This is a genomic window from Parabacteroides sp. AF48-14, assembly GCF_003477465.1.
Classification (GTDB): Bacteria; Bacteroidota; Bacteroidia; order Bacteroidales; family Tannerellaceae; genus Parabacteroides; species Parabacteroides acidifaciens.
This window is the reverse complement of record NZ_QUDI01000007.1, coordinates 57672-141802: the sequence shown is the minus strand read 5'-3', so window position 1 is coordinate 141802 and position 84131 is coordinate 57672. Positions and strand designations below refer to the sequence as shown.

The following is an 84131-nucleotide window of genomic DNA, read 5'->3' as shown; positions in this document are numbered from 1 at the left end:
CTTCCCATTCCGAACAGAGAAGTTAAGCCCAACCACGTCGATGGTACTGCGTAAAAGTGGGAGAGTAGATAGCCGCCGTTTTAAAAGCGAAAGCGAAGTGAAGAGGAGTTAGTTCAAACGAACTGACTCCTTTTCTGTTTGTAGGGTGGATGTGTGGAAACTATGGATAGAGAATACAAAAAAGAGCCGACAGTCTGGGAAAACCGTCGGCTCTTTTTATGGAAATACTTACGTTATTTCTTAATATTGTCTTTCCAGAATCCAAGCATCCTGGAAGTTGGGAGCGTATTTAGCTTTGATAGCATCGCGGCTGTCAGCAGCATCTGCTTTATCATTGAAGCTGGCAACGATAACACGCAGCATACCTTGTTCGTTTTCTCCTAAAACTGCGTTATATCCGTCATTTTGCATACGTTCTTTCAGAGCATAAGCGTTTGTTTTGTTTTTAAAACTACCGATGACAACACTGAAACGTTTCAGTCTGGTAGCGTCTTCACCTTGTGCGGCATTAATTCTTTCTGCACGTGTGCTGACATTGGAAGTTCTCGGTTTTGACACCGGAGTTACTTCTTCAACCACTTCTGCCTCTTCAACCACTTCTACCGGAGCTGTTGATTCTTTTTCCTTTGCTTGTTCGTAAGCTGCCTTATACGCACTCTGTTTAGGTTTACAAGACCCCATTGCTAAAACCATACATATGGAGGCTCCAAATAACCAAATCTTATTCATACTGTTCAGTTCTTAAATTAATAGGACAAAGATATAAATTATATTTTGTACTTTCGTACCCAAAACACAATATATTATAAACTACATGAATAAATCTATCGGAACAATGGTTTATGGCAACATCCTTATTATTTGGAGCTTGTAGTAATAAAGATGTAAACGTTAACGTGGACGTAAAGGTAAAAGCGGAAAATATTATCGGACGTTCGGATATTCAGATTAAAGACGGACGGATGACTCCGGAAGCTTTGTGGGCAATGGGACGTATCGGGGGAATGAATGTTTCGCCGGATGGGAAAAAGGTTGTATATACTGTAGCCTATTACAGTGTACCGGAAAACAGAAGTAATCGCGAAGTCTTTGTTATGAATGCAGACGGGACGGATAACAAGCAGATTACAAAAACAGCTTATTCCGAAAATGAAGCTGTCTGGATTAAAGGAGGAACCAAGATTGCATTCCTCTGTAACGAAAGCGGTAGCAGTCAGCTTTGGGAGATGGATCCGGACGGAAGCCACCGTAAACAGTTATCTAAATATGATGGCGATATCGAAGGCTTTGCCTTCTCTCCGGACGAAAAGAAAGTCTTGTTTATCTCACAGGTAAAAACGGTGAAAAGCACAGCTGACAAATATCCGGATTTGGATAAGGCAACTGGTATCATTGTAACGGATTTAATGTACAAACACTGGGATGAATGGGTGACAACAGCTCCGCATCCTTTTGTAGCTGATTTCGACGGAAAGGCAATCAGTAACCCTGTCGACATCATGGAGGGCGAACCGTTTGAAAGCCCGTTGAAGCCGTTTGGCGGCATTGAACAACTGGCGTGGAATACGACCTCCGATAAGGTTGCCTATACGAGCCGTAAGAAGACAGGCAAGGAATATGCACTGTCCACTAATTCGGATATTTATGTATATGACCTGAAGACCAAGCAGACTACCAATATCAGCGAGGGTATTATGGGTTATGACACCAATCCTCAATATTCTCCTGACGGCAAGTATATTGCCTGGCAGAGTATGGAACGCGACGGGTATGAATCTGATCAGAACCGTCTGATGGTGATGAATCTGGAAACAGGTGAAAAGACTTTTGTCAGCAAAGATTTTGATTCCAATGTAGACGGCTTTGTCTGGAGTGCAGACGCAAAGACTCTTTATTTCACGGGTGTATGGCATGGTGAAGCGCAGGTCTATAAGATCGATCTGACGGATGGCAACAAGATTACTCCGCTTACATCCGGTATGTACGATTATGCTGGCGTTGCCTTTTAGGCGAGAATAAGCTGATTGCACAGCGTCACTCATTGAGCATGGGAGATGAAATCTATTCAATCGATTTGGCTGATAACAACAAAGTCACTCAGTTGACAACCGAAAATAAGCAGATCTACGATCAACTGGCAATCGGCAAGGTCGAAGGTCGCTGGATGAAGACAACCGATGGCAAGCAGATGCTTACGTGGGTGATCTATCCGCCTCATTTCGATCCGAACAAGAAGTATCCGACTTTGCTGTTCTGTGAGGGTGGTCCGCAAAGCCCGGTAAGCCAGTTCTGGTCTTATCGCTGGAATATGCAGATTATGGCAGCCAACGATTATATTGTGGTAGCTCCGAACCGTCGTGGTCTTCCGGGCTTCGGCATGGAATGGAACGAACAGATCAGTGGCGACTATGGCGGCCAGTGTATGAAAGACTATTTTACGGCTATCGACGAGATGGCAAAAGAACCGTTTGTAGACAAAGACCGCTTAGGTTGCGTGGGGGCAAGCTTCGGAGGATTCTCCGTTTACTGGCTGGCAGGTCATCACGACAAACGTTTCAAGGTGTTTATCGCTCACGACGGTATATTCAATATGGAAATGCAATATCTGGAAACAGAAGAAATGTGGTTTGCCAACTGGGATATGGGAGGCGCTTATTGGGAAAAGCAGAATGCTACGGCACAGCGCACGTTTGCCAATTCACCGCATTTGTTTGTAGACAAATGGGATACCCCGATCCTCTGCATTCATGGCGAGAAAGACTATCGTATCCTGGCTAATCAGGGAATGGCAGCCTTTAATGCGGCTGTCCTTCGCGGTGTGCCGGCCGAATTGCTGATCTATCCGGATGAAAACCACTGGGTATTAAAACCGCAAAATGGCGTGCTCTGGCAGCGTACTTTCTTTGAATGGTTGGATATGTGGCTGAAGAAATAAGAGCTTCTGAGGAATAATAAAAAAGGATGTGTCACTTCACTTTGAAGTACACATCCTTTTTTGTTTTTATCAGGCAATTGTGATTTCCGGATCCAAATATACATCTTGTATGGTATGCAGCAATTCCACCCCGTCTTTCATCGGGCGCTGGAACGCCTTACGTCCGCTGATCAGCCCCATGCCGCCGGCCCGTTTGTTGACTACGGCAGTAAAGACGGCATCTTTCAAATCGGAAGCCCCGTGGGATTCTCCACCGGAATTGATCAGGCCGACGCGTCCCATGTAGTTGTTTGCAACCTGGTAACGGCAAAGGTCGATCGGATGTTCTGTGGCCAGTTCCGTGTACATTTTCTGGTGGATCTTCCCGAATTTGATAGCTGTAAATCCACCGTTGTTTTCCGGTAGCTTTTGCTTTACAATGTCTGCTTTGATCGTGACACCCAGGTGATTAGCCTGTCCTGTCAGGTCGGCAGCTGCATGGTAGTCCACATTATCTTTCTTAAATTCGTTGTTACGCAGGTAGCACCATAAAACAGTTGCCATTCCTAACTCATGCGCATATTCGAAGGCTTCGGAGACTTCGATCAATTGTCTTCTGCTCTCACCCGAACCAAAGTAAATGGTTGCGCCGACAGCGGCAGCCCCCATGTTCCAGGCCTCTTTAACTGTGCCGAACATAATCTGGTTGTATGAATTAGGATAAGTCAGCAGTTCATTATGATTCAGCTTTACCAGGAAGGGGATCTTGTGTGCATATTTGCGTGCGACAGAGCCTAAAATCCCGAAAGTGGAAGCGATGGCATTACAACCGCCCTCGATTGCCAGTTTGACAATATTTTCAGGATCGAAATAGATCGGATTCGGAGCGAATGAAGCGCCTGCCGTATGTTCGATATCCTGGTCTACCGGCAGGATGGAGACATATCCCGTATTTGCCAGTCTTCCGTTACCTAACAACCGTTGGAGGTTGTTCAATGTCTGGATGTTTCTATCCGAATTGATCCATATATCGTCTATGACAGACGGGGATGGAGTATGTATAAGCGATTTGTCGATTGTTTTGCATGTGTGCTGCAGCAAGAACTCGCCCTCTTCGCCCAGCAAGTTGATAATCTTAGATGTATCCATAATATATAAGTTTTTGAAATTATAACATTGGGCGCCGGAGATAAGTTTCATAGTTTTTATCAATTAACAGATAGAATAAATTTATCAGCTTTTGTGCGGTATGTTTTCGAATGTTTCCATACATTTGCAAAGAACAAATAACGAGTGTTACAAGTATTTTACGATTATACAACCAATAAAAATTTTACAAAGATGAAAAAGAAATGGATTTGCACAGTTTGCGGTTATGTACATGAAGGTGATGAAGCTCCTGAATTCTGTCCTCAATGCAAACAGCCGAAGAGCAAATTTAAAGAATTAGTAGAAACAACCGGTGCATTGACTTTTGCCGATGAACACGTGATCGGTGTTGCTAAAGGTTGTGATGAAGAAATGATTAAAGACCTGAACGCTCATTTTATGGGCGAATGTACGGAAGTCGGGATGTATCTGGCTATGAGTCGTCAGGCTGATCGTGAAGGCTATCCTGAAGTAGCTGAAGCTTTCAAACGCTATGCTTGGGAAGAAGCAGAGCACGCTGCAAAGTTTGCAGAGCTGTTGGGTGATGTCGTTTGGGACACAAAGACTAACCTGGAAAAACGTAAAGACGCAGAATGCGGCGCTTGCGAAGATAAGAAACGTATTGCCACTCGTGCAAAACAGCTGAATCTGGATGCAATTCATGATACTGTTCATGAAATGTGTAAAGACGAAGCCCGTCACGGTAAAGGATTTGAAGGTTTATATAACCGTTATTTCAAATAATTCGCAAATTCGTTAACAAGCGGAAGGGTGTTCTTTTAGGAGAATACCCTTTTTCTATGTGAAAAAAACGCGCATTAAAGGACAATGATATTAAATTTTCCCTACATTTGTAGTCGCAAATGACGACCGAAGGAAAGCTGCCAGAGTGGTCGATCGGGCCGCACTCGAAATGCGGTGTACGGGTAACTGTACCGGGGGTTCGAATCCCTCGCTTTCCGCTTGAAAGAGGATGCGTCTCACGAGATGCATCCTCTTTTTTGTTCGTCGGTATCCTTTTTTAGAGGCCGATATGGAATTGACAATTTCTCAAATACAATTCATACAAGAACATGCAGCCGACGATTTGACGCGCTTGTTACTTTCCGCATCTAAATATCCGGAGATAGATATGCCTTTTGTGGTAGACCAGATTGCAGCCCGGAGGCAAATCCGGGAAAAACTGCCGTCGTGGTATGGGAACGCGCAATTGGTTTTTCCGGCCAAGATAGCTGCGGAACAGTGTTCTTCCGAACAGACAGCGGCTTATAAACAGCGTTTGGCGGATGAAGACTGGACGATGTGTGACCTGACAGGCGGGTTGGGTATCGACAGCTATTTCTTTTCCCGTAAGGTGAATCACCTGACCTATATCGAGCGTTTTCCTGCTTATTGCGAAGCGGCGCGGCATAATTTCTCCGTATTGGGAGCCGATAATATTACAGTTGTAAATGCGGATACCACACATTATATTGATAAACTGCCCGTGGTTGACGCTTTCTATATCGATCCGGCCCGGCGGGGAGAAAGCAATAAGCGGGTATTTGCCTTGCAGGACTGTGAGCCGGATCTCCCCGGATTATTGCCGGATTTATTGAAACGCTCTCCCCGTGTCATTGCGAAACTCTCCCCGATGGCGGATATACAAATGACGTTGGACCTGTTGTCAGGGACAACGGCAGTACATGTTCTTTCGGTCAGGAACGAATGTAAGGAACTGCTTTTTGTGGTGGAACGGGAGGTCGAAGATACTGTCCCGGTTATCCATTGCGTTAACTTTGCCCCGGATGGAACGGAATCATCTTTCTCTTTTACATTGGAGGAGGAACGCAGCGCCGGATTGCAGCCGACCGGTCAGGTTTTCGGATATTTATACGAACCAAATGCCTCTGTCCTGAAAGCAGGCGCTTTCAAGCAGATTGCCCTTCGGATGGGAGTGAAGAAATTGCATATCAGCAGCCATCTGTACACTTCGGAACAGTTGGTCGCTGATTTTCCCGGCCGCATATTCCGGGTAGACGAAGTCTTTCCATTTACCGGCAAACTCTGTAAGAACCTTTCCAAGCTCATCCCGCAAGCCAATATAACCGTGCGCAACTTCCCTCTTTCCGTAGAAGAATTGCGCAAACGCACAAAAATCACCGACGGCGGCTCCATCTATCTGTTTGCAACAACGTTGGCAAACGGGGAGAAGATTTTAGTACGTGGAACACGATTGTTTGGCTCTGATTTAAGGGACTAAAGAATATAAATCAAAGAAAAGCAAAGTTGTTCTGTCCGTCGTATTTGTTTTATCTTCCTGCCGGATATATTCGAAACCATTCTTTAAGTAGAAAGGGACAGCCCCTTGGAGTGCATCGACAGTTATGAAGCTACATCCGGTTCGGTTTTCAGTAATAAACATCTTCTTAATGAAGTTCAGGATATCAGATCCTAAATGGTCATGTTGGTATTATTAAAATTTAAACGTTAGCATCTTTTGTATTCGTTCGAAACCTGCATTCATCTCTTCGATTTCTTTAGGGGATGCTTTCTTATGTTTTTCCATTTTTGCAATGAAGTTAACCGCGTCATCTCCTTTAAGAATCGGGGTTTGTTTAATTTGTCTGGCCATAATTTAGATGTTTATTTGGTTATCGATGCAAATGTAGATATAAATAATTTATAATCAAAATGTTTACTAAGTGAATAACATTAACACCAACTGTGCCGAAATCACACGGATAAACATCGAGAGAGGATAGACGGTGGCATAAGATACGGAGGGTTCGTCGCCTTCGACGGTCGTATTGGCATAATTCAATGCCATCGGATTTGCCATGCTGCCGCAGAGCATACCGATATTATGCGCGTAATCCAACTTGAAGAACCGGGAGGCCATGATACCGACGATCAAAACCGGAACGATTGTCAACAGGAAACCCAGTCCGACCCACAGCAAACCTTCCGCCCGGAAAACCGTTTCGAAGAAATGTGCGCCTGAATCGATCCCTAATCCGGCCAGGTAAATAATGATTCCCAACTGGCGTAACATCAGGTTGGCGCTCATCGTCGTGTAAGTCGTCAGATGGAGGCGCGGACCGAATGACCCCATCAGGATACCGACAATAATCGGACCGCCGGCAATACCGAGTTTGACAGGAGTACTCATGCCCGGAAGCGTGATCGGCAAAGCTCCCAACAGCATACCCAATGTGATGCCGATAAAGACTGCCAGCAGATTCGGGTTTTTTAACCGTTTGATCTCGTCACCCAATATTTTCCCAACCGTATTTACCGAGTTCGCCTCACCGACAATCGTCAGACGGTCGCCGATCTGCAAACGCAGGTCCGGAGAGGCCAACAGGTCGATACCGGCACGGTTTACGCGTGTGATATTGATCCCATACAGGTTACGGAGGCGGAGGGACCCTAATTTAACCCCGTTTACCCGGTTGCGGGTTACGGCGATACGACGGGATATCAGCTGGCTGTCGATTGCGTTCCAGTCGATATCCGCCTTGTTCCAGTCCACATTCTCCTGTTCACCGAAAAGAACTTTAATATTTTCTACGTCCGATTTGACGGAGATAATCAGCAGATGGTCATGCTCGTGAAGCAATGTGTCCGATGTCGGGATGCTTACTTTGCCGTTTCGCCAGATGCGTGAAATGACAAAATGCTTATCCGTCAGCTTCATGATGTCTTTGATGCTTTTTTCATAGATGGCAGGGTTGCTTACCTGGAATTCAGCTACATAGGTGGTCGTGTCTCTCTGTTCCTTCTGGTCTTTCTGTTCCTTATTGGCAAACATCGCTTTCAGGATAATGATGGCAAGGATAACGCCGACCACACCGAGCGGATAAGCAACGGCACAGGCCAACGCCATATCAGTCACCCCCTTTGTGTTGCCCGGATCTATCTGCAACAACGCTTGTTGGGCGGCACCCAGCGCAGGCGTATTGGTTACGGCTCCACATAACAGTCCCACCATGTTGGAGAGGGAAACGCCGGTCGTCCAGTGCAGCCCTACAGTCATGGCCAGTCCCAGCACGATAACGCCTAACCCCATCATATTCATGGCTACACCTCCTTTTTTCAGGGAGGAGAAGAAACCCGGACCTACCTGTAATCCCAAGGCATAGACAAAGAGGATCAATCCGAAACTCTGTGCGAAATAGAGCATGTCTTTATTGACGACAATGCCTAAATGCCCGGCCAGGATACCTGCAAAGAATACGAATGTTATCCCCAGCGAAATGCCGAATATCTTGATCCTGCCTAAATATAACCCGACTGCAGAAACCAGCGAGATCATAATAACAGCCTGAATCATTGTAGGCTCCAAAAAAGCCTCTTGTAACCAATCCATAAAATCCCTTGTTTATTGACGGCACAAAGATATGACAATAATTCGTGTGGAAAAAATATTTATATTTCAGTGACATCGATATCGGATGTTGAGCCTGGATGAAAAAAGCACTCATTGAGGGATTATATATTTAAATCTTAGTAATTCGGATTTAGCTATTGAAGAATAATACTTATCTTGTCAGTCCAATCCGTTTTATTGGCACTCATGTGGATTATGATAGTATTGATGCTAAAAATGTTTAGATATGGCAAAGATTCAGAATGAAACAGTTTATAAAGCTACAATGGAAAGAATAGAAGAACTTCTTCCTTTAGTTGACGATGATACACCATTGACTGATAAGAATCTGATAGAGCTCGATTTGTTGTCAGGTCTTGTGGAAGAGTATGAAGATGAATATTTTCCAATAAAGGCACCTTCTTTAGTAGATGTGATAAAATTGCGGATGTATGAGATGGGAATAAACCAAGCTAAATTATCAGATCTGCTTGGAGTTAGTCCTTCTCGTATTAGTGACTATCTTACAGGAAGGTGTGAACCAACATTGAAGGTTGCCCGGGAGTTGAGCCGAAAGCTGGATATTGATGCAAACATTGTGTTGGGAGTTTAATTTCTTTGAATAGATGAATCGCGATTTGTTCCCTCTTTTGGGTGCAAATAGGAAATCTTTTTATCAAGGTCTTCTAACTTAATAATTACAATAACCCCCATTTCGGACGTTTTTCTATTTCGTCTGAAATCTTGATCGATTTTGGATTGACTCTTTTCACGTTTTAAACTCCCCTTTCTAACAATAGGAAAAATGAGGTGCGCAGCCCGTTTCGAAAAGCGTGCAATTTGTTTGCCAGAAACCGGAAACGCCGGCAAAGTGATAAACCTTAACTCCCGGAGAATCGAATATTTGAAAATAAAACGGACGGCGTCCCAAATATCTCAAGGAAATTCAGGTGCTTTTTTTGCCCTAAAGACGGTCCTCTTTCCAATTACGACCGTCCAAATCGCCATTACGACCGTGCTAATCTTCGCGAGGTGCCGAGTGCACTACATATTAGCACGCGTAATGGCAAAGAGGACGGTCGTAATTTGGGAAAACACTCAAAAAAGAGGAAAAAGTCCCTTTTTGAGGTCAAAAAAGCGGATTAACATTTGTTTTGTTTCGGATGTCTTTCGAGCCGGGAAAATACGTTTTATACAATAAGCCCCCCCGAACACTCGTCGACGGCAGAGATAATTCCATCTACCGGAAAAGCGGTTTCGTCTATAATGGGAAAAGGGCTTTATTACCAAGTGTATCTTCGCCGCATAATCATAAAAAAATATACTTATGCTCCGTACAATTTTATTCATTCTTATCACCCTCCTATTCACAACAACAACTACCGGGATATATTCTTCGGCGAGTACATCGCAAAGATGGGTAAAAAGTGATAAGTCGTCCTTTGATATCCGATAGATTTCCTTATATTTGTCAATCCATTAACAATAAACAATCTTAGCTATGGAATTACAACTAATACAACAAAAGATTTTCGAGATCAGGGGATATAGAGTGATGATAGACTTTCATCTTGCCGAACTATATGAAGTTGAAAACAGAGCTCTAAAACAAGCTGTTCGCCGAAATATGGACCGGTTTCCTCCGGATTTTATGTTCCAGTTAACAAATAAAGAGGCTAACGAAATGATACACATAGGGGTATCACAATCTGTGATACCCCCCAATTACAATTTAGGGAGTAGTCTACCTTTCGCTTTTACCGAACAGGGAGTAGCGATGTTGTCTTCTATCCTAAAAAGCAAAAAAGCAATTGAAATCAATATCGGCATCATGCGGGCCTTTGTCATGCTTCGCGAACTGACAACTGGCTATGCGGAAATAAAAAAGCAACTGGATCAATTTATGCTTGATACAAACCTTCAGATCGCTGATATCTATGATATATTAAACGAAATGGCATCCAAACAAAAACAATTGGATAAACCACGCAACCCTGTAGGATTTGTCATCCCGAAAAAATAAAGTATTATCTTTGCAGCATGGGAAAGAATAAATTAGCAAAGTTTGACGACATGGCGGCTTATCCCCATGTATTTCAATATCCGTTTGCCGTACTTCAGGAAAAGGGTTTCGAGCTGAAAGGGCACTGGCATGAACGGTTCTTTAAGAATAACAATCCTATCGTGCTTGAACTCGGTTGCGGGAAAGGCGAATATACGGTCGGGCTCGGCAGATTGTTTCCGGAGAAGAACTTTATCGGTGTCGATATCAAAGGCGCACGTATGTGGACGGGAGCGAAAGAATCGCTTGAAGCAGGCATGACGAACGTGGCGTTCCTGCGCACCAGCATCGAACTGATCGCCAGCTTTTTTGCAGCCGGAGAGGTGGCCGAGATATGGCTGACCTTCCCTGATCCGCAAATGAAAAAGGTGAACAAACGCCTTACCTCCACCCGCTTTATGAAGATGTACCGCGAGATACTGGCCGGCGACGGCATCGTCCACCTGAAAACAGACAGCAACTTCATGTACACCTACACCGCGGAAATGGTAAAGGCGAACCACTATCCAGTACTGTTCAGCACCGACGACCTCTATCATTCGGACCTGGTAGACGATATCCTCTCCATCAAAACGTATTACGAACAGCAATGGCTGGATCGCGGCCTGAACATCAAATACATCAAGTTTGTTTGTGAAGAACGGGAGCAACTGGTCGAACCGGAAGTGGAGATCGAATACGATCCCTACCGCAGTTTCAACCGCAGCAAGCGGAGCGCATTAGCCTCCGGCAAATAAAGTATAATTTATAACTCATAATTCATAATTCCCAACATGGCAATATATCCCAAACTAATCATGGACGCACTGGCAAAGGTGCGTTACCCGGGAACAGGGAAAGACCTGGTTTCAATGGGCATGGTAGAAGACAACATACGGATTGACGGCAATAAGGTGAGCTTCTCACTCCTTTTCGAGAAGCCGAACGATCCGTTTATCAAGTCGGTGGTCAAAGCAGCCGAAACAGCGATCCTCACGTATGTAGGCGAAGAGGTCGAGATCAAAGGCAATATCACCGTAGAGGCTAAACAGTTAGCGCGTCCTGAACCGGACAAGCTGCTGCCGGAAGTCAAGAACATCATTGCCGTATCTTCCGGCAAGGGAGGCGTAGGTAAAAGTACGGTTGCAGCAAACCTGGCTGTCGCATTGGCCTTGCAAGCTATAAGGTCGGGTTGTTGGATGCCGATATCTTCGGCCCTTCACAGCCTAAGATGTTCAATGTGGAAGAAGCCCGCCCCTATATGGTGGAAGTGGGTAACCGCGAACTGATCGAACCGGCAGCCAACTACGGAGTGAAGCTACTCTCCATCGGTTTCTTCGTCAATAAGGAAGATGCCGTTCTGTGGCGCGGCGCAATGGCAAGCAATGCGCTGAAACAGTTGATCGGCGATGCCAACTGGGGCGACCTGGATTATTTCCTGATCGACCTGCCACCGGGAACAAGCGATATACACCTGACAATGGTACAGACACTGGCGATCACCGGCGCCATCGTAGTCAGCACGCCGCAGGAAGTCGCGCTGGCAGACGCCCGCAAAGGGATCAGCATGTTTATGGGAGAAAAGATCAACGTGCCGGTATTGGGCCTGGTCGAAAACATGTCTTGGTTCACGCCTGCCGAACTGCCGGAAAACAAATATTACCTGTTCGGAAAGGAAGGCGGCAAACGCTTAGCTGAAGAACTGAACATCCCGTTGTTAGGGCAGATTCCTATCGTACAGAGCATCTGTGAAGGAGGCGACAACGGCAAGCCCGTTGCCCTCAATCCGGACAGCATCACAGGCAGAGCATTCCAGGAATTGGCAGAAAACGTTGTCAAGCAAATCGACTATCGCAACGAACATCTGGACCCAACACAGCGGGTGGTTGTGACAAAGAAATGAAAGGAATTGTGAATTATGAATTATGACGACAAGCGGTATTAATTCATAATTCACAATTCATAATTCAAAGAGTGTAGCGCCTAAGGAAGGCGACAGTCCGGTGTATCTCCGGATACATGATAATATCCTCGTCTATAAACGGGACTTCTTTGCGATAAGCCTTCAGGAACTTTTCCAATATCGGGGATGTGCGTGCCGGGCGGCGGAACTCGATGCCCTGTGCGGCGTTCATCAGCTCGATAGCGAGGATATGATCCAGGTTATCCATAATCTTAAAGAGCTTGGTCGCGGCATTCGCTCCCATGCTCACATGGTCTTCCTGCCCGTTGCTCGACACGATCGAGTCACTGCTGGCAGCATAGCAGTACATCTTGTTCTGGCTCACCATGCTGGCAGCCGCATACTGCGGGATCATGAAGCCGGAGTTGAGACCAGGATTCGCCACCAGAAATTCGGGCAAGCCGCGAAGCCCCATGATCAACTGTGCCACACGGCGTTCGGAGATATTCCCTAACTCGGCAAGTGCGATTGCCAGGAAATCGAACGAGATAGCCAACGGCTGGCCATGAAAGTTACCTCCGGAGATAATCTTGTCCTCTTCCGGGAAGATTGTCGGATTGTCGGTCACGGAATTAATCTCGGTTAGCAGCACACCGGAGACATAACGGATCGCATCTTTCGTCGCCCCATGTACCTGCGGGATGCAGCGGAACGAATACGGGTCCTGCACATGCTCCTTCGGCCGACCGATCAGTTCGCTGCCCTCCAATATCTTACGGAAAGCGTCGCCCGTCTCGATCTGTCCCGGATGAGGGCGCATCTGCTGGATGCAATCCATAAACGGATCGATCGTCCGTCGAAAGCCTCGAGCGACAAAGCAGCGATCAGATCCGCCCGCTTCGATACGGCAAAAGCGCGCATCAGGGCAAACACTCCGTTAGCACTCATAAACTGCGTGCCGTTCAACAGGGCTAACCCCTCTTTACTCTTCAGTTTGACCGGTTTCCAGGCGAACTCGTCCAAGACACTGATCGCTTCCCTTTTCTTTCCTTTATAATAAACATCCCCCACTCCGATAAGCGGAAGGAATAGATTTGCCAAAGGAGCCAGGTCGCCGGATGCACCGAGCGAGCCCCGGTCATAGACGATCGGGAGCACGTCATTATTAAAGAAGTCGAGTATGCGCTGCACCGTTATCACCTGTACGCCGCTATGCCCCAACGACAGGGCATGCGCCTTCAACAGCATCATCAGGCGGACAATCACCGGACTCACCTCGTCGCCCACACTGCAAGCATGGCTCTTCACCAGATTCTCCTGCAAGGTGCTGAGTTCGTCGGGCGAAATGTTTTTGTTGCACAGAGAACCGAAGCCCGTCGTAATGCCGTACAAGGGTTCGCGCTGCGTCTCGATCTTCCGGTCCAGATAATCGCGACAGCGCTGGATGCGCTCCTTCACTTCCGGGGTCAGTTCCAGCTTCATATTTCCGGTCAGTATCTCTTCGATACGTTCGAACGTCAGCGGCTCTGCTCCCACATAATGTACATTTCCCATAATTTTCAATTTTCAATTCTCAATTTTCAATTCCTCTCTCACCCAATCCAGCAACTTCTTCTCGATCCGGATCGCCTCCGCTTCCAGATGGTCGGCCTTCTCAGACATCCGTTTGACAAACTCTTCATCCTGAATGGATGTAAGGTTGATACGGACATTCAGCAAGGCACCCAGTACGCAGGTTCGCGCCGCCATCATCGCCACACAGGCGTCTGTCACGGCATTCCGGTTACCTTTATGGGCTACATATATAATCGTTTCCATCACCGATCCAACCTCTTCTGCCACTTGCATCGGAACCATTGCGGCCTCTTTCGTGGCATCCTGGATCACCCGGCTGCGTTCAGCCTTTTCTTCCTCCGTCTCTTTCGGGAGTTTGAAAGCAGCGAACACGCGATCATAAGCCTCGCTGTCGCGATCGATATCACGGATCAAGCGTTCACGGATAATGGCCGCTTCCGTCGCTATTGTCTTCATCTGGCCTTCCACATCGGCATATTTCTTCTTACCGATCGTCAGGTTTGCCACCATCTCTGTCAGCGCTGTTGCGATTGCCCCGTTAAGGGCTGAGATACTTCCGCCACCCGGAACCGGTGCGCTACCTGCCGTTTCGGCCAGGAATCCTTTAATTGTCAATTCTGCAAGCATTGTGTTTTTATTTAAGATTAAACATTTTATCCTATTTTCATTTCATTGGTAAATGATGATTTAATACCAATTCTATCATACGATATAAAGAACACCGTCTTTGATCACTGTATCTACCAGGTTCATGCCTACATGATAAGGCAAAAACTTATAAGAAGGGAACTTCAGCAGAATCATATCCGCTTTCTTTCCCACATCGATACTACCGATCTTCTTGGCCCGTCCCAAAGCAGCCGCTCCGTTAATCGTAAGTGCGGTCAAAGCTTCTTCGGGAGAAAGCTTCATTTGGATGCACGCCAGAGCAAACAATAGCGGGATCGAACAGGAGAAACAGCTTCCGGGGTTCAGGTCGGAAGCCAACGCAACGGCACAGCCGGCATCTATCATCTGCCGTCCCGGGGCATACGGTTCGTTCAGCGAGAAGGCGGTAAGCGGCAACAATGTCGCAATCGTGCCGGAACGCGCCAACCGCTTGATGCCGTTATCAGAGATGTGCAACAGATGATCGGCACTGACGACTTTCAACCGGGCAGCCAGCTCGGCTCCTCCGAAAGAGACGATCTCATCGGCATGGAGCTTCAGTTTGAAACGGTGTGTACGGGCTGCGTTCAGCAGACGTTCGCTTTGCTCGATCGAGAAAACGCCCTGTTCGCAAAAGACATCGCAGAAAGTCACGGAATGTTCTTCGCGGATATGCGGCAACACTTCTTCTATTATGTAATCGACATACGCATCCGTGCGTCCTGCAAATTCGGGAGGAACAGCATGCGCCCCTAAAAAAGTAGAGACAACATCCAGCGGATGTTCGTCGTTCAGTTCCTTCATGATCCGGAGCTGGATAAGCTCAGTCGCCAGGTCCAAGCCGTATCCGCTCTTCCCTTCGACGGTGGTCACGCCCATATCCATCATCGTGTCGAGACGATCGTACGCATCCCCGAAGAGGTCGTCGTAACTGGCCTGTCTGGTGGCGTTCATCGTATTGACGATACCGCCGCCCCGCTCCATAATCGACATATAGCTATCGCCTTTCATCCGCCAGGAGAACTCTTCTTCGCGATAACCGCCAAAGACGAAATGCGTATGGCTGTCCACAAAGCCGGGAAGCAGCGCACGTCCGGAAGCGTCTACCTCTAGATACTCCGACGCATCGATCTGTTTCATGACCTCTTCGGTCGGCCCTACGTGCGTGATCAGACCACCCGAGACGGCTACCGCCCCGTCTTCAATCACACCGACATCGGACATGGCCGCGCCTTTCTTCGCCTCGAATCCGGAACAGGTCACCACCTGCGAGGCGTTTCGTATCAATATCTTTTCGTCGTCCATACCTATTCCATTATTCTGGCTTCCAACACCTGATTCATTGAAAAGTCTTCCAGTCCCAAATAGTAGGAAGCCGTGTCGATCAACGCTTCCATCGGGACCAGTCCGATAATCTCGCTTCCGACAACCGGAACCCCGTAACGGCGGGCTTCGATGCGCACCAGCTCGAAAGCACGGTAAAGAGCCGTGCGGGTATAGTCGGTCATGTTGATCGAAACCTGCACGATGCCGCGTTCCTTCAGCTCCACTCCCATCGCCTTGCAATAGCGGAGGCCGCCACCGATAAAACGTATCTTCTTTGCAATACTGCTTGCTATTTCTAAATTTGCCGTACCTAAATTGACGTTGTAAGCCACTAACGGCATACGGGCGCCGATCGCAACTGTTCCGGCTGTCGGATGCCGTTCGGCAGGGCCAAAATCGGGTTTCCATTCCGGCAACCTGATCTTCTCTACCATTCCCTCGAACTCCCCTTTACGGATAGCCGCCAAGTTCTCACGGTGGGGAGCCGAAGCGGATTTCTCATAGAGGAAGACAGGAACATGATAGAGGGCGGCGACCTTCTCGCCAACTTCCTTAGAGAGTGCAATCGCTTCGTCCATCGTACAGCCCCGGATCGGGATGAAAGGAACGACATCGACCGCTCCCATCCGGGGATGCTGCCCGGAATGTTTCGTCAGGTCTATCAGTTCCACGGCCTGCCCGACTGCTTCCAACAGGGCGTCCTTCAAGGCTTCCGGCTCGCCGACTACTGTCACAACCAAGCGGTTGTGATCTTCGTCGTTGCTATAATCCAATAGCTTTACACCGGCTTTGGCGCGAAACTTGTCTACTATCTTCTCTATTTTCGCCAGATCTCTTCCCTCACTGAAGTTGGGGACACATTCCATTATTTTGCTCCAAGTACTCATGATTTGTGTTTTAAAGAGGTACGTACAATATGTTGAATTAAATCTTCTTTCGGGATAAAAGGCAAGGTGATATGATAACCGCCGTCATACTTCTCATTAAAGGCGGCACTGGTGGACAGGGCATTCGCATTACGGGCCCACGAACGGCGTGCCACGCCTCCCATCACATCCCAGATCATGGCGGAACGGAGTATTTCATCCACCCGCCCGCTTCCGTCGAGCACCATACCGAAACCACCGTTTATCGCCTTTCCGATGCCAACCCCGCCGCCGTTATGGAGGGCGACAAGGCTCATACCTCGCGCCGCATTCCCGGCAAAGCATTGCACAGCCATATCGGCCATGACGTTGCTGCCGTCGTATATGTTGGATGTTTCCCGGAAAGGCGAATCCGTCCCGCTCACATCATGATGGTCGCGTCCGAGCATAATCGGCCCCACTTCGCCATCGCGCACCATGCGGTTGAAGCGAAGGGCGATATTCAGTCTTCCTTCGGCATCCTGGTAAAGAATGCGTGCCTGGGTGCCGACTACCAAGCGGTTCTTCTCGGCATCGCGAATCCAGTTGTAGTTGTCCAGATCCTGTCCGCGCCGGGTCGGGTCGATACAATCCATTGCGGCATGGTCGGTCTTCACCAGATCCTCATGCTTTCCGCTCAGGCAAACCCAGCGGAAAGGCCCGTAACCGTAGTCGAACAGCTCCGGTCCCATAATATCCTCGACGTATGAAGGCCAGATAAAGCCGTCCTTCTCATCCACGCCGTTGCGGGAGATTTCCGTCACTCCGGCATCGTAAATCGCTTTCATAAACGAGTTGCCGTAGTCGAAGAAGTAAGTGCCGCGCCCCACAAGCTTCCGGATCACCTCGAAATGGCGGCGGAGGGAAGCGTCGACCAGCGAGCAGAACTTATCCTGATCGTGTGAAAGCAATTCCGTACGCTCGGCAAAAGAGATTCCGGCAGGACAATAGCCGCCTTCGTAAACGGCATGACAGGAAGTCTGGTCACTTAGCAGGTCGATCCGGACAGACTGCGCCTCGGCATATTCCAACAGGTCTACGATATTGCCATGATAGGCAACGGATATCGGTTCTTTCGCCTGCATCGCCTCCTGCGCCATGCGGAAAGCTTCCGCTTTATCGGCGGTTACATACTGCACCCAGCCTTGCGAGTGGCGGGTTTCTATGCGGGAACTGTCTACTTCTGCAATGATACTGGCAGCGCCGGCAATGACAGCCGCTTTCGGTTGTGCGCCACTCATGCCGCCAAGGCCGGAAGAGACAAAGAGATGTCCGCGCAAATCCTGATCCTGCGGAATGCCTAACTTCTTACGTCCGGCATTCAACAGCGTATTGAATGTACCGTGCACGATCCCCTGCGGACCGATATACATCCAACCGCCCGCCGTCATCTGTCCGTAGTTGGCGACTCCCATCTGGGCGGCGACATGCCAGTCTTTCTGGTTGTCGAACATACCGACCATCATCGAGTTGGTGATAATGACACGCGGAGCGTCCGGCCGTGAACGGAACAATCCCAACGGATGCCCGGACTCGATCACAAGCGTCTGCTCGTTCGTCAGTATTTCAAGATATTGTTTGATCAGGCGGTACTGCATCCAGTTCTGGCAGACCTGCCCCGTCTCGCCATACGTAACCAGTTCATACGGATAAAGGGCGATGTCGAAACAAAGATTGTTGTCGATCATCACCTGAAAGGCTTTTCCTTCCAGGCAATTTCCTTTGTATTGATCTATGGGTTTTGCTTTCAGGTCGCCTTGCGGCCGGTAACGGTATCCGTAGATTCGGCCACGGGTCAGCAATTCTTCCATAAACTCGGGAGCCAGCGTTTCATGCAACTCTTCCGGAATGTAACGGAGTGCATTCTTCAAAGCAGTCTCTGTCTGTGCAGGCGTAAGTGAATAGCCGCGATCGGGGGCGCGGCGAATACCGGCGATAAAAGAAGGATAATCCGGCAATTGGTTACTCAGGCGTACTTCCATAACATAATCTTTTAAGGTGTTGCTTACAATATGTAAGCAATTATCAATGTAAGAGGCCTACAAGATAATCATTCTCTTTCATCTTGCCAACCGGGCACCTTATGTTTAGAAGCACAAAAAAAGGCCGTTCCCCGAAAGGAACAGCCTTTTTATATCGAATCACAACAAATTCTTATTTACCAGCCTCAGCAGCCGCTTTCTTATTGATCTTTTTCTTCTGCAATTCGTAAGCGATAGGAGTTGCTACGAACAGAGTAGAATATGTACCGATAATGATACCCAACAAGATGGCAAACGTAAAGCTACGGATTGTAGCACCACCGAGGATGAAGATACACAACACAACCACCAACGTTGTCAATGATGTATTGAACGTACGACACAGAGTAGAGTTCAAAGCGTCGTTGATCACCTGGTAGCGGTCGCGTTTCGGATACAGACCGATCGTTTCACGGATACGGTCGAATACAACCACGGTATCGTTGATAGAGTAACCGATAATCGTCAGGATAGCCGCGATAAACGTCTGGTCAACCTCCATAGAGAACGGCAATACCTTCCAAAGCAATGTGTAGAATGAAATGATACACAAAGTTGTTACAGCTACGGAAGCGAATGCACCTACAGAGAAAGAGATGTCGCGGAAACGAAGCAAGATATAAGCAGCCATACAGATCATGGCAAAGATAACTGCCAGGATAGCCGCATTCTTGATATCGTCAGCCATGCTCGGTCCTACTTTCTGAGAGCTCTGGATATACTGGCCGGTGAACTGATCCAGTGTCGTTCCTGCCGGAAGCAGTGACTTAACGCCTTCGAACAATTTTGTTTCGATTTCCTGGTCAACCGACGGGTCGCTGTCATCAATCTTATAGTTGGTAGATACACGAACCTGATCCGGAGTACCGATCTGGATAACGCTAACGGAACCGTCCAACTGTGCGTCCAGCATATCACGGACTTCATCAGTCTTCACATCCTGGTCGAAACGAACTACATAGTTACGTCCACCCGTGAAGTCGATACCGTTGTTCAAACCGATCGTCGACATGGAGATAGCCCCTAAAACGATGATACCGGCAGGAATCAGATAACCCACCTTGCGAGCTGCCAGGAAGTTGATCTTCGGATTCGTCAACAGATCTTTTGTGATAGAGGTTGTAAATGTCACATTCTTCAGTTTGTCTTTAGCCAACAGTGCTTCGTAAACGATACGAGTCAGGAAGACTGCTGTCAGGAAAGAAGCAACCAAACCGATAATCATTGTCGTAGCGAAACCGCGGATAGGACCTGTACCGAAGTAGAACAATACAATACCTGTGATAATGGATGTCAAGTTTGAGTCGAAGATAGCGGAGAAGGCGTTACCGTAACCATCGGCAATAGCTTTGCCCAATGACTTGCCGGCACGAAGTTCTTCTTTTGTACGTTCGTAGATCAACACGTTTGCATCGACCGCCATACCTAACGTCAACACCATACCGGCGATACCCGGCAGAGTAAGAACAGCCTGGAAAGATGCAAGGATACCCATCGTGAAGAAGATGTTCAACACCAGAGCACCGTCGGCAATCAGACCCGGAATGATTCCGTAGAATGCGCACATATAAATCATCAACAGGATCAAAGCCAATGCAAATGAAATAACACCGGCGTTAATAGCTTCCTGTCCTAAAGAAGGACCGACAACGTCTTCCTGTACGATCTGTACGGAAGCAGCCATCTTACCGGACTTCAACACGTTTGCCAAGTCCTTCGCTTCTTCCGGAGTAAAGTGACCGGTAATCTGAGAACGTCCGCCGGTGATTTCCACCTGTACGTTCGGAGCAGAATAAACCATATCATCCAGAACGATAGCGACAGCCTTGCCGATATTTTCTTTTGTCAGACGGGCCCATGCTTTGGCACCTTCTGCGTTCATCGTCATACTAACCTGCTGTTCCGAACGACCTGCCTGCTGAACAAAGTCGGCGTTGGCATCCGTAACAACGTCACCACCTAAGGCAGGCGTTCCGTCACGGTTAGTCATCTTGATAGCATATAAGTAGAAATACTGTTCTTTTTCGTCAAGCGCCTTAACACCCCATTTCAAAGAAAGGTTACGCGGCAGGATATCTTTTACCTGCTTCATGTTCAGGTATTCATTGATCTTGGCAATATCCTTCTTGTCAGCGATACCGACAACCGGACCAGAAGCCAACTGACCGTTATACTGGTTGATCTGCAAAAGTGCGAACAACGGATGCTGTTTTGCAAATTCCTCCCGGCTCAAGGCAGCTTGTGTTTCAGGTTTATCTTCACCGATCTTAGCCAACAAAGAGTCTGCGTCGTTAGTTGTTTCAGCAGGGGCGGCTGTTGTTGTTTCCGTTGTTTCAGCAGCGACAGCGTCTGTGCTTTCCGTAGCAGCAGCAGAATCTTCTGATTTCAGGACAGTTGCCAATACGTTATCGGCAGCAACCAACTGCTGGTAGATTTCCGGCAAGTTATATGTTTCCCAGAATTCCAGGTTTGCGCTACCCTGTAACAATTTACGTACACGTTCCGGTTCTTTTACACCCGGAAGTTCAACCAGAATACGACCGGCTGTTTCCAGACGCTGGATGTTCGGAGATACAACACCGAAACGGTCGATACGGGTACGCAATACGTTAAATGAATTATCGATAGCGCTCTTCAGTTCGTCCTTCAACACAGAGACAACCTGTGCATCCGTACTCTGGGGAGTGATTTTATCTTTCAATTCGAAAGTACTGAATATGGCGGATAAACGGGCGCCATTATCTAACTTCTTATACTCTTCTGCAAACAGATCAATGAAGTCCTTCTGACTTGTTGCCTGGTGCGCATAGGCCAAATCCAATGCTTTGTTGAAGTTCTCATCCTGGTTGTTGTTTGAAAGCGAGCGAATCACATCGGCCACATTCAACTCCAGAACGACGTTCATACCGCCCTTCAAGTCAAGTCCTAAACTGATTTCCATTTCACGGCACTGCTTGAGCGTATAGCCCAGCCACACCTTCTGAGTAGATAACGAGTCCAAATAAGAACTCTCTTTCACCGGATCTCCACCTGCATACTCAGCGGCTTTACTGTTGTAGTGTCTTGTCACAAACGAGAATGACAGATAAAACAGACAGACAAGCGTAAGTAACACCGCAAAGACCTTTACAAATCCTTTGTTTTGCATTTGAATCTTATGTTTATGTTATTATTCGTTTTTTCACAGGGTGCAAATATAGCCTTTTTTTCTTTGTCCAACAGTAATTAGATTAATTTATTTGTCACACTCTTAGTTTATTTCAGCCACAATTATATATCTTTGCCCGTAAAAAACATAGAAATAATGACCATGAAGCATCTTTTATTATTAGCACTATTTATCCCAAGCCTTCTCTGGGCTCAGGATGATTCCAAGTATTTGGCCGGAGCCGTTCCCGTAGAGAATGGTAAAGTCGTATTTACTCAAGAGATAAACGCCTCCTCTTTTTCTAAAGACGAAGTATATGACAGAATATTGGATTGGGCCAACGGATTTTTCAGCGAAGACGGCAACCGCGTCGTCTATTCCGACCGTTCGAAAGGAGATATCGCTGCCGTAGGACAGGTTTACCTGGTGTTCCAGAACACAGCCCTGTCGCTGGACCGTTCCATAATGAACTATCGCGTCACAATGGAATGCGAAAACGGAAAGGCGATCATGAAAGTTGCCGGTATCCGCTATGAATATAATGTATCATACCAGCGCGAACCGGAAAAATATACAGCCGAAGAATGGATCACAGACAAATATTGCTTAAATAAAGATAAGACCAAGCTGAACCGCGGCAACGGCAAGTTCCGTACCAAAACAGTCGATTTCGTCGACGAGATGTTTGCTTCCGCATCGGCAGCCTTTGGCATCCAGACAGCTCCGGCCGCACCGGTTGCTCCGGCACGGACCGTAACACCAGTAGCACCAGTAACAGCTCCGGCAGCCACTCCTGTTGCTCCGGTTCCGGTAAAAGAAGGTTATGTAGCCTTTGCAGCCGACAAAGTGCCGTCTACCATCTTACAAATGTTGCCCGAAAGCGATATGCAGGTTGCACCGGCCGGCAAACCGGATACGAAAGAGACATCTGCCGTCTGGAAAGGCACAGGCAATATGTTCGGCAAATCGATTGCTTCCATCGCAATCGGCAAAGACAGCCCTGTTTATAAGGAAATAGGAGACAACGACACCTACAGCCTCTCTTTCTTCAAGAAAGGTGAGAGCGGAGACGCTTGGTTGATCATCGACTGCCGCAAGCAGGGCGAAACAGCCGAAGGGCAGCAGATGACTGTCATTGGAGAGATTATTAATGTATGGATGAAATAATTCGGATTATATGAAAAAGCTGATTATCCTTATATTGATTATGTTCCCTGTGCTAACTATGGCACAGGGACATAAGGGCGAAGTCGAAGAATGTGCCCGATGAAAGACGGGAAAGTATGCTATCGCGACACCGTCCATGTAAAAGATATGAACCAGGTCCAGATATTCGACGTCATCGAGAAGTGGGCGAAAAAGAATTACGGCAAAGACGTATTCCTGTCGAATGTCAACTCCAAGAAGTCCAAAGGGATCATCAACGTTTCTTCCAAAGTCGAATTATTGTTGAACGATACGGACAAAACGATCATCAAATACAAGATGAAGATATCTTGCCACGACAACAGCTATTCGGCGGAAGTCGGCAACATTGTCTACCAGTACGATCCGGAGAACGACAAAAAGTTCAAGACCTATTCAGCTGAAAGCGTGATTGCCAACAACGGGAAAAGCAATACGGTCGCCCTAATCAAAGATCCGAAGCTCTTCTGCAACGCTACTTTTTTCTTTGTAGAGAATCTGTTCGCCGACATCCTGGATGCGGTGAACGAAGCGGAATAAAAATCCTCATGGAGGCTGTTGCTTTTCAATTTCATGCCACAAAGTTACAACAGCCTCCGGAAGCGGAGTTGATTTATGTCGCATAACGGCAGTTTCTGTACATTAATAGCTCTTAGTTTGTCAAAAAACGCTTAAGCGGCCCCGTCATTGCCTCCGTAAAAGCATTTCCCGGCAAGTATTCGTTTGGCTATTTCAAGAGAAGCATCGCCGACCCGGTTTATTTCTTCGATTTTCGACATCCGGCGCGGCCCGTTTCCCGGCCGGCCCAATTTTTTCTTCGTTCCATGATTCGACTGCCAGTAATGGAAACGGCGGGTAAAATCTTTTTTGTGTCCGACAGTATCTTGTTCTCCGCTCGAAACAATGAAATCGCAAAACTCATTCAACTTGCCGGGGAGCATCTCGTTAAACCCGATACCTTCTCCGGATTGCCTGACAGCGGATGCCCGCCAATCTTCATCTTCCAATAATTCATTTTTCCAAATCTCCCATTGCTCGCGCCCACTCGCCTGCGGAACGAACGGAGTGAGTGTAGTTTGATTTGTATTTATTTTTATTTTCCTTTTCTTTGTGTACTTAAACCCTCTTTTTGGGGAGTTTCCGGGCAAATAACCGGGGTTTTGGGGGAGATAACCGGGGTTATCAGCTCATTAACCCCCATTAATAAATATGAACGCTCCTTGCTGTCGAACATTTCCGGCTTTTTGGTCTTTGCCAGAAAATAACGCTTCTGGACAGACAGAGAAGTCAAAACCCGCTTTTCCACGAATAAAGTAGAGTCGAACAACCCGACATCGACCATTAACAACAAGATATCCAATACCCTGCTTTCCGGTATCTGAACTTGTTCCGACAGATCGAATAAATAATCGTCATTTGCCGCCAGATAGTAACCATTCGCATAAATATCACAAAGAATTGTCATATACAGCAGGAATGATTCTGCACCATATTCTCGTTTTATACGACGGATCTTTAAATCTCTTAATATATTCGTATCTACAGGGAAATAATCTAAACCTTTTTTGATTGGACGTGCCATGATTAATTATGAATTTTGAATTATGAATTGCGATGATTGATAAGAGATGTTCTTCTGCGATCCCGCGTCAAGCGCGGGAACAAGAGCCGGGAATTCATTCATCCGTTGATTAAAATCAACGGCAAAAGAGAGCCTGCGGCATAAGGAAAAGCGTTGTTTTTTGTGTTCATGATATTAAAATTCATTGTTGTAAAATGTTGGATTTGCAGTTAATTAATTCAGTTAATATCTGTTTTCATAGTCGATTATTCGGTTATGATTACAATACAAATATAAGCCCTGAAAAAGCGTTTGTCAAGTAAAAAATAGAAAACGCCCCATTCTTTACACTTTGTTAACATATCAATAAAGGCTATATTCGTCTGCAAACATCACTTTTCCTTATAATGTTCACACACGTATAAATACATAGGCATGGATTTTATTTTCCATGGGCATGGAATCGGAAATGCATGGGCATGGAAATGAGAGATGCACAGCCGTGCATCTCTACAGACCGTTAAATCATCATTTACCGGCTGTCTTTTCGTCCTTTCCTTTTTCTTCCGGCTTGATGATATTCTTGACGGTTTCGCCGATCGGCAGTTTGTCCAAGACACCGAGGCTTGGGGCAACAGTCTTGACTAATTGGTTCAGAAAGTTGCCGGTAGCACCGTTTCCGCCGTCAAAGACGGTGATATTTCCGAGGTTGATGTGTTCGAATGCTTTTACCTGCTCGCCGGCAATCTCTTTCCACTGGTCGACCATCTTATATTGGATCGCAATGGCAGGATTAGATTCGGCCGCTTCGACCATCGCTTTGAAACCGTCGGCTTCGGCCAGCAATGACTTCTTCTTACCGTCGGCTTCGGCTTCCAGCTTCATGCGGATGGCAGCAGCTTCGGCTTCGGCTTGCGCCAACAAGGCTTTTGCACGTGCTTCGGCTTCGCGGATTGTCTTCTCGGCTACGGCATCCGCCTGCAGGATCGCTTCCTGCTTGGCGATTTCGGCGGGAACGATCTTTTGGGCTTTCAAGGCAGATTCGACCTTTTTAGCCTTTGCTTCTTCCACTTCTTTCTGGGCTATTTCGCGGGCAGCCTGAACCGAGGCTTCCGAACGGGCAGCGGCTTCACCGGCTTTCTTATCGGCATCCGCCTGTGTGACGGCAAGCTCCGAATTGGAGAGGGCGATATCTTTGCCGGCTTCGTTACGTCCGATGGCGGCTTTCTTCCCGGCATCTGCTTTCTTGATCTCCATATCGGAGTTCAGTTCGGCGATGCGGCTTTCCTTCTCGGTATTGGCTTTCTCGATATTGATATTCTTCTCGGCTTCCGCCTTGGCTACCTGCGATTCCTTTTCGGCATTGGCAATAGCGACCTGCGAAATACGGTCTTTGTCGGCATTCGCCACCGATATTTCCTGCTGTTTCTTGGTTTCCGCAATGGCGATATCCTGGTCCTTACGGGTTTCGGCGACCTTTGTCTCGCGTTCCTTTATCTGGTTGGCGATCTTGATCGCTCCTAACTTTTCCTGTTCTTCGATGTTTGCCTGCGCCTCGTTCAACGCTTTACTTTCGGCTTCTTTACCGAGGTTGACGATGTAGTTTGCAGCGTCGCGGATATCACTGATATTGATATTCATCAGGTAAAGACCGAACTTCCGGAGTTCCGTATCGATATTCTCACGCACTTTGGACAGGAACTTATCGCGGTCGGAGTTCAATTCTTCAATCGTCATATCGGCAATCACCAGACGCATCTGTCCGTAAACGACATCCGTAATCAGATTCTGCTTATCTTCCGCCTGCAATCCAAGCAGACGTTCGGCGGCGTTCTGCATAACTTCGGGATCGGTACTGATCGCAACCGTAATAGTCGTCGGCACATCCACACGGATATTCTGTGCAGACAAAGCTCCGGTCAGTTTGCAGTCGATCTGCAACGGTTTCATGGAAAGGAATTCATATCCCTGGATAATCGGCCATACAAAGGCGGCGCCACCATGATAAAGCTTGGCAGACTTTTCCCCGGAGGTCTTACCATAGACGACCAACACCTCATCACTCTTACATTTCCGATAACGGGATAGGATACCGATAAACGAAATGATGACCACTACCACCAGTATAGCGATCATGATTAACATCTCCTGTGTCATAATTCTAATAGATTTGTTATTTATTGGATATACATAATTCCTGGTTCCACCTTGACGATCGTAGTCCGGTCGCCGGTCTGGTACTTCCGGCCTTCGAGCGAACGGACATCCATTTCACGCAAAGCGCCGTTGACAGCGACCTGTACGATGTACCGTTCACCGTCGTGTGTATAGATCGTACACTCGCGTCCCTGCAAGGCTTCCAACTTCTCCGGCTTGTTCTCTTTCTGCAACTGCCAGGCCTTCTTATACAGATACCAAAGAACCAGAACAAAGATAAGGCCGACCAGAATACCGACGGCATACGACGTGATATCCGTTCCTTGCGAGATATACATATACCAGCCCATTCCGATGCAGAAATGCGTCAATCCCTTAAAGGACAAGATACTGCCGAGGTCTGCATCGACATCCGTATCAATATCGCCAAAAAAGATGGAGACTATAAACTGGATCAGAAAGATTGCCGTAGCAACAATGGCTACTGTAAGAAAGATTGTGCTTGTCATGATTGCTTGAATTAAATTAGGAAACTACCCACTTTTCGATATTACGGGTTTCGGATGAAAAATTCACACCGATTTTGATGATCTGCCGGCCATCGGCGGCAAAAGCTTGGCCGTATTGTTTTTCGTTGATTTGATGCAATGCCTCCTCTGCCGTTCCATTCAACTTGAACTCCATCACATAGATATAACGATCCGTTTGCAAGACCAAGTCGATACGTCCCCGGTTCGTATGGTACTCCACCTTTGTATATAGTCCTATCAGACGGAAGACGATAAACAGGACGTTCTGATAATGCAGTTCCGTATCACGCTCAGGTTTCAAACCGGTAACCGTTTCGTAAGGGGTGTCGGCAAAGAAACCTTGCAAACGACGGAAGAAAGCATCGTAATCACCGGAACGGATTTCCCGAATAAAACGGCTGATTTCAAATGGCGTTTTTGAAGCGCTGACATTTGTATAAAAGGGCAATAGATATTTGACAAACCCCTCTTCAACTTCTAAATTAGGGAAACCCAGCCGATACATACCAAATTCCGCGTCATACCCCTTGATCGTCAGATAGCCACTCTGATAGATTACCGGGATCGGATCAGAATCGACCGAATCCACGCCGTCGAGCGTTTCAGCATCGGTTTCTTCATGCGCCAAACGGTCCAAATCGTAATGGTTGCGTTTCAGGAGTTCCACTAAATAGGATGGCGTACCGGTCGCAAACCAATAGCTGTCAAATTCCCGGTTCTTAAAGGCATGAAGCAGGCTGAACGGATTATAGATGCCCACTGCTGTATCAGGTGCAAAATGGTAACCGTCGTAATATCGGCGGAGTTTGTCACATAATTCTGATTCCGTCAGGTCTAATGATCGTGAAAACTCCGGTAACTCATCTCCCAGGTTGTCTTGCAGTTCCTGTTCACTGATACCGCATAGTTCGTTATAGTTCCGGCGAAACGATATGTCTTCCAAGTTATTCAGGTCACTGAACACGCTCACTTTGCTGAACTTGGTCACACCTGTCAGCATCGCAAAACGGATATAACCGTCCGCGCTTTTCATCACGCCATAGAAAGCTTTCAACAAACTGCGATAGGCTTCCTGCAATTCCGGTTTCCCGATTGCCTGCAACAAGGGTTTGTCATATTCGTCTATCAAAACCACAACGCGTTGTCCGGTTTTCTCATAAGCCCGGCGAATCACCTGAAAGAAACGCTCCTCCGGCTTACGGTCTCCGAATGGACTGTCATATGCCTGCTCCCAAATTTCAAGGTATTTATTCAATTCTTCCAAAAGCGATCCTATATTTTCATATTGGCGGGCATTCAAATCAAGATGCAGAACCGGGTAGCGCTTCCAATCTTTTTCCAACCGCTCGATGGCCAGTCCGGCAAAGAGTTCTTTCTTCCCCTCGAAATAGGCCTCCAAAGTAGACAGCAACAGGCTCTTTCCAAAACGGCGCGGGCGGCTCAGGAAATAGTAACTTCCGCTTTTTGCCAGTTGGTAGACGTGGGCAGTCTTGTCTACATAAAAATAACCGTCTCTCCGAATCTTCTCGAAGTTCTGGACGCCGATAGGGTAAATCTTGTTGCTCATGATAACGGATTTTAATTGAATCACCTTACAGACAAAGATACGCTTTTCTATGAATATCCTGATGGCAAATCTAACAAATTCTCAATTCTCAATTCTCAATTTTCAATTGTAAAAGGCACCACAAAGGATAATGGTCGGAATAGTGCACCTTATCGACTGTACAGTTAATCGGTTTTATATTGGCAGAATGCAGGATATTGTCAATCCGGAACCAAAAGAAGTTTTCATTATAAGTAATTCCGGCGCCACGACCGGAAGCTGCATAAGCATCCGTCAACGGACCTTGAATCACACGGTGTGCATAAGAAATAGGCGTGTCGTTGAAGTCGCCGCAAACCAATATGTAATCCGTATCGATCTTTTTAATCTCTTCGGCCACAGCTCTTGCCTGGCGGGCGCGTATCCGGAAAGCCGGGCCAAGCTTCTGCTCGATGGAGCTTTTCAGACCGTCGAGTGTTTCCGAATTCATATTTTTGATGAAAGCGGAATAATGGCTCCTGTCCTCCGTCGTCAGCTTAAACGACTCTAAATGATTGTTGATCAAGGTCAGCTTCTTCCCGTTTATGTCCAGCTCATGGATGGAAGAACCGTTGAACGAGCTTTCATACTTGATCTTGCGGGACTTGGATATCGGATATTTGGAAAACACGGCAATATTAAAGGTAAGCGTGCCGGATCTCCCGACGGGTAAAATCGAGCGGTAGCGGTACATCTTCAGGGCATTGGCTACTTTCCGGTTTGTCAGGAACCGGTCGGAAGTCCCGACTGCGTATTCCTGCAAGCAGACAATATCCGCTCCCGAGTTGGCGATATACCTTAATATGGGGTTCGGCGAATCTTCGGAGTGATCTTTATATCCGAAAGCCATCACATTATATGTCAAGACCTTCAGCACGTTTTCTTTCGGGACATCCTCCACTTTATTATGAAACGGGAAATAATGGGTGACAGGCCCTTTACAGATCAGAAACGAACAGAGCCCGATCAACACAAAGCGCCATTCCCAAAGAAACAGCCAATAAATGACAAAGCATAGGTTCAAGATGCAAAGCACAGGAAATCCCAAGCCCAGATAAGAGAAAAACACACTCCTATCCGGTGAAACCCTGTCAGAGAAAGCCGAAGCGATGAACAGCAGGATGACTATCACATTGGCTGTTCCGACTACAGACTTAAACAGGATCTTGATCGCTTTAAACCGCTCGCTCATTTCTTGCTGGCATCAAATAGTTTTTTCTTTTCTTCGGCCGAGAGGCTTTCGTAACCAGAACGTTTCAATTTGTCCAATATTGCATCCAGATCTGCTGTTTCGCGGTTCTTACGGGCATTATATTCATAATCGGTCTCCGCACGTTTATAAGTCACACGCATCTTCGGTTTTCGTTTTCCCAGATTCACCACCCAGTCGATCAGGCGGTTCATCGGAGCTGTCAGGTCTTTTCCTTCCTTAATCCGCATGGCAAACCAGATGCCGAACAGGGCACCTCCGATATGGGCGATATGGCCGCCGGCATTCGTAGAAGTAATGGCCAACAGGTCGATCACGAAGGTGAACAGAGCCAGATAAATCAGTTTGACCCTTCCGATCAGGAACAGGCCGATCTCCAAGTCCTTCCGATAGAAGGATACGGCAAAAACAATCGCCATCACCGAAGCCGAAGCCCCCATCAAATAGCTATAGGCGGCTACACTGCGGAAATAAGGAAATATATTGTAAGCAACCAGGAACAACACCGCGCCGGCAATACCGCCCAGCAAATACAGGCCGCCCAACTGGCGTTCACTGAAGAAATTCAGGAACAGCCCACCAAACCAGTACAACCAAAGCATATTGAACAGGATATGCAGGAAGTCGAAGTGCGTGAACATATAGGTAAAGATCGTCCAGGGCCTGTACAACAACAGGTCAGGAGACGACGGCATCTGCAAATATTGCAAGAACGGGAATCCGCCCAGATTGAACAGCATCAGGATCACACTCGTCAACCGTATCACGACGAACAGGCCGACGTTGATATAGATCAACTTCGCCAGGATATTCCCGGAATTGAAGGTCTGCTTGAGATTAAAAATATCGCCCATTGTTAAAGTCATTCTTTTTCCAATACCGAACCAGGAAATAACCGAAGAACATACCGCCTAAGTGTGCGAAATGTGCAACAGAGTCGCCGCCATTATTGCTACGCCCATAAACAACTCGGCCAATCCGTAAAAAATCACGAAGTATTTAGCTTTGATAGGAATCGGGATAAACATCAGATAAAGCGGCACATTCGGGAACAGCATGGCAAAGGCCAGCAAAATACCGAACACCGAACCGGAAGCCCCGATCGTAATCAGATAATTCAACGAAGGATCGCCGGCAACCAACTGTGCCAGCGTAAGGCCGTTGGCACTTGCGAATGAGTGAACGGAATAGAGCCAAACCAATTCCTGCGCAATCCCCGCACCGATACCTGTCACCATATAAAAGATAAGGAAACGCTTCGGTCCCCAGACATTCTCCAGTACACGCCCGAACATATACACACCGAACATATTGAAAAACACGTGTGCAAACGAGTGGGTATCATGCATGAACATATAGGTGATAAACTGGAACGGATAGAAATCCGTCACACCCGGAAAGTGCAGTCCGAACAACTGGACCAGGTCGATTCCGACCTTTGGTAAAACAAGACTCGCTACCCAAAAAAGCAAGTTAATAATGATAAGGTTTTTCGTAACCATCGGGATGCTACTCAGAAATCCCGAGCTATTTTGATTCATCATATATTTATCAATTTACGGACAAAGGTAAATATATTTTGGTAGTTTTCTGGCAAAACAACACTAAAACATAGTAAATCAATAAAAAAAACTCTTTTTTTCTTTGCGATATATTAAAATAGAATTACATTTGACACCAACTTTTCAGGCTATCAATAAACTTGTTTAATATATTAATTTTCAAACCATCATGAACAAAACAGAATTTATCAGTGCTGTATCGGAAAAATCCGGTTTGAGCAAAGTTGATGCTAAAAAAGCTGTTGAAGCTTTCGTTGAAACAGTATCCAGTGAATTAAAGGAAGGTGGAAAAGTTGCCCTTTTAGGTTTCGGATCTTTTTCTGTTGCTGAAAAATCCGCACGTAAAGGAGTTAACCCGAAGACTAAACAACCAATTGAAATCCCGGCACGCAAATCTGTTAAATTTAAAGCAGGTGCAGAACTGGCAGACCTCATTAAGTAAGTTAGTCTTACATTTTTACGAAAAGGAAAAGGCACCCTCCATAAGGATGCCTTTTTTATTTGTAAATAAACCCGTACCTTTGCGGGCAAAATAAATCCGAACATATACTGAACGAATATGGTTATCGAACAACAGATTACCGGTGCAATCATTGCCGGCATAAAAGAACTGTATGGCGCAGATGTTGCCGCCAGCCAGGTACAACTGCAAAAAACGAAGAAAGAGTTTAAAGGGCATCTGACCTTAGTTGTATTTCCGTTTCTCCGCATGTCGAAGAAATCACCGGAACAGACAGCGCAGGAAATCGGCGAATACCTCATCGGGCATGAACCGGCCGTTGCCGAATTTAATGTGATAAAAGGATTCCTGAACCTGACAGTCGCCTGCGCCTGCTGGATCGATCTGCTGAATGATATTAACAGCCAGCCGGCATACGGTATCGTGCCCGTAACGGAACAGTCTCCGTTAGTGATGATCGAATACTCCTCTCCCAACACCAACAAACCGCTCCACCTCGGACACGTGCGCAACAACCTGTTGGGCTACAGCCTGTCCGAAATCATGAAGGCGAACGGAAACAAGGTGGTCAAGACCAATATCGTCAACGACCGCGGTATCCATATCTGTAAGTCCATGCTGGCCTGGCAGAAATGGGGCAACGGCGTCACTCCCGAAACAGCCGGCAAGAAAGGCGACCACCTGATCGGCGATTTCTACGTTCTGTTCAGCAACAAGTTGAAAGAAGAGACAGCTGCTCTCGAAGCGGGTGGCATGACGAAAGAGGAAGCGGAAGCCGCTTCTCCCCTGATGGCCGAAGCACGCGAGATGCTTCGCAAATGGGAAGCCGGTGACAAGGAAGTACGCGCCCTCTGGGAGATGATGAACAACTGGGTGTATGCCGGTTTCGACGAAACTTACAAGATGATGGGTGTTAACTTCGATAAGATCTATTACGAATCGCAAACCTACTTAGAAGGCAAAGGCAAAGTGCTGGAAGGACTCGATAAAGGCGTCTTCTACCGCCGTGAAGACGGTTCGGTATGGGCCGACCTGACGAAAGACGGTTTGGACGAAAAGCTTCTGCTTCGCGCCGACGGAACTTCCGTCTACATGACACAGGATATCGGTACTGCCAAACTGCGTTTCGACGACTACCCGATCAATAAGATGATTTATGTTGTCGGCAACGAGCAGAACTATCACTTCCAGGTGTTGTCCATCCTGTTAGACAAGTTGGGATTCGAGTTCGGCAAAGGGCTCGTGCACTTCTCCTACGGTATGGTCGAACTGCCGGAAGGAAAGATGAAGAGCCGCGAAGGGACGGTTGTGGATGCTGACGATCTGATGGAAGAAATGGTGAATACGGCCCGCGAAATCTCGCAGGAATTAGGCAAGCTGGACGAAATGACACCGGAAGAAGCCGAAAACATCGCCCGCATCGTCGGACTCGGTTCCCTGAAATATTTCATTCTGAAAGTCGACCCGCGCAAGAACATGACTTTCAATCCGAAAGAGTCGATCGACTTCAACGGCAACACAGGCCCGTTCATCCAGTACACCTACGCCCGTATCCGTTCCGTGCTGCGCAAGGCTGCCGAACAGGGTATCGAACTGCCGGCACAGTTGCCGACAACGACAAACATCTCCGAAAAGGAAGAAAACCTGATCCAGATGACTGCCGACTATGCAGCAACCGTACGTGAAGCCGGAAAGGAATACAGCCCGGCCCTTATCGCCAACTATACGTATGACCTGGTAAAAGAATACAACCAGTTCTACCACGACTTCTCCATCCTGCGCGAAGAAAACGAGGAAGTGAAGAAATTCCGCCTTGTCCTCTCCGCCAACGTAGCGAAGGTCGTTAAGTCGGCCATGTCGCTGTTAGGTATCGAGGTTCCGGAAAGAATGTAATACGCAGACGACAGAAATGATTAAAAGCTTATACAGAAAGTTAGTGAGCGAGAGACAGCGGATCGCCCTCCATTACGCTCTATATAAAATAGAAGCGGTATTACTGAAAGGGGACCGGTACGAATGTTGCTGTTGCGGCAAGTCATCCCGCCGTTTCCTCTCTCACGGCAATCTGGGATTGCGCCGGAACATCAAATGTCCGCATTGCCTTTCTCTGGAACGGACCCGCATTCTTTGCATGTACATCCGGAACGAAGTCTTCAAGGATACGGAGAAACCGCTGAAAGTTCTCCATTTCGCTCCGGTGAAAGGCCTGAAGGACTTTCTGAGACAATCACCTTATGTGGGCGATTACCGGGATGCAGACCTCAATCCGAATGTGGCAACTTACCAAGTCGACATCACACAGATTCCTTACGAAGATAATTCGTTCGACCTGATTATCTGTTCCCACATTCTGTATTGCGTGCCGGAAGACCGGAAAGCCATGCAGGAGATACACCGGGTACTGCGCCCCGGAGGCAGAGCCTTGATTGTAGATACCATCGAGGGCGACACCACCCGTGAACTCGGCCATCTCTCCAAAAAAGAATTGCAGGAGGTCTACGGAGATGAAGCGACTTGCCGGGTTTATGGACGCGACATCACGGAAATCTTAGGATCTTACGGGCTAAAAGCTAACATTATAGACTATGTGAAACAACTTTCACCGGAGTTTATTGAGAAAGAATGCCTATCCGATGCATTCGATGCAGAAATCATTGATTGTATAAAACAATAGTATGAATATAGATCAACAAACATACGATGCTCTCCTTCGGTTTCAGCGGAATGAAATCACGGAGAGCATTGTTTATACGAAGTTAGCTGCCGTCGAGAAAAATCCGGCAAACCGGGATGTATTGCTCCGCATCTCTGCCGATGAAAAAGGGCATTACGCCGTCCTGAAGAAATATACCGAACAGGATGTGGCTCCTTTCAAATGGAAAATCCTAAAATACTATCTGCTGGCCCGCATCTTAGGGATCACTTTTGCCATCAAGCTGATGGAAGGAAGCGAGGAAGAGTCCAGAGACGGCTATGCCGCCTATAAAGATTATCCGGAATTACTGCAGATCGCAAAAGACGAAGATGAGCACGAAGAAAAACTCATTGCCTTGATCAACGAGGAACGGCTCGAATATATGGGTTCCGTCGTGTTGGGACTGAACGATGCATTGGTGGAATTTACCGGTGCACTGGCCGGTTTTACGCTGGCATTAAGCGATTCGAAACTAATCGCCCTGACCGGAAGTATTACAGGAATTGCCGCCGCCCTCTCGATGGCTTCATCCGAATATCTCTCTACAAAATCGGAAGGCGGGGAAGGAAAACGTCCTGTAAAGGCCTCGATCTATACCGGGATCGCATATATTTTCACGGTTATAGCGTTGGTGGCACCATTCATCTTTATCAGTAATGTATTGGTGGCTTTAGGTGTTATGTTGGTTTCCGCCTTATTAATTATCGCCCTGTTCAATTATTACTATTCCGTAGCCAGAAGCGAAAGTTTCCGCAAACGGTTTACCGAAATGGCCGTATTGAGTTTCAGCGTTGCAGCACTCAGCTTCCTGATCGGATATGCACTAAAAATATTTACAGGAATAGAAGCATAAAAAAAGAGGGTGATCACCTCTTTTTATGCTTTCTTTTTACGTGTCGTCTTCTTACCAGTCGCCGGTTTCTCGGCAGCATCAGCGATGATCTTTTTACAATCATCCAATGTCAGGGCTGTCGGGTCCGTAACCGTTTTCGGAATGCGATAGTTCGCTTTCTGATAAGAGATATAGGGACCGAAACGACCGTTCAGGATTTCCATTTCCGGATCTTCTTCAAATTTCTTGATGAAACGCTGTTCGTCTTTCTTCCGCTTCTCATCGATCAAAGTGATTGCCTCTTCGGGAGTGATCGTCAACGGATTCAAGTCTTTCGGGATGGAGACAAACTTGCCGTCATGACGAATAAACGGACCGAAGCGACCGATAGCCGCAACCATCACTTTTCCTTCGTATTCACCGATCGTACGGGGCAGGTCGAAAAGCTTCAGAGCCTCTTCCAACGTAATCGTATCGATAGACTGTCCTTTCAGCAAGGAGGCAAACTGAGGTTTCGGAGCTTCCTTATCCTCCGTATGGGCAACGCCGATCTGAACAACAGGACCATAACGGCCGATCTTCACAAATACCGGATTACCGCTCTTCGGATCGATACCCAACTGACGCTCCCCGACCTTATGTTCCGTCTTAACGGCAGCCGTAGCTTCCACGATCGGATGGAATATCTTATAAAACTTGTCAATCGCTTTTGTCCAAACCAACTCGCCGTCTGCCACTGAGTCAAACTCCTTTTCTACGCTGGCGGTAAAGTTATAATCCAATACATCCGGGAAATACTCCATCAGGAAGTCGTTTACCACTGTACCGATATCGGTCGGCATCAGCTTATTGCGATCCGCACCGACAATCTCTGTCTTTTCTGCTTCCTTGATCTTTCCTTTAGACAGCGTAATAACCGTATAGGCGCGTTCCGTACCTTCCTTATCTCCTTTCACCACATATTCGCGGTTCTGGATGGTCTGGATAGTCGGGGCATAGGTAGAAGGACGTCCGATACCAAGTTCTTCCAAACGGCGAACCAGGCTGGCTTCCGTGTAACGCGGCGGACGCTGTGTGAAACGTTCCGTTGCCACAATATCTTTCAACGACAGGACTTCATGCAGTTTTACCGGAGGGAGCAGGCCGTTGTCCTGTTCTTTATCCTTTTCCACATCGTCGTCGTTGCTTTCCATATATACTTGAAGGAAACCTTCGAAGCTGATCACTTCGCCGACAGCGACAAAACGTTCCGTCTGTCCGCTGATTCCGACCGAAATAGTCGTGCGTTCCAGTTCGGCATCCGCCATCTGGCAGGCAATCGTACGCTTGCGGATCAACTCGTACAGTTTCTTTTCCTGCGGGGAGTTGCCGGCTTCCACGTTACTGATATAGGTCGGACGGATTGCTTCGTGCGCCTCCTGTGCGCCTTTGCTCTTCGTATGGTATTGGCGGAATTTGTAATATTTCTCGCCGTATGTATCTAAAATAGCTTCTTTCGCAGTTCCCAATGCCAAGTCGCTCAGGTTCACCGAGTCGGTACGCATATAAGTGATCAATCCGGATTCATATAAACGCTGCGCGATCATCATGGTCTGCGAAACGGAATATCCTAATTTACGGGCAGCCTCCTGTTGCAAGGTTGAAGTGGTGAAAGGAGGCGCAGGCGATTTCTTTACCGGTTTGGTAGTAATATCGTCAATGGTAAACGAAGCGCTCTTGCAGGATTCCAGGAAGGCTTCCACCTCTTTCTTATCCTTCAAACGGCGGTTCAGTTCGGCTTTCAGTACCGTTGTCCCGTCGGGCAGGATAAAATTGGCAATCACACGGTAAGCGGCTTCGCTGACAAAATCGTTAATCTCGCGCTCGCGTTCCACAATCAGGCGGACAGCCACCGACTGCACACGTCCGGCAGACAGGGCGGGCTTCACCTTGCGCCAAAGGATCGGCGAAAGCTCAAAACCCACGATACGGTCCAGCACACGGCGTGCCTGCTGGGCGTTCACCAGATTAATATCGATATCGCGCGGTGTTTCAATAGCATGCAAAATAGCATTCTTGGTAATTTCATGAAAGACGATACGTTTCGTTTTCTCCGGCTTCAAGCCCAATACTTCATACAGGTGCCAGGAGATCGCTTCTCCCTCACGGTCCTCATCGGATGCGAGCCATACCTGTTCAGCAGACTTGGCTTCGGACTTCAGTTCACTGACCAGCTTCTTCTTGTCGGCAGGCACTACATACTGCGGAGCATAATCGTGCTCGATATCAATACTGAACTCTTTCGTCTTCAGATCGCGGATGTGGCCGTAACTTGACATGACCTTGTAATCTTTTCCGAGGAACTTTTCAATGGTTTTTGCCTTAGCGGGTGACTCCACTATTACCAGATTCTTTTGCATAATAACGTCTTATCTATTTGAAATCGGGTGCAAACTTACACAAATAATTAACGTAACCGTACATCAGCCACAAAAAAACAGTTTTTTTAAACTGTATTATAATGTATAGAAGGCTATCTGATATATCTTTGTTGCTTATTTGTTATAAATGTTACACGATGGAAACTATTAAACAATTTATTACCGATGGTAAAACAGATGAAGCCATTCGTTTGTTGGATGAATACATAGAAAAAAACGCTTTATCGGATGAAGCTTACTACTTGCGCGGCAATGCCTACCGCAAGAAAGGCGATGTTCGCCAGGCCCTCAACAACTATCTCACCGCCATCGACCTGAACCCCGACAGCCCCGCCCAAATCGCTCATAATCAGCTGATCTCTATCATGAACTTCTACAATAAGGATATGTTCAATCAGTAAAAATATTTTTTTTGATTTTGCTTAAGAAAGAATAGGTTGTAAGGATTTATTTGCATACTTTTACCTGCAAATAAATTTATTCTTAACCATAAATATCAAACTATGGAACCTACACTTATCGAAAGTAAGATTTATGAAATACGCGGCCAGCGTGTAATGCTGGATAAAGACTTGGCTGATCTCTATGCCGTGGAAACAAAAAATCTAAACAAGGCAGTCAAACGTAATCCTGACAGATTTCCTCCGGATTTTATGTTTCAGCTTACTGAAGAGGAATTTAATCATTTGAGGTTCCATTTTGGAACCTCAAGTTGGGGCGGCTCTCGATATATGCCGTATGCTTTTACCGAACAGGGAGTTGCAATGTTATCCGGCATACTACGCTCTCCTATTGCCGTACAGGTAAATATCAATATTATGCGCGCTTTCGTAAAAGTAAGACAATATGCCTTCTCTTCACCTATCAATCAAGCTGAATTGCTTCAGCTTAAAGAACAGATAAAACTTATTTTATCCCGACAATCCGAAATGGACGATGATATAGAAAGTCTGAATAAAGACCAGGAAACTAATGACCAGCTATTTGAAGAGATTATAAAATCCATCGCCGACATAAATTTGAGGTTACAACTTAAAACAACAAAACTGGATCGAATCAGAGTTAAGGGATATTTAAAATATGAATCAGATAAATAGTCAGTAAAAAAGGCCATATCTATCACAGATACAGCCTTTCAATCTTAATCAAAACTTATTATGGTATAATAAAATCTTATTTCAGCAAAGAACAGGGACAAAGATTGTCTTTCTCGATGTCTTTGAAGTAATTGTATGTGCCGACTTTAATTTCTGCACAGGCAGCTTCGTCGGCAACGATGATGCCTTTCGGGTGCATCTGCAAGGCGGTGATTGTCCACATCTGGTTGACAGCGCCTTCCACAGCCTGCTGCAAAGCGCGAGCCTTGTTGTGGCCATTTACCATGATCAATACTTCTTTTGCATCCAACACAGTACCCACACCAACCGTAACGGAAGTCTTCGGCACCTTGTTTACGTCGTTGTCGAAGAAACGGGAATTAGCGATGATCGTATCTGTAGTCAGAGACTTAACGCGAGTACGTGAAACCAGAGAAGAGCCCGGTTCGTTGAAAGCGATATGCCCGTCAGGACCGATGCCGCCCAGGAACAGGTCTACACCACCTACGGCTTTCATCTTGGCCTCATAAGCTGCACATTCCGCTTCCAGATCTTCTGCGTTACCGTTCAGGATATTGACATTCTCCGGCTTGATATCGATATGGCTGAAGAAGTTGTTCCACATGAAAGAATGATAGCTTTCAGGATGATCTTTCGGCAAGCCGACATACTCATCCATATTGAAAGTGATGATATTCTGGAAAGAGATCACTCCCTGTTTGTTCAGTTCGATCAGGTTCTTGTACATGCCTAAAGGAGAAGAGCCGGTAGGCAAGCCCAATACAAATGGTTTCTCTGCTGTTGGATTAGCTTTCTTAATCTTTGCAGCTACATAATTGGCAGCCCACTTTGAGAGTTGCTCGTAATCAGGTTCAATAATTAGTCTCATAATGCTTTTTTTAATTTAGTTCTTTCGTTCCTAAAAGTAATATCTTTATTCTTTCCAACCAAGAATTTTCAATTCTCAATTCTCTTTTTTCAATTTTTCAGCCATTGCTTCTCCCAAAGCCCAGCACTCTGCATATTTATCAGCATTCAAAGCCTGCTTTTGCTCGACCGGAACACCGACAACTTCCCATTTCATCTTTTCGCCGAAAGCAGCCAGATTCTTTACTGCCGCACCCGCCCAGGTGAAAGAGCCGAAATATCCGTACAGACGGTTCTTCACTTCGCGCGTTTCGATCTTATCGAGGATCGATTCTATTTCCGGGAACAGGCGGTTGCTGTAAGTCGGACTACCGATGATCAGGCCTTTATACTTGAAAATATCTTTCAACACATAAGAAGCGGGGCTTTTGCTGACATTGTGCATCACGATGTTCTTCACACCGTTTGCCGCCAAAGACGCTGCAATCGCTTCTGCCATCTGCTCTGTATTGCCATACATACTGCCATATACGATCGCGACACCATCTTCACCTTCATAACGGCTCATGCGGTCATAGATATCAATCGCTTTTGCCGCATATTCACGCCACACCGGGCCATGAGTCGAACAGATCGTCTGGATATCCAACGCCGACAGCTTCTGCAAAGCACGCTGTACGGGATTTCCATATTTGCCGACAATATTGGAATAATAGCGGATCATCTCCTCCCAATAATGTTCCACATTCATTTCCGAATCGATCACACCGCCGTCCAATGTCCCGTACGTCCCGAAAGCATCTGCTGAAAAAAGGATTTTATCCGTCGAATCAAAAGTGACCATCACCTCCGGCCAGTGCACCATCGGAGCCATATAGAAAGACAACTGATGACGGCCTATGCTCAACGTATCGCCTTCCTTCACTTCATACAACCCTGTTATAATGTTATGATAGCCGGCCAACATTCCGAAAGTCTGCTTGTTCCCGATGATCTGCACATCCGGATATTGCTGGCGCAACAAACGGATACTGCCCGCATGATCGGGTTCCATATGGTTCACGATCAGATAGTCCAAAGAACGTCCGTCAAGTGCATCCGCAATCTTTTTCAGGAAAATATCGGAATAACATACATCCACCGTATCGACCAGGACCGTCTTTTCGTCCACGATCAGATAGGAATTATAAGACACACCGTAAGGCAAAGGCCACATATTCTCAAAAAGAGCTTTCTGCCGGTCGTTTACACCTACGTAGTAAACTTTATCTGCTATTTCTTTTAATTTGTACATCTTGTTAATTGAAAGTTGAAAATTGAAAGTTAAGACTTGGGAGACACATCTCCTTTCTTCAGTGCACGCCATACGAAGTAGATCCCGGCTAAAACAAACGGAATACTGAGCCACTGCCCCATATTCAGCATCATATTAGCCTCAAACTCTTCCTGATTGTTTTTCAGGAACTCGATGAAGAAGCGCGAACCGAATACACAAATCATAAATACGCCAAAGATAAGTCCTTCCTTTTTCCAGGCATTCCTTTTGAAATAAAGCCACATACAGATAGCGAACGTCACTAAATAAGCACCCGCTTCATAAAGCTGTGTCGGATGGCTGGGAACGGTGAAGATAGGCTCCGCCCCTCTTTTCCAGGCGTGTAAATTCTCAATAAAACGGAAACCCCACGGCAAGTCGGTGGGATGTCCGTATATTTCATGATTCATCAAATTACCCAAACGGATCATAGCCGCAACAAGGCCGGTCGGAACAACCAGCTTATCGAATGTCCAAAGCATACTGCGATGACTGACCCGCTTGGAATAAAAGTAGACAGCTATAATTATACCCAACGTTCCCCCGTGGCTGGCGAGTCCTCCTTCCCATATCTTCAGTATTTCGATCGGGTGAGCAAGATAATATTCCGGAGCATAGAACAGGCAATGTCCCAGGCGGGCACCAATGACAGTCCCAAGCATCGTATAAATCAGCAGGGAGTCGATCCATGCCGGATTGAGTTTTTCTCTTTTCCACATCTTCTCCACAATCTTGTAACCGATCAGGAATCCGATGGCGAATGCCAATCCATACCAGCGTATTTCACGCGAACCAATGGAAAAGATGGCGGGGTCAGCCGTCCAGGTAATAAAATCAAGCATAATCTTTTCTAATTGTTAAACAAGGTGTTTAATCAAGTCTTCTCTGTCGCCATAAAGCATATCAATCACCGGCAATTCGATCATCGTGTAAGCGCCGGGCTGTTGCTTGAAACTTGCGCGGGCCACACAAACCAGGATCTGTGCAGTAAGAGCGGGGTTGTTGATCTTCATGTCGAACTCGATCAACTGGTTCTGTGTCTTACCGGAAACGCCTTTGCGAACGAGGTTTACACCATGTCCCATATCTTTCAGGTCATCCACACAATCGACCTGGATCACATGCGTTTCGTCGTGTACAAAATAATCGTCCGCCTTGATAGCGGCAGCAACCTTATCGAATTCATATCCTTCTTTCACTTCGATATAAACCATACGGCGGTGAACGCCTGTTCCCATCGGGATTGTCATAGACAGGGCAGCCTTTACACCTTCGATTGCTTTAACGGCAACCGTATGTCCCATACTCATACCCGGACCGAAGTTTGTATATGTAATACCTTTCGGAACGATAGCCTGCAACAAAGCACGAACGATAGAGTCGCTTCCCGGGTCCCATCCGGCAGAGATTACCGCCACGGTATTATGAGCCTTAGCCACAGCGTCCAGCGAACGGCGCAAGTCGACAATACTTCCGTGAATATCGAAGCTATCCACCGTATTGATACCTAAAGAAAGGATTTCTTTGGCATACGTTTCAACGCTACGGGTCGGAGTCGCCAAAACAGCAACGTCCACTTTATCCAGTTTTGTGATATTATCAGTGACAGTGTACCCTTTCAATTCGTCCGGAATATCATTCGGATTACGACGTACAACACCTGCTACTTCAAAATCAGGAGCAGCTTCCAGGGCCTCTAATACATACTTCCCAATATTGCCATATCCAACAATGGCAGCTCTAATCTTTTTCATACTTTAGTTTTTACTTTTTCTTCAGCCACAAAAGTAGTTATAATTAAGGGATTGACAAAAGAGCAGCGTGTTGTTTTTGTTTAAATCCTATCCATTCACTCTTTCATTATGCAAATCTTGAACAGAGATAGAATATCAAAACTGACAATTTTGTTAATCATATATCTTTCGGCGGTAATGGAAGATATTATTTGATCGTAACAAAATATAATACTTTGCATAGAGATATGCGAAAGAATGTATAAGTTTACAGCAACTTAAAACGCACCCTGAACAATATCTCTCCGGGGCGTAAATCGTACTCGGTATAATAGCGTCCCGTCTCATTAAAGACAGTCGATACATACCGACGGGTATTAAAGAGGTTCGTATAATCCAAACGGAACTCCACTGCTTTTAAGGTATATGACAGGTTCAGATCGGCAAACCACATATTGCGACTTCCGGAACGAATCGCGTCATTATAGAAATGCTCGCACGACAAGCCTGCGATCAATTCCTTAACCGGTAACCAGTTGAACGATAACCGCTGGGAAAGTAAACAGACAGGAGCAACAGGCAACTCGCTCTCCTGAAACAGGCTTTTATTCCATGTTCCCCGGATTTTATAATCAAAGATTATTTTTCGATTCAATTTCGCATGAAACGAACCACCTAACGAAACAGCATGAGACCGATATCCGGAAATCATCCCCTGCAAAATCTGTAAAGAACGATTGTAACGGTAATCGGCCTTCAACGAAAACGAAGATTTTATCGCATCCAGGTCTTTTCCTATCACAAGGTCAGAAAAAAGCGACTGGATATTGTTGGGATGCTGCAATGTCGACTTGCGCATCAAAATTCCTTCATACAGATATTCGCTCAGCAAACGAGAATGCGTATGCGTATAATAGGTCGTGAAAGAACCGAACATAGAAGAAAACGGACTCTTATAATCCAATATCCACCAAAGCGTATGTTGCTTCTGCCGGTCGCGTATCCCGTCATTCCGCAAAAGCTCCCGGTAGGAAGTCATAACACTTCCGGTATAAGCCTCTTCTATTCCCGAAACCTCTTGAGAAAACGAATAATTTAAAGAAGAAGACAGATAAGCCGAAACCCGTTGTTCCAAGACCAGAAACGGCTCCACAAAAAGATAATGGGAAGTATGCGTCTTCTCTCCGACTATATTGTCCCGCTCACGAACCAACAGATAGCGAACCGGACAAAACAGATGGAAATTCATGTTAGACCCTAATGTAAAACTATGCGCAAGATGAAGTTTCCACTCATAAGATTCCCGTTTCAGGTCATTCGAGAGCGAGTCTCCTCCAGCCGTTTCCACCGCGTTATCCACAAGCAACAGATCACTCTTCAAATGCTGGATACGGACATTAAAGTCCAATGAATAATTTTGCACCACCGCCCCTTTCCGGCCATACGTAAACGAGTTGGCCGCAGTAAAATCTTTCATCCGGGCTTTTTGTTTCATCCAAGCCATCTCCGATGTGGCAGGCGGCAATATTCCGTCATACAAAACAGGAGAAACCTCCAATGTTTGCGACATATCTTTATAACCGGCAAACGACGTTACCTTAAACATATGCTGCTCGTCCGTTTTCACCCATTCAAACTGATTACTAAGTCCATATATAGGATTATCCAGATGCTCCCGAATCGAGTCACCGGTAAAAATACGGCCGTTTTCCTTATCCCATCGCCCTTCCGCCTTAATCCGGTCTTTCAAATAGAAATCATCCGTATTCGCGTTCAGTTCCACATTGGCATCCATCCGGTTCTGATACAATCGGGAAAAGTTACACTCCCTTATTTTCAAACAACTGTCGCCCGGCAGGTAATAATCAGTTTCCGTACTGTTCTCCCTCTTCGGTTCGTCATAAACATAATGGACATTCGTACTTAAAGTATAATGGTTTTTCAATGCCTGCAAATGATTCACCGTTCCAATATGCGCATCGTTAAAAAGATACCGCTGCTGACTCACTGCCGGTAACGCTGGCTTTAAAACGTGGAGAATATCCAAGTTTCGGACTTCCGGCTCCAAACTATATAAACTATTCAATTCGCCGGTAACGTCCCTCCCGGAGTTATCTCCCTTATAAACAGCCAAATCCTGTATCTTTTTAGAGAAATACATGCCCACCAGTTCATTACTTAGCAATAACGGTGAAGCCCCAGCCCCCAATTGTGCGGTAGCCAGAACGACACCTTTGGCCGACTTTTTTAATTTCAGATTTATAGCAGCATCAGATGAAGGCTCATAGTCCTTCAGCGCTTTGACCGGCTGATGTTTCTGCAGGACTTGCACAGTAGCAATATCATTCGGATTCAGATTATTGGTCGCAATCCCATACCGGTCTTTCAATAAATCCATATCCTCTATATAGAAACGGTTGATCGGATTATTCTGATAAAGAATCATCCCATTATCCAAGACCTGTATCCCCGGCATCTTCCGGAGTACATCTTTCAGCGTCCGGTCCGTCTCGTCCGTAAACCGTTCCACATTATAATTCAGTGTATCTCCGGACTCATTGATTTTAGGAGCAACCACAATGACCTCCTTAATTGAAATCACCTCATCCCCCACCACGAAATTAATCGTCTGGCTTTCATTTGCAATATCTTTTACCACTTTCTTCAGGTTAAAACCTGCAACCGCCAGAGTGAGGCTATCCTGTTTCCCATTATAAACAATCTGATATTCCCCCTTTTCATCCGATTGGGTATAAGCCAAAATCCGATTACTCCTAAGCGCATAGAGACTGACAGTCGCAGCATCTACGGCTTGTCCGGCTTTCTTATCCGTAATAGTTCCCCTGATCAGGGTTTGTGAAGATAAAGAAGATACCAGAAAAAGGCAATATAGTACACACCGGAACTTCATTCCCGCTCCAGTTCGTCAAATATACGTTTATCAGCTTCGAAACTCATCGAGAAAGTACCGTCAGTACCTAAAAAATGCCGTTTATTGTTTTTCTTAAACGCTAACTTCCTTATTTGTTTTCTATCGGTCGTCACATATTGGTCTTTGTTCATCGTAATAGGAAAAGAGTCCAGTTTTTGGAGCCCAATCGCCTGAAAGATAAATAGACCATCGTCAACCAAAACTTTTAGAATAAGTCCCGGCAATCCATACAACTTCCAGGGACCATCTTGTAATGGGATATCCGGTGTGAACCAGGCAACATATCTCCTACCTCGAAAAGTAGTTTCCGCCTTTTGGGAGACATAGCCTAAAATGGTCATTGTATCTTCCTTCAACTCCCATGATTGGAGAGGTATCTCATCCATACATTTATACATTTCAGTAATAGAACCATCTATGATAGTCGCTTTCTGCCTTTTTCTGTCTTTATACAACACGGCAGTCTCTCCCTTGCTCAGCAGTTCCCGATAATTCCCGCCGCCTTGCCCACGTAAAGCATCGATTTCCCCTTTTGTCATATGTTGCCTAATCAACTTGACACGAGGTCTTAGCTTTTCACCTTCAGCTCTATCCAGAGAATCCCGCATAATACGGTTCTGATCATAATACACAGAATACTTCGGTCCTATATCCAAAGTAAAAGTATCAACCACCTGTTCTTTCACCCCCTCATTCAAACAATATTGGGTAAATTCATACCAGCAACGGAGAGACGCTTTATCCAGAATTTCTTTTTTCAGCTTTCCCTCTATTCTATCTGATGTGCTTTTAGACATCACAAATTGGGAGTACAAAGGATTATTGATGACTACCAGAAAAATCAATAGGAATATGTTTTTCATGCCATTGCTTATTTATGGTTTCTTTGTAAAGATAGGGACTATAAAATGATAAACAATGACAAAATTCAAAAATCCCCCATATTTTTACTATCTTGCCCCTTGAAACAAAAAGAGTGAGCTATGAATAACAAACTTCTATACGTCGAAGAGACCATATCTTAGGGACAATGATAACCCAGGCATTGACTGACAACGGATTCGAAGTAGACTTCAGGACAACCTTAGATAAACTCGAGGAACATTTATCTACCACATTACCGGATCTATTGATCCTGGACATCGAAGTGAATGGCAAAAGCTGTCTCGATATCCTGCCGGACATTCGTACACAAGATCCAAAACTACCGGTCATCATCGCCTCCTCACATACGGACGGCACCGAAATCATCCGCAGTTACGACGCAGGAACCAATCACTACATCAAAAAGCCGTACGACATCACGGAATTGGTATTTCAGGTCCGAAGCCTGTTGCAGCAATCCGAAAAACAGACGGTAGCGATATGGGAAATCGGCAATTATCAAATAGACACAGCCAAGCATCTTCTGATTTATCCGGATAAAAAGAGAAAGGCCTATCCCCTAAAGAGTTTCAGGTTTTGCAGAAATTATATTCCAACAAAGGACAAGTTGTCACACGCAAACAATTACTCGAAGAAATATGGGGGAATGATTCGAGCGACGAAAGCCTGAATAACATCATCACTCAACTTCGCAAGAAATTCCAGCAGGATCAACATATTAGTATTCAAAGGTATCCCTGTATCGGATACCAACTGGATTTCTGACAGGTGATCAAACAAAGAGACGTAAGACACACAGACTTCGCGTCTCTTTCCTATATTCAATCAGAAATGAAACCGTATCCCCGCATCAAAGTGTAAACGGAAGATGCCGGAATGTTCATCTTCTTTATATTCTATAAAATCCTGTTTTGGCAGAGAACCGCCGATGTAGCCGACATTCGCACCAATCCCAATACAATCGGACAAATAATATTCCGCGCCAAACAAAAAATTATACCCGACACCAGACAGCGAAACGCTTGTTCCTTTAGCCGACTCCCGGTATTTGAAATAGCCGACGCCGAACTTTTCTTCAATCCCCCAACGCCCCACCTTCTGTTTCATAACGAATTGAGGCGCAACGTATGCAAGCCCCACGTTCACGTCTATATTCGAATAAGTATAGGATGACTTATACCCCGAATACATCAATCCGGCGCCAAAACCGCTCCTCGACACCCAATCATAACCCAATTGCCAATCCATGCCGTTCTTGGGATGTCCCGATGCTCCTTGCGGCAGATAGAACTTATTGGTCATAAAGGCATAACCTACGCTGGCATAAAAGGCATTATGCTGAAAAGCACTTTTTACCGTACCGTTGTTATCATCACGATCCGAAGTCGATAGTACCGGAGCCGTACTCATTTCCAGCCCTGTCGTATCGCCGATCCACAACATATTGCCTGCTATCTGGTGGCAACTGCTCCCCAAAAGCGAAGGTTTCCGGTGATCGGTCAAAGCCAAAGCATTCCCACCATTCTTGGCCGTTTCCTGTTTTGCCAATGCCACAACCTGTTCGTAATTACATTTGGTGGACGCCCCACCATCCACAACTCGCACACTTCCGATCAACTCAGCCGTTTCAGGCACAGCTTGACCGACTCCATACATACGGACATCATTCGCTGTCACCCGGGAAGGGTACTTCTTTTCAATGTGCGTGAGCACTTTGGGGGCGCAACTGCCTAAAAGGAGAGGCAGGAGCAGAAACAATATTAATTTGTACATTTTTTTCTTATTAAAAAATCAACAACTAAATCTATTTAATAAAACTATCGCATAATAAACGGATACATCATACCTAATGAATATCGATCCGTCTCATTCAAATCGTTCGGAGCAAAAATAGGATACAAAAAATCTGACTCGATCAGATATACAAAATCGCATTCTAAGGAAGCATCATGCAACAATAGCTTATTCCCAATCTTTTCCCATTTCCCTTCTGCAATCTTAGCAACATACCGTTCTATCAAAAAATAGATTTGATAATTAAAACCCTTATCTAAACAGACATGAATATATTGATTGCAGTAATCACCTAATTGCAATGGGACCCTATCCAAGCTTAATTTATTTAAATATCGTTTTTCATTTTTCTCTTTATTCTTGCATTCTTTTCTTATATCTAAAAAATGTTCATACTCAAAATAATCGTATTCATCCTCATATGAAAAACATTTATCCTTCATAAATAAGAATCCTTTATCAACAATAAGATCTGAATCATTCTTCCTTAACACTATAGTAGAATTAGTCATTACATCATTTAGAATAAAATGATTATCATCCGTATCAATCGAACCAAAAGACAAAAACAAGCATAAAATACTATCACTTCCAAACGCAGATTCTTCCAGAGTAATACAAAACTCTTTTCTTGTTTCTAGTACAAGCAAATAACACATAATGCTCCTATTATAAAAAGGGTTATCCATTACATACATACGAACCAATGACTTTTCTGAATTATCTTGCATATGAAAATATTTTTTACATCCAGTTGATAATTATATGCCTAAATTATTACCACGAAAATCTTAAAAATTTTGGGAGAGCATAACTATCAGGATAATACCCCCAACTATTAAGTCTGATTGCAGTTTTATACATAGAGAAAGCAGCACCCATGTTTCTCCCCCCCACATAAGTTCCTACGGAATATCTATATGCGACGCTTTCTGAAAAAGAACTATTAAAAGTATTACCAAATGCATCATAATGATATGCATGAATCAATTCATGCCCTGCAATTGCTTGAAAATCCAACATATTATTTACTGCATATTTGGGGGATATACGAATTAATGTCTTTCCTGTAGAAAATCGTTTAGTAATTCCTGCAATTGTATTACCTTTATTATCAACATATATGCCATCAGAGGTCATCCCTAAGCCATTCCCTGCTTTTGTCGTCATCCGCTCTATACCTATATCCCCTTCACTCACCCCAAATTCTTCAAACATCCTTACTTTCAGTTCTGCTTCATTACTCTCTACATAAGCCCCACTATTATTATAACTTTTAGCATTCACCTTATATTCAGACTGTTGACTCACTGAGCCTATAACAAAATTAGAGGTTTTGGAACCATCCCAAAAACTATACCCTTTAGCCATATCCGTAAAACCACGAACCAAACCTCCAGATACTCCCCCAAATGCCGCAGCAAAACCACCGCCTATTAACCCAGCTTTCAGCCCTGCACCAAAACCTGTTCCAGCTAACCAAGCATTTCCTGAACAGCCGACAAAGCCGCCACTGAATCCACCAGCTAAGCCAGAAAGACTTCCGTTTATAAAACCACCTGCAGTCAATGAACCAGCAACTGCTCCTCCAGCCCATGCACCAGCAGCACCAGAGGCAGCTCCGACAAATAAACCTTTAAGCATATCACCGGCCAACCCCCAACCACTCTTATCACTGGACATCATGGCTGTACCCATACCAATCCATCCACCTAAAATTGCAGCTATAAGTATAAAGCTTTCACCATTTGGATCTTTATACGACAACGGATTATTCAACGCATACGTATATCCATTATAGGACTGCGTAAAATCCGGCACCTGGATTATCGGATCCGGGCTTAAAAAACGTCCTAACACCGGATCATACAACCGAGCATTCATATTGATCAAGCCAAACATTTCCAGATGTTCATGCCCTGTGAAACCACGGTCGAACTTCATCTCCGGCAAATCGGAATAATTATCCCAATTCGTAGCATTGCGCCTAAGCCCCCATGCATCAAAGCTCAGTCGTTGTACTTCATTGCCTGATGCGTTTGTAATCAACCATGGAGAGCCTACATGGTCGTTGTGGAAATAATACATTCCGGCATCAGAGCCACCTTCCGTATAGACCGCTGCAATTTCTCCTCCGGCGTAAATATAATAATTTTTTCGCGTTATTGAACCTTTTTGAACTTCTTCGTATGGACCACTGTAGTATTTTGTAAATACTGTCGAACCATTCTGTACATATTGGCTTTTCACACGGCTATTCTCACCGTTATAAGTCAATGTGTATATTTTATTCCCTTCAGAAAGCTGTACAGGCATACGAACACTGTTATAAGTCACCGTCAAATCCAAGTTTGGCAATACAGTATTCGAACTGGAAGAAAGACTGCTGATTGCATGCGGATGAGTAGCATCATACTGATAGTTACCGACATCTGCCTTAGCTATGATATTACCATTCTCACTATATTCCACCCCTGTCGTCAAACGGTTCATACTGTCGTATGTGAAATTTTCGCTTTGAGAACTATACTGTTCGTTCCGACTCTTTATATTACCTCGGGTATCAATATTCTGATAGCCGATGCTCAACATTGATGTTGTTCCTTTCATTGCTCTAATAGCAGTAGGAACACCTATCGTATTATAAGTATAACTTCCCTGTAAGTTATTGCCTAACACAGTTGATAGAATCTGTCCTTTCGCGTTCTCATCACTCTTTTGCCAAACAGTCGTCGAACTTGGTTGCCAGATGATCTGATAAAGATCCCCATTTACATACTCATATTTCACAGACTTTAAATTTGGATAAGTCATTGTCTCCAGCTGACCTTTAGTATTATAGCCATACGAAAACTGGAACGACCGGCTATCAACCGTTTCCGTCTTTGAAGACAATCGTCCATAATTGCCATAACGGAAGTCCGTTTTTACGCCACCATAGGCAATCGAACTGACTTGCCCCTTATAAGTAGGATCATACGTATAAGAAAATACATCCGTTCCTCTTTTATAAGATTGAAGACGTCCGTTATTTTCATAAGTATATTCCTCCTTTTCCCCTCGGGCATCCGTCTGTTTCTTCAAACTACCCCAGCCATCATATTCATAAAGAATAGTTCCGGCATTCGGGTCTACCAATTTTGTACGGCGTCCCAACAAATCATATTCCATTGAAGAAGTAGCCGAACCACAAACAATCTTGACAGGATCGCCGGTCGGCCCATACGTATAGGAGATTTTACCTCCCGGATCCGTCACTGTTTTCAATTTACCACCAGCATCCGTTTCCCGAACAGTTGTATAACCTTTCGTTCCGTCATTAACTGTCGTTTGGTTTCCAGAGTAACTATACGTAATTGTTCCTAATGGTGCCACTTGCTTACTAATCCTACCGTAATCATCATACTGGCTCGTATGATACAGTACTGCAGATGAAGAACTCCCTGAAAAATAAGGTTCAGACACTTTGACCGCACGCCCTTGTGCATCGTATGACGTTGTCGTATAAACTTCCTTTCCCGAAAAAGTCTTATGACTCGCCTGAATTTCGCGGCCTAAAGCATCATACCAAGTCTTTGTTACCAACCCATCTCCTGCTGTTTCAGTACGAAGGACTACCGAATAGGCAGGACTGCCATTGCTCCAAGTCCAACTTGTCGATATGGCATTATCGGATGCTGAAGTTTGCGAAATTGTTTTTATCTTACCAAAACCATCATAAGTATAAGTTGAGACATTCCCATTTATATCTGTTTCGGAAGATAACAATCCGGAAACAGGATCATAAACGGAAGTCGTGACCTGTCCCAGCACATCTTCATATGTCTTTAAAAATCGCCCACCTTCATACCTATAAGATTCAGAGCGAGCTACATTTCCAACCGTTACTGTTTTAGTTGACACATTTCCAAAGTTATCATAAGTATAGGCTGTTACTGATTTATAAGATGTTTGATTCGGTTCAACCGTTTGCGTTCGTAATAATCCGTTTGTGCTGTCATAAGAATAATCAACAGTATTCGTTAATGAACTCCCCCCCACTGTACTGACGCTTACACTCCGGGTCAACAGACCAAGAATCCAATCCGTCGCATTATTACTATATGTATTCGTTACTTTCTGAACATCCCCATTTCCATAGGTTGCCGTTTGACTCAATATATTTCCATATTTATCATAGGAATAATTAGTAGTCACGGCTTGAACGACTTTATTAGTTGTAGGCTCATACGTTTGTTCCTTGGTAGACGTTGCCTGATAAGTAAATGTTCCATATACGTCCGAATACTTTGTCAAGGCATTCGTATAATCAGACTGCACCAGTTTCCGATTCGTAGGAGCATAAATCTTTTCCACGCTTTTTATGGCCGCTTGATAATAAGTATCAGAGAACTCCTGTGTGATAGTTGTTTTTACAGAAGAGCTTTGATCATTCATGACCGTCTTCGTAAAGCCTAAAAATCCACGTCCGCGTTTAAAAACCTTTGCGTTTTCATAACTATACGAAATAGAGTTCATTCCACCGATGCCATTACTGACACTCACATTTGAAACTAATTTGAATGGAGCAGTAAAAGACATACAGTCATATTCAGAGACTGTAGCAGAGCCACCCGTTGGCAACGTTTTCGTATAAACAGAAGGATCTGTCATTTTCTTATAAGAAACAGAAGTCACATTTCCATGCGAATCAGTAACTGATTTCAGCAAATTCGACAAATCTGCTTTCGGCATATACAATTGATATCCTTTCCATGTAAAAGGAGTAGATACAACCAAAAAGCCTAATTTCCCATCTCCTCTTGTATCCAAAGGATAAAAACTCCATTTGTCTGAACCATACGTGTACACACTTGCATATTCTTTAAAATTCCGACCATTGTCATACCCTATAAAACATCTGAGAGCACTTAATTTGTCCGAAGTTTTATCAACAGCAAAAAAATCATCGCAACCATCGCCATTCAGATCACAAACATATATATCCTTAGAATACGTAGCAAACTTTTTGGGGAAATAATATCTTTCAAATTCGGCACCTGTAGATAACAAGGTCAACCATTCGTTCCATTCCGTATTATTCCAACCAGTTAATAACATATCGACTTTTCGATCGCCGTTAAAATCCCCGAAACTGATTTTATGTTTCTTTGTCGGTAAAGATCCAGTCCGGCTTCTATGCATAGAACCTCCTCCGTTGTTATCCAAATAATCATAACCGTCATCCCGCAAATTCATAATTTCAGCCAATCCGTCACCATCAAAATCCCAAACTTCAACTTGATCCCAACTCATGTCGGATAAAATTCGTCCGGTTGAAGTTGTTTTAAAAGCGGTCATAGTACCGGAGGAATAACCTGACATACAAATTTTATAATCCTCCAACCCGCTTTTATTTGTATAATAGACAAACAGATCCATCGCCCCATCACCATTGAAATCTGCAACCCGAACTCCATGAGGGCGGGATTCTGTCGTAACGGCAGGGCCTGCTTGAAAACCACTCCCCGTCCCGTAATAAACAAAATAATTATAATATGTAACCGAAGCCAGGCTTTCCGCCAAACCATCCAATAAAGAATCCCCGGCTGTAACAGTAGCTTCTTCATCACCGTTAAGGTTCTTTGTCACAGTTTCTCTACATGCCAGAAAATCAGTAATACCATCCCCATTAAAGTCTCCGGCTATTGGTTCCTTATATCTTTCCGGAAGAGTTCCACTTCCATAATAAGAAAGTTTATTTCCATCCGTATCAGCACAAAACAACTTCCAACCGGTCCAGTCTGCATCTTCCATCGGCGTAGCCAAAAGATCTGTTCTTCCGTCTCCGTTATAATCTCCCAAAGAAATATAGGCTTTATTTATATAAAGCTGGGCATTAGTCGATTGATCATAAATAACTTCTTCATGAGTATAATCTGTGTTTTTATACCAGTCGAATACAATCGGTTTAAGAGTCTCGTTATTCATACCAGTAACTGTCATCTTAGACAGAAGATAGGTAAAATCGTTTCCATCATAATTATAAGTCATGGAATATTTACGATATAAAGATGTACCATAATAAATTCCAATTTCACTTAACAATTTGCTTTCTTTAAACTTACTCCCTTGTATATAATTCAAATTGACATCATAACTACGACTCGTATATACGAATTTCACAGAGCAATAAGGTATACTGCTTACGTTACCGGTATAATCAATTTGTTTCAACCGAATTTCCCCATTAGCTTCATCTTTCTCGTACGTATATGTATAATAATTACCAATACGATCACTCACTTTATTAAGCATCCAAAACGCCACTTGATCTGTATGAGGTGCTTGGGCACACAATCGGGAGTCCGCAGTACTCCCATATTCCATAATCAACCCATCTTTTGTCCGAACTTCAAAATAAGCAGAAGATGTATTCGGAGAAAAAATCTTTATTTTAGAATAAGGATTCATCTCCGTTCTATATTGTTGTGTTGTCCCGTCATACATCAGACGATTACCGTCAAGCATGTATTTATCCGTATCATCAAACTCTATATCACTGATATAACCACTATGAAATACAGTCGTATTAGCTCGTGTGATAGAAGATATTGCAGAAAGAGAAAAACCTTTTCCCATGATGCCATCACCCGAAAAGCTATTATAAACAATCGATACGTCCGGTCTTAATCCTGCTATACCTGGAGGTAAATCAATCGGGATATTATAGGTCGCATTACCGACAGGCCCAATATCAAAAGACCCGGAGATATTGGATGTATTCTGGGCCAACCCATGCACAGAAACAACTATTGATAACAGTATATATATAATGTATTTATTCATAAGTTTATATCATCTGATTATATTATTGAACGGCCTTTGCCCGTCGTAAAGTCCTATTCCCCGCAGCATCATAGGTAAATTCAAAAACCAAAGGCTCTTCTTTCTCGTTAATACTCAAAACACCTCCCAGCAACACCTCGAATGAGCCATGCAAGACAACATATTCCGGTGCAGCAAGCGTCAAATTGCCTGTATTGGCAATCGTCACTCCCCGTACGACAAGCGAATCACACCCCGTGACAGACCGTACCGAAGAAACTGTCTGATTTTCAAAAGTATTCACACAAGAACGGGTTGAATAAACCCGCGTAGTATCTGTCGGCTCTGTGGCTTTCATCGAATTAGAAAAGGACAACAACAAAAATAATGACAGATATACGCTAAAGGACATGCAATTCTTCATACTGATTAATTTATATACTTCTTTAATATATCTGCCTTTTTTCCGTCAACAAAAAGAGCATAAATAAATGTTCCGTAACCAATCTCAGAAGAGTCTATTTCGACGATGCTGTTACTACCTGTCAGAACAACTTTCTTCAATAATCTTCCCGAGATATCAAATACTTGTAAATCGGCAGCTGTAAAAATTGCTGGCAATGTGTAAGAGACGGATGCGCCTGCCCGGTTAAACAATTTCGCTCCCTCCACCACGCTCACCTCTTCATTGGAAGTCGATCGAAGCATAGATTTGGTTTCAGCCGGTAAAAGACTTTGCAATGTTTCGATCTCTTTCTGCTGATCCTGAATAGTTTGCTGCATCTGCTTCAGACTTTCCACAATCAGAGGAATAAAGCCTATATAATCAATAGACATGATTCCTTTTTCATCTGTCTGAACCAATTCCGGCAATACTTTCTGGATATCCTGAGCCATAAAACCAATACGTTTGCGGTTCGCCTCTTCTTTTTCTCTCTGCTCTATTTCTTTTTTTATTCGCTCATTTCGCTGTTCTTTCTCTGTCAAAGCCGTATTGACTTCATTGGTAGCAGTTTCGGATGTTTCAGGAAACGCATTTTCTCCTGATTTACGATTGTTTTGAATCTCCGACAATCGGTAAGTATAAGACACTCCATCTACTCGTGACAGAATATCTATAGGATTCTCTATCGGCTGGATATTATCTTTCATCCGGGCATCAGATGTTATATTCACACCATTTACACGAAGATTGGTATTAAAAACAAAATTACTATTCTTGGCAGGATCATAATATGATATAACAGTACTTGCTTGATTTCCATAAGTCAAATAATAGCCTAATCTACCTTGAAACCACAACTGGTCTGAATCTGTATTTCCATATTCACCCCAAAAAGTATTCTTGGAATTAGTACCGAAATCTCCCAATGCTATAATGGCCCCAGTTCCAATATTATCTTTAGACCCAAGTACTAATAAAGAAGCCTGCTTTCCTTGATCTAAGCTTGGAATATTAGGCCCAGCCTGTACACGCCCATCCGACAAAACTCTCAACTGGGCATTCACATTGGAAAACAAACTGGCTAAAACGAAAAGCAAAAGAATTTTTATAGTTTTCATATCATTACTAATTACATATTATTACTTTTCTGATATTTGATTTGGCTCAGAAGAAATACTCACCTCAACCCAATACCACTTTCCTGTGTCAGGATTATAAACCCATTTACCTCCACTCTTTGCATTACCCCCTTTTAGAGTTAGCATTTCTGATTTCGTTAACTGTCTCATTTCTTTCGTATTTATTTTCCACAAAAGTCTAATAAAAGGTTTAGGCTGCATATAACAAAAACATCACATTTATATCACAAAAACATCATAAAGACAAAAAAAGCATTCTTTTATCACCAATTAATTCATAGATTTGTCATACATTTGAATCAAAGATCAGATTATTCTATACACTCATGAACCGAATAAGCATCATCTCTATAATCGGAATATTTACCTTATTGCTATCACAAGCATACTGGTTGAAAAACATGTATCAAAACCAAAAAGCAGAATATATTGAAATTGCAAATGATGTATTATCCCATAGTATAGATAATAAACTCCTTGTACGTTCCGGTCTTTTTGGAACACCTCAAAATCATTCAAGACCTAAATTAACGATTAAAAGTATGGATGAAATGACTCCGGAAGAAATCAAAAGCCACGAAGGAGACACCATCATTCTTACGACAGATTCTCAAAAAGATATGGAAATTGGGATTTCTACCATTTTTGCACAAAATGCCCAAGATGCTCTATTGGAAGAACAACCGTTCCCAATGAATTTATTAGATAGTATCATCAAAAATGAATTGCAAAAGAAGCTTCCATATTCGGCTTTTCTACTAAACTTATGCGATAAAAAAGGGAATATCCTGGATTCCAATTATAGTTCGTACAATCATAAACATCATACCATAACAGCCGTTCACACCATCGGGACAAAGGGGGAATTTTATATCAAAGCATTTATTGAAATTCAACCTCAAAAAATATTACAACAAATGCTTTACGCCCTAATCATATCATTCCTTATGACAATCATTATCTTCTATTGCCTGTATTACCAATTAATCGTCATCCGCCGTACCCGCAAGAAACTGCAACAGCAAGAACAAACCGTGCATGTGGCCATCCACGATCTGAAAGCGCCCCTCAACACCACTTACACCATTCTGGATTACATTTCCCAAAAAGAAACCGACAATACGCAAAAGTCTTTATTGCAGACCGGAAAAATTCAAGTTCGGAAACTGACTGAGACTATCGAATCCATGTTGGATGCCCACAAGAAAAAGCAAAATATCGAAATAAAGAATGTACAGGTCTGCCTACCAGAACTGATTGAACAGGTCAGACAGGAAGTCGCTCTTTTATTTCCGGCTAAAAAATATCAGTTCAAACTAAATAACCCAATTCCCATACATTATATATATACAGATCCCATTCGCTTGGAACGTAGCCTGCGCAACCTGCTCGAAAACGCATTGAAATATTCGGATGACGGAGTTCAGATAACAGTAATGCTATCACAAAAAGACAATCGATTTTCGATCGCCATACAAGACACAGGATGGGGAATCCCGCTAAAAGCGCAGAAAAAGCTCGGTAAAGAATACTACCGCGTCCGAACGGAAGGAAAAGACGTGCGAACCGGATATGGGTTGGGGCTTTGCAGCGTCAAACAACTGCTTCAGGAAGCAGGCGGAACTCTCACGTTGCATAGTAGCGAAGGAGCTGGGTCTGTCTTTACCATAACTTTCCCTGTATCGGAAGGAGAATAAAAGAAACTTTTTATCATTGCATTCTACAAAAACATAGTCATATAGACCGGAATATAATCGATTCCATTCTCCCTCTTATAATCCTTTGTATAAATCAGGTATTTGTTCATTATACGATCAGAATATTTAATACCAAACTGATCCAGCGACTTGTGAGACTTGTACCCAGAAGATTTTACCTCAATGGGAGATATCTTATGCTTGTCGGGGATGACAAAATCAATCTCATAATACTTCTTTCCTTCGGCATAAGGAATTGTATGGTAAAACAAGTTCTTTCCTGTTGCTTTCAGCATCTGAGCAATGACATTCTCGTAGACGTACCCTAAGTTTGTGCTAAGCTTGTCATTAAGCAATTTGTCATAAATGACGTTTTCTGTAATATCGTTATCTTTAAATGCAAGTGTTACGAATAGACCTGTATCCGATGCGTACATTTTGAAGTATTCTTCATTTTTCGTCAAAGCCAGACCAGCATTAGGGTCATCAGAATGAAATGCAACGTTTACCGTCATTGAATCCTCCATTTCCTTTATGATATTTATTACTCTTTCTACCTTTTCATCAGGAATGGTATTCCCCACCTGATAGCGTAATGTGTTTCTGCTTAACTGAGCAGGAATTGCATCAAACATTACTTTTGCCTTTCCAGACTCATCAATTTTCCCAAAATCCTCTTCATATAGAGCGATTATATCTCTTTTCGCCAAATCAACAGCTGAAAAATTGTTCGTTTTAATATATGCAGCAACAGCTTGAGGCATTCCGCCTACAAGCATATACAAACGAAAATCCCGCATAAGCTTACGGTGCACAGCATCTCCTAATGGCAACTTCTTTTCAAAAGCAGTACGCAATAACGGAATAGTCGCCGTATCGCCAAGTGCCCATCTGAATTCTTCATAATCCATAGGGAACATATTTACTTTTGTCTCTTCACTCGGAATGATTATATCGCGACTCTTTGATCTGACGGATATTAACGAACCTGTCTCAATATAATCATATCGATGATCTTTCACCAAATGCTTGATGGCTTGTCTTGCCAGTGGTTGCAACTGTACTTCATCAAAGATTATAACAGATTCTCTCTCATGCAATTGTACTTGATAAATAAATTGCAACCTCAAAAACAGATAATTCAAGTCAGAAATATCATTGAATAAATCACTTACCTCTTTGGATACTTTTGAGAAGTCAATCAGAATATATGATTTGTATTCATTACGAGCAAATTCCTCCGATATTGTGGATTTACCGATACGTCTGGCACCTTGTATCAATAATGCGGTATCACCATTGCGCTCAGATTTCCATTTGAGCATAGTATCGTACATTTTCCTTTTGAAATAAATCATATTATCTTCCATTGTCTACAATTTTATTGACAAAAATAGCCCCAAAAGGCATTCCCACCAAATTTAGAACTACGAAAATGCCGGTATCCACCAATTCTTTTTCTGTATTTTGCCGGTATCCACTAATTCTTTGCCAATTCTGGTGAATAATCAGGGGGGCTTATTGTACAAAATTTCTTTTCAAAGCCCCAAAACGCCCCCGAAAGCAAACAAATGTTAATCATGTTTTTCAGCCTCAAAAAGGGACTTTTTCCTCTTTTTCGGGAGTTCTTTGCCATTGCGACCGTCCTCTTCGCCATTATGACCGTCTCAATAGGTAGTGCACTCGGCAGCCCGCAAAGATTTAGACGGTCGTAATTGAGATTTGGACGGTCGTAATTGAAAAGAGGACCGTTTTCAGGGCAAAAAACCACCAAAATTTCCTTTGGATATTTGAAGCGCGGTCCGTTTTATTTTGCTACAAGCGATTCTCCGGGAGTTAAGGTTTATCACTTTGTCAGTCTTTTCGCCTTTCAGCAATCGAACTGCACGCTTTTTGTAATGTTCCCGGCATCTCACTCCGCCTGTTGTCAAAAAAGAGAGGTGAAACGATGAAAAAAGTCAATCAAAAATGGATCAACTTTTCGGACGAAATAGAAAAATGGCCGGAAAAGGGGGTTATTGTATCATTTAACAATTAACAAAAGCTATTCATACCGGACTTGAAAGTAACCCAAAATTGCTTTATAGTTATCTTGCGCAGTAAGCCACGATACACTATGCTATCGGCAAGTTTTACGCCAAAAACCGCCTTAAATACAGCGATTCTTACCGGTATCGGCAAGAATCGCATTTATTATCTTTTCTGAACACCGCTTCTTATTTCTCAAAACAGGCATCAAAAGCATGGGCCGACGGTTCGAAATCGACTTGCTTCACAAAAGCACAGGATTCGCGGGCACCATGCTCACGATCCATGCGGCTGTCTTCCCACTCGACTGAAAGCGGTCCCTGGTAGCCGATATCGTTCAAGGCACGGATAATCTCTTCGAACTGGATTTTACCACGTCCCAGACTGCGGAAATTCCAAAAGCGGCGGGCGTCGCCAAACGTCGAATGACCACCGAAAACACCGATCTGCTTAGGCGTATCGCTCCAATACACATCTTTCATGTGAACGTGGAAAATACGGTCGGAAAACTGATTGATAAAATCAACATAATCAACGCTCTGGTACCCCAGATGGCTCGGGTCATAATTGAAACCGAAAGCCGGATGGTAATTGACTGCCTCAAGCGCTTTCCGGGCAGAATAGGTATCAAACGCAATCTCGGAAGGATGGACCTCAAGAGCAAAACGAACTCCCAACTCCTGGAACGCATCCAGAACCGGTATGAAACGCCGTGCAAAATCAGCATATCCTTCATTTATCATTTCATCGGAAACAGGCGGAAAAGAATAAAGCCATTGCCAGATCGAACTGCCGGTAAAACCGGCTACGACATCCAAACCTAACATTTTAGCGGCACGGGCAGCCTGGATCATATATTCGGCTGCACGCTGGCGAATACCTTCGGGATCACCATCTCCCCAGATACAATCGGGCAATATCGATTTATGGCGTTGGTCTATGTTATCGCAAATAGCTTGGCCGATCAGATGGTTAGAGATACAAAACAGTTTCAAACCATATTTATCAAGCATAGCCTTGATACCCTGATAATACTCGGGATCTGTCCTCCGAACATCCAAATGGGAAGGCAAACCCAACTCTACACCATCAAAACCAAATGATTTTGCTTTTTCACAAACAACTTCCAGCGGGAGATCTCCCCACTGCAGCGTACATAATGTTACAGGACGTGCCATGTTTCTCTTTATTTTTAAGGTTACTACATTGTGTCTATTCGACAAATATAAAATTTCTTTTTAAATTTATCTGCAAATATTTTTTATTTCTAAAGTTTTATGTTTCCTTTGCTTCCGTTAGAAACAACAAAAAGCTTAGCTATGAAAAGAGAAGTGTTATATGCACTTGCCTGTGTGCTTTACCTGACAGGCTGTAGTAACAATCCCTCACTCGAGGAAGTCGTTAATCCGGAAAAAGAAATTTATCCCGTCCAATTCAGTATTCAAATGGAAAAAGAAGTCGTGTCTTTTCCCGCCACCCGCAGTATGCCCGATAATACAATACCGGAACCATCGGTGTCAAAAGCAGAGGGAGATAAAGAATTGAAGGAGTTATGTACTACTATCGAATATGCTGTATATCAAAAGACGGAAGAAGGGGATGCGCCCGTTTACGTCAAAAACAAACAATTCGTTTGCGATGCCTCAGACAAAGATATCGACTTCGGTATTGTCTACGACAGCCTGCCACAAGGGGATTATACATTTTATTTCCTGGCACATAACTCAAAAACGGCAACATTATCCAATTCCATTTTCTCTTTCGATAACGTTTCCGATACATTCTACGGAGCACTGCCCCTAAAAATAGGAGCTGCCGATGAAATCAATGAAGACATTACTCTGGAGCGCATTGTCAGCCGCATTGAATTTATGGCTACCGACCCGGTTTCCGATGGGCTCAAACAATTCGACATGGAGATCGACGGGGTAGCCAATCAGCTGGACATCACAACCGGCTTGGGGATCAAGACATTGGAAAAACAAACCCTTTCATATGTATTCAAGAGCGAAGACATTGGGATAGTAAACAAAACGCATTCTTTCTACACCTTCATTCCAGCGACCGACAACAAAATATCCGTCCACCTCTCCGCCATCGCCCAAAGCGATGAACTGATCCGTGAGCGGCAAATCGACAATATCCTACCGGAACAAAACAAAATCATCCGCTACAAAGGCCGCCTCTACAGCCGTTCAGAATCCGACGACACCTTCCAGATCAGCATTTTCAATAATGGGGAATGGGGAGAGGAAAAGGAAGAGGAGTTGCCGGAATGAGTAGAGAAACATCCTTTTAAAGCTCTTGATTAGAAGTTTTCTAAAAAAAGTTGCTCAACTGATAAACTTATTCTATATTTGCCATGAAAAGAAAGATTATTGCATATGAAAATTATTACAAAGACTTTTTCGATACATTGAATAAAGGCGCACAAGAAAAGGTTTTGTATGGTTTACTCATGCTAAAAACTCAGGATAGATTACCCGCTAAATATGTGAAGTCTATCAAAGATAGTTTATTCGAGCTTAGAATAGAGTGGCAAAGTAATATTTATCGGATTTTCTTTTGTTTTGATGAAGGGCAGATTGTCGTTTTATTCAATGGCTTTCAAAAAAAAGCACAAAAAACCCCAGCAAGTGAAATAAAACAAGCTTTAAAATTAAAGAAAGAGTATTATGAGCGAAAAAGAGCTAAAAATATTTGATGTCGATGCACAATTAGATGCAGTATTTGGCAAAGAAGGAACTCCGGAGCGTAGAGCTGCTGAAGATAGAGCAAACGCTTTCTTTACTGGGCAAATAATTGAGGAAGCCAGGAAGAAAGCCAACATGACACAAGCTGAGCTCGCTGAAAAGATCGGAACAAATAAATCTTATATTTCCCGTGTCGAAACAGGAAGGACAGAGCCAAAAGTGTCAACTTTCTATCGCATTGTCTCAGCTTTAGGATTTACTGTGGAATTAATTCCAGCTATGTAGACATTCGCAAAGCAATCGACAAATGCCCTTTCATACAGTTTTTATTCATATCTTTGTTCCTTGAATATAAATGTAGGGACTATGATTAAGAAAAACATACTCAGTTTTCTGCTACTGTTGTCAGTATTCTGTTTATTCAACAGTTGTGAGGATGATCCGTATTACGATGACTACGGTTGGGCAACCGATGCTTTATGCAATAATACTTGGGTGGATTTTTATACAAACTATGATGGATACGAATGTGAGCAACGGCTTGACTTCTATGATGATCATACGGGAGAGGATTTTACAATTATCTATTATCCCAATGGTATGACCGACGAACTGAAAACAAGTTTTTACTGGGATTGGGAAGACAACTTTTTTGATTCTTTCTATGTAGAGTATGCAAATGGGACTGATTATTACGAGGATGTCCGAATTAGCGACAGATATTTAAAATGCCTCCTCAATGGAGATCGGGTTACATTCGAACCATTCTACTGGTAACAAAAAAGGCAATCATTTTCTGATTGCCTTTTTTGTTACCAGTAGCTCCGCCGAGAATCGAACTCGGATCTAAAGTTTAGGAAACTTCTATTCTATCCGTTGAACTACAGAGCCCTTTTTGTTGTAAGTGCGGGCAAAAGTATAACCTTTTCCGCAAACTGGCAAGTATTTGGAGGAGCAATCTGTTAATCAAACAGACTTTGCATGACCGACAGGGACTTTATTTCGGGGAAATCCGGCAGGTGCAAACGATAATATTCAAGAATACGGCTGATGACGTTCACACGGTCTTGACGGGAAAAAGAATATAAGGACATATTTTCAAAACTAATCTTCAGCAACCGGGCAAAGACCACGCTTTCCTCCCGGTTCAGATAATGGCGGTGCATCGGAATTTGCTCGACAAACACACCGTTCAGCATATCAAAACAGGAACCTGCCACATACGAATCCGCATTCGGATAAATCCCCATATAATATAAAAGCCGAAGCAAAAACACCAGATGGAAATTCGCCACCCCTTTATCCGACAGTTCCAACAGCTGTATCGACTCATACAGATATTCAAAAAGCCGCGAATCCGGTTCCGTCTCCTTCACCACCCGGAAAAGGACTTCGGACAGGAAAAGCGCAAGCACGTTCTTGACCGGATTACAAAACACTTCCGTAAGCGGATAACAAAGTTTCGTTTCACGAATGCGGTGCAAATCACGTTTATTCAGATGCTCGACTTCCATTTCCACAACCGAAAGAGGCATAAAGAGCGCTTTCGAGACAGGCGACTTCTTTCCCCGGCTACGGGCAACCAGATAAGAAGCACGTCCGAAAGCCTCCGTGTACATATATATAATAGAGTACTTATCGTTATATGGAATGGAATGCAGGACAATCCCACGCGTTTTACACAACATATCACTGTTATTTGGATAACAAAGTTACAACATTTTCCTTTTCCGCTTTGTTTTATTACATAACAAACTACTAAATTATAAAGTACATATAAATATGCAGGAACTTACGCTTACCACTCCGTCGTTGCTCTTCTCGGCAGTCTCGCTTATCCTTCTGGCTTACACAAACCGGTTCATTTCGTATGCGAGCCTTGTGCGTACGTTAAAAGAAAAGCACCAGCAGACACACGATCCGAAAAATGTCGCACAGATTGCCAACCTCCGGAAACGGTTGTATCTGACGCGTTCCATGCAAATATTGGGACTGCTCAGTCTGCTCTTTTGCGTGATATCGATGTTTTTCATCTACATCTCTTGGCAAATCATCGCAGCTTGGATATTCGGAGTCGGACTCTTGCTATTGGCCGCCTCGCTATGCGTATGTATCTGGGAAATAAACATTTCAGTCAACGCATTGGAAATTCACCTGCAAGACATGAGTTCGAAATAGATGTTAAATGCGAAAGATTCTATATATTTTCCCTTCAAATATTTTGCCAGTTTAAAGAGAACATCTATCTTTGCACTCGCAATCGGGAAATCAACAATCCCAGAGAGCTGAAAGTGAGAACTTTGACAGGATGGCCCGTTCGTCTATCGGTTAGGACGCAAGATTTTCATTCTTGAAAGGGGGGTTCGATTCCCCCACGGGCTACAATAAACAGGATTAAAGAATAAATAAAGAGAATAGCTAACAATGGCAAATCACAAGTCATCTATTAAGAGAATCAGACAGACCAACGCAAAGCGTCTGCATAACAGATATTATGCAAAGACTGCAAGAAATGCAATGAAGGTTTTGCGTGCTACTGAAGACAAGAACGAAGCTCAGGCTCTGTATCCGAAGGTGTGCTCTATGTTGGACAAGCTTGCTAAAAAACACATTATTCACAAGAATAAGGCCGGCAACTTGAAATCCAAATTGGCAAAACACGTTAACGGACTGGCATAATAAAGGTATTATACTTTATATAGTATAAAGCCGGACTAATCAATCAGCCCGGCTTTTTTAAACCCGCCGGCCCGTTCGTCTATCGGTTAGGACGCAAGATTTTCATTCTTGAAAGGGGGGTTCGATTCCCCCACGGGCTACCTTTTAGAAAGAGACAAAGTTGAACTTTGTCTCTTTTTTTGTTATATCTCCACATTTGACTATTTTCACACTATCCATACCTTCTAAGTCAATTATTTTCACTATATTTGTTAGCTTTTTTAGACAGACAGATAATTACAGATTTTAAACGATAAAGACTCATGAGTGAAGAAATTAAGAATACTTCTACAGAGTACTCTGCGGACAGTATTCAGGTACTTGAAGGGTTAGAGGCAGTGCGTAAAAGACCGTCCATGTATATTGGCGATACCAGCGAAAGAGGCCTGCACCATTTGGTATACGAAGTTGTTGACAACTCTATTGATGAAGCATTAGCCGGATACTGTTCCCGAATAGAAGTAGTGATAAACGAAGACAATTCCATCTCGGTAACAGACGACGGCCGTGGTATCCCGGTAGATATTCATGAGAAAGAAGGCGTCTCTGCGCTTGAAGTTGTATTGACCGTTCTCCATGCAGGAGGTAAGTTCGACAAAGGCTCTTACAAGGTATCCGGAGGTTTGCACGGCGTAGGTGTATCCTGTGTAAACGCACTTTCCACTTACCTGAGAGCAGAAGTCCGCCGCGACGGAAAAATCCACATGCAGGAATTTGCTTGCGGCAAGCCGCTCCATCCCGTCGAAGTGATCGGCGAAACTGACACGACAGGAACAAAGATCATGTTTAAGCCGGACGGAAGTATCTTTACCGTAACAGAATATAAATATGAGATTCTGGCTACCCGCCTGCGTGAGCTCGCCTTCCTGAATGCAGGTATCACGCTTACCCTGACAGACAAACGCGTCACGAAAGAGGACGGCAGCTATAAATCCGACACATTCCATTCGGATGAAGGATTGAAAGAATTCGTCCGCTACGTCGACCGCTCCAAAGAGCAGCTGATCCCGGACGTGATCCACATCACAACGGAAAAACAGGGTATTCCGGTAGAAGTGGCCATGACGTATAACACCTCGTTTAACGAAAGCGTATTCTCGTATGTAAACGATATCAACACCATAGAAGGAGGTACGCACCTGTCCGGTTTTCGCCGCGGTTTGACCCGTACGCTGAAAAAGTATGCGGACGACTCCAAACTGTTGGAAAAGGCTAAGGTTGAAATCTCCGGTGACGACTTCCGCGAAGGTCTGACAGCCGTTATCTCGATCAAGGTAGCGGAACCCCAGTTTGAAGGGCAGACCAAGACGAAATTAGGAAACAACGAAGTGACCGGCGCGGTAGACCAGGCGATCGGCGAAGCATTAGGCTATTACTTGGAAGAACATCCGAAAGAAGCCAAGGTAATTGTCGACAAGGTAATCCTGGCAGCCCAGGCACGCCAGGCTGCCCGTAAGGCACGCGAACTGGTACAACGCAAATCGCCGATGACAGGCGGCGGTCTTCCCGGCAAATTGGCTGACTGTTCGTCCAAAGATGCTGCCCTTTGCGAGTTGTTCCTCGTCGAAGGGGACTCTGCAGGCGGTACAGCCAAGCAGGGACGCGACCGTAACTTCCAGGCAATCCTGCCGCTTCGCGGTAAGATCCTGAATGTGGAAAAAGCAATGGACCACAAGATATTCGAAAGCGAAGAAATCCAGAACATCTTCCGCGCAATGGGTGTGACCATCGGAACCGAAGACGACCCAAAGGAACTGAACCTGAGCAAACTGCGCTACCATAAGGTGATCATCATGACCGATGCCGATGTGGACGGAAGCCACATTGCCACTCTGATCCTGACCTTCTTCTTCCGCCGCATGCGTGCGTTGATCGAAAACGGATATGTTTATCTGGCCACTCCTCCCCTCTACTTGTGTAAGAAAGGTAAGATCGAAGAGTATTGCTGGACAGACCAGCAACGCCAGGTATTCATTGACAAATATGGCGGAGGTAATGAAAACCAGATTCATACACAGCGCTACAAAGGTTTGGGAGAAATGAACGACCACCAGTTGTGGGACACGACCATGAACCCGGAAAACCGTACGCTGAAGCAGATCACAATCGACAGCGCAGCCGAAGCAGACCAGATATTCTCCATGCTGATGGGTGAAGACGTTGGCCCGCGCCGCGAGTTTATCGAAGAGAATGCTACATATGCGAATATTGATGCTTAAAGAATCCCATGGGCATGCAATTTCAGTTGGATGGGCATGAAACTAAAATTGCATGCCCATCCGACAACTTCTTCATAATTCATAATTCATAACTCATAATTCTATGAAAGTCCGTCGTCCGAATTTAGAGGCCCTCTACAGGGAAGTTGATCATTATATACCGAAAAAAGAACGTCTTCAACCTCCCCGCATAGGAATATCCGCTAACCGGAAAGACGGACTTTCATGTATAGCCGAAACGTATGTACAGGCAGTCTTGAAAGCCGGAGGCGCTCCGGTTTTAGTTCCCGTAATCACGGATATCGAAGCATTGACGGCTATCATTAACGGACTGGACGGATTGGTCATGAGCGGCGGCGGCGACATTAACCCGCTTTACATGCAGGAAGAACCGATCCCGGCTCTGCAGGATGTGGACAGCTATCGGGACGAATACGACTTGATTCTGCTCCGCCTGGCTACGAACCGCCAACTGCCCGTTATGGGAATATGCCGTGGCCACCAGATACTGAATGTAGCATTCGGCGGTGGTGTCTATCAGGATATCCACTCCCAACACGAGCAAAAACTGCTGAAACACAGCCAGACGCTTCCCCGTGAGCAGGCATCCCATTCCGTCACGCTCAGCGACAGCACTTCCAAGCTCAGCGCCATGCTGGACGGAGCGCCGGAACTCTTGGTCAACTCTTTCCACCATCAGGCCATCAAAGAACCTGCGCCCGAATTTGTCGCGACGGCAACAGCTCCCGACGGTATCAACGAGGCGATGGAACATCCCGAAAAGGAGATATTCAGCGTACAATGGCATCCCGAAGCAATGGCGGCTAACGACGACGAACAGATGTTGAAACTATTCAGGCATCACGTCGAATCATCCCGTCTCTTCAAAGAAGCCAAACGCATCCACCACCGGAACGTGACGCTCGATTCGCATACCGACACCCCGATGATTTTCCCGGGCGAGTTCAACATCGGCCATAAAGAAGGCGGCAAAGTAAATCTTCCCCTTATGGAAGAGGGATTGATAGATGCAGCCATCATGGTCGCTTACATCCCGCAAGGGCCGAGAGACGACGCATCGTTGCAGAAAGCAACCGACTACGCGACAAATCGCCTGCAGGAAATACACCGGCAGATGGATATAAACCGTCCCCGTATGTGTATCGCCTATACGCCTCAGGAAGTACACGTTCTGAAAGCAGCCGGCAAAAAAGCAATCATGCTGGGCCTGGAAAACGGATACGCCATCGGCAAAGACCTCGAAAACATCACCCGCTTCCGCGACATGGGTGTTTCCTACATAACCCTTTGCCACAACGGGAATAACGATATCTGCGACTCGGCAAGAGGCGAAGCGGAATGGAACGGACTAAGTCCTTTCGGGAAAGATGTGATCCGCAAGATGAATGAACTCGGCATACTGGTCGATATTTCGCACGCCGCAGAAAGCACGTTCTACGATGCGTTGGAAACCAGTGCCTACCCGATTATCGCCTCCCATTCTTCCGCCCGTGCACTCTGCAATCATCCCCGCAACCTGACGGACGAACAGTTGAAAGCGCTGGCGGCACAAGGCGGCGTGGTACAAGTATGCCTCTACAAAGGATTTATCAATGAAGACGCCGAAAAGGCATCCTTGAGCGATGCTATCCGCCACATCACCCACATTGTCGACTTGATCGGAATCCACCATGTAGGCATCGGTTCGGACTTCGACGGAGACGGTGAACTGATCGGATGCCGCGCCAGCAACGAGTTGATAAACATCACTGTCCGCCTGATCAAAGAAGGCTATACGGAAAACGACATTGCCAAAATATGGGGAGGCAACCTGTTGCGTGTCATGAACAAAGCGCAATCCGCCTCTAACAATAAGATATAAACGACAAGATATGACTAAACTGATTTTATTATTATGCACGATGGCCCTGTTTGCATGCGGTCAGAAAGGTTCCAGTGAGACGACGGAACCCGCGACGGAAGTAAAGAAAACGACGGCGGCATCGGCACCTTCTTTTGATGCCGACAGTGCTTATTCGTATGTGGATAAACAGGTCTCATTCGGCCACCGGGTTCCTAACACGCCGGCACACAAGGCTTGCGGTGACTATTTAGTATCCGAACTGAAACGTTTCGGCGCACAGGTCTACGAACAGGAAATGACACTCACCGCCTACGACGGGACTCCGTTGGAATCGCGTAACATTATCGGCGCCTACAACCCGGAAAGCAATAAGCGCATGATCCTTTTTGCCCATTGGGACACACGTCCTTATTCAGATCATGATCCCGATCCGGCCAACCACCGTAAGCCGCTCGACGGAGCAGACGACGGGGCGAGCGGTGTAGGCGTCCTGCTGGAAATCGCCCGCCAATTCAGTATGAAAGCACCTAACATTGGCGTGGACATCATCTTTTTCGATGCGGAAGACTACGGAACGCCCGAATTTGCAAAAGAAAAATACAACGATACCAGCGACACCTGGTGCCTCGGCAGCCGCTTCTGGGGCAAGAACCCGCATAAGCCGAACTACAAAGCCGAATTCGGCATCCTGCTCGACATGGTCGGAGCCAAAGACGCAGTGTTCTATAAAGAATATATCTCCATGCGCTATGCCGCCCGCTATGTGGACGAAGTATGGGAAGCGGCTCGTAATCTCGGTTACGGCAAATACTTTATCAATGCAAGCGGTGGCGGCGTAACCGACGATCACGAAGCGGTAATCGAAGAGACCGGCATCCCTTGCCTGGACATTATCAATTATGACCCGCAGTCGGATAAAGGTTTCCGCGACCATTGGCATACGCAGAACGACAACATGGGCAATATAGACAAAAACGTACTGAAAGCTGTCGGCCAGACAGTGCTCGAAGTAGTGTATAACAGGTGAAAGTTGAAAATTAAAAGTTAGATAGTAAGATGACAATCAATGAACTTCAGGACCAGGTAATCGAAGAGTTTTCAGACTTCGACGACTGGATGGACAAGTATGCGTTACTGATAGACCTCGGTAACTCGCTTCCCCCTTTGGAGGAAAAGTACAAAACCGAAAGCAACCTGATAGAAGGTTGCCAGAGCCGCGTTTGGTTGCAGGCAGATTACGTTGACGGCAAAATCTTGTTCAAAGGCGAGAGTGATGCGGTGATCGTAAAAGGGATCGTCTCCCTGTTGATCAACATTATTTCCGGCCATACCCCGCAGGAAATACTGGATGCCGACCTCTATTTCATCGAAAAGATCGGCCTCAAAGAACACCTTAGCCCCACCCGCTCGAACGGCTTGGTCTCCATGGTCAAACAAATGCGCATGTACGCATTAGCTTTCCGGACAAAGGAACAGGCATAAACAAAAACATTATTTAGATATCCCAACTGTTCAACCCTTCACCTTTTCCTGCATAAACATTGATTTATATGTGGCAGGAGCGGGTGAAGGGTTTTGCTCTAAATAATACTCATTTCATTTGCTTAAATGTCATTTATAAATTACCTTTGCTCAATGAAAAAAGCAAGAGAAGTCATTACATACAAATCTTACTTTGATGATTTCTTTAGAGAACAATCTCCTAAGGTCAGAACTAAAATCATTAAAGTATTAGATATTATTGAGCAGATAGACCGTATCCCTATCACTTACTTAAAGTATATTGAAGGTACTGACGGCTTGTTTGAAATTCGAGTACAGTTAGGAAATAATATATTCCGTATCTTTTGCTTTTTTGATGGCAACAAATTGGTCGTTCTTTTAAGTGGCTTTCAAAAGAAAACACAAAAGACACCAGCTGACGAAATTAACAAAGCTGTACGCTTAAAGAATGAATATTATAACGAAAAAGAGAAGGAGAATAAAATATGAATACAACATCATTAGATCAGATAAAGGATCGTTATTATGGCGAAGTGGGAACTCCGGAACGCAATCAACTTGAAAGGGATTTGGAATCTCTTCGCATTGGTGTAAAGATCAGGGCCGCACGTGAAAAACAAGCAATGACACAAGCTGAACTTGCTGAACGTGTAGAGAAAAAGCGTTCTTTTATTTCAAAAGTCGAGAACGATGGCGGTAATATTACCCTCAAAACACTCTATGATATAGTTGAGCGTGGATTAGGCGGTAAGCTTAAAATTGAGGTCCAACTATAAGACAATTGACTTCCAACGGCTGACACTCGGAATCTTTCCGTACATTAATGATATTTAACCGCTGCAAAGTATTCGTATCCTATTTATTTGGATAGATTTGCGAAAACATCGTAATCTATTCAATTTGATAATACCATGAAGAAAACAAGCATCCTTTTATTTGCTCTCCTACTCACATTAGCGGGATGCAGCGGTGGCAAGCAATCAGCAGGCGACCTGATTACCGTTGACATTACGAAAAACCTTTCTCATAAAAAGGAACTTATTCTTCAGGATTTTATGGACGTGGAGTATATTCCATTGGAAACAAATGACGAGTTTATTAATCAAGGTTTTGTTCAAGCTATTGGCAAGAAAAACATAATAATAAAAAACCGGAACAGTGACGGAGATATTTTCATCTACGACAGATCAGGCAAGGCAGTAAGAAAGATTAATCATAAAGGACAAAGCGGCGAAGAATATTCGTTCATTTTAGGAATAGTATTAGATGAAGATAACAATGAAATGTATATCAATAGCCATTACGAAAGAAAAATGCTCGTCTATGATTTAGAAGGGAATTTCAAAAGAAGTTTTACATACGCTGAAAACACGGATAATTCTTTCTATACTGAGATATCCAATTATGATAAAGGCCAGCTGATTTGTAAAAGTGAATACAGTAAAGAAACAGGATTTAACCTTATATCCAAACAGGACGGGAGTATTACCAAAGAAATAAAAATACCTTATAAAGAGAAGAAAGTGTTAGCACAAACTTTAGAAGATAAAGAGAATAACAGTATGAGATGGGTATCGCCAGGCGCTTATTCCACATTAATACCTCACAATGACAATTGGATTCTGTCAGAACTATCATCTGATACCGTATATACCTTTTTGCCAGATCAGAACTTGCGACCATTTCTGGTAAGGAGTCCGTCTATTCAAACCATGAACCCTGAAGAGTTTCTTATTTTCAGATTAATTTCCGATCGCTATTATTTCATGGAAACCATAAAGAATGCATGGGACTTCAGTGAAGGGAAAGGCTTTCCAAGAACTTTTCTGATGTACGACACACAGGAAAAGGACTTTTTCAAATATAATGTTTACAACGGTGATTATTCTGTTAAAAAAGAAGTCTATATGAATGCTTTCAGAATCGCTAATAGCGAAAACGAGCTATGGTGTCCTTTAGAAGCATCCGAACTTATTGAGTCTTATAAGAAAGGAAGGCTGAAAGGGAAATTGAAAGATATAGCTGCAACATTAAACGAGGAATCAAACCCGGTAATCATGTTGATAAAACAAAAATAATAATATACGGAACAGATAATATAAACTAAGATAATATAATGAAAAGAGCAAACATCCTTTTAACCGCTCTCCTGCTCACATTAGCGGGATGCAGTGGTGGCAAGCAATCTGCAGACGATCTGATTACCATTGACGTTTCGAAAAGCTATCCTAAAAAAGAACTGATTCTTCAAGATTTTATGGATGTAGAATATATTCCGCTGGAAACCAATGACGAGTTTCTTACACAAGGGGCAGTACAGGATGTAGGAAAAGAATACTTATTGGTGAAAAACAGAAATAATGACGGGGACATCTTTATTTTTGACAGAAAAACCGGTAAAGGAGTAAGGAAGATAAACCGGCAAGGACAAGGGGCGGAAGAATATACAAGGATTAATGGGATGATTCTCGATGAAAGTAATAGTGAAATATTCGTAATATCGATGGGGAATAAAATCTTAGTTTACGATCTTTACGGACAATTCAAACGGTGTTTGAATCTTGATCGGGAAGTGTCATCTGTTTTTGATTATGACAAATCTAATTTGATTGGCTACGACATGTCGGATTATCATAATAAAGGAAAAGATAGAAGCAAATCGTACCATGTCATTATATCAAAACAGGATGGAAGTATCACCCGGGAAATCTTTATTCCTTTTAAAACGATCAACACACCGATTGTGACTAATGGGGATGGATTTGTAGCAAATTATTCTTACCAAATACGCCTGAGCCACGGCAAATGTACACTTATTGAAACATCAGCCGATACTTTGTATAACTATGCACCAGATGGGACATTAAGTCCCTTTATTGTAAGAACGCCTTCTGCACAGGCCATGACACCTGAAGTTTTTCTTTATATGGGTATTTATACCGACCGTTATTACTTTATGGAAGCCGTTAAAAATGTATTTAACTTCGAAAAGGGTAACGGATTCTTTGCGGATGTATTGATGTACGACAAGGAAGAAAAAGCCATCTATCAAGTAACTGTATGCAATGGTGATTATGCAGAAAAAAGACCTGTAGCCATGACAGCGAAACCTATTAATCGCGACGTCGAAAACGTCACCAGCTTAAATGCATCCCAGCTTGTCGAGATTTACAAGAAAGGCCAACTGAAAGATGGCAAATTGAAAGAAATCGCCTCAAGGTTGGATGAAGAAGACAATCCGGTAATCATGTTGATAAAGCAAAAGAAATAACATACGAATCAGCAAATATAAACTATAAAGAAAATAATGAAGAAAGCAAACATTCTTTTAATAGCCACCCTGTTCGCAATGGCGGGATGCAACGGTGGCAAGCAAGCGGCAGACGACCTGATCACCGTTGACGTTACAGCCAATTATCCGGAAAAAGAACTGGTTCTACAAGATATTATGGATGTGGAATATGTTCCTTTGGAAACAACGGATGAATTTGTAACTAAAGGGGTTGTGAAAGCTATCGGTAAGGATATCTTATTGGTAACGAACCAAAATGACGGGAATATTTTTGTTTTTGACAGAAAGACCGGTAAAGGTTTGAAAAAGATCAACCGTATGGGGCAAGGCGGCGAAGAGTATTCATTCGCCACCTACATCGCCCTGGATGAAGATAAAGGGGAAATGTTTGTCGCAGACTATGGAACAAAGAAAATATTGGTGTACGACCTGTCCGGGAACTTTAAGAGAAGTTTCAAATATGCAGACACCAGCCATTATGACGATCTGTTCAATTATGACAAGGACCATTTGATCAGTTATAAGAAATATTGGACACCGAAAGAAAGCGAGCAGGCATGCCATATCCTTATTTCCAAGCAAGACGGCAGCATCGCCCGTGAAATCCGGACCCCGTCCAAAGAAATGGAAACGCCGGTCGTGACAAAAGATGAATTTGTTATCGCACCTGAATTCCATCTAACATTCCCCAACCATACGGATTGGTCACTTGTAAACACATCGTCCGATACCATCTACCGCTATTTGCCGGATGGCAACATAAGCCCCCTGATCGCACGGACTCCTTCCATACACGCAATGGAAACGAAAATCTTTCTCTTCCCCACCGTCATTACCGACCGCTATTATTTCATGCGAACCATGAAGAAAGAAGTGGACTTCAAAACGTTTAAAGGATTCCCGAGTACCGACTTGGTATATGATAAACAGGAAAATGCCCTGTTCCAATATACTTTATACAATGCCGATTATTCGAACAAGCAGCAAGTATCATTGGGACTAAACTTCAATGGCATTGTCAATCAGGAGATCGCAACCTGCCAATCTTTAGAAGCGGCAGATCTAATCGAGGCCAACGAGAAAGGCCACCTGAAAGGCCGGTTGAAAGAAATTGCCGCCGGATTGGATGAGGAAGCAAATGCCATAATCATGCTGATAAAATATAGACAAAAGTAACTTATTAATCCATAAAGTCATGAGAAGAGTAAACTATCTTTTAATCGTCACCCTGTTTGTTATAGCAGGATGTACTGATGACAAACAAGCGGCGGATGATCTGATCACTGTTGATGTTACAGTAAACTATCCGAAGAAAGAACTGGTTCTCCAGGACTTTATGGATGTGGAATATATTCCACTCGAAACAAAAGATGGTTTTATCACGATGGGTTGGGTACATGCAATCGGCAAGAAAGTCATCATTGTCAGAAACAGGAATCGCAATACTGATGGAGACATCTTTATCTTTGACAGAAACGGCAAGGGAGTAAGAAAGATCAACCGTTTAGGTCAAGGCGGCGAGGAATATCAGTTCCTTTTGGGAATTACCCTGGATGAAGGCAACGATGAGATCTTCGTCAATGACCACTGGAGAAAAAAAATCTTTGTGTATGACTTGTTCGGTAAATTCAAACGGAGTTTCGACCACCAGCGGGGCAGGTATGGAATGGATATATATGACTTCGACCGGGACAACCTGATTTGCTGTGCGAACAATATAGATGAAGAAAACTCAAATGCGTTTTTAGTTATATCAAAACAGGACGGAAGTATCACAAAAGAAATCTCGATTCCTGATAAAAAGGAAGTTACGTCGTTGGTGTTTTCGCCAGACTACAGCTATGTAATGGCAATCCGTAACCGGACATTGGTTCCTCAGGGCAACAGCTGGATGCTTATGGAAGACGCATCCGATACAATATATACGGTTCGGACGGACTACAGCATGACTCCTCTTATTGCTCGGACTCCCCCGATCGAATCAATGAAACCGGGAGTGTTTCTGTATCCGGCCGTAGTAACCGACCGTTATTATTTCATGCAAACTGTAAGAGCGGAATGGGATTGGGTTGCCAAGACCGGGCACAAGCGAACTGACCTGATGTATGACAAACAAGAAAAGGCGATATACGAATACGTGGTGCATAATGCCGATTTCACCAACGCCGAGCCTGGCAGCCTGATGGTTTCAGAGATCACATTTGGAAACGAAGAAATCGCCCTTGTGCAGAAATTAGAGGCATACGAACTTGTGGAAGCATACGAGAAAGGCAAATTGAAAGGCAAGCTGAAAGAGATAGCCGCCGGGTTAAACGAGGAATCAAACCCGGTGATTATGCTGATAAAATATAAGAAATAACATCTTCCTCCTTCAGAATTGCAGTGTCAGTTGTTCCGGCAGCAAGGTGAATGTTTTGCGGTGATACGGGGTAATCCCGTATTCCCGGATGGCTTCGCGATGGGCTTTCGTCGGATAGCCTTTATTCTCTTTCCAGTGGTAAGCGGGATATTCCAGGTCGAGGCTGTCCATATATCGTCACGATAGGTTTTTGCCAGAATGGAGGCGGCTGCTATACTCAGGTACTTGCCATCGCCTTTCACAACTGTCGTATGCTGAATATCGGGATAGGGCGTGAAGCGGTTTCCATCGATCAGCAAGTGTTCAGGCTTGACCTTCAGTTGTTCGATCGCCCGGTGCATAGCCAGAAAAGAGGCTTTCAGTATATTGATCTTGTCAATCTCTTCGGGGGTAACAATACCGACAGCCCAAGCAATCGCCTCCTGCTCAATAACAGGACGGAGTGCATAGCGTTTCTTCTCACTCAACTGCTTGCTGTCATTCAGCTCTTCATTATGAAAATCGGGAGGAAGGATCACGGCGGCAGCAAACACCGAACCCGCCAGACATCCACGACCGGCCTCATCACATCCGGCTTCTATACGATTTGCTTCTAAGTAGGGTAGTAACATAGTTAATCAACTGCTTTTATCAAATCTATTAAATGTTGAGGATCTTGTCTACAATCCCATAGGAGATGGATAAAAATATAATTATCTTCAACAGTATAAATAATCTTATTATGCTTAATCACAAGATAACGATAGTTCAGGGGCTCTTTTTCCAAAAGTAATTCAACAGTACCCATATCCGGGAATGATTTCAAAAGAAAGATCTTATTTTCAATCTCATCTCTGACACGAAGAGTTACACGTCTTCCATAAGTTGCTTTCAAGTAATAAAGCAAATCTGCTACTTGTTGCTTAAAAAGCCTACTCGACCGAATCTCCATTAGCGAAAAGATTGAAAGAAATCACGCATTTCCTGTTCTGAGACAAAAATGCCATTTTCTTTATCCCGGTTAGTTTCCTTCAACATCTCCTTCACCTCTTCCAAAGTAAAACAATTCGGACGTTTCAGTTCCTGCTTTTCCATTCTGATCAGTTTACGGGCAAGGGCTTCCATATAGGAAACGGCCTCCTCGCTATTGCAAGTCTGCAACACTTCCAACGCCCAACTTTTCCGTTTTTGTAATTCTAATACAGTCATAAAACCTCCATGTTTAGATACAATACAAATGTAACATACTTTTGTGACATAAGCTAACGAGTCCCGATCTTTCTTTTCATCATCCAGGGACGCAGGACGAAGTAGGAAAACAGTGTGGCGAGTGTGACACCGCAGATATTGGCAAGGAAGTCAAACCAGTCGCCCCCACGGTATGTAGTGCAGTATTCCTGCAAGAGTTCGATCACACCGCTCATCAGGATCGGACATAAGACTGCCCCGATCCAGGCATGCCACAACACATCATCGTATTTACGATGGTTGCGCAGGAACTCGAGCCACAACACACCGGACAAGCCTGCATACATACAGATATGTGCGATTTTGTCTATCCCCACAACCTTACTAACCTCCAGCGAAGGCGGCTTAAAGAAAGAGAGATAGATCACAACTGCAACGATCGTGAGCGAGACCGGATATTTCTTCAGATAATACAACACCATAAAAACGATTCCCTCTATTAAAACATTTTCCGTACCCGTTCAATACCGGCGGCAAAAACGTCAATCTCTTCTTTTGTATTATAGAACGAGAAAGAGGCGCGAACAGTCCCCTCGATCCCTAAATCCTGCATCAGCGGCTGGGCACAATGGTGTCCCGTACGGACTGCAATGCCCAGACGGTCCAACAACATACCCATATCATAATGATGGATATTGCCGACCAGGAAAGAGAGAACCGCCCCTTTATGGGCTGCCTGTCCGAAGATACGCATACCGTCGATTGCATTCAATTTTTCGGTTGCGTAATGGAGCAGTTCATCTTCATACGCTGCTATATTATCCATTCCCAAACGGCCTACATAACGCAAGGCTTCTGCCAACGCCGTGCTACCGATATAGTCCGGCGTTCCGGCTTCAAACTTGAAAGGCAGTTCGTTGAAAGTCGTCTTCTCGAAAGAGACAGAAGCAATCATCTCTCCTCCTCCCTGATACGGCGGCAATTTGTCCAACCATTCTTCCTTACCATACAAAACACCGATACCAGTCGGACCGTATATCTTATGACCGGAAAAGACATAGAACTCGGCATCCAGGTCCTGCACGTCCACCTTCAGATGGGGAACGGCCTGTGCACCGTCGATCAACACCGGCACTTCATGGTTGTGCGCTTCTTCTATAATCTCCTTTACCGGATTGACCGTACCGAGCACATTGGAAACATGCGTAACGGAAACCAACTTCGTCCTTTCCGAAAACAGGCTGCGGAACGTATCCATACAGAGTTCGCCTTTCTCATTCATCGGAATCACTTTTAGCGCGATACCTTTGCGGGCCGCCTGTATCTGCCAGGGGACGATATTGGAATGGTGCTCCATCACGGAAACGATTACCTCGTCGCCTGCCGACATACATTCGTCGGTAAAACTGGAAGCAATCAGATTGATCGCCTCTGTCGTCCCACGCGTAAAGATGATCTCGTTGGAAGAACGGGCATTCAGGAACTGCTGCACAGTCCGACGTGCATCTTCATGTGCTTCCGTAGCCGCCTGGCTCAGGAAATGGACACCGCGATGGATATTAGCATTCACATTATAGTAGCCGCTCTCTATCTTCTCCACCACACAGCGGGGCTTCTGAGTCGTCGCACCGTTGTCGAAATAAATAAGCGGCTTATCGTATATCTTATGATCCAGGATAGGGAAATCCTTCCGGATAGACTGTATATCTAACATAACTGTATCTATTTAACTTAATAACAAGCGTCAAAGATACTATGTTTATCAGGTAAACGATCAATTGCAGCACATAAAAAAGCCTCCCGTAAGAAACGAAAAGCTTTTTTAATATCTGATAAATACTTATATCTACTTCTCTTTCTGGTAGAAACGCACCCAATCAATCTCCATCTCGACAGGCAGATCAGCAGGTTCGACTGCGCCAACCCAGCTCCCACCCAACTGCATATCAAGCAGCAGATAGAACATCTTATCGGTAAACGGGAACTGCCCTTCTTTGTCTGTCTCGATACGGGGATAAGCAAAAGTCCGGGTGTCGTTGATAAAGAAAACAAGACTGTCGCGATACATCTCTACACTGTAGACATTATAATCGTCACGGTTTATCGGCCCGATCCCACCCTGCTTCGGATTATCCTTTATACCCAATATATGCGTATAGGCAGAATGAACGGTCTGATAAGCGATGGTATCATTATTCAAACGTTCCATGATATCGATCTCCCCGCCTTCCGGCCAGCCTTCGTTTTCCGGCAGCAGCCAGAACGCCGGCCAGGCTCCGGTTGCCCCGTAGAGCTTTGCACGGATATCCAGGCGCCCGTCGGAAAAGCCGACTTTTCCTCTTGAATAAACACCACCAGTGATAAAAGGAGCCGTATCCGCCGGCAAACTGTAATTAACTAATCCGCGCAAGACCAGGTTACCGTCGCGCATCCCATAACAAGAATCGAAATCGGACATATAGTTATTCCAATCCGATGTCCCGCGTGGAATCTTACTCCACGAAGCCTCATCAAAATGCTCCGTCTGGTCGAAGTTCTCCTCCCATACCAACTTCCACCCGTTTTTCTGTGGCTGGCAACCTGCCATTAGCGACAGGGCGATTGACAGCCCTAATGCAAATAATCCTTGTTTCATTACGCCGTTATTTGAATTTATACAATATCAGGACATCATTATCTTCGTCTTTTAAAGAGGATGCCAAATCTTTAATTCTCCATACAATTTCCCTTCCTGATAAGCCTCTAATAATTCATCGGCATTAAACCGGGATATGCCATAACCGGATTGCATATCACAATTCACAAGATGAGAGCTCAAAACTATTTTTGCATCCGGATAATCATCATTCCTTATCTCATACTCATTTATATCTCCATTTTCTTTGTTGTAAACCCAGTTGATTTCAGGAAACGTATGAATACTGATAGATGGTATCCGACGAAAGTTCGTTCAAAATATAACCTTCTGAATTTCTTACAACAGGAAGATGCATGGCTGTATATGAAAAACGACCGTCATCACCTTCTTTAGTCACCGTCAAATCATATTTCTTACCAGAAGAAAAAGGAACTTCTATTTTCTTCTGGATTTCCCCGTCATTCTTAGCCAGAATCGAGAAATAAGGTTTCAGATCAGAGTTTACCCGATTCGTTTCCGTATTGTAAACGAGAAAAGCATCATCATTAAAATTGTAAATGAAACGCGCATCCCCAGAAGCAAATTCCCTGATATATTCGCCATTCAGATCATAAACAACGATCTTCCGGGAAAAAACATCATGGACATAAATCTCCCCTCTCTTTTCATCCATACGCAAATTGGTGATATAATTATATTCGTGAGGGCCATTCCCATAATGAGAAAACTTACGGACCGGCTGTCCTTCCCTATCAAACATCAGAATCTCACCAGTTTCACCCCCTTTGGTCAGTATATAATTTTCATTGCAAACCAAAGCTCTTGATCTAACTAATAAATCGGTATTGCTTGCAAGTTTTATATATGTAACATCTGCAATATCCTTTAAATTTAATCGAATGGATGAATGTTCCGCATTGAGGTCAATTTGCAAGACTTCGTTATCCGTGCTCTTACCGGCACAGCCACACAAAAATGCCATCATCCATATAATCAAAAGATACCTCATACAAATATCAATTTTCACAAAGGTAACATTTTTCAATACACAGCACACAGATGACAGAATAAAAAAGGATGCGTCCTCTGCGTGCTATGTTTCACGAATATAACCGAGCTGTCGGATATTCATATTTACGTCATTATTTCTTATTCTCCAAAATCCGACTGTTGCCGCTCCACCTCTTTCAACTTTAAGGTATTCAATTCCTTGCGCAGGCGTTCCACTTCTCGTTCGGCATCGGTTTTCGATGTGGCCGATTGCCCAGCGGAAACACTGCTCAGCGGGATGCGGGATGCGTCTTCGGCGTTATAGACCAGCGGGAATGCGGCCGGTTTCGATTCAAGTACCAGTTCGCCGCTTACCGGCATCTGCGAACCTTCAAACAAGACACTGGCAGTGATCCGTATCTTACCGGGCTTCAAGGTAGACTGAACCAGAATAGGGGCTGTTCCCCATTTGACAGGAGCGGGATTAGCCAAGATATCCGGACCACCCAAGATACGCCCTTCCCCTTCTATTGAGAAACGGATATTATAATTGTTCAAACGCTTGATGTTACCCTGCTTATCGGCAACGGCGGCCACTACCGTTACGAAGTCGGAACCATCGGCTTTCAGGTCTGTCCCTTCGTTATCTACCCATAAGAGGATTTTTTCCGGGCGGCGGGCAGGAACGACCTTATGCGTAGCAACGACTTTTCCGTCTATCAGGCCTTCGGCAAGCAGATAGACATCGTCCTGCTTTCTTGCTCTGGAAAGAGCTTTGTCTACCATAAAATCATAGACATCGGGGAAAGTTATGACCGGAGACGGCATTCCCGAACGTTTTTTGTCTTTCTTATAAGTATAGGTCTTTCCATCTTTATTGAACGTAAGCCGCACCTCATCACAGTTCGAATAAACCGTCACATCCTTACCTGAGAACGGCGTCATCTCGTGTGCGATATAGACCATCGGACCGCTTCCGGCAAGCTGATCGTTCTTCACTGCCGGACGTTGTGCCATGAACATATAATAGGAATATTTCGGCTGGCGGAACACATCCATCAAACCTCCGTAGAACGGATCGGGATGGTAGCCGCGCTGATGATCGAACGAATGCCAAAGACAGCCACCGACATGCTGCAGCTGCTGTTGATACAGGACATCATAGCTGGTCACCGGATAGGAAGGTGAGGCATAATGTTCAGCTTGTATGCGCATCGGCTGCTCGCCCCAGTTGCGGGCTACGCGGCTGGGTGAATTATGCGAACTCCAATCATCCACATTATCTCCCCATTCGCGGGTAAAATAGGTCTTTGTCAGATCGATCTCTTTCGAAGCATCCTGCATATTAGCGGGATGGGCAAAATAGACCGGGAAGTTCTCGTGTCCGCGCGCTTCACTGTCACTCCCACTATAACAATATGGATAAGGATATTCGGCATCCACTATATCGCGGGTGTTCTTGGCAAAGTCCGCCGGATACCAGGTTTCGTTCAGGATCGGTTCCCACAGCCAGACACAAGGATGGTTACGGTCGCGGCGTACGACATTGCGGATATCGCTATATACACGCTCGGCAAATTCAGGCGCATCGTTCCAGAACTGCCAGCCGGGCGTATTGACGATGACAAACAACCCTAACTCGTCACAGGCATCCATGAATGCCGGATCTTGCGGGCAGTGGGCGTTACGGATTATCTCCATTCCAGCCGCCTTTAGTTTCTTGGCATCCCGCCAATGGATACTGTTGGCGACAGCATTGCCGACTACAGCA

At 44.6% G+C, this 84131-nt stretch carries 69 protein-coding genes, 4 tRNA genes and 7 pseudogenes (1 of these 80 only partly in view); 37 read left to right on the top strand and 43 right to left on the bottom strand.

Features of this window, described 5'->3' with window-relative positions; all coding sequences use genetic code 11:
* Window positions 1-240 precede the first annotated feature (240 nt).
* On the bottom strand, window positions 241-729 hold the full coding sequence (locus tag DW083_RS05200; protein ID WP_115501408.1) for an SPOR domain-containing protein: 489 nt from the start codon (window positions 727-729) through the stop codon (window positions 241-243).
* Between the two features lie 85 nt (window positions 730-814).
* Here DW083_RS05200 and DW083_RS05195 point away from each other — a divergent pair.
* Window positions 815-2935: pseudogene (locus DW083_RS05195) on the top strand (prolyl oligopeptidase family serine peptidase).
* 69 nt (window positions 2936-3004) lie between these two features.
* Here DW083_RS05195 and DW083_RS05190 read toward each other — a convergent pair.
* Entirely contained in the window at window positions 3005-4063 is a 1059-nt protein-coding gene (locus DW083_RS05190) for a class I fructose-bisphosphate aldolase (protein ID WP_122331678.1), read from the bottom strand.
* Window positions 4064-4255: 192 nt separating this feature from the next.
* Between DW083_RS05190 and DW083_RS05185 the strand changes: the two genes are divergently transcribed.
* From DW083_RS05185 to DW083_RS05175, 3 genes are all read left to right on the top strand, one after another.
* Window positions 4256-4807: an NADH peroxidase gene (locus DW083_RS05185; protein WP_115501409.1), complete on the top strand. Its 552-nt coding sequence runs from the start codon at window positions 4256-4258 to the stop codon at window positions 4805-4807.
* 131 nt (window positions 4808-4938) lie between these two features.
* Window positions 4939-5025 (top strand) — tRNA-Ser (locus DW083_RS05180).
* Window positions 5026-5096: 71 nt separating this feature from the next.
* On the top strand, window positions 5097-6305 hold the full coding sequence (locus DW083_RS05175) for a class I SAM-dependent methyltransferase (RefSeq protein ID WP_122331677.1): 1209 nt from the start codon (window positions 5097-5099) through the stop codon (window positions 6303-6305).
* A 213-nt stretch (window positions 6306-6518) separates the two neighbouring features.
* Here the strand turns inward: DW083_RS05175 and DW083_RS22085 are convergent, their stop codons facing one another.
* Both DW083_RS22085 and DW083_RS05170 read right to left on the bottom strand, forming a co-directional pair.
* The gene (locus DW083_RS22085; protein ID WP_158543402.1) at window positions 6519-6677 is read right to left on the bottom strand and encodes a hypothetical protein; all 159 of its coding nucleotides are present in this window, start codon (window positions 6675-6677) and stop codon (window positions 6519-6521) included.
* Between the two features lie 66 nt (window positions 6678-6743).
* Entirely contained in the window at window positions 6744-8414 is a 1671-nt protein-coding gene (locus DW083_RS05170; protein WP_122331672.1) for a putative transporter, read from the bottom strand.
* A 247-nt stretch (window positions 8415-8661) separates the two neighbouring features.
* Between DW083_RS05170 and DW083_RS05165 the strand changes: the two genes are divergently transcribed.
* The 4 genes and pseudogenes from DW083_RS05165 to DW083_RS05145 all read left to right on the top strand — a co-directional run bounded on the left by DW083_RS05165 (window position 8662) and on the right by DW083_RS05145 (window position 12358).
* Window positions 8662-9027, top strand: coding sequence for a type II toxin-antitoxin system HigA family antitoxin (locus DW083_RS05165; RefSeq protein ID WP_122331671.1), 366 nt, complete (start codon window positions 8662-8664; stop codon window positions 9025-9027).
* A gap of 888 nt (window positions 9028-9915) precedes the next feature.
* On the top strand, window positions 9916-10437 hold the full coding sequence (locus DW083_RS05155) for an ORF6N domain-containing protein (protein WP_115499192.1): 522 nt from the start codon (window positions 9916-9918) through the stop codon (window positions 10435-10437).
* A gap of 17 nt (window positions 10438-10454) precedes the next feature.
* Window positions 10455-11213 (top strand): tRNA (guanosine(46)-N7)-methyltransferase TrmB, encoded by a 759-nt coding sequence (gene trmB, locus DW083_RS05150; RefSeq protein ID WP_122331669.1) that lies wholly within the window; start codon window positions 10455-10457, stop codon window positions 11211-11213.
* Between the two features lie 36 nt (window positions 11214-11249).
* Window positions 11250-12358, top strand: a pseudogene (locus DW083_RS05145) (Mrp/NBP35 family ATP-binding protein).
* A gap of 64 nt (window positions 12359-12422) precedes the next feature.
* Here the strand turns inward: DW083_RS05145 and hutH are convergent.
* The 6 genes and pseudogenes from hutH to secDF all read right to left on the bottom strand — a co-directional run bounded on the left by hutH (window position 12423) and on the right by secDF (window position 21981).
* A pseudogene (gene hutH / locus DW083_RS05140) lies at window positions 12423-13912 on the bottom strand (histidine ammonia-lyase).
* Between the two features lie 12 nt (window positions 13913-13924).
* Window positions 13925-14560 (bottom strand): cyclodeaminase/cyclohydrolase family protein, encoded by a 636-nt coding sequence (locus tag DW083_RS05135; protein ID WP_122331668.1) that lies wholly within the window; start codon window positions 14558-14560, stop codon window positions 13925-13927.
* Window positions 14561-14635: 75 nt separating this feature from the next.
* Entirely contained in the window at window positions 14636-15886 is a 1251-nt protein-coding gene (gene hutI / locus DW083_RS05130; RefSeq protein WP_122331667.1) for an imidazolonepropionase, read from the bottom strand.
* Window positions 15887-15888: 2 nt separating this feature from the next.
* Window positions 15889-16794, bottom strand: a complete 906-nt coding sequence (gene ftcD / locus DW083_RS05125) for a glutamate formimidoyltransferase (protein ID WP_122331666.1) — start codon at window positions 16792-16794, stop codon at window positions 15889-15891.
* Window positions 16791-18794 (bottom strand): urocanate hydratase, encoded by a 2004-nt coding sequence (locus DW083_RS05120; RefSeq protein WP_122331665.1) that lies wholly within the window; start codon window positions 18792-18794, stop codon window positions 16791-16793. The genes ftcD and DW083_RS05120 overlap by 4 nt, the downstream gene beginning before the upstream one ends.
* A 172-nt stretch (window positions 18795-18966) precedes the next feature.
* Window positions 18967-21981, bottom strand: coding sequence for a protein translocase subunit SecDF (gene secDF, locus DW083_RS05115; protein WP_122331664.1), 3015 nt, complete (start codon window positions 21979-21981; stop codon window positions 18967-18969).
* A gap of 162 nt (window positions 21982-22143) precedes the next feature.
* Here secDF and DW083_RS05110 point away from each other — a divergent pair, with 162 nt between their 5' ends.
* The gene (locus tag DW083_RS05110; protein ID WP_122331676.1) at window positions 22144-23148 is read left to right on the top strand and encodes a DUF4468 domain-containing protein; all 1005 of its coding nucleotides are present in this window, start codon (window positions 22144-22146) and stop codon (window positions 23146-23148) included.
* A gap of 10 nt (window positions 23149-23158) precedes the next feature.
* Window positions 23159-23706: pseudogene (locus DW083_RS05105) on the top strand (DUF4468 domain-containing protein).
* 131 nt (window positions 23707-23837) lie between these two features.
* On the opposite strand, the gene DW083_RS05100 reads toward DW083_RS05105, so the two are convergent.
* The 8 genes and pseudogenes from DW083_RS05100 to DW083_RS05065 all read right to left on the bottom strand — a co-directional run bounded on the left by DW083_RS05100 (window position 23838) and on the right by DW083_RS05065 (window position 31753).
* Complete coding sequence (locus tag DW083_RS05100; RefSeq protein ID WP_122331663.1) at window positions 23838-24173, bottom strand: hypothetical protein; 336 nt, start codon at window positions 24171-24173, stop codon at window positions 23838-23840.
* 86 nt (window positions 24174-24259) lie between these two features.
* Window positions 24260-24748, bottom strand: coding sequence for a DUF4373 domain-containing protein (locus DW083_RS05095; protein ID WP_122331662.1), 489 nt, complete (start codon window positions 24746-24748; stop codon window positions 24260-24262).
* A gap of 507 nt (window positions 24749-25255) precedes the next feature.
* A complete protein-coding gene (locus DW083_RS05090) occupies window positions 25256-26884 on the bottom strand; it encodes a flotillin family protein (RefSeq protein WP_122331661.1) in 1629 nt (542 codons plus the stop codon).
* Between the two features lie 20 nt (window positions 26885-26904).
* Window positions 26905-27393, bottom strand: coding sequence for a hypothetical protein (locus DW083_RS05085; RefSeq protein WP_122331660.1), 489 nt, complete (start codon window positions 27391-27393; stop codon window positions 26905-26907).
* A 16-nt stretch (window positions 27394-27409) separates the two neighbouring features.
* On the bottom strand, window positions 27410-28981 hold the full coding sequence (locus DW083_RS05080; protein ID WP_122331659.1) for an ATP-binding protein: 1572 nt from the start codon (window positions 28979-28981) through the stop codon (window positions 27410-27412).
* A gap of 88 nt (window positions 28982-29069) precedes the next feature.
* Window positions 29070-30191, bottom strand: a complete 1122-nt coding sequence (locus DW083_RS05075) for an endonuclease/exonuclease/phosphatase family protein (RefSeq protein WP_122331658.1) — start codon at window positions 30189-30191, stop codon at window positions 29070-29072.
* Window positions 30188-31063 (bottom strand): rhomboid family intramembrane serine protease, encoded by an 876-nt coding sequence (locus DW083_RS05070; RefSeq protein ID WP_122331657.1) that lies wholly within the window; start codon window positions 31061-31063, stop codon window positions 30188-30190. The genes DW083_RS05075 and DW083_RS05070 overlap by 4 nt, the downstream gene beginning before the upstream one ends.
* Window positions 31047-31753: pseudogene (locus DW083_RS05065) on the bottom strand (rhomboid family intramembrane serine protease). The gene DW083_RS05070 and the pseudogene DW083_RS05065 overlap by 17 nt, the downstream one beginning before the upstream one ends.
* A gap of 187 nt (window positions 31754-31940) precedes the next feature.
* On the opposite strand from DW083_RS05065, the gene DW083_RS05060 reads away from it, so the two are divergent.
* From DW083_RS05060 to DW083_RS05045, 4 genes are all read left to right on the top strand, one after another.
* Window positions 31941-32213, top strand: coding sequence for an HU family DNA-binding protein (locus tag DW083_RS05060; RefSeq protein WP_115499209.1), 273 nt, complete (start codon window positions 31941-31943; stop codon window positions 32211-32213).
* 117 nt (window positions 32214-32330) lie between these two features.
* Window positions 32331-34124, top strand: a complete 1794-nt coding sequence (gene argS, locus DW083_RS05055; RefSeq protein ID WP_122331656.1) for an arginine--tRNA ligase — start codon at window positions 32331-32333, stop codon at window positions 34122-34124.
* A gap of 43 nt (window positions 34125-34167) precedes the next feature.
* Window positions 34168-34905 (top strand): class I SAM-dependent methyltransferase, encoded by a 738-nt coding sequence (locus tag DW083_RS05050; protein ID WP_158543357.1) that lies wholly within the window; start codon window positions 34168-34170, stop codon window positions 34903-34905.
* A 1-nt stretch (window position 34906) separates the two neighbouring features.
* The gene (locus tag DW083_RS05045; RefSeq protein WP_122331655.1) at window positions 34907-35779 is read left to right on the top strand and encodes a VIT1/CCC1 transporter family protein; all 873 of its coding nucleotides are present in this window, start codon (window positions 34907-34909) and stop codon (window positions 35777-35779) included.
* Window positions 35780-35802: 23 nt separating this feature from the next.
* On the opposite strand, the gene topA is transcribed toward DW083_RS05045, so the two are convergent.
* Window positions 35803-38157, bottom strand: coding sequence for a type I DNA topoisomerase (gene topA, locus DW083_RS05040; protein WP_122331654.1), 2355 nt, complete (start codon window positions 38155-38157; stop codon window positions 35803-35805).
* Window positions 38158-38315: 158 nt separating this feature from the next.
* Here topA and DW083_RS05035 point away from each other — a divergent pair, with 158 nt between their 5' ends.
* Entirely contained in the window at window positions 38316-38579 is a 264-nt protein-coding gene (locus DW083_RS05035; protein WP_122331653.1) for a tetratricopeptide repeat protein, read from the top strand.
* A 102-nt stretch (window positions 38580-38681) separates the two neighbouring features.
* Window positions 38682-39275, top strand: a complete 594-nt coding sequence (locus DW083_RS05030) for an ORF6N domain-containing protein (protein ID WP_115499215.1) — start codon at window positions 38682-38684, stop codon at window positions 39273-39275.
* Between the two features lie 76 nt (window positions 39276-39351).
* Here the strand turns inward: DW083_RS05030 and nagB are convergent, their stop codons facing one another.
* From nagB to DW083_RS05000, 6 genes are all read right to left on the bottom strand, one after another.
* Window positions 39352-40164 carry a glucosamine-6-phosphate deaminase gene (gene nagB / locus DW083_RS05025; protein WP_115499216.1) on the bottom strand — a complete coding sequence of 271 codons (813 nt, stop codon included), beginning with the start codon at window positions 40162-40164 and terminating at the stop codon, window positions 39352-39354.
* A 75-nt stretch (window positions 40165-40239) separates the two neighbouring features.
* Window positions 40240-41436, bottom strand: coding sequence for an FprA family A-type flavoprotein (locus DW083_RS05020; RefSeq protein WP_122331652.1), 1197 nt, complete (start codon window positions 41434-41436; stop codon window positions 40240-40242).
* A 29-nt stretch (window positions 41437-41465) separates the two neighbouring features.
* Window positions 41466-42299 carry a prolipoprotein diacylglyceryl transferase gene (gene lgt / locus DW083_RS05015; protein ID WP_115499218.1) on the bottom strand — a complete coding sequence of 278 codons (834 nt, stop codon included), beginning with the start codon at window positions 42297-42299 and terminating at the stop codon, window positions 41466-41468.
* A gap of 15 nt (window positions 42300-42314) precedes the next feature.
* Complete coding sequence (locus DW083_RS05010) at window positions 42315-43211, bottom strand: diaminopimelate dehydrogenase (RefSeq protein ID WP_115499219.1); 897 nt, start codon at window positions 43209-43211, stop codon at window positions 42315-42317.
* Window positions 43212-43458: 247 nt separating this feature from the next.
* A complete protein-coding gene (locus tag DW083_RS05005; protein WP_122331651.1) occupies window positions 43459-46101 on the bottom strand; it encodes a hypothetical protein in 2643 nt (880 codons plus the stop codon).
* Window positions 46098-46985 (bottom strand): GLPGLI family protein, encoded by an 888-nt coding sequence (locus DW083_RS05000; RefSeq protein ID WP_122331650.1) that lies wholly within the window; start codon window positions 46983-46985, stop codon window positions 46098-46100. Before DW083_RS05000 ends, DW083_RS05005 begins: the two co-directional genes overlap by 4 nt.
* A gap of 167 nt (window positions 46986-47152) precedes the next feature.
* Here DW083_RS05000 and DW083_RS22590 point away from each other — a divergent pair.
* Together DW083_RS22590 and DW083_RS04990 are read left to right on the top strand one after the other, a co-directional pair.
* Window positions 47153-47380 (top strand): annotated as a pseudogene (locus DW083_RS22590) (response regulator); the annotation flags it as partial.
* A gap of 203 nt (window positions 47381-47583) precedes the next feature.
* Complete coding sequence (locus tag DW083_RS04990; protein WP_122331648.1) at window positions 47584-47772, top strand: helix-turn-helix domain-containing protein; 189 nt, start codon at window positions 47584-47586, stop codon at window positions 47770-47772.
* Window positions 47773-47832: 60 nt separating this feature from the next.
* Here the strand turns inward: DW083_RS04990 and DW083_RS04985 are convergent, their stop codons facing one another.
* The 6 genes from DW083_RS04985 to DW083_RS22080 form a co-directional block, all read right to left on the bottom strand.
* Complete coding sequence (locus DW083_RS04985) at window positions 47833-48780, bottom strand: outer membrane beta-barrel protein (protein WP_122331647.1); 948 nt, start codon at window positions 48778-48780, stop codon at window positions 47833-47835.
* A gap of 44 nt (window positions 48781-48824) precedes the next feature.
* Entirely contained in the window at window positions 48825-49532 is a 708-nt protein-coding gene (locus DW083_RS04980) for a hypothetical protein (protein ID WP_122331646.1), read from the bottom strand.
* Window positions 49533-49578: 46 nt separating this feature from the next.
* Window positions 49579-55629 carry an RHS repeat-associated core domain-containing protein gene (locus tag DW083_RS04975; protein ID WP_122331645.1) on the bottom strand — a complete coding sequence of 2017 codons (6051 nt, stop codon included), beginning with the start codon at window positions 55627-55629 and terminating at the stop codon, window positions 49579-49581.
* Window positions 55630-55651: 22 nt separating this feature from the next.
* Window positions 55652-55912: a hypothetical protein gene (locus tag DW083_RS04970; RefSeq protein WP_147382088.1), complete on the bottom strand. Its 261-nt coding sequence runs from the start codon at window positions 55910-55912 to the stop codon at window positions 55652-55654.
* A gap of 125 nt (window positions 55913-56037) precedes the next feature.
* Window positions 56038-57171, bottom strand: a complete 1134-nt coding sequence (locus DW083_RS04965) for a tail fiber domain-containing protein (protein WP_122331643.1) — start codon at window positions 57169-57171, stop codon at window positions 56038-56040.
* Between the two features lie 21 nt (window positions 57172-57192).
* Complete coding sequence (locus DW083_RS22080) at window positions 57193-57342, bottom strand: hypothetical protein (RefSeq protein ID WP_158582090.1); 150 nt, start codon at window positions 57340-57342, stop codon at window positions 57193-57195.
* A gap of 176 nt (window positions 57343-57518) precedes the next feature.
* Between DW083_RS22080 and DW083_RS04955 the strand changes: the two genes are divergently transcribed.
* Entirely contained in the window at window positions 57519-58889 is a 1371-nt protein-coding gene (locus tag DW083_RS04955; protein ID WP_122331641.1) for a sensor histidine kinase KdpD, read from the top strand.
* A gap of 23 nt (window positions 58890-58912) precedes the next feature.
* On the opposite strand, the gene DW083_RS04950 is transcribed toward DW083_RS04955, so the two are convergent.
* Entirely contained in the window at window positions 58913-60259 is a 1347-nt protein-coding gene (locus tag DW083_RS04950) for an ATP-binding protein (protein ID WP_199659145.1), read from the bottom strand.
* An 846-nt stretch (window positions 60260-61105) separates the two neighbouring features.
* Window positions 61106-62095: a sugar phosphate isomerase/epimerase gene (locus DW083_RS04945; protein ID WP_122331640.1), complete on the bottom strand. Its 990-nt coding sequence runs from the start codon at window positions 62093-62095 to the stop codon at window positions 61106-61108.
* A gap of 141 nt (window positions 62096-62236) precedes the next feature.
* On the opposite strand from DW083_RS04945, the gene DW083_RS04940 reads away from it, so the two are divergent.
* From DW083_RS04940 to DW083_RS04925, 4 genes are all read left to right on the top strand, one after another.
* Window positions 62237-63196: a FimB/Mfa2 family fimbrial subunit gene (locus tag DW083_RS04940; RefSeq protein ID WP_122331639.1), complete on the top strand. Its 960-nt coding sequence runs from the start codon at window positions 62237-62239 to the stop codon at window positions 63194-63196.
* Between the two features lie 83 nt (window positions 63197-63279).
* Entirely contained in the window at window positions 63280-63621 is a 342-nt protein-coding gene (locus DW083_RS04935) for a type II toxin-antitoxin system RelE/ParE family toxin (RefSeq protein WP_122331638.1), read from the top strand.
* A complete protein-coding gene (locus DW083_RS04930) occupies window positions 63593-63895 on the top strand; it encodes a helix-turn-helix transcriptional regulator (protein WP_122331637.1) in 303 nt (100 codons plus the stop codon). The genes DW083_RS04935 and DW083_RS04930 overlap by 29 nt, the downstream gene beginning before the upstream one ends.
* Window positions 63896-63976: 81 nt before the next feature.
* Window positions 63977-64387, top strand: coding sequence for a hypothetical protein (locus tag DW083_RS04925; protein WP_122331636.1), 411 nt, complete (start codon window positions 63977-63979; stop codon window positions 64385-64387).
* A 42-nt stretch (window positions 64388-64429) separates the two neighbouring features.
* Here the strand turns inward: DW083_RS04925 and DW083_RS04920 are convergent.
* Both DW083_RS04920 and recO read right to left on the bottom strand, forming a co-directional pair.
* A tRNA-Arg gene (locus DW083_RS04920) sits at window positions 64430-64501 on the bottom strand.
* Window positions 64502-64572: 71 nt separating this feature from the next.
* Entirely contained in the window at window positions 64573-65298 is a 726-nt protein-coding gene (gene recO, locus DW083_RS04915) for a DNA repair protein RecO (protein ID WP_122331635.1), read from the bottom strand.
* A 94-nt stretch (window positions 65299-65392) separates the two neighbouring features.
* Between recO and DW083_RS04910 the strand changes: the two genes are divergently transcribed.
* The 14 genes from DW083_RS04910 to DW083_RS04845 all read left to right on the top strand — a co-directional run bounded on the left by DW083_RS04910 (window position 65393) and on the right by DW083_RS04845 (window position 77565).
* On the top strand, window positions 65393-65788 hold the full coding sequence (locus DW083_RS04910) for a DUF2721 domain-containing protein (RefSeq protein ID WP_115499232.1): 396 nt from the start codon (window positions 65393-65395) through the stop codon (window positions 65786-65788).
* Window positions 65789-65920: 132 nt separating this feature from the next.
* Window positions 65921-65992 (top strand) — tRNA-Glu (locus DW083_RS04905).
* A 42-nt stretch (window positions 65993-66034) separates the two neighbouring features.
* Complete coding sequence (rpsT, locus tag DW083_RS04900; RefSeq protein WP_115499233.1) at window positions 66035-66289, top strand: 30S ribosomal protein S20; 255 nt, start codon at window positions 66035-66037, stop codon at window positions 66287-66289.
* A gap of 68 nt (window positions 66290-66357) precedes the next feature.
* Window positions 66358-66429 (top strand) — tRNA-Glu (locus DW083_RS04895).
* Between the two features lie 162 nt (window positions 66430-66591).
* The gene (gene gyrB / locus DW083_RS04890) at window positions 66592-68547 is read left to right on the top strand and encodes a DNA topoisomerase (ATP-hydrolyzing) subunit B (RefSeq protein ID WP_115499234.1); all 1956 of its coding nucleotides are present in this window, start codon (window positions 66592-66594) and stop codon (window positions 68545-68547) included.
* Window positions 68548-68650: 103 nt separating this feature from the next.
* A complete protein-coding gene (locus DW083_RS04885) occupies window positions 68651-70429 on the top strand; it encodes a gamma-glutamyl-gamma-aminobutyrate hydrolase family protein (protein ID WP_122331634.1) in 1779 nt (592 codons plus the stop codon).
* 10 nt (window positions 70430-70439) lie between these two features.
* Window positions 70440-71438, top strand: coding sequence for a M28 family peptidase (locus tag DW083_RS04880; RefSeq protein WP_122331633.1), 999 nt, complete (start codon window positions 70440-70442; stop codon window positions 71436-71438).
* A 29-nt stretch (window positions 71439-71467) separates the two neighbouring features.
* Window positions 71468-71893, top strand: a complete 426-nt coding sequence (locus DW083_RS04875) for a SufE family protein (RefSeq protein ID WP_122331632.1) — start codon at window positions 71468-71470, stop codon at window positions 71891-71893.
* A gap of 153 nt (window positions 71894-72046) precedes the next feature.
* Window positions 72047-72403 carry a type II toxin-antitoxin system RelE/ParE family toxin gene (locus tag DW083_RS04870; protein ID WP_115499272.1) on the top strand — a complete coding sequence of 119 codons (357 nt, stop codon included), beginning with the start codon at window positions 72047-72049 and terminating at the stop codon, window positions 72401-72403.
* A complete protein-coding gene (locus DW083_RS04865; RefSeq protein ID WP_115499238.1) occupies window positions 72400-72690 on the top strand; it encodes a helix-turn-helix domain-containing protein in 291 nt (96 codons plus the stop codon). The genes DW083_RS04870 and DW083_RS04865 overlap by 4 nt, the downstream gene beginning before the upstream one ends.
* Before the next feature lie 135 nt (window positions 72691-72825).
* Window positions 72826-73992, top strand: coding sequence for a 6-bladed beta-propeller (locus DW083_RS04860; RefSeq protein WP_122331631.1), 1167 nt, complete (start codon window positions 72826-72828; stop codon window positions 73990-73992).
* A gap of 38 nt (window positions 73993-74030) precedes the next feature.
* Window positions 74031-75185 (top strand): 6-bladed beta-propeller, encoded by a 1155-nt coding sequence (locus DW083_RS04855; RefSeq protein WP_122331630.1) that lies wholly within the window; start codon window positions 74031-74033, stop codon window positions 75183-75185.
* Window positions 75186-75221: 36 nt separating this feature from the next.
* Window positions 75222-76382, top strand: a complete 1161-nt coding sequence (locus tag DW083_RS04850; RefSeq protein WP_122331629.1) for a 6-bladed beta-propeller — start codon at window positions 75222-75224, stop codon at window positions 76380-76382.
* Between the two features lie 19 nt (window positions 76383-76401).
* Window positions 76402-77565, top strand: a complete 1164-nt coding sequence (locus DW083_RS04845; RefSeq protein WP_122331628.1) for a 6-bladed beta-propeller — start codon at window positions 76402-76404, stop codon at window positions 77563-77565.
* Window positions 77566-77577: 12 nt separating this feature from the next.
* On the opposite strand, the pseudogene DW083_RS04840 reads toward DW083_RS04845, so the two are convergent.
* The 8 genes and pseudogenes from DW083_RS04840 to DW083_RS04805 all read right to left on the bottom strand — a co-directional run.
* A pseudogene (locus DW083_RS04840) lies at window positions 77578-78176 on the bottom strand (ribonuclease HII).
* Between the two features lie 2 nt (window positions 78177-78178).
* On the bottom strand, window positions 78179-78496 hold the full coding sequence (locus DW083_RS04835; protein ID WP_115499244.1) for a type II toxin-antitoxin system RelE/ParE family toxin: 318 nt from the start codon (window positions 78494-78496) through the stop codon (window positions 78179-78181).
* Window positions 78496-78753, bottom strand: a complete 258-nt coding sequence (locus DW083_RS04830) for a hypothetical protein (protein WP_122331627.1) — start codon at window positions 78751-78753, stop codon at window positions 78496-78498. The genes DW083_RS04835 and DW083_RS04830 overlap by 1 nt, the downstream gene beginning before the upstream one ends.
* 53 nt (window positions 78754-78806) lie before the next feature.
* A complete protein-coding gene (locus DW083_RS04825) occupies window positions 78807-79211 on the bottom strand; it encodes a VanZ family protein (RefSeq protein ID WP_122331674.1) in 405 nt (134 codons plus the stop codon).
* Between the two features lie 20 nt (window positions 79212-79231).
* Window positions 79232-80446, bottom strand: coding sequence for an aminotransferase class V-fold PLP-dependent enzyme (locus tag DW083_RS04820; RefSeq protein ID WP_122331626.1), 1215 nt, complete (start codon window positions 80444-80446; stop codon window positions 79232-79234).
* Between the two features lie 132 nt (window positions 80447-80578).
* A complete protein-coding gene (locus DW083_RS04815; RefSeq protein WP_122331625.1) occupies window positions 80579-81367 on the bottom strand; it encodes a glycoside hydrolase family 16 protein in 789 nt (262 codons plus the stop codon).
* A gap of 268 nt (window positions 81368-81635) precedes the next feature.
* Window positions 81636-82397: a 6-bladed beta-propeller gene (locus DW083_RS04810; RefSeq protein ID WP_147382087.1), complete on the bottom strand. Its 762-nt coding sequence runs from the start codon at window positions 82395-82397 to the stop codon at window positions 81636-81638.
* 122 nt (window positions 82398-82519) lie between these two features.
* Window positions 82520-84131, bottom strand: the 3' portion of a protein-coding gene (locus DW083_RS04805) for a glycoside hydrolase family 2 TIM barrel-domain containing protein (RefSeq protein WP_122331623.1). The gene runs 1043 nt beyond the window's last position; 1612 of the gene's 2655 nt are visible here — the last part of the coding sequence; its start codon lies off the right edge, out of view; its stop codon occupies window positions 82520-82522.

Excerpts from the sequence above, each read along its gene's own strand:
- DW083_RS04930 (WP_122331637.1), top strand. The coding sequence starts at position 63,593 with ATGAGCGAAAAAGAGCTAAAAATATTTGATGTCGATGCACAATTAGAT.
- DW083_RS05110 (WP_122331676.1), top strand. The coding sequence starts at position 22,144 with ATGAAGCATCTTTTATTATTAGCACTATTTATCCCAAGCCTTCTCTGG.
- DW083_RS05070 (WP_122331657.1), bottom strand. The coding sequence starts at position 31,063 with ATGGGCGATATTTTTAATCTCAAGCAGACCTTCAATTCCGGGAATATC.
- DW083_RS05020 (WP_122331652.1), bottom strand. The coding sequence starts at position 41,436 with ATGTACAAATTAAAAGAAATAGCAGATAAAGTTTACTACGTAGGTGTA.
- rpsT (WP_115499233.1), top strand. The coding sequence starts at position 66,035 with ATGGCAAATCACAAGTCATCTATTAAGAGAATCAGACAGACCAACGCA.
- DW083_RS04870 (WP_115499272.1), top strand. The coding sequence starts at position 72,047 with ATGAAAAAAGCAAGAGAAGTCATTACATACAAATCTTACTTTGATGAT.
- DW083_RS05045 (WP_122331655.1), top strand. The coding sequence starts at position 34,907 with ATGAATATAGATCAACAAACATACGATGCTCTCCTTCGGTTTCAGCGG.
- DW083_RS04855 (WP_122331630.1), top strand. The coding sequence starts at position 74,031 with ATGAAAAGAGCAAACATCCTTTTAACCGCTCTCCTGCTCACATTAGCG.
- DW083_RS05030 (WP_115499215.1), top strand. The coding sequence starts at position 38,682 with ATGGAACCTACACTTATCGAAAGTAAGATTTATGAAATACGCGGCCAG.
- DW083_RS04875 (WP_122331632.1), top strand. The coding sequence starts at position 71,468 with ATGACAATCAATGAACTTCAGGACCAGGTAATCGAAGAGTTTTCAGAC.
- DW083_RS04815 (WP_122331625.1), bottom strand. The coding sequence starts at position 81,367 with ATGAAACAAGGATTATTTGCATTAGGGCTGTCAATCGCCCTGTCGCTA.
- DW083_RS04925 (WP_122331636.1), top strand. The coding sequence starts at position 63,977 with ATGATTAAGAAAAACATACTCAGTTTTCTGCTACTGTTGTCAGTATTC.
- argS (WP_122331656.1), top strand. The coding sequence starts at position 32,331 with ATGGTTATCGAACAACAGATTACCGGTGCAATCATTGCCGGCATAAAA.
- DW083_RS04820 (WP_122331626.1), bottom strand. The coding sequence starts at position 80,446 with ATGTTAGATATACAGTCTATCCGGAAGGATTTCCCTATCCTGGATCAT.
- DW083_RS05165 (WP_122331671.1), top strand. The coding sequence starts at position 8,662 with ATGGCAAAGATTCAGAATGAAACAGTTTATAAAGCTACAATGGAAAGA.
- DW083_RS22080 (WP_158582090.1), bottom strand. The coding sequence starts at position 57,342 with ATGAGACAGTTAACGAAATCAGAAATGCTAACTCTAAAAGGGGGTAAT.
- hutI (WP_122331667.1), bottom strand. The coding sequence starts at position 15,886 with ATGGACGACGAAAAGATATTGATACGAAACGCCTCGCAGGTGGTGACC.
- DW083_RS05175 (WP_122331677.1), top strand. The coding sequence starts at position 5,097 with ATGGAATTGACAATTTCTCAAATACAATTCATACAAGAACATGCAGCC.
- DW083_RS05080 (WP_122331659.1), bottom strand. The coding sequence starts at position 28,981 with ATGAGCAACAAGATTTACCCTATCGGCGTCCAGAACTTCGAGAAGATT.
- DW083_RS04850 (WP_122331629.1), top strand. The coding sequence starts at position 75,222 with ATGAAGAAAGCAAACATTCTTTTAATAGCCACCCTGTTCGCAATGGCG.
- recO (WP_122331635.1), bottom strand. The coding sequence starts at position 65,298 with ATGTTGTGTAAAACGCGTGGGATTGTCCTGCATTCCATTCCATATAAC.
- DW083_RS05035 (WP_122331653.1), top strand. The coding sequence starts at position 38,316 with ATGGAAACTATTAAACAATTTATTACCGATGGTAAAACAGATGAAGCC.
- DW083_RS04940 (WP_122331639.1), top strand. The coding sequence starts at position 62,237 with ATGAAAAGAGAAGTGTTATATGCACTTGCCTGTGTGCTTTACCTGACA.
- DW083_RS22085 (WP_158543402.1), bottom strand. The coding sequence starts at position 6,677 with ATGGCCAGACAAATTAAACAAACCCCGATTCTTAAAGGAGATGACGCG.
- DW083_RS04880 (WP_122331633.1), top strand. The coding sequence starts at position 70,440 with ATGACTAAACTGATTTTATTATTATGCACGATGGCCCTGTTTGCATGC.
- lgt (WP_115499218.1), bottom strand. The coding sequence starts at position 42,299 with ATGCTTGATTTTATTACCTGGACGGCTGACCCCGCCATCTTTTCCATT.
- ftcD (WP_122331666.1), bottom strand. The coding sequence starts at position 16,794 with ATGAGTACTTGGAGCAAAATAATGGAATGTGTCCCCAACTTCAGTGAG.
- DW083_RS05120 (WP_122331665.1), bottom strand. The coding sequence starts at position 18,794 with ATGGAAGTACGCCTGAGTAACCAATTGCCGGATTATCCTTCTTTTATC.
- DW083_RS05085 (WP_122331660.1), bottom strand. The coding sequence starts at position 27,393 with ATGACAAGCACAATCTTTCTTACAGTAGCCATTGTTGCTACGGCAATC.
- nagB (WP_115499216.1), bottom strand. The coding sequence starts at position 40,164 with ATGAGACTAATTATTGAACCTGATTACGAGCAACTCTCAAAGTGGGCT.
- DW083_RS04830 (WP_122331627.1), bottom strand. The coding sequence starts at position 78,753 with ATGACTGTATTAGAATTACAAAAACGGAAAAGTTGGGCGTTGGAAGTG.
- DW083_RS05010 (WP_115499219.1), bottom strand. The coding sequence starts at position 43,211 with ATGAAAAAGATTAGAGCTGCCATTGTTGGATATGGCAATATTGGGAAG.
- secDF (WP_122331664.1), bottom strand. The coding sequence starts at position 21,981 with ATGCAAAACAAAGGATTTGTAAAGGTCTTTGCGGTGTTACTTACGCTT.
- DW083_RS05200 (WP_115501408.1), bottom strand. The coding sequence starts at position 729 with ATGAATAAGATTTGGTTATTTGGAGCCTCCATATGTATGGTTTTAGCA.
- DW083_RS05090 (WP_122331661.1), bottom strand. The coding sequence starts at position 26,884 with ATGACACAGGAGATGTTAATCATGATCGCTATACTGGTGGTAGTGGTC.
- DW083_RS05060 (WP_115499209.1), top strand. The coding sequence starts at position 31,941 with ATGAACAAAACAGAATTTATCAGTGCTGTATCGGAAAAATCCGGTTTG.
- DW083_RS05135 (WP_122331668.1), bottom strand. The coding sequence starts at position 14,560 with ATGCTTGCAGAATTGACAATTAAAGGATTCCTGGCCGAAACGGCAGGT.
- DW083_RS04955 (WP_122331641.1), top strand. The coding sequence starts at position 57,519 with ATGAACCGAATAAGCATCATCTCTATAATCGGAATATTTACCTTATTG.
- DW083_RS04965 (WP_122331643.1), bottom strand. The coding sequence starts at position 57,171 with ATGAAAACTATAAAAATTCTTTTGCTTTTCGTTTTAGCCAGTTTGTTT.
- DW083_RS05155 (WP_115499192.1), top strand. The coding sequence starts at position 9,916 with ATGGAATTACAACTAATACAACAAAAGATTTTCGAGATCAGGGGATAT.
- DW083_RS04935 (WP_122331638.1), top strand. The coding sequence starts at position 63,280 with ATGAAAAGAAAGATTATTGCATATGAAAATTATTACAAAGACTTTTTC.
- DW083_RS04865 (WP_115499238.1), top strand. The coding sequence starts at position 72,400 with ATGAATACAACATCATTAGATCAGATAAAGGATCGTTATTATGGCGAA.
- DW083_RS04910 (WP_115499232.1), top strand. The coding sequence starts at position 65,393 with ATGCAGGAACTTACGCTTACCACTCCGTCGTTGCTCTTCTCGGCAGTC.
- DW083_RS04845 (WP_122331628.1), top strand. The coding sequence starts at position 76,402 with ATGAGAAGAGTAAACTATCTTTTAATCGTCACCCTGTTTGTTATAGCA.
- DW083_RS05095 (WP_122331662.1), bottom strand. The coding sequence starts at position 24,748 with ATGGCACGTCCAATCAAAAAAGGTTTAGATTATTTCCCTGTAGATACG.
- trmB (WP_122331669.1), top strand. The coding sequence starts at position 10,455 with ATGGGAAAGAATAAATTAGCAAAGTTTGACGACATGGCGGCTTATCCC.
- DW083_RS05190 (WP_122331678.1), bottom strand. The coding sequence starts at position 4,063 with ATGGATACATCTAAGATTATCAACTTGCTGGGCGAAGAGGGCGAGTTC.
- DW083_RS05075 (WP_122331658.1), bottom strand. The coding sequence starts at position 30,191 with ATGAGCGAGCGGTTTAAAGCGATCAAGATCCTGTTTAAGTCTGTAGTC.
- DW083_RS04860 (WP_122331631.1), top strand. The coding sequence starts at position 72,826 with ATGAAGAAAACAAGCATCCTTTTATTTGCTCTCCTACTCACATTAGCG.
- DW083_RS04975 (WP_122331645.1), bottom strand. The coding sequence starts at position 55,629 with ATGAATAAATACATTATATATATACTGTTATCAATAGTTGTTTCTGTG.
- DW083_RS05170 (WP_122331672.1), bottom strand. The coding sequence starts at position 8,414 with ATGGATTGGTTACAAGAGGCTTTTTTGGAGCCTACAATGATTCAGGCT.
- topA (WP_122331654.1), bottom strand. The coding sequence starts at position 38,157 with ATGCAAAAGAATCTGGTAATAGTGGAGTCACCCGCTAAGGCAAAAACC.
- DW083_RS04985 (WP_122331647.1), bottom strand. The coding sequence starts at position 48,780 with ATGTACAAATTAATATTGTTTCTGCTCCTGCCTCTCCTTTTAGGCAGT.
- DW083_RS05185 (WP_115501409.1), top strand. The coding sequence starts at position 4,256 with ATGAAAAAGAAATGGATTTGCACAGTTTGCGGTTATGTACATGAAGGT.
- DW083_RS04980 (WP_122331646.1), bottom strand. The coding sequence starts at position 49,532 with ATGCAAGATAATTCAGAAAAGTCATTGGTTCGTATGTATGTAATGGAT.
- DW083_RS04835 (WP_115499244.1), bottom strand. The coding sequence starts at position 78,496 with ATGGAGATTCGGTCGAGTAGGCTTTTTAAGCAACAAGTAGCAGATTTG.
- gyrB (WP_115499234.1), top strand. The coding sequence starts at position 66,592 with ATGAGTGAAGAAATTAAGAATACTTCTACAGAGTACTCTGCGGACAGT.
- DW083_RS05005 (WP_122331651.1), bottom strand. The coding sequence starts at position 46,101 with ATGAAGTTCCGGTGTGTACTATATTGCCTTTTTCTGGTATCTTCTTTA.
- DW083_RS04885 (WP_122331634.1), top strand. The coding sequence starts at position 68,651 with ATGAAAGTCCGTCGTCCGAATTTAGAGGCCCTCTACAGGGAAGTTGAT.
- DW083_RS05000 (WP_122331650.1), bottom strand. The coding sequence starts at position 46,985 with ATGAAAAACATATTCCTATTGATTTTTCTGGTAGTCATCAATAATCCT.
- DW083_RS04950 (WP_199659145.1), bottom strand. The coding sequence starts at position 60,259 with ATGGAAGATAATATGATTTATTTCAAAAGGAAAATGTACGATACTATG.
- DW083_RS04945 (WP_122331640.1), bottom strand. The coding sequence starts at position 62,095 with ATGGCACGTCCTGTAACATTATGTACGCTGCAGTGGGGAGATCTCCCG.